This window comes from Chryseobacterium sp. MYb7 (genome assembly GCF_002979455.1).
Classification (GTDB): domain Bacteria; phylum Bacteroidota; class Bacteroidia; order Flavobacteriales; family Weeksellaceae; genus Chryseobacterium.
On record NZ_PCOU01000007.1, the window covers coordinates 57,672 to 173,014 of the forward strand.

The 115,343-nt window shown below is 35.7% G+C and carries 91 protein-coding genes; 24 read left to right on the forward strand and 67 right to left on the reverse strand.

Features of this window, described 5'->3' with window-relative positions; translation table 11 throughout:
• Positions 1 to 716 precede the first annotated feature (716 nt).
• From CQ046_RS07730 to CQ046_RS07750, 5 genes are all read right to left on the reverse strand, one after another.
• Positions 717 to 1,799, reverse strand: a complete 1,083-nt coding sequence (locus tag CQ046_RS07730) for an aldose epimerase family protein (protein ID WP_105701703.1) — start codon at positions 1,797 to 1,799, stop codon at positions 717 to 719.
• 4 nt (positions 1,800 to 1,803) lie between these two features.
• Complete coding sequence (locus tag CQ046_RS07735; protein ID WP_105701704.1) at positions 1,804 to 3,087, reverse strand: galactokinase; 1,284 nt, start codon at positions 3,085 to 3,087, stop codon at positions 1,804 to 1,806.
• Between the two features lie 50 nt (positions 3,088 to 3,137).
• Complete coding sequence (locus tag CQ046_RS07740; protein ID WP_105701705.1) at positions 3,138 to 4,187, reverse strand: UDP-glucose--hexose-1-phosphate uridylyltransferase; 1,050 nt, start codon at positions 4,185 to 4,187, stop codon at positions 3,138 to 3,140.
• A gap of 19 nt (positions 4,188 to 4,206) precedes the next feature.
• Positions 4,207 to 6,090: a beta-galactosidase gene (locus tag CQ046_RS07745; protein ID WP_105701706.1), complete on the reverse strand. Its 1,884-nt coding sequence runs from the start codon at positions 6,088 to 6,090 to the stop codon at positions 4,207 to 4,209.
• A 256-nt stretch (positions 6,091 to 6,346) separates the two neighbouring features.
• Positions 6,347 to 8,074: a sodium:solute symporter family transporter gene (locus CQ046_RS07750; RefSeq protein ID WP_105701707.1), complete on the reverse strand. Its 1,728-nt coding sequence runs from the start codon at positions 8,072 to 8,074 to the stop codon at positions 6,347 to 6,349.
• 246 nt (positions 8,075 to 8,320) lie between these two features.
• On the opposite strand from CQ046_RS07750, the gene CQ046_RS07755 reads away from it, so the two are divergent.
• Positions 8,321 to 9,319: a GntR family transcriptional regulator gene (locus CQ046_RS07755; protein WP_105701708.1), complete on the forward strand. Its 999-nt coding sequence runs from the start codon at positions 8,321 to 8,323 to the stop codon at positions 9,317 to 9,319.
• A gap of 189 nt (positions 9,320 to 9,508) precedes the next feature.
• On the opposite strand, the gene CQ046_RS07760 is transcribed toward CQ046_RS07755, so the two are convergent.
• From CQ046_RS07760 to CQ046_RS07780, 5 genes are all read right to left on the reverse strand, one after another.
• Entirely contained in the window at positions 9,509 to 13,321 is a 3,813-nt protein-coding gene (locus CQ046_RS07760) for a TIM-barrel domain-containing protein (protein WP_105701709.1), read from the reverse strand.
• 151 nt (positions 13,322 to 13,472) lie between these two features.
• Positions 13,473 to 15,125 (reverse strand): RagB/SusD family nutrient uptake outer membrane protein, encoded by a 1,653-nt coding sequence (locus CQ046_RS07765; protein ID WP_105701710.1) that lies wholly within the window; start codon positions 15,123 to 15,125, stop codon positions 13,473 to 13,475.
• 18 nt (positions 15,126 to 15,143) lie between these two features.
• Positions 15,144 to 18,038 carry a SusC/RagA family TonB-linked outer membrane protein gene (locus CQ046_RS07770; protein ID WP_105701711.1) on the reverse strand — a complete coding sequence of 965 codons (2,895 nt, stop codon included), beginning with the start codon at positions 18,036 to 18,038 and terminating at the stop codon, positions 15,144 to 15,146.
• A 1,211-nt stretch (positions 18,039 to 19,249) separates the two neighbouring features.
• Positions 19,250 to 21,184 carry a glucosamine-6-phosphate deaminase gene (gene nagB / locus CQ046_RS07775; RefSeq protein ID WP_262498047.1) on the reverse strand — a complete coding sequence of 645 codons (1,935 nt, stop codon included), beginning with the start codon at positions 21,182 to 21,184 and terminating at the stop codon, positions 19,250 to 19,252.
• 110 nt (positions 21,185 to 21,294) lie between these two features.
• The gene (locus CQ046_RS07780; RefSeq protein ID WP_105701713.1) at positions 21,295 to 22,206 is read right to left on the reverse strand and encodes an NDP-sugar synthase; all 912 of its coding nucleotides are present in this window, start codon (positions 22,204 to 22,206) and stop codon (positions 21,295 to 21,297) included.
• 1,174 nt (positions 22,207 to 23,380) lie between these two features.
• Between CQ046_RS07780 and CQ046_RS07790 the strand changes: the two genes are divergently transcribed.
• A complete protein-coding gene (locus CQ046_RS07790) occupies positions 23,381 to 26,500 on the forward strand; it encodes a M60 family metallopeptidase (protein ID WP_105701715.1) in 3,120 nt (1,039 codons plus the stop codon).
• 188 nt (positions 26,501 to 26,688) lie between these two features.
• On the opposite strand, the gene CQ046_RS07795 is transcribed toward CQ046_RS07790, so the two are convergent.
• From CQ046_RS07795 to CQ046_RS07815, 5 genes are all read right to left on the reverse strand, one after another.
• The gene (locus CQ046_RS07795) at positions 26,689 to 27,450 is read right to left on the reverse strand and encodes a LytR/AlgR family response regulator transcription factor (RefSeq protein WP_105701716.1); all 762 of its coding nucleotides are present in this window, start codon (positions 27,448 to 27,450) and stop codon (positions 26,689 to 26,691) included.
• 79 nt (positions 27,451 to 27,529) lie between these two features.
• Positions 27,530 to 28,849, reverse strand: a complete 1,320-nt coding sequence (locus tag CQ046_RS07800) for a RagB/SusD family nutrient uptake outer membrane protein (protein WP_105701717.1) — start codon at positions 28,847 to 28,849, stop codon at positions 27,530 to 27,532.
• 12 nt (positions 28,850 to 28,861) lie between these two features.
• Positions 28,862 to 32,194: a SusC/RagA family TonB-linked outer membrane protein gene (locus CQ046_RS07805; RefSeq protein ID WP_105701718.1), complete on the reverse strand. Its 3,333-nt coding sequence runs from the start codon at positions 32,192 to 32,194 to the stop codon at positions 28,862 to 28,864.
• Positions 32,195 to 32,200: 6 nt separating this feature from the next.
• Positions 32,201 to 34,774 (reverse strand): zinc-dependent metalloprotease, encoded by a 2,574-nt coding sequence (locus CQ046_RS07810; RefSeq protein ID WP_228406904.1) that lies wholly within the window; start codon positions 34,772 to 34,774, stop codon positions 32,201 to 32,203.
• 129 nt (positions 34,775 to 34,903) lie between these two features.
• A complete protein-coding gene (locus CQ046_RS07815) occupies positions 34,904 to 36,487 on the reverse strand; it encodes a histidine kinase (RefSeq protein WP_105701720.1) in 1,584 nt (527 codons plus the stop codon).
• A gap of 305 nt (positions 36,488 to 36,792) precedes the next feature.
• Between CQ046_RS07815 and CQ046_RS07820 the strand changes: the two genes are divergently transcribed.
• Genes CQ046_RS07820 through CQ046_RS07830 form a run of 3 tightly spaced genes read left to right on the forward strand, consistent with a single transcriptional unit; the run spans position 36,793 to position 38,829 of the window.
• Positions 36,793 to 37,968: a thioredoxin family protein gene (locus CQ046_RS07820; protein ID WP_105701721.1), complete on the forward strand. Its 1,176-nt coding sequence runs from the start codon at positions 36,793 to 36,795 to the stop codon at positions 37,966 to 37,968.
• Positions 37,969 to 37,982: 14 nt separating this feature from the next.
• Positions 37,983 to 38,618, forward strand: a complete 636-nt coding sequence (locus tag CQ046_RS07825; RefSeq protein WP_105701722.1) for a DUF3575 domain-containing protein — start codon at positions 37,983 to 37,985, stop codon at positions 38,616 to 38,618.
• Positions 38,619 to 38,622: 4 nt separating this feature from the next.
• Entirely contained in the window at positions 38,623 to 38,829 is a 207-nt protein-coding gene (locus CQ046_RS07830; RefSeq protein WP_105701723.1) for a hypothetical protein, read from the forward strand.
• Here CQ046_RS07830 and CQ046_RS07835 read toward each other — a convergent pair whose 3' ends face one another.
• Positions 38,830 to 40,026 (reverse strand): exo-beta-N-acetylmuramidase NamZ domain-containing protein, encoded by a 1,197-nt coding sequence (locus CQ046_RS07835; protein ID WP_105701804.1) that lies wholly within the window; start codon positions 40,024 to 40,026, stop codon positions 38,830 to 38,832.
• A 4-nt stretch (positions 40,027 to 40,030) separates the two neighbouring features.
• On the opposite strand from CQ046_RS07835, the gene CQ046_RS07840 reads away from it, so the two are divergent.
• Entirely contained in the window at positions 40,031 to 41,260 is a 1,230-nt protein-coding gene (locus CQ046_RS07840; protein WP_105701724.1) for an ABC transporter permease, read from the forward strand.
• 174 nt (positions 41,261 to 41,434) lie between these two features.
• Positions 41,435 to 42,427 (forward strand): PLP-dependent cysteine synthase family protein, encoded by a 993-nt coding sequence (locus CQ046_RS07845; RefSeq protein ID WP_105701725.1) that lies wholly within the window; start codon positions 41,435 to 41,437, stop codon positions 42,425 to 42,427.
• Positions 42,428 to 42,479: 52 nt separating this feature from the next.
• Here CQ046_RS07845 and CQ046_RS07850 read toward each other — a convergent pair whose 3' ends face one another.
• The 3 genes from CQ046_RS07850 to CQ046_RS07860 are packed head-to-tail and all read right to left on the reverse strand — an operon-like array spanning position 42,480 to position 44,271.
• Positions 42,480 to 43,013, reverse strand: a complete 534-nt coding sequence (locus CQ046_RS07850) for a hypothetical protein (RefSeq protein ID WP_105701726.1) — start codon at positions 43,011 to 43,013, stop codon at positions 42,480 to 42,482.
• A gap of 37 nt (positions 43,014 to 43,050) precedes the next feature.
• The gene (locus CQ046_RS07855) at positions 43,051 to 43,353 is read right to left on the reverse strand and encodes a chaperone modulator CbpM (protein ID WP_105701727.1); all 303 of its coding nucleotides are present in this window, start codon (positions 43,351 to 43,353) and stop codon (positions 43,051 to 43,053) included.
• A gap of 3 nt (positions 43,354 to 43,356) precedes the next feature.
• Positions 43,357 to 44,271: a DnaJ C-terminal domain-containing protein gene (locus tag CQ046_RS07860; protein WP_105701728.1), complete on the reverse strand. Its 915-nt coding sequence runs from the start codon at positions 44,269 to 44,271 to the stop codon at positions 43,357 to 43,359.
• A 93-nt stretch (positions 44,272 to 44,364) separates the two neighbouring features.
• Here CQ046_RS07860 and CQ046_RS07865 point away from each other — a divergent pair, with 93 nt between their 5' ends.
• Positions 44,365 to 45,564, forward strand: coding sequence for a dicarboxylate/amino acid:cation symporter (locus CQ046_RS07865; protein WP_105701729.1), 1,200 nt, complete (start codon positions 44,365 to 44,367; stop codon positions 45,562 to 45,564).
• 29 nt (positions 45,565 to 45,593) lie between these two features.
• A complete protein-coding gene (locus tag CQ046_RS07870; RefSeq protein WP_105701730.1) occupies positions 45,594 to 46,106 on the forward strand; it encodes a hypothetical protein in 513 nt (170 codons plus the stop codon).
• Between the two features lie 9 nt (positions 46,107 to 46,115).
• Here the strand turns inward: CQ046_RS07870 and CQ046_RS07875 are convergent, their stop codons facing one another.
• The 3 genes from CQ046_RS07875 to CQ046_RS07885 all read right to left on the reverse strand — a co-directional run bounded on the left by CQ046_RS07875 (position 46,116) and on the right by CQ046_RS07885 (position 49,361).
• Positions 46,116 to 46,499, reverse strand: a complete 384-nt coding sequence (locus CQ046_RS07875; RefSeq protein ID WP_105701731.1) for a DUF779 domain-containing protein — start codon at positions 46,497 to 46,499, stop codon at positions 46,116 to 46,118.
• A gap of 88 nt (positions 46,500 to 46,587) precedes the next feature.
• A complete protein-coding gene (adhP, locus tag CQ046_RS07880; RefSeq protein WP_047434164.1) occupies positions 46,588 to 47,622 on the reverse strand; it encodes an alcohol dehydrogenase AdhP in 1,035 nt (344 codons plus the stop codon).
• Between the two features lie 209 nt (positions 47,623 to 47,831).
• On the reverse strand, positions 47,832 to 49,361 hold the full coding sequence (locus tag CQ046_RS07885) for an aldehyde dehydrogenase family protein (protein ID WP_105701732.1): 1,530 nt from the start codon (positions 49,359 to 49,361) through the stop codon (positions 47,832 to 47,834).
• Between the two features lie 182 nt (positions 49,362 to 49,543).
• On the opposite strand from CQ046_RS07885, the gene CQ046_RS07890 reads away from it, so the two are divergent.
• The gene (locus CQ046_RS07890) at positions 49,544 to 50,467 is read left to right on the forward strand and encodes a helix-turn-helix domain-containing protein (protein WP_105701733.1); all 924 of its coding nucleotides are present in this window, start codon (positions 49,544 to 49,546) and stop codon (positions 50,465 to 50,467) included.
• Between the two features lie 61 nt (positions 50,468 to 50,528).
• Here the strand turns inward: CQ046_RS07890 and CQ046_RS07895 are convergent, their stop codons facing one another.
• From CQ046_RS07895 to CQ046_RS07955, 13 genes are all read right to left on the reverse strand, one after another.
• Entirely contained in the window at positions 50,529 to 52,208 is a 1,680-nt protein-coding gene (locus CQ046_RS07895) for a RagB/SusD family nutrient uptake outer membrane protein (protein ID WP_105701734.1), read from the reverse strand.
• Between the two features lie 12 nt (positions 52,209 to 52,220).
• On the reverse strand, positions 52,221 to 55,073 hold the full coding sequence (locus CQ046_RS07900; protein ID WP_105701735.1) for a SusC/RagA family TonB-linked outer membrane protein: 2,853 nt from the start codon (positions 55,071 to 55,073) through the stop codon (positions 52,221 to 52,223).
• 624 nt (positions 55,074 to 55,697) lie between these two features.
• Positions 55,698 to 57,023, reverse strand: coding sequence for a hydroxymethylglutaryl-CoA synthase family protein (locus CQ046_RS07905; RefSeq protein ID WP_105701736.1), 1,326 nt, complete (start codon positions 57,021 to 57,023; stop codon positions 55,698 to 55,700).
• A gap of 159 nt (positions 57,024 to 57,182) precedes the next feature.
• The gene (locus CQ046_RS07910; protein ID WP_105701737.1) at positions 57,183 to 59,693 is read right to left on the reverse strand and encodes a M1 family metallopeptidase; all 2,511 of its coding nucleotides are present in this window, start codon (positions 59,691 to 59,693) and stop codon (positions 57,183 to 57,185) included.
• A gap of 25 nt (positions 59,694 to 59,718) precedes the next feature.
• A complete protein-coding gene (locus CQ046_RS07915; protein WP_062674294.1) occupies positions 59,719 to 59,937 on the reverse strand; it encodes a hypothetical protein in 219 nt (72 codons plus the stop codon).
• A gap of 152 nt (positions 59,938 to 60,089) precedes the next feature.
• Entirely contained in the window at positions 60,090 to 61,529 is a 1,440-nt protein-coding gene (locus CQ046_RS07920) for a hypothetical protein (protein WP_105701738.1), read from the reverse strand.
• An 80-nt stretch (positions 61,530 to 61,609) separates the two neighbouring features.
• On the reverse strand, positions 61,610 to 62,404 hold the full coding sequence (locus CQ046_RS07925) for a thymidylate synthase (protein ID WP_105701739.1): 795 nt from the start codon (positions 62,402 to 62,404) through the stop codon (positions 61,610 to 61,612).
• Positions 62,405 to 62,548: 144 nt separating this feature from the next.
• Positions 62,549 to 65,323 carry a M4 family metallopeptidase gene (locus CQ046_RS07930; protein WP_105701740.1) on the reverse strand — a complete coding sequence of 925 codons (2,775 nt, stop codon included), beginning with the start codon at positions 65,321 to 65,323 and terminating at the stop codon, positions 62,549 to 62,551.
• A gap of 356 nt (positions 65,324 to 65,679) precedes the next feature.
• A complete protein-coding gene (locus CQ046_RS07935) occupies positions 65,680 to 66,120 on the reverse strand; it encodes a hypothetical protein (RefSeq protein ID WP_105701805.1) in 441 nt (146 codons plus the stop codon).
• A 150-nt stretch (positions 66,121 to 66,270) separates the two neighbouring features.
• A complete protein-coding gene (locus CQ046_RS07940; RefSeq protein ID WP_105701741.1) occupies positions 66,271 to 67,620 on the reverse strand; it encodes an alpha-amylase family glycosyl hydrolase in 1,350 nt (449 codons plus the stop codon).
• A gap of 149 nt (positions 67,621 to 67,769) precedes the next feature.
• Positions 67,770 to 68,369, reverse strand: a complete 600-nt coding sequence (locus CQ046_RS07945; protein ID WP_105701742.1) for an IS1096 element passenger TnpR family protein — start codon at positions 68,367 to 68,369, stop codon at positions 67,770 to 67,772.
• Positions 68,370 to 68,503: 134 nt separating this feature from the next.
• A complete protein-coding gene (locus tag CQ046_RS07950; protein ID WP_105701743.1) occupies positions 68,504 to 69,535 on the reverse strand; it encodes a sensor histidine kinase in 1,032 nt (343 codons plus the stop codon).
• Positions 69,536 to 69,583: 48 nt separating this feature from the next.
• Entirely contained in the window at positions 69,584 to 70,258 is a 675-nt protein-coding gene (locus tag CQ046_RS07955; protein ID WP_076596113.1) for a response regulator, read from the reverse strand.
• Between the two features lie 324 nt (positions 70,259 to 70,582).
• Here CQ046_RS07955 and CQ046_RS07960 point away from each other — a divergent pair, with 324 nt between their 5' ends.
• Both CQ046_RS07960 and CQ046_RS07965 read left to right on the forward strand, forming a co-directional pair.
• On the forward strand, positions 70,583 to 73,372 hold the full coding sequence (locus CQ046_RS07960; protein ID WP_105701744.1) for a TonB-dependent receptor domain-containing protein: 2,790 nt from the start codon (positions 70,583 to 70,585) through the stop codon (positions 73,370 to 73,372).
• A gap of 44 nt (positions 73,373 to 73,416) precedes the next feature.
• Positions 73,417 to 74,826, forward strand: a complete 1,410-nt coding sequence (locus tag CQ046_RS07965) for a hypothetical protein (protein WP_105701745.1) — start codon at positions 73,417 to 73,419, stop codon at positions 74,824 to 74,826.
• Between the two features lie 385 nt (positions 74,827 to 75,211).
• Here CQ046_RS07965 and CQ046_RS07970 read toward each other — a convergent pair whose 3' ends face one another.
• From CQ046_RS07970 to CQ046_RS07995, 6 genes are all read right to left on the reverse strand, one after another.
• The gene (locus CQ046_RS07970) at positions 75,212 to 76,450 is read right to left on the reverse strand and encodes an amidohydrolase (protein WP_105701746.1); all 1,239 of its coding nucleotides are present in this window, start codon (positions 76,448 to 76,450) and stop codon (positions 75,212 to 75,214) included.
• 79 nt (positions 76,451 to 76,529) lie between these two features.
• On the reverse strand, positions 76,530 to 77,375 hold the full coding sequence (locus tag CQ046_RS07975; protein ID WP_105701747.1) for a helix-turn-helix domain-containing protein: 846 nt from the start codon (positions 77,373 to 77,375) through the stop codon (positions 76,530 to 76,532).
• 237 nt (positions 77,376 to 77,612) lie between these two features.
• Positions 77,613 to 78,947, reverse strand: coding sequence for an amidohydrolase (locus CQ046_RS07980; RefSeq protein WP_105701748.1), 1,335 nt, complete (start codon positions 78,945 to 78,947; stop codon positions 77,613 to 77,615).
• Between the two features lie 309 nt (positions 78,948 to 79,256).
• A complete protein-coding gene (gene hemL / locus CQ046_RS07985; RefSeq protein WP_105701749.1) occupies positions 79,257 to 80,546 on the reverse strand; it encodes a glutamate-1-semialdehyde 2,1-aminomutase in 1,290 nt (429 codons plus the stop codon).
• Positions 80,547 to 80,618: 72 nt separating this feature from the next.
• Positions 80,619 to 81,677: a glucosaminidase domain-containing protein gene (locus CQ046_RS07990; RefSeq protein ID WP_105701750.1), complete on the reverse strand. Its 1,059-nt coding sequence runs from the start codon at positions 81,675 to 81,677 to the stop codon at positions 80,619 to 80,621.
• A gap of 66 nt (positions 81,678 to 81,743) precedes the next feature.
• On the reverse strand, positions 81,744 to 82,652 hold the full coding sequence (locus CQ046_RS07995; protein WP_105701751.1) for a 1-aminocyclopropane-1-carboxylate deaminase/D-cysteine desulfhydrase: 909 nt from the start codon (positions 82,650 to 82,652) through the stop codon (positions 81,744 to 81,746).
• A gap of 308 nt (positions 82,653 to 82,960) precedes the next feature.
• On the opposite strand from CQ046_RS07995, the gene CQ046_RS08000 reads away from it, so the two are divergent.
• Positions 82,961 to 83,770: a hypothetical protein gene (locus CQ046_RS08000; protein WP_105701752.1), complete on the forward strand. Its 810-nt coding sequence runs from the start codon at positions 82,961 to 82,963 to the stop codon at positions 83,768 to 83,770.
• A 51-nt stretch (positions 83,771 to 83,821) separates the two neighbouring features.
• Here CQ046_RS08000 and CQ046_RS08005 read toward each other — a convergent pair whose 3' ends face one another.
• Complete coding sequence (locus CQ046_RS08005; RefSeq protein ID WP_105701753.1) at positions 83,822 to 84,148, reverse strand: hypothetical protein; 327 nt, start codon at positions 84,146 to 84,148, stop codon at positions 83,822 to 83,824.
• A 40-nt stretch (positions 84,149 to 84,188) separates the two neighbouring features.
• Between CQ046_RS08005 and CQ046_RS08010 the strand changes: the two genes are divergently transcribed.
• From CQ046_RS08010 to CQ046_RS08020, 3 genes are all read left to right on the forward strand, one after another.
• Complete coding sequence (locus CQ046_RS08010; protein ID WP_047434227.1) at positions 84,189 to 84,371, forward strand: DUF5522 domain-containing protein; 183 nt, start codon at positions 84,189 to 84,191, stop codon at positions 84,369 to 84,371.
• A gap of 1 nt (position 84,372) precedes the next feature.
• Positions 84,373 to 84,900 (forward strand): DUF4136 domain-containing protein, encoded by a 528-nt coding sequence (locus CQ046_RS08015; RefSeq protein ID WP_105701754.1) that lies wholly within the window; start codon positions 84,373 to 84,375, stop codon positions 84,898 to 84,900.
• A 286-nt stretch (positions 84,901 to 85,186) separates the two neighbouring features.
• A complete protein-coding gene (locus CQ046_RS08020; protein ID WP_105701755.1) occupies positions 85,187 to 86,977 on the forward strand; it encodes an endonuclease in 1,791 nt (596 codons plus the stop codon).
• 167 nt (positions 86,978 to 87,144) lie between these two features.
• Here the strand turns inward: CQ046_RS08020 and CQ046_RS08025 are convergent, their stop codons facing one another.
• The 17 genes from CQ046_RS08025 to namA all read right to left on the reverse strand — a co-directional run bounded on the left by CQ046_RS08025 (position 87,145) and on the right by namA (position 102,932).
• On the reverse strand, positions 87,145 to 87,858 hold the full coding sequence (locus tag CQ046_RS08025) for a hypothetical protein (protein WP_105701756.1): 714 nt from the start codon (positions 87,856 to 87,858) through the stop codon (positions 87,145 to 87,147).
• 95 nt (positions 87,859 to 87,953) lie between these two features.
• Positions 87,954 to 88,607, reverse strand: a complete 654-nt coding sequence (locus tag CQ046_RS08030) for a hypothetical protein (protein WP_123906589.1) — start codon at positions 88,605 to 88,607, stop codon at positions 87,954 to 87,956.
• 20 nt (positions 88,608 to 88,627) lie between these two features.
• Complete coding sequence (locus tag CQ046_RS08035; protein ID WP_105701758.1) at positions 88,628 to 89,008, reverse strand: hypothetical protein; 381 nt, start codon at positions 89,006 to 89,008, stop codon at positions 88,628 to 88,630.
• A complete protein-coding gene (locus CQ046_RS08040) occupies positions 88,989 to 89,549 on the reverse strand; it encodes a LemA family protein (RefSeq protein ID WP_105701759.1) in 561 nt (186 codons plus the stop codon). Before CQ046_RS08040 ends, CQ046_RS08035 begins: the two co-directional genes overlap by 20 nt.
• Positions 89,549 to 90,331, reverse strand: a complete 783-nt coding sequence (locus CQ046_RS08045) for a hypothetical protein (RefSeq protein WP_105701760.1) — start codon at positions 90,329 to 90,331, stop codon at positions 89,549 to 89,551. The genes CQ046_RS08040 and CQ046_RS08045 overlap by 1 nt, the downstream gene beginning before the upstream one ends.
• A 69-nt stretch (positions 90,332 to 90,400) precedes the next feature.
• The gene (locus CQ046_RS08050; protein WP_105701761.1) at positions 90,401 to 91,171 is read right to left on the reverse strand and encodes a hypothetical protein; all 771 of its coding nucleotides are present in this window, start codon (positions 91,169 to 91,171) and stop codon (positions 90,401 to 90,403) included.
• Between the two features lie 3 nt (positions 91,172 to 91,174).
• Positions 91,175 to 91,762 (reverse strand): hypothetical protein, encoded by a 588-nt coding sequence (locus CQ046_RS08055; RefSeq protein ID WP_123906590.1) that lies wholly within the window; start codon positions 91,760 to 91,762, stop codon positions 91,175 to 91,177.
• Between the two features lie 10 nt (positions 91,763 to 91,772).
• Positions 91,773 to 94,565: an OmpA family protein gene (locus tag CQ046_RS08060; RefSeq protein WP_105701763.1), complete on the reverse strand. Its 2,793-nt coding sequence runs from the start codon at positions 94,563 to 94,565 to the stop codon at positions 91,773 to 91,775.
• Positions 94,566 to 94,576: 11 nt separating this feature from the next.
• Positions 94,577 to 95,065: a DUF4280 domain-containing protein gene (locus tag CQ046_RS08065; protein ID WP_105701764.1), complete on the reverse strand. Its 489-nt coding sequence runs from the start codon at positions 95,063 to 95,065 to the stop codon at positions 94,577 to 94,579.
• Positions 95,066 to 95,094: 29 nt separating this feature from the next.
• Positions 95,095 to 96,138 (reverse strand): hypothetical protein, encoded by a 1,044-nt coding sequence (locus CQ046_RS08070; RefSeq protein WP_105701765.1) that lies wholly within the window; start codon positions 96,136 to 96,138, stop codon positions 95,095 to 95,097.
• A 60-nt stretch (positions 96,139 to 96,198) separates the two neighbouring features.
• Entirely contained in the window at positions 96,199 to 97,566 is a 1,368-nt protein-coding gene (locus tag CQ046_RS08075; protein WP_105701766.1) for a T6SS phospholipase effector Tle1-like catalytic domain-containing protein, read from the reverse strand.
• A 3-nt stretch (positions 97,567 to 97,569) separates the two neighbouring features.
• Positions 97,570 to 98,571 (reverse strand): DUF2931 family protein, encoded by a 1,002-nt coding sequence (locus CQ046_RS08080; protein ID WP_262498046.1) that lies wholly within the window; start codon positions 98,569 to 98,571, stop codon positions 97,570 to 97,572.
• A gap of 64 nt (positions 98,572 to 98,635) precedes the next feature.
• Complete coding sequence (locus CQ046_RS23525) at positions 98,636 to 98,806, reverse strand: hypothetical protein (RefSeq protein WP_165790487.1); 171 nt, start codon at positions 98,804 to 98,806, stop codon at positions 98,636 to 98,638.
• Position 98,807: 1 nt separating this feature from the next.
• The gene (locus CQ046_RS08085; protein WP_105701768.1) at positions 98,808 to 100,739 is read right to left on the reverse strand and encodes a type VI secretion system Vgr family protein; all 1,932 of its coding nucleotides are present in this window, start codon (positions 100,737 to 100,739) and stop codon (positions 98,808 to 98,810) included.
• A 147-nt stretch (positions 100,740 to 100,886) separates the two neighbouring features.
• On the reverse strand, positions 100,887 to 101,291 hold the full coding sequence (tssD, locus tag CQ046_RS08090) for a type VI secretion system tube protein TssD (protein ID WP_105701769.1): 405 nt from the start codon (positions 101,289 to 101,291) through the stop codon (positions 100,887 to 100,889).
• Positions 101,292 to 101,579: 288 nt separating this feature from the next.
• Positions 101,580 to 101,858, reverse strand: a complete 279-nt coding sequence (locus CQ046_RS08095; RefSeq protein WP_105701770.1) for a DUF2752 domain-containing protein — start codon at positions 101,856 to 101,858, stop codon at positions 101,580 to 101,582.
• Between the two features lie 21 nt (positions 101,859 to 101,879).
• Positions 101,880 to 102,932 carry an NADPH dehydrogenase NamA gene (gene namA / locus CQ046_RS08100; protein ID WP_105701771.1) on the reverse strand — a complete coding sequence of 351 codons (1,053 nt, stop codon included), beginning with the start codon at positions 102,930 to 102,932 and terminating at the stop codon, positions 101,880 to 101,882.
• A gap of 99 nt (positions 102,933 to 103,031) precedes the next feature.
• On the opposite strand from namA, the gene CQ046_RS08105 reads away from it, so the two are divergent.
• Positions 103,032 to 103,514, forward strand: a complete 483-nt coding sequence (locus tag CQ046_RS08105) for a cytidine deaminase (protein WP_105701772.1) — start codon at positions 103,032 to 103,034, stop codon at positions 103,512 to 103,514.
• A gap of 114 nt (positions 103,515 to 103,628) precedes the next feature.
• Here CQ046_RS08105 and CQ046_RS08110 read toward each other — a convergent pair whose 3' ends face one another.
• The 8 genes from CQ046_RS08110 to CQ046_RS08145 all read right to left on the reverse strand — a co-directional run bounded on the left by CQ046_RS08110 (position 103,629) and on the right by CQ046_RS08145 (position 108,039).
• Positions 103,629 to 103,934, reverse strand: a complete 306-nt coding sequence (locus CQ046_RS08110) for a barstar family protein (RefSeq protein WP_105701773.1) — start codon at positions 103,932 to 103,934, stop codon at positions 103,629 to 103,631.
• Positions 103,931 to 104,554: a Zn-dependent protease gene (locus CQ046_RS08115; RefSeq protein ID WP_228406905.1), complete on the reverse strand. Its 624-nt coding sequence runs from the start codon at positions 104,552 to 104,554 to the stop codon at positions 103,931 to 103,933. The genes CQ046_RS08110 and CQ046_RS08115 overlap by 4 nt, the downstream gene beginning before the upstream one ends.
• A gap of 72 nt (positions 104,555 to 104,626) precedes the next feature.
• The gene (locus CQ046_RS08120; RefSeq protein ID WP_105701774.1) at positions 104,627 to 104,935 is read right to left on the reverse strand and encodes a GIY-YIG nuclease family protein; all 309 of its coding nucleotides are present in this window, start codon (positions 104,933 to 104,935) and stop codon (positions 104,627 to 104,629) included.
• Between the two features lie 58 nt (positions 104,936 to 104,993).
• On the reverse strand, positions 104,994 to 105,497 hold the full coding sequence (locus CQ046_RS08125; protein ID WP_105701775.1) for a ribonuclease domain-containing protein: 504 nt from the start codon (positions 105,495 to 105,497) through the stop codon (positions 104,994 to 104,996).
• A 26-nt stretch (positions 105,498 to 105,523) separates the two neighbouring features.
• Positions 105,524 to 106,315 (reverse strand): NAD(+) synthase, encoded by a 792-nt coding sequence (nadE, locus tag CQ046_RS08130; protein ID WP_105701776.1) that lies wholly within the window; start codon positions 106,313 to 106,315, stop codon positions 105,524 to 105,526.
• 12 nt (positions 106,316 to 106,327) lie between these two features.
• A complete protein-coding gene (locus CQ046_RS08135) occupies positions 106,328 to 106,861 on the reverse strand; it encodes a GNAT family N-acetyltransferase (RefSeq protein WP_185126163.1) in 534 nt (177 codons plus the stop codon).
• On the reverse strand, positions 106,858 to 107,388 hold the full coding sequence (locus tag CQ046_RS08140) for a GNAT family N-acetyltransferase (protein WP_228406906.1): 531 nt from the start codon (positions 107,386 to 107,388) through the stop codon (positions 106,858 to 106,860). The genes CQ046_RS08135 and CQ046_RS08140 overlap by 4 nt, the downstream gene beginning before the upstream one ends.
• Positions 107,389 to 107,400: 12 nt before the next feature.
• Positions 107,401 to 108,039 carry a hypothetical protein gene (locus CQ046_RS08145; RefSeq protein WP_105701778.1) on the reverse strand — a complete coding sequence of 213 codons (639 nt, stop codon included), beginning with the start codon at positions 108,037 to 108,039 and terminating at the stop codon, positions 107,401 to 107,403.
• A gap of 52 nt (positions 108,040 to 108,091) precedes the next feature.
• On the opposite strand from CQ046_RS08145, the gene CQ046_RS08150 reads away from it, so the two are divergent.
• The 7 genes from CQ046_RS08150 to CQ046_RS08180 all read left to right on the forward strand — a co-directional run bounded on the left by CQ046_RS08150 (position 108,092) and on the right by CQ046_RS08180 (position 115,075).
• Complete coding sequence (locus CQ046_RS08150) at positions 108,092 to 109,075, forward strand: gliding motility protein GldB (protein ID WP_185126165.1); 984 nt, start codon at positions 108,092 to 108,094, stop codon at positions 109,073 to 109,075.
• A gap of 134 nt (positions 109,076 to 109,209) precedes the next feature.
• The gene (locus CQ046_RS08155) at positions 109,210 to 110,112 is read left to right on the forward strand and encodes an ABC transporter ATP-binding protein (protein WP_105701780.1); all 903 of its coding nucleotides are present in this window, start codon (positions 109,210 to 109,212) and stop codon (positions 110,110 to 110,112) included.
• Positions 110,113 to 110,121: 9 nt separating this feature from the next.
• Complete coding sequence (locus CQ046_RS08160; RefSeq protein ID WP_105701781.1) at positions 110,122 to 112,323, forward strand: thioredoxin-like domain-containing protein; 2,202 nt, start codon at positions 110,122 to 110,124, stop codon at positions 112,321 to 112,323.
• Between the two features lie 31 nt (positions 112,324 to 112,354).
• The gene (gene gldC / locus CQ046_RS08165; RefSeq protein ID WP_105701782.1) at positions 112,355 to 112,678 is read left to right on the forward strand and encodes a gliding motility protein GldC; all 324 of its coding nucleotides are present in this window, start codon (positions 112,355 to 112,357) and stop codon (positions 112,676 to 112,678) included.
• Positions 112,679 to 112,812: 134 nt separating this feature from the next.
• Positions 112,813 to 113,952, forward strand: a complete 1,140-nt coding sequence (locus CQ046_RS08170) for a cystathionine gamma-synthase (protein ID WP_105701783.1) — start codon at positions 112,813 to 112,815, stop codon at positions 113,950 to 113,952.
• A 67-nt stretch (positions 113,953 to 114,019) separates the two neighbouring features.
• Positions 114,020 to 114,475, forward strand: a complete 456-nt coding sequence (locus tag CQ046_RS08175; RefSeq protein ID WP_105701784.1) for a GNAT family N-acetyltransferase — start codon at positions 114,020 to 114,022, stop codon at positions 114,473 to 114,475.
• An 87-nt stretch (positions 114,476 to 114,562) separates the two neighbouring features.
• Entirely contained in the window at positions 114,563 to 115,075 is a 513-nt protein-coding gene (locus tag CQ046_RS08180; protein WP_105701785.1) for a DinB family protein, read from the forward strand.
• Positions 115,076 to 115,343 lie beyond the last annotated feature (268 nt).

The window sequence follows — 115,343 nt, forward strand, 5'->3', positions numbered from 1 at the left end:
ATAATATTAATAGCAGGATTCTTGACCTCTATTTATGTAGGAATAAATATATCTACAAAAAACAATATTTTTTTTGTATGACTTTGTTATTAGTAAGCGTTTCTCTATTATTGATATAGCCATTGCTAGTTCGGAAGAAACCGTTTTCAAATCTCAGCTAATAAGCATATTGTTATATCTATTTTTTATCATTTTGTTCTTGAGGCAAGGAAACAAAAGCTTCATTGTATACATTTTTTTTAGCTTAATCCTTTTGGTTATCATTTTTGAAACTTATTGTATTTATTTAGTTTTGAATGATAAATATCTAGGACAACATCTCAGATTGAATATAATAATTTTTCTATTGGGTTTATCAGTATTGAAGAAGTTTAAATCTTCAAAAGCAGGTTATGAAAATACTCAATGAGTCATTATAGCACAATCAAAATTTGCTCACTATAAAGAAAATTTATATTTTTGTTTTGAAGCAATTTGAACAAATTTTGTCCTATTTCCCAAGGTGGAATAATCGGTTACCTAGTAAATTAAAAATCCTAAAATCCTTATTTATAAAAGGATAATAAAGAATAAAATATATTCCTGGAGAAACCACTAGAAATTTAACAATTTCTAACAAACCCTTCAAATTTCACAATTTGAAGGGTTATTTTTTGTCATATATCAATGGAAAGTGTTAGTATAAAGCTAATCCTCAAAAACTTTATTAACTATTTTTATTTTTGATTATCGAATCCAATTTTATTGTCAATAATTGAGAATTTGTAAATAGTTGAATGTTTATACCCATTTTTAGGAGTCAGGATTGGTGATGGAAAATGAGATTGGTTAATTGCATCGGGAAAATTTTGTGTTTCTAAGCAAAACGCCTCTCTTTCCTGGTATATGTGATCCTCTTTTCCTTTTTCATTTTGTATCCAATTGGCAGTATATAATTGCAAGCCCGGCATTGTGGTAAATACTTCCATTTTTCTACCGGATTGAGGCTCTATAACGATAGCTGCTAACTCTAAACTATGTATACGATGTTTTAAAACAAAATTATGATCATATCCGTTCCCAATAGCAAGCTGATCGTGATCAATATTAATTCTGTCTCCTATATATGTTAAAGAGGTAAAATCAAACGGGGTACTTTTTACTGTTAAAATCTCACCTGTAGGTTCATAGCTTTTTGTAAGAGGAGTATAAAAATCAGCCTCGATCTGCAATTGGTGGTTATTTATTGTTCCACTACCTTCTCCCGCCAAATTAAAATAAGAATGGTTCACCAGATTGAGTATGGTTTCCTGATCTGTTGTCCCTGAATAATCTAATCGTAATTCATTATTTTCACTAATAGAATAGGTTACTGTTACAGTTACTGTACCCGGATACCCCTCTTCCCCGTCAGGAGAAGTGTATTGAAAAGTCACTTTCGAAGCAGAAGACTCTTTAACATCCCATATTTTTTTGTCAAAACCAATCCAACCACCATGCAAATGATTACTTCCATCGTTCACTGCTAATGAGTATTCTTTTCTGTTTAATGTAAATTTTCCTTTTTTAATACGATTAGCATATCTACCACAAATAGCTCCTTGATAGAGTTTATTATTATCAATATATTCTTGTGCTGTATCATATCCCTGTACCACATCGTCCAATTTCCCCTCCTTATCTTTAACATTAATACTCACTATGATTGCACCATAATTAGTCATCTGCACAATCATCCCATTCTTATTTTTCAGCGTAAATAATTGTACTTTTTGATTGTTGTGAACTGTATTAAAAGCCACTTCATTGATGATACCCATTATTTTAAAAGTCTAATTTAACAGCTCCCTTTTGTCGGATAAATAAAGGATGACAAGAACCAGCACCAAATAAATGATTTAAAGTGGTAGTGTATCTTTCAAGCAAATCTTCAGGAACAAAGGCTTGTATTGTTCCAGCAAATCCTCCCCCATGCACACGCCAGGCTCCAGCTCCTTTTAATACGACTTCGCTATACGCCAATCCCAATGAAACGGCTTGTTCTTTTATATTACTTGATACATAAACATTTTGATTGTACATATACGAACTATGTCCTGAATCTATTACCAATTGTAAAAATTTTTTGAAATCATTCTTCTCTAATGCTGTTACTTCATCTACTACCCGGTCATTTTCGCATTCAAAATGAATGGCTCTTAAAATAGCCCGGTCTCCTACTTTCTGACGGATAGAAGGTGCAATATCCATTACCTTTTCCAGAGTAGTTTCTCTCAGCACACTACATCCTAAATGGGCTGCAACTTCTTTCATCTCTTTAGGTAAAACAGCATATTCATTATTCAGATTGGTATGATCCCCTCGGGTATCTGTAATGACTAAAGAAAAGCCTGTAGATTCAAAATCAAAATCTACTTTTTTAACAATAGGATTTTTTACATCAGCAAAATCAATGGTAACCAATCCTCCTACCGAACAAGCGACCTGATCCATTAATCCACAAGGTTTTCCAAAGAAAACATTTTCTGCATATTGTCCTATACGAGCATTTAATATAGGATCTAATTTGCCTTCATTAAATAAATGACTAACGATTACTCCAATTAATACCTCAAATGATGCTGACGAACTTAATCCGGAACCTTTAGGAACACATCCGTCAATTACGGCATCAAACCCTCCTATTTCATATCCCAATTCATTTAATCGGGCATTAATTCCCCGGATAAGAGCATTTGGAGTTGAAAATTCATTTTCGTTGGGAATAAGATGATTTAAATCGACTTCAAATGTTTGATAACCTGAAGATTCAATCCGAATTATATCTGAATTATTTTTTGCAGCAATGGCAATATTATCCAGATTTACTGCGCCCGCTAATACACGACCATGATTATGGTCTGTATGATTGCCTCCTATTTCGGTTCGTCCCGGCGAACTAAAAACAGAAACCTCTTTATCACCAAAAACTTCTTTGAAACGAGTTAATGTTTTGGTATATCGGATTGCCTGCTGGCGTAATAATTCTGAATTTCGCCCATATAATTCTCTAAAAAAAGGGACTTCACCGTCTTTAACTAAAGAATCAATATATTTAATATTTGACATTTATTTGTATCTAATTTATAAAACAGCCTATTTTTTTATGAAGAGCTATTTTATTTATTTTTATAATGAACTATTGAACTTTTTTTAAGAATTTCTGCGCTTTGTTCCGGAGTAATATCTCTTTGGGCTTCTGCTAACATTTCGTATCCCACCATAAATTTCTTAACACTCGCAGAGCGAAGCAAAGGAGGATAAAAATGCATATGAAAATGCCATTCTTCATGGGATTCTGAATCTGTAGGGGCCTGATGTATTCCAGCAGAATAAGGGAAAGAAACGGAGAAAATATTATCGTATTTCGTAGTTAAATCTTTCAATATTTGAGCCAATAAAGCTTGATCTTCCTGTGAAAAATCCAATAAGCTTTTAAAAGGCTTTTTACTGATAATTATTGTTTCAAATGGCCAGGTTGCCCAAAATGGAACCAAAGCCACAAAAGCTTTATTTTCCAGTATAATTCGCTCATTAATTTCTATTTCTCTTTGAAGATAATCAGACAGAAGGGTCGTTCCATGTTTACCATAATAGTCCTTCAAATTTTGCTGTGTTCTAGCCACCTGAGAAGGAATGGATGATTGTGCCCAAATCTGCCCGTGAGGATGGGGATTACTACACCCCATAACTGCCCCTTTATTTTCAAAAATCTGAACATGATTAATGTAATCCAGTTCTCCCAGATTCTGATATTCTTCTTTCCAAACAGACACCACCTTTGTAATGGCTTCTACAGACATTTCAGGAAGAGTCAATGAATGGTCGTGTGAAAAGCAAATTACCCGGTTAATTCCTCTTTCGGGTTCAATTTTAAATAATTCATCCTCGGTTTTATCGAAGGATACTCCTTCACTCAATAAAGCTCCAAAATCATTATCGAATACATATACACCTTCATACTGGGGGTTTTGGACTCCGTTAATTCTTGAGTTTCCCGAACATAAATAGCATTCGGGGTCATACTGATTTTGAACGCTTGTTAATGGTTCTTCCTGTTGTCCTTGCCATGGCCGTTTTGCTCTTTGTGGTGATACTAAAACCCATTCATCCAATAAAGGATTATATCTTCTATGTGGATGATTTTTACTGTTAAATGAATTACTCATATTGAGTTTATTATTTATATCAGTTTGACCCGTTTTCAGGGATTAACTTGTCCAAAATAGGTTCGGATAATGTGTTTAATTCTTTATTAATTTTATTATTTTTCTGTTCAATAATTATAATCTCATTATTATCCTTTTTTAAATAGCATCCTGGTAAATACAATGTCTGCTGTGGCCCTACTGACCAATATCTTCCTAAATTAATACCGTTAACAAATACAATTCCCTTCCCAAAAGGTCGCATATCTAAGAAAGTGTCTCCCACTTTGGATACATTAAAATTTCCTTTGTAGATGGTTGGTCTATTCTCTTTTAAATCAGATTTTTGTTTGGCATCAATTACCGGAGCCTTTTCAAAAGGAAGCCCGTACATTTCCCAATCTCCTGTTATTTTTCGGTCATTAATAAATACAGGAGAAATAATTCCTTTTGTGTTCTTATTAATAGCAGCTCCATAGTTAATTCTTCCCATGTTTTCTACCAGAATGTCTAGTTTTCCATTGAAGGGTATATTAACTTCACATTCATATTTTTTATAGTAACGATTAAGCTCTCCAACTTTTTCTCCATTCACATAAACAATTGCATAATCTCTTAATCCATCAAGTTTTAAAGTTCCTTTAATGGGCTGATTAAAATTTTTGCTGTACCAAACATAGCCATGCCCTTGATTTAATTGCTCAAAAGTTAAAGGATTGTCATTAATTACAGGTCTTACATTATTTTTTACATTTTCTAAATCAATTGCCTGAGACAATTTAATACCCTGAATCTGAATAACTGGAATTTTTGCAGGAATAGGGGGCGTAGAGGGAGTTTTTAACAATTCTCTTAATTTCAAATACTTTTCGGTTTCCCAGCCTGCTTCAGTAATGGGAGCATCATAATCATAACTGGTCATACTCGGCTGTATATCATGAGTTTTATCGTAATTAGCTCCAGAGCTAAACCCAAAGTTAGTTCCTCCATGTACCATGTAAATATTAAAAGAAATATCATTATTCATGAATTTTTCAATGTGGCTTTTTACTCTTTCCGCAGCTTTACGAGGGAAAGGTTCTGCCCAATGATCTAACCATCCGGGATAGTATTCTGCTACCATAAAAGGTCCTTCTCCATTATGAAATTTCTTGACTTCTTTTTTAATATTTTCTGGATCTTCGTCTCCATTTGCAGTTGGCAAAGCGCCAGGCAAAGCACCTCCTTCAAATAACCAGTCTCCATCTGAAGTAAAAAACTCCATTCCTTTGAAGCCAACTTCTTTTAATTGATCGAACACAGATGAACTGTATTTTTTATGATCTTCCAACTTAATATCTTCTCTTTGAGCAACAAAAGATCCAAATTCATTTTCTCCCTGCACCATAACAATAGGACCTCCGTTAACAATCAGATAAGGTTTTACCACCTTGTAAAGTTCTGTGAAATATGCTTTTGTTGAATTTAAAAAAGGAATATTGTATTCTCTGATTTTCATATCCTTGTCGTTTTGCAAAAACCAAGGATAACCACCGAATTCCCATTCTGCACATACATAAGGTCCCGGACGAAGAATGACCATTAAGCCTTCTTCTTTTGCTATTTTTAAAAATTCGGATAAGTTTCGATTCCCGGTTTGAAAATCCCATTTTCCGGGAGCTATTTCATGATAATTCCAAAATACATAAGTAGCTATTGTATTTAGCCCCATGGCTTTAACCATTTTTAAGCGATGTCTCCAATACTCATGAGGAATTCTAGCGTAATGAATCTCACCTGAATGCAATTTAACTGCCTGTCCGTTAAATTTAAATTCTCCATCTTCGATTTTGAAAGATTCATATTTAATAGGTTTCTGCTGTGCATTTATCGAATTTGCACCTACTAAGGACAGGGCTAAAATTATATTTTTAATAAGTTTCATAGTATGTATTATAGATCTAGTTTAGTTAGTAAAATAAATTTATAAAATTACCCAATACTATCACACTAGTTCCTACCGGTTTTTACAGATTTACCACCAGTTTAAAAATTTGGAAATATTTTAATAAGCTCTTACCCAACAACTGCTAAAAAAATAACAAACAAGCTTTCACAAATAATGGGTATATGGAATAATTTTTTTTCAAAAAATTACAATTTCTCATTTTTTTCAAATGCAAAACTCAAAATTATTTCTATTACCAAAAACGAACATAAATAGCAGCCAGAAGCAATAAAACAGTGACTATCAGGAATAATGTTCTATTGTCCACTTTGAACATATTTTTGTCTATGGCAAAAGCTTTTGGATTTACTTTGGGTCCAAAAATACTTAAGAGAACCATTACAGCTACAGTAATAAAAAATGACCAACCCATATTGATAAGGAAAGGAATTTCTGTAATGGTTTTCACTACCCCATTTTCCAATTTTTCATAGGTGAATGCTGTATAAATCCATGTTTCTTTTCCAAATAGTTCAACGGCAAAGCTGTTAAAGAATATAGATAATAAAAAACCAAGAATAACCCCAACTATAGCGGCAGTTCCGGTGGTTCTTTTCCAAAACATTCCTAAAATAAACATAGCAAATACACCGGGACTAATAAAACCCGTATATTTTTGTATAAATGTGAAACCGCCTTCTCCACCGATTCCCAAAATATCTGTCCATGTAAATACCAAAGCAATCAACATCGCCACTATAATTGCCCAACGTCCTGTTCTTACCATTTGTATTTCAGATGTGTTGGTTTTTAAATATTTTTTATAAATATCTAAAGTAAAAATTGTGGATATACTGTTTACTTTTCCGGCAAGTGATGCTACTATTGCGGCTGTTAAAGCAGCTACTGCAAGACCTTTAAGTCCAGATGGAAGCAATCCCAGCATTGCAGAATAAGCACTATCTTTTGCCCCATTAAAATTTGACAAATAACCTTTTGTATAAAGTACATAAGCAGCAATACCGGGAAGCACAACAATTACAGGCATAAAAAGTTTTAAAAATCCTGCAAATAGAATTCCCGTTCTTGCTGTTTTTAAATCTGCTCCTAATGCTCTTTGGGTAATGTATTGGTTACACCCCCAATAATTAAGCTGTACAATCCATTGTCCGGCAAAATACATTGCTAAACCTGGCAAAGCTATATATTTCTGTGCTGCTAAATTTTCTGGCATTGATAAAGTAGTTGTTGTAGTTTGTGGTTTATTCAGAATGAGTTTGAAATGTTCCGGAGCTTCTTTCAAAAGGGTATCTAAACCTGTTAGAGCATTTCCAATAGCAGCACCATTAATTCTTTGATCTACAACCTGTAATGCCATATAAACTGTAGCAAAACCACCAATAATAAGAACGGTTACCTGAATAACATCCGTGTAGCCAATGACTTTCATTCCACCCAATCCAATAAATAAAGCCATTAGTAAAAGTGCAACCATAATGATATGCAGATGGCCTCCACCCAGCAATGAATCGATAGCTACAGCTCCTAAATAAAGAATGGAAGTAAGATTAACAATTACATACAAAAACAGCCAAAAAACAGCCATAATAAGAGAAACAGATTTATTATATCGTGTTTCCAAAAACTGGGGCATCGTATAAATCTTATTTTTGAGATAAATAGGAATAAACCACACTGCAATAATTATAAGTGCAATGGCAGCCAGCCATTCGTACACGGCAACAGCTACTCCTATGAAGAAGCCTTCCCCACTCATTCCAATAAATTGCTCTGCCGAAATATTAGATGCAATCAAACTCGCTCCAATTGCCCACCATGTCAATGAGCCTTCTGCAAGAAAATAATCTTTACTTCCTGTAGTTTTTGATTTTTTTCGCTTGTATATCCATAAGCCATATCCTGTTACAACCAAAAAATAAATTAGAAATATAACCAAATCAAATGTCGATAGTTTTCCCACGCTTAAAAATTTTTATAGTAAATTTTTCATAAATTTTTATACTTTTCAGTAATTTTACATACTCTAAAGTATTCAACAGTTTAGCGCTCATAACAAATCATTGAGAATAAAATTGAATATTTTACACCATAATTATATAAAATAAGCCCTTATATTGTCAAATGTATAAATTTAAGGATCACTTCCATACTTGTTCCTACCAGTTTTTGTATATTTACTACTAGTTTAAAAAAAATTGGAAATATTATGAGGCTTATAAAAATAATTCCCGATTCTGTTGTGCCTAAATACCAGCAGATTATAAATTCCATTGAACAAGCTCTTGCTCAGCAACTGCTAAAAAAAAATGACAAACTACCTTCCATCAATAAGGTATGTATGGAGTTCGGTATTTCCAGAGACACTGTCCTATATGCTTACGAAACACTGAAAAAAAGAGGAATAGTAAATGCTATTTTGGGTAAAGGATATTATATAAAAAGTACCGATTGGGATTTTGAAGAGCGAATTTTTCTACTGTTTGATGAGCTTAATGCTTTCAAGGAGAATCTTTATAATTCATTTTTGGAAGAGCTGCAACAAAGATCTAATATCCATGTTTTTTTCCACTATTTCAATATAGATGTCTTCAAGAAGCTAATTGAAGAAAATAATGGAAACTACACAAAATACATCATTATGCCCGGCAATATGAATGATACAGCGTGCATTATTAAGATGCTTCCCAAGAAGGACGTTTATATATTAGATCAAACCAATTTACATTTAAGAGAATATTCATCGGTATATCAGAATTTCGCAAAAGACATGTATAACGGTCTGTCAAAAGCAAAAACTTTGCTTGAAGCCTACCAAAGACTGATTCTTATTTTCCCTGGAAAAAAAGAACCTATAGGCATGGTAGAAGGATTTACCAGCTTTTGTGAACAGTATAAAAAGAAACATATCATTATCAGTAATTTTACCGATGAGGAAATACAGAATGGAGATGTATTTATCATTCCTGATGATAAACACCTGGTAAATGTGATTAAGCAATCTAAAAAGCAGAAACTAAAGATTAAAAAGGATTTCGGCATTATCTCCTATAACGAAACACCTCTTAAAGGGATTGTAGAAAATGGCATTACTACGATTTCTACAGATTTTTGGCAGATGGGAAAGATCTTAGCAGAGATGATTCTTAATGCCAAACAACAAAGAATTGAAAATGCTTCGGATTTAATTATCAGGAATTCCCTGTAATTGATTTGAATTATTTTTTACCTGAAGTTGTTTCAAAGTTAAAAAATGTGGAATTATTCTCAAGCAACGTAAGCTTATTAAAAAAGGCTCAGATTATACAATCTAAGCCTTTGACTTTTTAACTTACTCACATCTGAGATTCGTGTCAAAAAATATAATTCTTTCTCTTGCTTTTAAACAGCTTCGTAATTAAAAGTTAATAGAGTTTAGTGTTTTATCAACCAGCAAACCGTTAGCTGCTTTTATATTAAATGATCCGTTTCGTTTTGCTTTAAATTTAATAATGAATAAATCCTTTGTGCCTTCTAAAGGAAGCTTTTGTCCTACATTAACCAGCGTAGGATATAATACCTTCTCTTTGTTGGTATGCAGTCTATCATAAGTCAGGTTTTCCATTTGTCCGATATTTAATGGCGTAATTCCTATATATTCCAATTCTTCTTGTTTATATGGAATAGCAAAACTCAATGCATTTACAGATTGCAGATTACTACCTTTTATTACAACTTCAATGATATCATTCTTAGCATATTGCTGTTTTGAAGCAGAGACTGTAATGCTGCCTTGCAATGGTTTCAATTCTTCATCGCTCACTCCTCCATCTATTTTTGTAGCAACGTTAGAAATATCATATGCATCAATGAAACCGTTCTTATTTATATCTCCATTGCTAATATATCCTTCAAAATCAGAATCTCCTTTTCTTAAACCTGTATAATTCATATAGGAAGTAAAGTCATTCCTATCAATTTTCTGATCATTATTGATATCACCAGGAAGTAAGCTTGAAGACCCGGGAACTTTGAATACATATAATTCGTTTCCACTCCCAAAGTTTTTGAAAGCATTGCTTACTTCAATTTTCATAAATCGTGTGGTAGGATGTGTGGCAAAATCTAAAGTTTTACTTTTGTTATTTCTATCCCACGTAAAAGAGCCAAGTTCTGTCCAATCTTTTTTATTATCACTATACGAAATTTTACCATTCATAAATATTCCGTTGTAGCCACTGTTTCTAGGAATATATTCCAATTTGCTTATGGTATTAATAGAGCCTAAATCTAAAATTATTTCAAAAGGGACTTTGCTTTTTTCATAATCTGAATGCCAGCCGGTGCTCACATCCTGATCAAAAAGATTTTCCAGACCTTCCCCTTCCTGACTTGGAATTGTGGCTGTTGCTTTTATGCCTTTAATGGCAAATTCGTAAGGGTTTTTATTGGTTTGGGATGAAAAAGGAACCCAATCAGAGGTATTGGCTTTATTTACGGCTCTTAATTTGAAATCATATTTCGTTTCAGGAGCTAATCCTTCAAACAAGAAAGAGGTATCTTTTATATTACTGTATACCATATTGTTATATAGTATTTCGTAATAGTCAGCATTAGGAATTGTATTCCACGATGGTACTATAGAATATGCAGTATTTGTATTTTCTGAAGTAATTGGTTTTAAAGCTTCTGCAAATGCTCCGGAATTATTTTTTAATTGATTGGAATTGATAAATTGGTAGTCTTTAATGACAAGCTCTACTTTGTTCTTGCTTACATCAGTAGTTTCTGATTTTACCCAAAGTTGTGGATTTCGAGAAATTGAAACCTTTGCAAATTCAGATCCTTTTGTAGAAAAATTATTGAATTCTGGTTTGCTGTTATAAAAATATACGTTTGTTGCATTATTGAATTCATCTAAAGTATTTACTGCATTCAGTTTTACATTTTTACCTCCAATAGAAAGTTTTACACCAGATGGCTTTTTAGTAACATTAATTCTAAATTCTGTTATTTTTTCTTTTTCAAAACCATTAAAGTTACCTTGAGTAGGAGAAATGCTTATTGTTGCTGTATTTTTCACAACATTACTTTCTATAAGCGTGTTTACAGATTCTTTTTTCCTGTAATTTTCGGTTACGCCATCGTCATCATATTCTGTAAAACTGGATTTGTCTGAAGGATACACTTCATAAATTCTTAATTTTTTATTGATTTGCTGAATGTTGTTATTGGCATTTACCATCGGAATAATAGCGCCTGGCTTCACAAATAGAGGGAGTTTCCAAACTGGGGCATCGAAATGATTTAAAACAATTCCTCCTTCATAAGTCTGTCCTGTGAAGTAATCAATCCAATTTCCTTTAGGAAGGTAAATATTATTTCTAATATCATTTCCTTCTTTATCCATTTTTGTAGCCTGATATACGGGAGCTACTAAGAAATAGGGTCCATACTGATACTGGTACTGGGTAGATTTTCCTAAGGTATATTCATTAGCTTCATCTAAAAACATTGCTCTGATCATTGGCAATCCTTCTACGGCTTCCTTCGCTATACTATAGGTATAAGGAAGCAGACTGGATTTCAATTTTAAATAATTTCTGTTAATAGAAGTAACTGATTCACCCAAAGCATGGGGATACTTTTCATTGGTTCCCCAGCCATCCATGTTGAGCTGCATAGGAGTAAAGGTCTTCCATTGGAAATCCCTTGTATTGATGATTGGGTTTTTCCCTCCAAAAATACCATCCATATCCGAGGTAATGTTAGGCTGGCCAGACAAACCAGAACCTATATAAGTAGGAATGTGGAATCTGATATATTCCCACTCTCCACCCGTTTGGTCTCCCGTCCAAATACCTGCATATCGTTGTGAACCAGCCCAGCCGTCTAACGAAATGATAAAAGGACGACTTCCGTTACCATAGCGTGGCATTATTTGAGCTACTTCTGAAATACCGTTCAGTCCGAATGAGTAGCCAGGACCTACCCAGGCAACATCCGTTTTTAATACTCTTACGCCTGCGTCACCCACTTCCTTTATGATATCTCTTTGCAAAAGGGCGTTTATCCCTTCTTTAGGATGCAAATCTGATTGCGTCCATAATCCTATTTCTACGCCGTTTTTTCTGGCATAATTTCCGAGAGATTTTAGGTTAGCTACATTGCCATCCAAAGTTTCTGTCTGTCCGTATCCTGCACTGTAGCCATCATTGGGTAATATCCATCCCAAAGGCATATCTGTATTTTTATAACGGTCTATCACAGCTCTGGCAGAAAACTGATAGTTATTTTTTTCTCCATTTAAAGATTCTTTAACTCCACCGTTATCTTTCTGGCTCTCTTTATATCTTTTTCCGTCTTCAAATAGAATTCCTTTATCATCTTCTTTCCAATAATCTCTATTGTAGGCATTAAGATGTCCTTCATAAAAACCAAATTTGGGTAAAAGTACAGGGTTCCCTGTGAGCTGGTAAAAATCGTTCAACAAAAATTCAGGATGATCATTTACCATAAAGAAAACATCAAGGTAATTAGTCTCATGAGCCAGTTTCACTTCATTTTTATTCTGTTTACCGAAATCATAATATCCTTTTTTGAAAGTATGCCACATAAAGCCATATCCCTTTGTAGACCAATAATAAGGATTTGGAGATGCTACACCACCATCAGTCCAGTTATTTTGATTCACAATGAAAATAGTATTTCCTTTATGAGAAAATCGACCGTTTTGTACACCGCCTCCATAGAAATATTCATCTTTTCCTTGAGATAAAGTGAGCACAGCTTCTTTAGAATTAAATTCAATAGGAGCTATAAAAGAAAATACCTCTTTATTAAGGTTCAAGTTGAATACTTTAAATAAAGAAGTTGTTTTTTCAACTTCTATTTTAATTTTACTGGTGGAGATAGAAACGGTCTGTGGTAAATTGTTGACAGTAATTTCTTTTACTTTTTTTCTAGGCTGATCTACCAAAATTTGAGCAGGAGGTATCGCTTCGGGATTTCTTACTTCTCCGCCTGTGGGATCTAAAAATAATCGAAAAATATTTTCTCCATAAAAATCTATTAGTATTTTTTTGTTGTCGGAAAGCAAAACTTCTACTGAAGTTTCTCCTTTCTTAGAAACATTTTCAATTTTTTGAGCCTGAATTTTTCCAATGAAGAAAAAAAGAAAAGAGCTCAGTAGTAAAATCTTTTGAATTTTTGAATTTAACACTGCATCCATTTACCTTGATTTTATTTATTAATTGACATTTTATACTACTCTATGAAAGTAATATCAACATTGAAGATAAAATTAACTATAACTTTTTGTGATATTAAGACTTTCAAAAATAGTTTTTTATCAAGTATTAACTATGGTCATTTATATAAAATTAATATCCCTTTGCTGCCTGGGCTTCTTTTAGGTTCGGATTTAAATCCACAGCTTTTTGAGGATAAGGAAATCTGTAAAATCTATTATCCCAAACTCTGGTTGCCACCTGTGTATTGGTTATATCATAAACGGTTGTCATTACATTTGGGGCAATTTTCCATCTTCTGATATCATAGAATCTGTGGCCTTCATTTGCCAATTCTATTCTTCTTTCATTTCTGATAATGTCTCTTAAGGTTTCTTTTGTTTGTGCGTTGCTAACTCCTACCATACCTGCTCTACTTCTAATTTGATTTAATGCATCATAAATAGTAGAATCCGGGCCAAAGAATTCATTTTTTGCTTCGGCATATATGAGTAATACTTCTGCATAACGGATAAGCATAAAATTGTTGCTCATATTTAAGTTCTCATCTAATGAGCCATAATCTGCCATTTTTTTATAATTATAGCCTATTTTAGACGTATTGTTTCCACCTTCACTCCATTTGAACAGTGTACTTGTTCCAAAACCTTTTAAGTAAGACCAAGGTCCATTTGGATGCATTATACTTGCATATAAACGAGTATCTCTGTTTTTAAATTCATCCAGATAAGCGTTATTTGGATTACCATGATTATAGTTTGAAGCTCTTGTAGCATTAGAAGGGGGTGAAAATACTGTTCCATCTTTATTCCAATAGGCATTTACCAAATCAATGGTTGGGGTTATAGAACTCCATCCACTCTCTTCATTTGGCAATAGGAAAAGAGCCATGCTATTACTAAATATTCCTTTAGAATCTGGTACAAATTGAGCTTCTAAAATTGATTCTTTGTTGCCATTATTTTTAGCCCAGAACAATGCTTGATAATTACTTAAGCCTTTATAAAAATTGTCTTTATCTGTGGCAGAAGTAAAGGTAACAAAACTGTCGTAATTTGTACTTGTGTCTACTAAAGTTGTACTAAAAAGATCATAAGTACCGGAATTCATTACTGATTGAGCAGCTTCATAAGCTTCTTTATATTTTCCTGTGTATAAATATACCCTTGCCTTAAACGCTGAGACAGCCCCTTTTGTTATTCTACCCTTATCCTGGCTAGAAGGGTAGACAGCTGGTAAATCATTTTCTATAGCATTTAATTCACTGGTTACAAAATCATCAATTTGAGTTTCAGAAATAGGTGTGAGGGTGGAGCCATCAAGTTCACCTGATTTTTGCACGAGTGGAAGAGCTCCAAAGCGTTGAGATAAATCAAAATAATTAAAAGCTCTTATAAATCTGGCTTCTGCTTTATATCTGCCAGCCAAATTTTTGTCCATGGGAATCTCATCAATTTTTTCTAAAAAAGTATTTGCTCTTCTAATTGTAGTAAAATCGTATCCGAAATCTATAGAAGGAAGTATATTTCCTGCCGAAGCATCTACTGCAGTTGTTTCCCAGGGATATTGAGCATATGAATTATCGGTATAACTATCGTTATACAAACTGCTATAAGCAGCGCTAGACATGTATGTATAAATACCATTTAATGCCAAGGTAGCGTCTTTTTCAGTTTTCCAGAATGTTTCTTCTGATACTTTGTCTTCGGGAAACCTATCTAAATTACAAGAACTAGTAACTATAGTCAGGGAAACTGATAGTAATATAATTTTTATTTTTTTCATTTTCAGATGTTTAATAGATTAAAAAGTTGCATTGATACCAAACGATATGGTTTTTAAGTAGGGATAGGTTGAACGGGCGCTAGCCATTTCAGGATCAAAATCTTTCATCCGTTTATCTCCTCTCAGTGTAAAGTAATTCTCTAAGTTTGCATATATCCTGAATTTTTTCAGTCCTATTCGGCTAATTGTTTCCTGAGGAATGGAATACCCTAAAGTAATAGACTTAATTCTAAAGTAACTTGCATCAAAAAGCCAAAAATCTGAAGTAACTCCTATATTTTGAGTTCCTCCCCCAGCCGGCAGAATCCTAGGATACAAGGCATTAGGATTGGGATTTTCCGGAGTCCATCTATTATCTGAAACATATTGTTTTGCACCGGCACCATTGAAGAATGCCTGAGAAGATTCTTTATCCAGATATACCTGAACATTAGCTACCCCTTGCCCTACTACGCTAAGATCAAAATTTTTATATCTGCCTCCTATACTTAGACCATAGGTAAAACTGGGAACATCATTTCCTATTACAGTTCTATCGTTTTCATCAACAACTCCATCACCATTAATATCTACATATTTTATATCGCCAGCTTGAGAGGTGCTGTATAATTTAGGATAATTATTGTTAATATCCTCTTGGGTTAGGAGACCAGCAGTTTTGTATCCGTAGAAATCACCAATGGAGCCTCCTACTTGTGTTATCCAGTTATTATCATATAAAGGTTTGTTATTTATAAGTGAACGAATATTATTTTTGTTTTTAGCAAAATTAGCATTGATATAAAAGTCTCCATTTTCAAAACTTTTATTATATCCCAAACTAATTTCTATCCCTTTATTTTCTACATCACCTGCATTAATTGGCGGTGTTTCGTTTTTGTCTGGATTACTGTCTATGAGTACACCTGTTTCATATGCTAATTGATTGTTCATTAACGCACCTTTTGTAAGACGGTTATATAAATCTACTGAGAAAGTGAAAGTATTATTGAATAAAGATCCGTCTAGCCCTATATTTTTGGTAACAATTGTTTCCCAACCTATACCCGAGAATCCAAGCTTACCCGGTACCATTGCCCCTACTATAACATTCCCCAGAACTGAAGAAGCATTATTCATATAGGTCTGATTGTCATAATAACCAATGGTATTGATAGATCCGGTGCTGCCATAAGAACCTCTTAATTTTAGAGTATTGATAAAACTCAGGTTTTTAATGAAATTCTCCTTATCTAACCTCCAGGAAGCCATAACTGCAGGAAAATATCCCCATCTGTTTTCTTTAGCAAAACGTGAAGATGCATCTGCCCTTATAATACCTTCTAAAAAATATTTTTCCTGATAATTATAATTAATACGAGCGAAAACAGACTGAAAAGCATATTGCTGAGTATTAGACTTTAATTCATCTAAGGTTCCATCAAGGGTAGAAAGAGCACTTAAAGAATGTAATCCATCCTTTGGTATATTAGATTTTTTACCAGATATAGATCTGGTTGTATAGTCTTCATAGGAAGTACCTCCCAATACTTTAAAATAATGTGATGATATCTTTTTTTCATAACTTATCAAAACCTGGGTATTAAGCCATTCATCAGACTTCCATTCTTCACTATAGTTATTAATCGCTCTCGCAGTTGAACCAATAGGAGCATTAGTTAAAAAATTATATACAGGATTTAATGTATTTACAAAAGTACCTTTACGATAGTTCCAGTTTGAATAGCTGATTTGAGCATCTATATTTAATCCTTTTACGGGAGTATAGTTTGCGGATAATGCCCCCATAAATTTTTGATCATTTAACTTGGAATCCCCTCCTTCTATGTTATTTCTTACAGGATTGGTATTCGCAAATGTGTTATCTACTTTACCGGCATTAACAGATCCCCACCATCCATTGGATTGTCTTACGGCCATAGTAGGAGTTATTCTCGCTAGTTCTACGGTATTAATACCACCTCCCTGATCATTGATCATTTGTTTGATAAACGATATATTAGAATTTACTGTAAGTTTATCACTCAATTTAGAGGATGTATTGGTCCTAAAAGAATATCTATCCATAGCTTTTGTAGGCGATAGAGACTCCTGCTTCAAATAGCCTAGACTTGCGAAGTAACGGGTTTTATCTCCACCTGATACATTAATCTCATTATTAAGTACATTTGCCATTTTTCTATAAGTTGCTTTATACCAGTCTGTGTTAGGGTATCTATCCGGGTCTGTACCTGCAGCTGTAAGATCTATTTGATCTTGCTTATATTGAGAAAAATGACCAACATTATTATTAGCGTTATAATATGCTTCATTTTTCAGTTTCATATAGTCAACAGCATCTACATACTTAGGCAAATAGGTGGGTGACTGATAGCCATTATACATATTATAACCTATAATCATCTTACCTCCACCACCTTTTTTGGTCTCGACAAGAACCACCCCATAACCAGCTCTTGCACCATAGATAGCTGCTGAAGCATCTTTTAGTATACTTATATTTTCAACATCAGCTGGGCTTAACCTGGAAAAATCTGCAGTACTAGAGGGAATACCATCTATAATATAGAGTGGTGAATTCCCCGCAACACTTCTTCCCCTTACATTTAAGGTAGGTACAGAACCTACATCTCCTAAAGAAGACTTAATGGTAACTCCTGGTAAAGCACCTTGTATACTCGCTGTTAAGCTTGTTGTTGGGCGATCCTGCAGTATCTTTTTATCAACAGAAGCTATAGATCCGGAAACGGTTCCTTTTTTCTGTTTTCCAAATCCTACTAAAACAATTTCTTCCACATCTTTTACTTTTTTAGTGATGGAGTCTGAAGGTTTGTTTTTAGTTTCCTGTGCATCCAATAATGTGATAGATGACATTAGAATGGCACTCAAAATACAAATTGTAGTTTTCTTCATATTTTATTGACTTTTATAACAATATTATTTTATCTAAGGGTAGTTCGCTTCTTACCAATCTTTCTTTATGAATAAGATCTAATAAGAAAAATCTAAAGGCCTTGTCTTATTCTTTTGCTCTTCAGATTCTGTAGAACTCAATGACTATTTCAGTATTATTTTCACTTTTAAATGCAATCGCTCTTATTTTTTTACCCCCTTCACTACCTAATATCCTTCATTCTATTGAGCAGTTTATTTTTTAATAATGTCCTTTTAGCCAAATCATTTTGTGAGAGATTTAGTTGTAGCTTTCCAGATGATGTAGAATTCTAAAACCATATCCATTTTCCATTTTTTCCAGGTAAGAACAAAAAAAATGATGATCTTCCCTATTTTATAATAATCTCTGTTCCGACACAATTAGAAAATAGTTAAATGAAACCTCCCAATTATGTCCAAATACACGATATACCCTCTTTTTATTTTCCTTTTCTGAGTGTGAACTCACTATTACTATAATATTAACCCTGTGTGACTCAAATGTATAGTTTTACATCATACCTCCATACTGGTAGCTACCAGTTTTTGTACCTTTACCACCAGTTTGAAAATTATTTGACCATGCTTTATCAGGAAGCTCCGAGAGATTGATTATAGTTGGCAGACCCGCCTCTTGCTTCTCTATTTTCCAAGAGAAAAAAAAACACTTAACCTATCACTATAAAAATGTTTTCATCTTCTTATTCATGGATGACCAATCAAATAGTAAGATGAGTTTTTAAAGGTTAAAATAATAATGGGCGGAGAAAATCCGCCCAAGACTACCATCAATACCGATTAAAGAGTTATATCAGTAAAGAAGTTAAATATGTATTGAATTTGATTTATAGATTTTGTATTTGTACTGCTGAAGAATTATTTTCTACCAAAGAATAGAACAAAATATAAAGAGTTTCTGGCACAACTACCCAAAACTTTGTCAGCAGCTTAAATATCCTCAATATCCTTGAAATACAGGCATAAAACCTATTTCACAAACCTTTAGGAAGTGAAATTTCTTCTATAGAATTTGCTGAATATACTATCAAAGGTATTCGTTTTGGTTTCAAATTTCCCCTAATTATCTACCTCAGCAAAGTTAAAATCTTATTTTTTGTATGATTTATAAAACATCAACGTTATTTTTTTATGACAAAATATCTTTTTTGATTAAGACATTATTCAACTTTTTAGAATTCCCACCTTACAAAAGCTTCCATAGCAGCATAAGTAGCAAGTCCCATTTTATGATAAGTTTCTGCTGTTTCTCTGTTTCTTTCTTCTGCTCTTTGCCAGAATTCTCTCATGTCTGTCCCTTGGAATACTACTCCATCTTTTTGAGATTGATGTTTGAAAATCCCATAGCGCTTCTCCAAAATTTGGTCCGGGCTTAGTGGAACTGCCATTTCTATTTCTTCTATAGACCACTCTTTCCATGCTCCTCTATATAGCCATAACCAACAATCCTTCATGTATTCCTTCGGTTTTAAATTTTTAACAGATTCAAAAATAGCATCCAAACACACTTTATGTGTTCCATGAGGATCTGCTAAATCACCAGCCGCAAATATTTGATGAGGTTTTACTTTGTCTATTATATCTGATACAATTTCTATGTCTTCTTTGCTCAGTGGTTTTTTTTCTATTCTGCCTGTTTCGTAGAAGGGCATTTCCAGAAAATGAATCTGGCTGTCTGGTATTCCCACGTAATAGCAAGTAGATCTTGCTTCTCCTTTTCTTATTAAACCCTTTATATGTCTTACTTCTGGAATGTCTATATCACTATTTTTTTTATTTTGTAAAAATTTGACTGCTTTATCAAAAATCTTTTTCGCCGGACCATTTTCTATGCCAAACATTTCGTTGTAATCACACACAAAATTGGCAAATCGCAATGCTTCAGAATCCGCTACTGCTATATTTCCAGAAGTTTGATAGGCTACATGAACTTCATGCCCCTGTTGATGTAGTCTTATGAAAGTTCCGCCCATACTAATAATATCATCATCCGGATGTGGACTGAATATAAGTACTCTTTTCTTAGCCGGGGTCTTTCTTTCTGGTCTATTAGTATCATCTGCTCCCGGCTTACCTCCTGGCCAGCCGGTTATGGTATGTTGTAATTTATTGAAAATTTGGATATTGATATCGTAAGCCGGTCCTTTGTCTGCCAGCAAATCGCTCATTCCGTTTTCTATATAATCAGAATCGGTAAGCTTTAATATAGGTTTTTCGATTTTTTGTGCTAATCCCAAAACTGCTTTTCGGATTAATACATCAGTCCATTCTATTTTTTCTACCAGCCATGGAGTATTAATTCGGGTAAGCTTATGAGCTGCTCCCTGATCCAATACAAAAGTAGCGTTTTTGTGTTCTTGCAAATAGGAAGCTGGCACCAGGTTGGTAACAGGACCTTCTACAGACTCTTTTATAATATTTGATTTAGATTCACCCCATGCTAATAGGATGACTCTTTTCGCTTCCATTATTTTCTTTACCCCCAATGTAATAGCTGTTCTGGGCGTATTTGACAATCCTAAGAACTCATTGCTTGCGGCTACTCTTGTGATATGATCTAATGCCACAAGACGGGTTTTGGAATTTTGTAAGGAGCCCGATTCATTAAACCCGATATGACCATTACCCCCAATACCTAGAACCTGTAGATCAATTCCGCCTAAGGCTTCTATTTTAAGTTCGTATTCAGTACAATAGTCTGCTATTTCTTCTTTAGATAATGTTCCGTCAGGAATGTGATAGTTTTCAGGAAGAATATCTACTTTATCAAACAATAATTCTTTCATAAAACGGACATAACTATGTATGGAATCGGGTTCCATAGGATAATATTCGTCAAGGTTGAAAGTGACTACATTTTTGAAACTCAAGCCTTCTTCTCTGTGCATACGTACCAATTCGGCGTATAAACTCTTGGGTGAAGAACCTGTTGCCAGTCCTAAAATACAAGGTTGTTTTTGAGACTGCTTTACACGTATAAGGTCTGAGATCTCTTTTGCCACGGATTTCGAAGCTGAAAGTGAATCCGTAAAAATAACTGTTTCTATTTTTTCAAATCTTTTTTCAAATCCTGTAGAGGAATCTATTGTGCTCTTTAACATATTAATTTGGTTTTGTGATGTGCTAAAATTAAATTTACATATAGAATTTGTATTTCTAAATTTTCAATGAATAATTTCCTATTCTTACACTTTAATTTATTCGTTATAAAGTTAGATTATTCCCATAAATTTTCTGGATAAAGTTTCTTCATTTTTAATTCTGAAATAGCTTTTTGCACCTTTCTTTTATCTTCAGGATAGGTAACTCCAAACCATTTATCGTTAGATTTCAGTAATTTTACGTTAGCTTTTCCGGATGCTATACTATCGGCAACCAAAGTTGGTAAATAGTATTCTGCTTTTAAACTTCCTTTATTATCTTCCAAAAATCTTGTAAAAGAATCATCAATAAGTTCAAAGCACTTTGGGGTGAATCCCCAAAAATTCATTGATACTGATGCATCACCTTCAATTGTTGTAAAGGTCTCTTCTTCTTTGTATCTTAATTCGTTCTTATTTTTCTCTATGTGGGTTCTTTCAGTAACGTTTAATAAGTTTCCATTACAATCTATATCACATACCCCTCGGGAAACATATCCATGGTCTGAAACCGTATTTTTCAATAAATACCCTATCATACTAAAATTATAAGAGTTGGGGTCTGTTTCTTTTAAAAAATCATACATTGCCATAAAGGCATCTCTCCCATAAAAATCATCAGCATTAATAATGGCAAAATTTTCGCGCATCACATCTTTAGTAAGTAATAATGCCTGACCGGTACCCCATGGTTTGGTACGCTCTGGATTAAGATATTTGGCCGGAACGGTATCTATTTCCTGAAATACATATTCTATTTCGGCTTTATTTTTTAGCTTTTGTTCAAAGATCTCTTTAAATTCTTTTTCAAAATTCTTACGAATGATGAAAACAATTTTTTTAAAACCTGCTTGCAATGCATCATATAAAGAAAAATCTATAATAGTATCTCCTTGTGGTGTAAATGTGTCTATCTGTTTAAGACTTCCGTATCTACTGCCCATTCCGGCGGCTAAAACAATTAGTGTAGGGGGGTAATTTGTGTTCATTTTTTTAATAATGTTATTTAAAATTTCTCGGTTTTATAAAATTTCTTCAAAGCTATTACCATAAAGGCTTCTACCTCGATACTGTTATGTTAAAACGATTGAGTAAAGAACGAAAGCTATCCAGCCATGCATTTTTTCTTTCTATAGCATACCTTTCCTTATATAAAATTTCATCAAAATAATAATCTTCGGTATCTGTTCATTACTTTTACTAAAAACAATATTAAGCATAATACACTTATTTTCAAAGTGTATTATAAATTTCCAGGAATCAAAACCAGCATCTTCGTTAACAAATAAACCTTCTACAGTAATATTTGCTTTTTCCAATGTTTGAGTTATTTGATCAAAATAAGATATTACAATCTCCAACAAAGGAACTCTTGATAAAAGTCCTCGTTTCGGAATTGAAAGATTGGGTACTATCTCATTTTCTATATCCTTAATCAAGTACTTGGATATCTATAACTAAAACCTTTATTCCAAAATTAACAATTAAAGTAATTATACAAACCAGTACCCACCTGTTTTTGAATATTCACCACCAGTTGACCTATTTTGCTTAGCTCCACTAGCGATGTGAGCAAAAGCATTGTGCAGGGAATTTCCTGTTACTTCTCAAAAAAAAGAGAATTCAAAGATCACACTTTTTACAGGCTCCAAATTTACTGATATACTCTTTGTCTATTTCTGTAACTTTCCCATTCTTCTTGCCTTTTATAAGACTACTTGCTTAAAATTATGATGTTTGTTTTGACATTTTTTTCATTTCTACTTGTTTAATAAAGCTATTTCAGAACATTACAAGTCAACTGGTAGTGAATATTCAAAAACAGGTAGGCATAAGTTTATCCAATTACTTTAATTATTAATTTTGAGAAAACTGTTTTTATGTATAAATATACAAGTACTTAAAACAGAAGTGCAATGAAAATAATGTTTACTTGTAATGTAAAAAGTCTTTTCAAGGATAAAGTTTTGAGCTATTAAAGTGTTTTTATCATTATTGTAAATAGTGCATAAGGAATTTTTGGGAAGGTCGCTGGATACAATTATTATCCAAAAACAAATCAAAGCTGGATTCATCTGGCGGTGATGTAGACAGTAGCCATAGCCCCTATAAGATATTAATACCTTCTTATTTTTTTATTTTTTAATCAAAAATCTAAACCAAATGAAAAACAATTATTTTATTCTTTTATTTCTTTTCTTTTTACAGACTGCTTTTGCGCAGCAGTATAAGATGCCTGTAGCGTATGTAAATTCTTTACAGCCTGCACAATCCGGACAGGAAGCCGGACAGAGTATTGATAATAATATGAATACTCTTTATCATTCTCAGTATAATTTGAGTACAGCACTTCCGGACCAGTTAAATTTCAAATTTTCCAATCGGGTAAAAAGTGTAAACAAGTTAGTATACAAGCCTAGGGCAACAGGTCCTAACGGAATCTGGACAAGTGTAAAGATTTCTTATTCTACGCAATCCGCTCCTACCGTTTTTACGACAGCAACCGGAGTTATTTCCTGGGCAGCGGATAATACGGCAAAAACAATAGATTTGCCAACAGCAATTGTTCATCCTGATGTGATTAGGATTGATGTTCTAAGTGCTCAAAATAATTTTTCAAGTTGTGCTGAGATGGAATTTTATTCTACAGAACAGATGGATCCTGTACAAACAGAATGTACACTGGCAACCAATGAGTTTTCTGCTTATGCAGATATATCTGTCCTGCCACAGGTAGCAGGGTCTTCGGCCTCAAGTTTCCAACCGGGAGAAAATATAGAAAATTCCTTTGATGGCGATGTAAGCACCCTTTATCATTGTGACTGGAATGCAACAGCAGCTACTTTTCCTATTTCTCTGATTTATAAGTTTGATGGGCAGACGGCTATGAATTATTTAAGGTACACACCAAGACAGGATGGCGGGCCAAACGGACTTTTTGGAAATGTAAAAATAAGCTATAATACAATTTCTAATCCTGCTTACGTTACTATTTCTACTCAGAATTTCGGACAGTCATCCGCCATAAAAACGGTAAACTTTCCTTCCGCAATTACTCCTTTAAATATAAAAATTGAAGTTCTTGATGGTAAAAATAATTTTGCAAGCTGTGCCGAAATGGAATTTTTTCAGACCAGCTCTAATAGTTTTAATCCTTCAGTGTACTCAACAATTTTTAATGATCCTATTTTCAGTACTTTAAAACCAACTGTAACCCAGCAGGATATTGATGCCATTTCCTCTCCTTTTATGAAAGGATTAGCTCAGTGTTTATTTAATAATACCTACAATAAAAAATACAGGGTACAGACTTTTACAGCATATAAAACAATTGAATCAATAAATGCCCAATATAAAATAGGGAATTATAATAGATATGAAAACCCAACAGGAATAGCTTTTCAGCCTAATACCACTGCTATTGTTTTTGCAAAAGATATTACGTCCGAAAACAAAGTTTACTTAAAAATAAGAGATTTTGCTACCGAAGGCGCGTCTCCTGAAAAAACATATGAACTAAAAAACGGAATAAATATCCTCGCTATTACTAATACAGGATTGGGATATATTTCATATTACACTGATGATGCAAACGCTGTCCCTGTAACTGTAAATATCACAGCAGGCATTGTAAATGGTATTTATAAAAAAGGTACAACGTCTGCAGAATGGGCAGAAATGCTGACTAATGATGTCTATCCAAAAATTGATATAGAAGGGTATTATACAAAACTGATTACCAATAAGTCTGCGGTAAGTAATTTCCATTTCACAACCGCTCAGCCTTTGATCGATAAGTACGATGCAATTGCCAAGTCTGAAAGAGAAATGATGGGCTTCTTTAAATTCAATAAAAACTTCAAAAACAGACAGCTTGTTTACATGGAATCTACAGGAGGATGGTTCGCAGGAGGTATGGGAGTTCATTTAGATCTTACTTGGGGATTGTCCAACTCAACCTCAGCACCGGGACTCGATATTTGGGGTGTGGCACATGAATTAGGTCATATCAATCAGGTAAGACCAGGATTAAATTGGGTTGGTACAACAGAAATCACTAACAATTTATACTCATCATGGGCCTATTATAATATGTACTCACCTACAGGCAGCAACAGGTTTACAAGACTGGAAGGTGAAGTTGCCGATAAAACAGCCTTTCCTCAAGTAGCAGGAAACAGATTTGGAGAAATTATTATTCAGACTCAAATTAACGGGAAGAGTATTATGGATCAGTTCAGAACTGATTATGTGAATCCTGCTGACGCGAATTTCAGAAGCCTTGTTCCGTTTTGGCAATTAGAATTGTATTATCAATTGGCAGGTGCTTCAAAAGGTGCTTCAACCCTTGCATTTGATTCAGATATGTCTGATGAAGATACCCCTACGGTTACTCCTACAGTTCCGGGAGTAGATTATGCACACTGGTTTGCTACAGTAGCTGAGAAAGTAAGAAATACAAACGAAACTCAGCTTACACAGGGACAATTGGTAATGAATTTTGTAAAAAATACCTGTGACGCTGTGCAGGAAGATCTTACAGATTTCTTCACAAGCACTGGTTTTTTAAAGCCAATCAATGGAACAATATCAGATTACACCAATGCTCAAATGACCATTACGCAAAGCATGATTGATGATGTGAAAAGCTATGTTCTGGCAAAAGGATATACTAAACCTATATCTCCGGTTATCAATTATATTTCAGCGAATAGTGTAAATGCATTCAAGAATATGCAGCCTGTTTCGGGGGTTACAGGTGTGGGTGCACAGATTACAACCAATGCACAAGGACAGTTTTTATTGATAGATAATTCTAAATGGAACAATGCTGTTGCTTTTGAAACCTATAATGCAAGTAACCAGCTCATCAGTGTTTCTATTGTAGGAACAGGAGATACTACATTGGCAAATACGTATGTAGATTATCCTGCCAATGCACTGAACGTGTATGCTGTAGGATACAATGGACAAAAAATACTGGTTTATCCAGCCTATACGTTAGCAGCTAAGGATATTAAAACAAATAATAATGAATTTAGTGTTTATCCGAATCCTTTAAAAAATGGCCAAAAATTAGTTATTGATAGTAAAAATTCAAGAGAAAATCTGAAAGCAGAATTATACGATATGGCAGGGAAGCTATTTATTTCAGCAAAAGGCTCTTTAAATGAGATCAATAAAGAAATTAATGATAAAATCCAAGGTTTGAAAACGGGAATCTATCTTATTTCAATACATGATGGAACCAATACCTATCAATCTAAGATTATTAAAGAATAATAGTTACATAAGTGTGACCAGTCCTGAAAAAGGCTGATTAATTCAATCATTCAAATATATTTTTAATCAGAATAGGAAAATTCCTATTCTGATTTTTTTGTTTATTCTAAGTTTCCCATTATTTTTCAATACAATCAGTAAATATAAACTTTGCGTTTATATAATGATATAGATTAAAATAAGTCTAATCACCTGTTCAGCCAGTTCAGGCATTCGGCAATCTGCATTTTACTGATAAAAACTTCGGCATTCACTTCCGGCTCCGGAGAAAGTCTTAGCTCTACTTTTTGACTGGAATGTTTGATTATCTCAGAAACAGCTTCTTTATTAATGATAAATTTACGGTTTATTCTAAAGAAAATCTCAGGATTCAGCTTCTGAATGATATCTTTAATGGTATCATCGTAAATATAGGTCTGATGATCTTTTGTAGTCAGGAAAAGGTATTTCCCTGAGGCAAAAAAATAAGCGGTATTATGCTCGTCTATTGATTTAAGCTTATTCCCTTCTCTTACCATAAAACGTTTCATCATCTCATCATCCGGCTGTCTTAATGAGGAAATGGATTTAAGAACCGGTTCAGGATCAAAATTATTTCTTATAGAAATAAATTTCTGTAAAGCTTTATGTAAATCCTGTTCTTCAAAAGGTTTCAGAAGATAATCAATCGTGAAATGCCTGAAAACTCTCATGGCATATTCGTCAAATGCAGTAATAAAAATGATTGGGGTAAAAAGTTCTACATGCTCAAAGATTTCAAGGCTCATTCCATCCCCAAGATGGATATCCATAAAAATAAGATCTGCAGAATCTTTTTCAAAAAAATCAATTGCCTGTTTTTTGGACCGAAGAATAACCGTCTCTGTAACAGGGACAATGCTCTGTATATCTAAAAGATTTTTCAGATAATTCACAGCCAGCAGCTCATCTTCTATAATGGCAATTTTCATAACGCTGCAAAAGTACAAAAAAACCGCTAAAACAATTAAGTTCAAGCGGTTTCCTCTGTATTGAATTTGATATGAAGTTTTATAAATTAAGGTTATTCTTCTTCGCACTCATTGGATATTCAATGGTATATCGCGGATCATTCTGCTGAAGAATATACTCTTTGCCACTGATTATATGGCTTATTTTTTTCTGATTTGCTCTTCTTAAGTCGAACCATCTTTGTCCTTCCAAAGCAAATTCTCTGAATCTTTCATCCAGAATAAAGTTCATAAATGCCGTAGAATCCATTGAAGACACGGCATTTTGTACTGAAGTATATCCGTCCGGAGTATATCTGTTTTTTAATACTTTCAGAAGTGTTTCTTTAGCTTCAGCCAGTTTATTCAACTTTAACAATGCTTCAGATTTTATAAAATACTGTTCTGCTGTTCTGAAAGACACTTTAAATTCTAAACTTCCTCCTTTGGTGACTTTATACTTACTACCATTTTTTCCAAAATACATGCCAAACCTTTTATCTGTAGTAGAATTATATGAAGAAATAAGTTCCGGAGATGCAAAACATAAGTTTTTTATAGAGTTATCCCATGTATTATCCAAGGCCATAATAGATTCCGGAGAAGCATAATGATTAGGTACTGTGTTTGCGGTATTCAAATTGCTCAAATCACTTTTCACTGCCAATACCTGATCTGCAAAGTTTAAAGCTTTGTTCCAGTCTCCTTCGTATAGAGCTGTTCTTGCTTCAAATGCCAACAATGCTGTTTTGGAGAATCTATAATTAACTCCCAATGCCTGTTTCTGCTCCACCATCAAGTCCTCTGCTTTTTTAAGATCTGAATGAACCTGATTGTATACTTCCTGCACTGATGATGGCTTCAATACCTCTTCAAGATCAATTTCCAGGTTGATGGGAACTCCTCTGTCTGTAGAAGCTGTAGCACTGTTGTATGGCTTTCCATATAAATTCACCAAATCAAAATACAGGTAAGCACGCAATGCATAAGCTTCTGCCAAAATCTGATTCTTCTCTTGAGAATCCTGCATGGTTTTACTTCCTTCATTGATGATCTGATTCAGATAGAAGTTTACGTTATAAAAGCTTAACCAAGGAAGCTCCACAGAGTTAGAGTCATAGTTCGAATCTTTCCACATTGCCATTTCACGATTAGAAATAAAATCTACTCCATTATCATCAATACTTGTCTCATCGGTACGAAGTGCTACCATAGATTTGTGAACCGGATATTTTGAATACGCTGATGTAAGTACTTTTCGGTAATCTTCAGCTGTAACAGGAATGATTTTTCCTTCAGGTTGAATATCTAAAAATCTGTCACATCCGATATTGATAAGACTGATTGCTGTAAGCGCTATGATTGTTGTAATTTTTCTCATTTTTCTCAAGTTTTAAAAAGAAACATTAAATCCTACAGTCACCGACTTGGTGATAGGCTGTGCATAAATATTACCATACGTTTCCGGATCGAAATATCCGTTATATCCGTTACTGAATACAAAAAGGTTACGTCCTTCAATACTCAGTCTCAAGCTGCTGATTCCCATAGGATTTGTAAATTCTTTAGGAAGTGTATAGCCTAAACGGATGCTGCTGATTCTGATATAGCTGATCTCTTTTGCCCATACATCAAGCAGATTGTACGCGCTTGAGCGATTGCTGGCAAACCATTTATTCGCCATCCATCCGTCCGGATTAGCATCCATTTCAGGACTTGTAATACCTGGAAGCGAACCTCCTGCTTCATAGATATCTCTTGTATAGTTTCTTCCTCTATCCAGATCCATACCTCGGTAAGAAGGTGTTCTCATTACCGTCTGCTTCAGATTGAATGTTGCAGAGATAGTAAGGTCAAAATCGCTTATCTTAAATGTGTTAATAATACCTCCTGTAAACTTCGGATCTCTATCTCCAACGTACGTAAATAGACTTCTCAGCTCAGCGTTTGAAAGTTTTGTATTCACAAGCTGTCCCGGAAGGAAATCTGCATACACATCATATAATTTAAAGAATTCTGCTGCAGAAATCTTTTGATCCCCTTTCCAGAACAATGGGTTTCCTTGTTCATCCATTCCTGCAGTTTTCAAAGCAAAAACTGCATTTACAGGCAGACCTTCTCTTGAAGGAAGGAAAGCATTGTCGCGGGGCTGCTCACTCAATACTCTACTCTTGTTGTGTGCAAAGTTGATCGTGGTAGTCCATTTGAAATTATCATGATTGATGTTTCTGGTAGATATTGCCAATTCAAAACCTTTATTGGTCAAACTTCCCCAGTTCATCATCGTGTATTCAAACCCTGTTTCAAGAGGAGTTTCTCTCATACTGATCATATCTGTTCCTTTTCTGCTGTACACATCAGCCATAAGACTCACACGATTATTGAACAAGCCTAAATCAAGTCCAACGTTGGTGTTGGTCGTTTTTTCCCATCTCAATTTATCGTTAGGAGGGCTGATAACATTGATGACTCCTTCTTTTACTCCCGGAAGAATAGTTGCATCATTGTATTCACCGATAAAGAATGGCGAAGTATTTCTGTCGATATTTCCCTGAAGACCGTAAGAAGCTCTTAGCCTAAGGTTAGATACTGCAGAAATATTTTTCATAAAGTCTTCCTTCGTCACCAGCCATGATCCTGAAACTGCCCATATTGGAAGGTATTTATATTTTTTATTCACCCCGAAAAGGTTGGTTCCATCATATCTTACACTTCCGAAGAAAGTATATTTCTGATCGTAGGTGTAAGACGCTGTCGCAAACATAGAAGCATAAGCATTTTCTATAGGAGCTGCTTCACGGTATGTTTCATATCTTTTATCAGCTGCAAAACCTGAATTCGGGAAAACAATGGCCGTAGCTCTTCTTGTTTTTGGATCATACCCAAAAGCTCTTGTAATGGTCGTATTATCTTCTGTTTTACGAATTTCCGTTCCTGCCATCAAATCAATTTCATGTTTTGAATTGATCTTCGTGCTGTACGCCGCCTGCAATTTCCAGTTGTACTGGAAGAAATCATTATCCCAGTTTTGTTTTACGGCACCAGCTGGTAGAAAGTAATTGTATTTTCCGTCTTTGTAATAACGGGTATTTTCTCTTATTTTTCTGGTGAAGTAGGTATTCTCTGCAGCAAATTTCTCTGTTTTATTTGTATCATACTGAATACCTAACTGAGAAGTAAATCTTAAACTTTTTGAAGCTTTATATTCTAAATCTAAAATCGCTTTCAAAGAGTTATTTTTCAGTGAATAGTTTGTATTTTCTCTTTCCTCAAGAAAATTGAAAGGAATATAACGATCCTCATAACCATCCATATCTTTATCATAGTTATAACTTCCGTCTGCATTGAAAGGTTTCAGATAAGGATTGGCGTTTCTTGAATAATTAACAGGGTTGATAGAAGCATCAGCATCCGTTACAAAAGATGTACGTTCACTTTGCGTTCCGAAAATAGAGATTCCTGCATTTAACTTATCGCTTAATTTATAATTGTTTTTTAAAGTCAGGTTATAACGTTTAAAACCTGTACCGACAGTTGTTCCTTCTTCATCATAGTATCCCAGGGAGAAATAATAATCTGCACGATCACTTCCTCCGGAAACACTTAACCCGTATTGTTTGTTGATGGCATTTCTGTACAAAAGTTTACCCCAGTCTGTATCGTTGTTTCTTAAACCGTTGATCTGCTGGCGAGTCAATGAATTCAATGCATCAAAACCTCCATTTCTGAAAGCATCAAGCTGGCTGTTCTGAGTCAGAATTCTCATCACTTCTCCTTTATCTGCGCGGTAAGTAAGATCTGCACGCTTTGCAAGCATCAGCTCCAGGTCTACTTTTTCAGAAGCATTTAAAAGGTTCAGTTTTCCAAAATCAGGACGTGATGTCACGAAAGTATCTGCTGAGAAGTTCAGTTTCAGACTTCCTTTCTTTCCTTTTTTTGTGGTAATGGAAATTACTCCGTTGGCTGCTCTTGCTCCATAAATAGCGGTTGCAGCTGCATCTTTAAGGATGGTGATATCTTCAATATCGTTAGGGTTCAATCCTGCAATAGAGAAGTTCTGAAGCTGGTCAATATTGTCTTTATCCGTAAAGTTCGGAACATCATTTCCTTCTAACGGAAGACCGTCAATTACCCATAGCGGATCCTGAGGACCGGAAAGAGAGGCTGTACCTCTGATTCTGATCTTCGCAGGACTACCAGGAGCACCGGTTTCGGGAGTTACTGCCACACCAGCAATCTGCCCTGCCAGCATTTGGTCTATACTGGCAACACCAGCCTGGCTGATGTTGTCCATTTTTACTGTAGAAACCGCTGAAGTCTGCTTACGCTTTTCAATTTTCTGGTAACCGGTGATGATTACTTCCTGGATTTTATTTTTATCTGTTACCTCCGAAGTCAGTCTGATAGTATAGTTGGTCTGTCCTTCATTAAGCTGAATCACTCTGGATTCATATCCTGGGTAACTTACCAATACCGTTTTTGTATCGGCAGGAATTTCTAGTATAAATTTTCCGTCCTTATCGGTAACTGTACCTACTGATACACTTTCGATAATTCCTTCTAATTCTGTTTTTGTAGAGACCGATTGTGTCTCAATTTTTATAGATGCACCGGTAATGATATGAGAAGTATTTCCATCTTCTATTTTCCCAGTGATGGTTTTCTTTTGCTGAGCCATTGCGATGTTAGCAGCTAAAAGAGGTAAAAGTATTAGAGTTTTTTTCATTGCCGTTTATTTGTTTAAAGCCTCTTGAATACGAATAATTAAATCTGTGTAGTGTGCTCTGGAAGCATCATCGCCTCTGTATCTTGTTCTGTTCAGTAAGTCCAGAACCTTCTGAAGTTCTGCCCTCTTGTAAGTAGTGACTTCTGATACTCTCTTCATGGATGAATAATTGATATTCCTCAACCCATAATCTTCTTCATGGAAATTACAGATGGTCGGGATATTCAGAGTATCATCTGTTTTCAATGCTTTCACTGCTGTTTTTTCAAATAATTTGTTTACCGAAACAATCAAAGCATCCACATAATTTTTCTGAGTCATTTTCTCAAGCATTGTAAGGCTTCCTTTTTTATTGAAAATAGCCTTTCTTACCTGATCAAATAAATTTTCAACGGTGTAGATCTCTTCTTTCGATCCTGAAACCTGATGTTTCATCTCGTTTTCAAGTAACCTCAACAGTCTGTCATCCATCAATAGGGAATAGATAGTCCCATACTGCATTCCTCTTGCCAGGGTATACGGCGTCTGCTCGTAGGGTCCCATTGGTGAGTCTTTAACAGGATATGTTTTTTCTGTAATCGGGTTAAAGAATAACCATTCCGGAAGATTGATGGCATTTTTCACAAGATAATCAACTGCTCTTCTCTGAATTTCCGCAGGAACGGCTTCGTAAGCCTTTTTCTTATTACCAAAAACAGTGTTGTTTAGGTAAATTCCTCCTACATTCGCCATTACATGACCTGTATACAGATCCCACTGCCCGATAACTCCCAGATACAGTTTTCCGGCATCGGTGTATTCTTTACCGTCTTCATACGTCCATTTCAAGAGATTATTGATCACAACTTTCAGGTTTTTCATTCCGTACTCGCTGGCTTTCATCGCATCATCACCTAAATCTTCAGACTGCGAACGCGGGTCAATGGTTTCCAGGTAGCTCTGCTGCTCACCGTAGAAATACATCGGGTCATCCTCATGTTTTTCAATCAGGTTTTTTAGCGCTTTTTTCTCCACGAATTCATCCGGATACCAACGGTAACCCCAGTCTATGGCATATTTATCATAAAGACCAATTTTCGGAGTGATTGCTGTAACGCCATCTTCCGGCTGAGCCACGTAATTGTAACGTGCATAATCCATAATGGAAGGGGCCGTACCACCCATTTTATCTGTAAATTCTTTGGAACGAAGCGACTCTACAGGAAATGCAAAGGAAGATCCCATATTGTGCTTCAGTCCGAAGGTGTGACCTACTTCATGAGATGAAACAAAACGAATGGCTTCACCCATATGTTCATCACTGAATTTATTTCCTCTTGCTTTCGGGTCGATAGGTCCTGTCTGAATTCTCATCCAGTCATGAAGAGAAGTCATTACATTATGCCACCAGATAATATCTGCTTCGATAATCTCACCACTTCTCGGATCTACCACAGAGGGTCCCATTGCATTTGACTTTGGCGACGCGGCGTAAGTAATTACAGAATATCTTACATCATCAATATCAAAATCTTCATCTTTTTCGTCCGGCATTTTCGCAATCACTGCATTTTTAAATCCTGCTTGCTCAAACGCCGCCTGCCAGTCATGTACTCCGGCAATGATTTTCTCACGCCATTGTTTTGGTGTTGCTGGATCGATATAATAAACAATCGGTTTCTTAGGCTCTACCAGCTCACCTCTTAAGTATTTTTCTTTGTCTTCATCTTTGGGTTCAAGATTCCATTTGGTAATGAAAAACTTTTCATCCATTTTCTGCTGATTGTCATTAAACGACCAGTGTTTTTCGGAGAAAAATCCTACTCTTGAATCGGCTACTCTTGGTTTCATCGGTATTTTAGAAAGCAGAACCAGATTGGTCGTAACTCCTAATGTTACCGGAAGATCTACTCCGCCTTCATTGACAGAAGTAGACAATTGAGACTTCACTACAAGATTTTTAGGAAATGTTTTCACTCCTTCTATATAAGAAAGGCTTGACTTCACAGATCCTCCTAATCCTACATTCGCCAAAACATCATTAAAGCTCTTTTGATTTCCATCAAAAACTTTATTCACTTTAATGGCCACCGCTGTAGAGTCACTGTTTTGTGCTTCAATATCAAAGACTTCAATTACAGATTCTGAAAAGTTGTCTTTCACAGATTTTGTAATAGCATCATTTTTTGGTGAAGACACTTTAGGAACCACCGTTTTTACCCATACCTTTTTAGCTACAGGATCACGGTGAAAGGAAATGACTTTATTTTCATAATTCATTCCTTTGTTCAAACCTGCCTCATTGACCTGCATGGGTACCTGAGACAGCTTGTTAACCACCAAAAACTGACGTCCCATCAAGCTGTCTGGAATTTCAAAATAAATATCCGTCTTTAACTGAATAGTATTAAAAAGTCCCTTTTTATAGATTCCTTTTTTGATCAGGTCTTCAATTTTTTTTGTTTTTTTCGACGAGGATGTCTCTGTCTTATCTGTTTTTTCTTTGTTGACCTTTACCGTATCTTTATCTTTTTTCTGTGCTACTGCCATTGGTGAAGCCATAGCAAGACCGAGATACAGAGCAAGTCTGTAATTCTTCATTAAAATAGTCCGATTCATTCCAAATAGTAAATATCTTAGTTTCAGTAAGCAAAGCTATAGGTATCGTGAATCATATATAAATATTAGGGAGTGAGTGGTGATATTTTGGGAGTGAATGGATTTTTATTTTCACTTCATTAATGGCAAAAAACATATGAAATATTCACCATCTACAGAAATATGAAGAAGATTATTCTTAAAATACTCATAAACCTGATTCAAATAATCAATTCCGAATTTTTCTCCCTGCACCGGTTCCGTTTTAGGCTGCCAGGTGTTCTTTACCGTGATCCCTTCTGCATCCACAATAATGATAATTTCCAGAGGTTGATCTATTGTGGCAATATTGTGTTTTACAGCATTCTCCGTGACAATCTGCAATGATAAATACGGAATTCTTTTTTCAAGACTATTGGGATCATTAATAATTATCTCAAACTTTATTTCTTCATCAAACCTGCTTTTCAGAAGTTCCATATAATGTTGTATAAACTTGATTTCCTGAGAAACCTGAACAATATTTTCTTTCGGAGGTACAATCAGATATCTGTAGATCTTGGAAAGATTCATGGTAAACTTCTGCGCGTTTTCTTTATTGATCCCGATCAGCATATAAAGGGAATTCAATGAATTGAAAAGGAAATGTGGATTGATATTATTTTTAAGCTGCTGAAGCTGATTGATCACTTCGGCTTTGTGCATCTTTTCGTTCTCTATCAGCAGTAAATTCTTCTCAGACTGTATTTTTTCTTTTTCCTGATATGCCAGATTGGTTGCCCTTTGGAACAATATAAAAACTGTTACAATAAGAAACAGGGCTGCCAGAAAAATATAAACAGTATAGGTTTTTATCTTGCTGATGTTTTCATCGATGATAAAATTCACATGATTCACTACAGTATATCCATCAAAATTGTCGGTCTTCAACGGTTTTATAAATCGGGTTACTTCTACTCCCAGATATTCTGAGACTGCTGTTCCTTTGGTATATCCCACTTCCGTTTTGCTGGTCAGGGTATCAGCAGGCTTAATATCCGTAAAATCAAAAATATTTTTCCCGATATACTTTTTCTCAGGATGGGTAATGCAGATTCCTTCTTTGGTAAAGACATAGGCGTAGGTATTGGAGCTTTTGTCAACATTAATAAAATATTGGTGCAGATCATCCAGACTCACTGTAGAACCATAATATAATTTGTTTTTATCAGGCAACACCAAAGAATCATAGCTTATCCAGTACATGCTATCCTTTTTGGTCATCAAAAGATCTTTGAAATGCCCCGGACCATTATTTTTTATAACAATGGATTTTTCTTTATAATCTGTATTCTTGAAAATATCAGACAAAGGGTTATTGCTCTCAGATTTTCCTGAACTCCTGTTTTCATAGTAATACCAGCTGTACGGGAGAAGATTTCTTTTTTTGTTCAGATCATTTAAAACTAAAGAATAATCCTTATAATTCTTCAATCCGTCTTTCTGAATGAGTGCACGAAGCAGATATTGATAATCTTCAATATTTCTGAATTCATGTTCTATAGATTCATATTTTCGGAAAAATGTTTTCTTTGCAAAATCATCGGTATTTTTTCGGCTGTCTTCTGTAATCAAAAGACTCAAAACGGCAAATGCTGCCACAGCAATCAGGCAGGCAGATAAGGCAGTTATATAAATGGACTTTTTGGATAAAGCGTGCTTAAAATTAATAATCAAATTCTCAAAATTGCGGGTTCCTCTACATATAAATTATTCGTTTGCAAAGATATAACAAAGATTCCAGGACCGTAAAGTGAATTATATTTAGATTTTATTTTTTAGAGAAAAGCACCAGACTACGCGCATTTATAAATTAAAAATAATAATTAAAACCTCATTAAACTTATCACTTTTTAGCAAAAAAATGAAAATTACAAAACCGAATTAAGTCTTAAAATTCGTTAATATCGTCATTCAGGCAACATATTCAGCACTCTATATTTTGAAAATTAATTATCTTCGCCTACAAATCTTATTTGAAAATGAAGAAGATCATCTCCGGGATATCTATTTTTTGTGCTATAGCTATTTCAGCTCAGGAAGCGATCCAATTTCAGGAACTGCCTTTCAAGGATATTATTGCAAAAGCCAAGAAGGAAAAGAAATTGGTTTTTATTGATGCTTATGCATCATGGTGCGGCCCATGCAAAATGATGGAGAAAAATGTTTTCACACAAAAATCTGTGAGTGATTATTATAATACCAACTTCATTAATGCAAGATTTGACATGGAAAAAGGAGAAGGTAGAGATATCGCTTCCAAATTTGGAGTACGTTCTTATCCTACTTATCTTTTCCTAAATGGTGAAGGTGAAATTGTTTCCAGAAATACAGGGTATATGGAAGAAAGTATGTTTGTAGCAATGGCTCAGGATATCAATTCACCCGGAAACAAAAAAGGGTCTTTTAAAGACCGCTTTGCCAATGGTGAAAAAGATCCGGAATTTCTGATCAACATTATGAAGCTGAATGCCAACACAGATTATGACTTCGCCAAAAAAGCTTCTGAAAGATATTTCCAAAATAAAAAGAAAACTGAAGAATTGACCAAAGACGAGATAGGATTCCTACTCTATTTTGTAAAGTCATCAGAAGATACCAATTATAATATCTTTGCATCCAGAAAAGCAGAGATCGTTAAATATCTTCCGGAAGAAACGTACAACGAATTTGATGCACAGTTGAAATTAGGTAAAATAGTAGAACAGTCTATTGATGATAAAAATAAAAAAATCAACGATGACTATTTTCTAAAAACAGCAGAACCTTTAGTAGGAAAAGAAGCCGCTCTTAAAAAATTGAATCAGACTAAACTGAGCTATTATGAGCAAAACAGCAATTTTCCAGAGTATGAAAAAGCAGCTTTAGATTATTATAAAAACGCTGATACATTTGATCCTAATGAACTTCTAAGGGCTGCGTGGGTATTTGCAGATCATGTAAAGGCACCAGCTTCCTTAAAGAAAGCTACAGAATGGGCAGAAAAGTCTGTCATGAGAAACGAAACTTCAGAAAACACTTATATTCTAGCTAAACTCTATCACCTTACGGGCAATAAAGAGATGGCAAAAAATTATGCTGAAATGTCCAAAAACATGGCAGTTCAAGGCAATAAGGATTCTCAACTAGCAGATGAATTATTAAAGCAAATAAAATAAACATTATATACCGGATGAAATATAAATTATTAGCAGCAGGCATTTTAGCTTTCCTGTCAGCAGGTACATTGAGTGCGCAGGAACAGGAACAAGGAGGACAGGATAAAAGTTTATACATTAAAGGAAATGCTTTATTTGCCCCAATAGGAATTTTAAACCTTGGAATAGAAAAACAGATTAGCCCAAAATATACCCTTCAGGGAGATGTTTTCATTTCGCCATGGAAGTCTTTTGCAGGACATGAATTACAGATTTACTCTATTTCTGCTGAAGGAAGATATTATTTTAAAGAAGCCTTTAAGAGTTGGTATGTAGGAGTCAATATTGGTGCATCAGCTTATAATCTTCAAAAATGGAATTATTGGAATGATCATACAACTGGTCCAAAAGATGATGGCGAGATCGTTATGACTTCGAATCTTTATCAAAAAGGATATTCTCTAACGCTGGGCGTTACTGCAGGATATCAGTTTCAATTGTCTGAACGATGGAATCTTGATCTTTATGCAACCGTTGGAACATCGCAAGGATTTTATAAAGGATACGACCGTACAACAGGAAGACGTTATGACTCTGCTGAGAAGTTTAACAAAAGCGGTGAGATCATTCCATACAGAGGAGGAGTAATGATTTCTTACAAATTAAAATAATACAATGAAGCCATTCGGAAGAAATCATATCATTATTTCAGTGATCACTTTTGTGATTCTTTTTTTAATGAATTATATCGGTAATGATTTGCCAGATAAATTACAAAGAGCTTTAATGACTGCTTTTGCAGGAGTTGTCGGGCTAACTGTCGGGCTCTTTATCTTAAATAAGGGCAAAAATGACAAAAATCCGCCCCAAAATTTTGATTAATTAATCTTCATATACCACATATCGGGTTCTGATTTTTTCGAAACTTTCCAGATCTTTTTTCCATGAAGCTTTAATTTCAGGAATTGATTTTCCATCAATGATCTGTTTTCTGAATTCATCAGTCCCGGATAAGGTATCGAACCAAAGGTTTTTCAGGAAGAAATCCTGCTGAGGGTTTTTGTAATTCTGATAGGCTTTAATGACCCATTCAAGATTCAATTCTCTTAAATCATTAGGATAACTGGAAAGGTTTTCACCATAGCATAATTTCCCGTTCAGAAATGGGTCTTTAGCACCATAACTTGGCTTAGGAGTAAACTGATAAGGAAGGTTTTCTGTCCATGGGGAACCATAAATCTGGAAAGGAAGATCTGTTCCTCTTCCTACGGAAACCTGAGTACCTTCAAAAAAGCACAGGCTTGGATATAAATTTATAGCTTTATCATTGGGTAAATTAGGAGAAGGTTTATCAAGTATCGGGTAACGTTGTTTTTTATGATAATTCTTCATCGGAATCAATGTGTATTTGGTCTGAACACCATTTTTCAGCCATTTCTCACCATTCACCATTTTTCCATACTCTCCTATCGTCAATCCATATACAACAGGAACTTCATGTAATCCTACAAAGCTGGTCCATTTTTTTTTCAAAACAGGTCCGTCTGTATATCCATCATGTGGATTAGGACGATCTAATACCATCACCTCAACATTATTTTCAGCACCCGCTTCCATCAGATAAGACAATGTAGAAATATAAGTATAGAACCTCACTCCCACATCCTGAATATCAAAAACGACAATATCAATTCCAGAAAGCTGTTCAGGCTTTGGTTTTTTATTATTGCCATACAGAGAAACAATGGGAATTCCAGTTTTTACATCTACCCCGTTTTTCACTTTTGCACCGGCATCAGCATCTCCTCTGAAACCATGTTCGGGAGCAAAAATCGACTTGATCTTAATTCCGTTTTTTACCAGAAAATCGACCAAATAAGTTTTGTCACTCATCAAACCTGTCTGATTGGTTACCACACCAATTGTTTTACCTTTTAACAGGGGTAAATAGATTTCAGGTTGGTCTGCGCCAGTTTTAAAATCCGATTGAACTTGAGTCTGAGAATAATATTGGTTGAATACTCCTAAAAAAATTAGGCAAATCAGAAGTAAATTTTTAATTTTGAAATCTAAATTCATAAGCTTGAAATTTCCTTTATATTTCTCTAGAAAAATAGCATTTTCCAAAGATAACAAAAATAACCTTTCAAGGGTTATCATCTTCATTGGCAGGCTTTCCGTAGCATTAGGAATTATTGTTTCCTTAATTACCGTAGCCACCGGTTTTGGTTCCAAAAAAGCTATCAAAGAGAGGCTGGCAGATTTTAGCGGACATATAACGGTAAGATCTACCCGATCAAATTCTTCATACAATACTTCCGTACTGGATAATCAGGGGTTGAATATTGCCAAAATAAAAGAACTTCCGGATGTAGAAAGCGTCCAAAAATATGTAACAGTTACCGGAATTATGCGTAATGAGCACAATTTCGCAGGAATTATATTTAAAGGTATTGGAAAAGATTTCGACAGTTTAAGATTCAAAAAGTTCCTTATTGAAGGAACTACCCCGAAAGTAACAGAAAAAGGCTTTAACAATGATGTTGCTATTTCACAAAAAGTAGCTAAAGATCTTCATCTTAAATTGAATGACAGCATTGTTACCGTATTTTTAAAAGCAGATCAAAAACCACTTTACCGTAAATTCAGAGTGATTGGTATTTACAGAACAGATATCAAACTGATTGATGAACAATTTGTTATTGGAGGAATCAATCATGCAAGAAAAATTCAGGATATGAAACCTGATGAAATTGGCGGTATTGATATCTTTCTGAAAAATGTAAATGACATCGACAAAGATTTTCCAGACATTGAAAAACTGATCGGTTATAAAAACTATGCTGAAAAAGCAACAGAAAAATTCCCTCAGATTACGGACTGGATCAGTATTTTTGATACCAATATTGCCCTGATCATCATCATCATGCTGATTGTTGTGGTAATTAATATTATCATGGTTCTTCTAATTCTTATTATTGAAAGAACCAATTCTATTGGTCTTCTAAAAACATTAGGAGCAAGCAATTCACAGATAAGAGCTACTTTCATCAATTATACCCTGATTATTATGATTCCGGGACTTTTGTATGGAAATGCTATCGGTTTAGGACTTATTTTGATCCAAAAATTCTTTGGAGTGATCAAACTTAATCCGGAAAACTATTATGTAAGTACGGTTCCAGTAGACCTTAATCCAATTGCGATTATCTCTATTTCTGTGGGAATCCTTATTATCTCAGGATTGGCTTTGATTATTCCGAGCTACCTGATCAGTAAGATTTCTCCGGTGAAAGCGATTAAGTACAACTAACAGGATAATTGATAATTGATAATTGATAATTGATAATTGATAATTGATAATTGATAATTGAAAGTTACAGCTTGTATTTGAGCTGATTTCACAGTTACCCACAACTTATCAACATGTTATCCACAGTGCAGATAATTTTAAAAGCCTTATCTTTGCGCCGCTTATAAAACATTTATGAAATACGCAAAAAATATCCTTGAAACTATAGGTAACACACCGCTGGTAAAACTTAACAAAGTATTAGGTGAAGATTTTCCGGCATTAGTATTAGCAAAAGTAGAGACCTTCAATCCTGGAAACTCAGTAAAGGACAGAATGGCTCTTAAAATGATAGAAGATGCCGAAAAAGACGGCAGATTAAAACCTGGAGGAACTATTATCGAAGGAACTTCTGGAAATACAGGAATGGGACTGGCATTGGCTGCGATCATCAAAGGGTACAAATGTATCTTTGTGACCAATTCAAAACAGTCAAAAGAAAAATGCGATATTCTTCGTGCGGTAGGAGCTGAAGTAATCGTTTGTCCTACTGATGTGAAACCTACCGATCCACGTTCTTATTATTCGGTTTCCAAAAGACTGGCAAAAGAAACGGAAAACGGATGGTATGTAAACCAATATGACAACTTATCCAACAGAGCGGCTCATTACGAATCTACCGCTCCGGAAATCTGGGAACAGACTGAGGGGAAACTAACTCACTTTGTGGTAGGAGCCGGAACAGGAGGTACGATCACAGGATGTGGAACATTCTTCAAAGAAAAAAATCAGGACATTAAAGTAATCGGAGTTGATACTTATGGTTCTATTCTGAAGGAATTCCACGAAACAGGTGAATTGCATTACGATCATGCTTACACTTATATTACAGAAGGAATCGGGGAAGATATTATTCCTGAAAACTATGATATGTCTGTAATTGACCACTTTGAAAAAGTAACGGATAAAGATGGTGCTATCTATGCAAGAAAACTGGCAAAAGAAGAAGGTATCTTCTGCGGATATTCTGCCGGAAGTGCTATTGCATCATTGATCCAAATGAAAGATCAGTTCACGAAAGATGATGTAATTGTTGTTTTACTTCATGACCACGGTTCAAGATATGTAGGAAAGATCTACAATGACGAGTGGATGAAGGAAATGGGATGGCTGGAAGAAAGCAAATAAGCTAGCTTATACATAAAAAAAAACGGAGCAAAATAATTTTGTTCCGTTTTTTTTATTGATCGATTTTCACTTTCTCTTTCAATGTATTCTTGAGAAAACTATATTCTTTCTCGCTCATTGATTTTCTGGGAAACATATAGTTGTATTTTCCTTCAAGAGAAATAAATTCATGAGTGCTATCGAAGTATTCAAAATCTTTCCATTCGCTGGTTTCTTTTTCACCATCAATATTCACTGTGAAAAAGTTATTATCAAATCTGATTTCGTATACTTTGCATTTTTCAAGTACATTTAGGTAATGATTCACCTGTTTTTTCCATCTTGATACTTTATTAACGCTGACGGATAAAAAAACGGCACAAAGCAAAAATATAAAACTCAGGAAGTATAAAATACCTGCATTTTCTTTACTCAAAAGATCTTTTAAAAGAAAAACAATGAAAACAATCACTGCTGCTGCAATAGTAACAATGGTTTTACTTTTCGTTGTAGGTGAAAAAAGCAGACTTCCCTGATTACCGCTAAAATAAATATCTTCAAAAATCTTTCTGTCTGGTTTTAGTGTAATCACCTTTTCTTCATTCATAATTATAGAGTTTGCTTTAAAAAGCTACAAAACTAAACTAAATATCTTCATATTGATCACTTATTGCAGAAAGTTTATTCATTAGTTCTCTGTTTCTGCGGTTCAGAGCATCCAGTTTTTTCAGCATATTATAAATCACTTCAAGACCCGGCAGATTAATTTCAAGATCATAATGCCAGTTGGCAAATTTTTCCAGATCAGGCAGATCTTCATACATCAGATAATGAATATTATTTTCGATATGGATATTCAATAGCCCATAGTCTACAAGTTCATCAAAAAAAGTGATTTCTATATTATAGATTTTTACGAGTTCTTCCCGTGATATTCTTTCACTCATAGCTTAGGAATTTTTTAATTGTTCAAAAAGTTCTTTCTGCTTTTCAGTAAGGTTGGTAGGCAGTTTCACTTCGTAGGTTACAAAAAGATCTCCGTGTTCTCCTTCTTTTTTATAGACAGGAAAACCTTTTCCTTTCAGTCTTACCGTCATTCCGGTTTGGGTTTCAGGTTTTACTTTAAGGTTTACACTTCCTTCCAGCGTGTTTACTTTCACTTCTCCTCCTAAAACGGCAGTGTACAGATCAACCACTACTTTGGTTTTCAGATCATCACCAATTCTCTCAAAATCCGGATCGGCCGGAATATTGAAGGTAATGTATAAATCTCCGCTCGGACCTCCGTTTGCTCCCGGATTTCCATGGCCTTTCAATTTGATCTGCTGTCCGTCATACACTCCGGCCGGAATGGTGATTCTTACTTTCTTGCCATTGATATCAAAAGTTTGCGGATGAGTTTTTGCAGCATCCCTTAAATTTAAAGTAAGTTCAGCCTTTATATCCTGACCTTTGAATTTACCGGAAGCTCTTCCTCTCGAACTTTTACCGAATCCGCCACCTTCTCCACCGAACATATTCTGGAAGAAATCTGAGAAATCTTCCCCTTCACCAAAGTCTGCACCAGAATAGCCTCTGTTGTAGCTTTGCTGCTGATACTGTCTTTGCTGTTGCTGTTGGGCTTTTTCGTATTCTTCGCCGTGCTTCCAGTTTTCTCCGTACTTGTCATATTTTGACCTGTTTTCCGGATTACTGAGCACTTCATTAGCTTCATTCAGTTCTTTGAATTTCTTTTCTGCTTCTTTGTCTCCGGGATTGAGATCGGGATGATGTTTTCTTGCCTGTTTTCGGTAAGCTTTTTTGATATCATCCTGTGTTGCGCTTTTATCTACGCCTAAAATTTTATAATAATCTATATAAGCCATAGAAATGAGGTTTACTCAAATTTATGAATTTTAGGTCTGAAAATTGCATAACAGAATGTTAAAAATAAACCTATCTTTGATAAAAAGCCCCACATGAAAGAGGTACTGAAAAACTACTCCGGAATCATATTTTTACTTTTGGGAATCACTATTGGAAGCATCATTGGAATTGTCGCCCCAGGAATTGTGGAATCCATTAAACCTTTGGGAGATATTTTTCTGAATCTTCTTTTCGTGAGTGTAGTTCCTTTGGTATTTTTTGCCGTATCCAATTCTATTGCTTCTCTGGAGCAGCAGTCAAAATTTGGTAAAATCATTCTTGTGATGGCACTTACCTTTTTATTCTTTATTCTCACGGCAGCAGTGTTTACGATCTGTGCAGTCTATCTTTTCCCGGTTTCAGGAGTTTCCGGAAGCTCTGAGATCATTTCCGAAGCAGCTAATGAAGACAGCTGGGGTAACAGAATTGTAAGCTTCTTTACTGTAGGAGAATTCACTGAGCTTTTCTCAAGAAGAAATATGTTGGCTCTTTTGGTATTTGCTTTTTTAACAGGATTTGCAGCCAGAAAAACGGGTGAGCAAGGACAGCCTTTCAGAGTTTTTATTGCTTCAGGATATGAAGTAATGAAAGAACTTCTTCTATTGGTGATGAAACTTGCACCCATTGGTTTAGGTGCCTATTTTGCTTATCAGGTGGCGACTTTGGGACCTCAGCTTTTCGGATTTTATGCAAAGCCTCTGGGACTTTATTATATTGCAGGAATTATTTATTTTCTTGTATTCTTTTCTATTTATGCGTTTATGGCCAATGGGCAGAAAGGAGTTAAAAGCTTCTGGACGAATGCGATCTACCCTACTTTAACTGCAATAAGTACCTGCAGCAGTTTTGCAACGATGCCGGCCAATTTACAGGCAGCTTCAAAAATCGGAATTCCGAATTCTATTGCCAATCTGGTCATTCCTATTGGAACCACGTTGCATAAGAATGGATCTTCCATGTCTTCTATTATTAAGATCTATGTAGCTTTTTTAATTATTGGAAGAGATTTTTTCGATCCTGCCAACCTGCTTCTAGCTTTGGGAATTACCGTTTTTGTGAGTATTGTAGCCGGTGGGATTCCTAATGGTGGATATATTGGTGAAATGCTGATGATTTCTGTGTATAAACTCCCTCAGGAAGCTATTCCTGCTGTGATGATCATCGGGACTTTGGTAGATCCTCTGGCAACCGTTCTAAATGCTGTAGGAGATATCGTCTCCGCCATGTTTGTCAACCGGTTTGTGAAGGTCTGACCATAGTTTAAACATTTTTCTTTTAACCCATGAACTCATTTTTCAAAAGCATTGGCTTATATAACAGTCTGAATGTTGATCTCGATATCAACAGCACTGAACTTACACAAAGATTGTGGAAAATAACCTACAAAACCAATAATACTTTCATATCCTGGGAAAAGGATTCTTCCATTCCTACACGGTTTGAATATCGTGGAATGATTGAATCAAACCATTTTAAGATACGAAGAAGAACAAGACTCTTTGACATGAATAAAAACAACCCCATATTTCAAGGAACTATTTCTGATAAAAATGGAAAATCATCCGTTGCTATAGAATTTTTTCCATCATGGCTTCAGATTCTGAATTGGTTTTTCATTCTGTGCTTTTGTTTAATTCTGATTTTTGTAAACACAAGAGGTGATCAAAAGGATTACATGTTTATAGTAATTGCTATAGCGATTACTGTGACTCAGTATTTCATTTTAAAAAGGGGAATTTCAAGAGGTAAATACGAATTTGAAAGAGAGCTTATTTATATCGCTCAAAAGCCTTAATATTAAATCCTACTCACTGCGTCTTACAGGTTCCAGATTTTCATATTCTTCGGAAGTGAAAAGTCTGTAGTGAACTTTAAAAGTTTTGCCTAAAGGAGTTTCCAGTGAAAAACCGCCGGGTCCGAAACCATCTGTAACATCCAATGTAAAGTGTGAATATTTCCAGTATTCGAAAAGATCGCGGTCTATCCAGAACTCATATCCGTTAATGGTACCAATCATAGCATCATTCATTCTGGGAAAGAATCCTCCTTTTTCAAAACATTGCGGCTGGGTTCCTTCACAACATCCACCTGCCTGATAAAACATCAAAGGGCCGTATTGGTCTTCCAGCTTGTGTATTACTTCAAGTGCCTGTTCCGTTGCGGAAAGTCTTGGTATTTTTGTTTCCATTGTTTTTATTTTAGTTTAATACAAACCTTATATTGATAAAAAATCCCGGTAAAATAAATCTAACCGGGATCCCACAACACATCATCAATTAATTTGAACCGGCAATATCTAAAACGATTCTGCCATCAATTTGACCTTTTTTCATTTTATCAAAAACATCATTGATATCTTCTAATTTTGCGGAAGTGACTGTAGCTTTCACCAATCCTTCATTGGCAAAGTCCAATGCTTCCTGCAAATCTTTTCTTGTTCCTACAATAGAACCTCTGACAGTAATTCTTTTCAGAACTGTTTCAAAAATGGGGAGTTCAAAAGATCCGGGAGGAAGGCCATTCAGAGCGATAGTTCCCTTTCTTCTTAACACATCTATTCCCTGTTTGAAAGCAATAGGTGAAACGGCAGTAATCAATGCGCCGTGCATTCCGCCAACTTCTTTATGTAAATATTCTCCAGGATCTGTGTTTTTTGCATTCACTACAAGGTCTGCTCCTAATTTTTTCGCCAGTTCAAGCTTATCATCTGCTACATCAATGGCCGCTACATGCATACCCATTGCTTTAGCATACTGAACGGCTACGTGTCCCAGCCCTCCGATTCCTGAGATGGCAACCCATTCTCCGGGTTTTGTTTCTGTTTCTTTCAATCCTTTGTAAACCGTTACTCCGGCACATAATATGGGGGCAATTTCAAGAAAATTAACATCAGATTTCAAATGTCCAACGTATCTTGAATCTGCAATGACATATTCTGCAAATCCTCCATCTACACTATACCCTCCATTTTTCTGTGCTTCACAAAGGGTTTCCCACCCTGTGATACAATAATCGCAGCATCCGCAAGCACTGTACAACCATGGAACTCCTACGGCGTCTCCTTCTTTTACGAAAGCTTCCGGTCCGCAAGCTACCACAATACCTACTCCTTCATGTCCGGGGATTAAAGGCATTTTGGGTTTTGCTGGCCAGTCGCCGTCTACCGCATGTAAGTCTGTATGGCAGACTCCACAGGCAATTACTTTGACAAGGACTTCATATCTTCCGGGTTCTCTTACAGGTACTTCTTCTATTTTCAGGGGTTGGCCATAGCCCTGAACTACTGCCGCTTTCATTGTTTTTGGAATCATATCTTATTTTTTGGATTGAGTTATTTGGGATTATTAGTTTTTATCTCCACTTTTAAACAGAGAATTTCTCTGCGTGAGGGATAGGAAGGGCGGCGAGGAACGAGCCGGTGCAGAATGCAATAGAGCACCGAAACGAAGTGCAGCCCTGGATAGCCCGACCGATTTGCCCTGGACAACGCCAAGGCAAGCGGACACGTTCTAAATAAATATTAAAAGAAACCTAACTTATTCTTGTTATAAGAAATCAGCATGTTTTTGGTTTGACGATAATGGTCGAGCATCATTTTATGGTTTTCTCTTCCGATTCCTGACTGCTTGTAACCTCCGAAAGGTGCTCCGGCCGGATAAGAGTGATATTGGTTTACCCATACTCTTCCTGCTTCAATCTGGCGTGGAATATTGTACAGCTGGTGAGCATCTCTTGTCCACACTCCTGCCCCAAGCCCGTAAATGGTATCATTGGCAATTTTGACAGCTTCTTCTTCATCTTTGAACGTGGTAAATGCCAGTACGGGACCGAAAATTTCTTCCTGGAAAATTCTCATTCTGTTGTTTCCTTTGAAGATCGTAGGTTGGATGTAGTATCCTTCTTCCAGGTCTTCTCCCAGATGGTTTACTTCTCCTCCAACAAGCACTTCTGCACCTTCTTCTTTCCCAAGCTGAATGTAAGAAAGGATTTTATCTTTCTGAATCTTTGAAGCCTGTGCTCCCATCATTACGGTTTTGTCCAGTGGATTTCCAACTTTGATAGCTTTTACTCTTTCAATAACTCTTTCGATGAAGGCATCTGCAATACCTTCCTGAACCAGTAATCTTGACGGGCATGTACAAATCTCTCCCTGATTAAGAGCAAAAAGCACCGCTCCTTCTATTGCTTTATCTAAAAATTCATCATCAGCATCCATTACAGAATTGAAGAAAACGTTTGGTGACTTCCCTCCCAATTCCAGCGTAACCGGAATGATATTTTCCGTAGCATACTGCATTACAAGACGTCCTGTAGCAGTAGACCCGGTAAATGCTGCTTTTGCCACTTTCGGATTGGTAACGAGGGCTCTTCCTAGTTCTGCTCCGAAACCGTTGACAATATTAATAACTCCTGCCGGTAAAAGGTCACCGATAAGCTCCATTAAAACCATAATGGAAACAGGAGTACTTTCTGCTGGTTTCAACACGACACAGTTTCCAGCTGCTAATGCCGGAGCCAGTTTCCAAACTGCCATTAATATTGGGAAGTTCCAAGGGATGATCTGTGCGATAACACCAAGAGGTTCATGAACAATCAGAGATACGGTATCTTTGTCCAGTTCGTTATGAGATCCTTCATCAGCACGAATTACGGAAGCAAAATATCTGAAGTGATCAATGGCTAAAGGTAAATCTGCTGCCAGCGTTTCTCTTACGGCCTTTCCGTTGTCTATTGTTTCTACGATGGCAAGATATTCTAAATTCTGTTCTATTCTGTCTGCAATTTTATTCAGAATGATGCTTCTTTCCGTAGAGGAAGTATTTTTCCATGTTTGAAAAGCTTTTTCAGCAGCATCTACAGCCAGTTCCAAATCTTCTTTGGAAGAATGTGCTACCTGGGTAAAGTTTTTTCCGTCCACCGGAGAAACTACATCAAAATATTGTCCTTTAACGGGTGGAGTGAATTTTCCGTCAATATAATTGTCATACCTGCTTTTAAACTCTGGACGCTGTAAAAGCGTTGTTGATCTTGGTTCTGTAATAGTGCTCATATTAGTATTGTTTTTATTTTTCGATATTGCCAAATTACACAGAGAAGCCAAAAAGAGTATAGCACAATCGTATAAAAAAAGTGTAAAATAGTGCAGAGGGTTCAATTTTAGTATTTTATTAACAGCAACGTACTCTCAAATTTTCTATATTTGAGTTACTTCCGATTCAAAAATTTTTAGAAATGAATAACAATAGTAAGATATTATTAAATACTCCTGAATTACGTAAGGAAAACCAACTATTGAGTCTTGTTGAAAACCAGACGAAATTCAATCTAAACAATTGTGAATTTAGTATTTATGAAACCCATAAGGCTGCTTTTGACGTAAAACTTCATTTTGAAAATATTGCGTTTACGGCCATGCTAAGAGGAAAGAAGCACATGAAACTGGATAAAAAGACTAATTACTTTGATTATTATCCGGGAGAAAGTATTCTCGTTGCTCCGGGAGAAACGATGGTGATTGATTTTCCTGAAGCGGATGAAACGCCTACACAATGTATTTCTTTAAGTCTTAATCCGGACTTTATTGAAGATTCTCTCAATTATCTCAACTATAATCTTCCTAAAGTGGATGAAACTTCACAATGGAATATTCAGCTGGATGAGTATTTCCTGTTTAACAATAAAGCTCTTGCTTCTGCGACCAACAATATCATGAGAATTGCTATGGATGATAATTCTCAAAAGGATATCATGGCAGATTTTGCATTGAAGGAGCTTCTGATCAGATTAATGCAGACCCAGGCCAGAAGTATGGTAGAAAAGAATATCGTTAAGAATAAATCGAGAATAGGCTTTGTAGTGGATTATATTAAAAGAAATCTGCATCAGAAATTATCTATTGACAGCATCGCCAAACTGGCTTATGTAAGTAAGTCGAATTTCTTTAAAATGTTCAAAGACGAACTGGGAACTTCCCCTAATGACTTTATTCTGCAGGAAAGAATCAATAGAGCAAAAGAATTACTTTCCAGCCAGATCAGCATCAAGGAAACAGCTTTTCAGACTGGGTTTTCAGATACGAATTATTTTTCAAGAGTATTTAAGCAGCTGGAAGGTGTAACTCCTAAAAATTATCAGGACAGAACATTCCTACGATAATTTCACAAAAAAAGAGCCCCGTTACCGGGACTCTTCTTAAAAAATATATTAAAATTAAATCTTAATATTTGTCATTCTGCTTAACGTTCGGGTTAGCAGAGATTTCTCTGATTGGAATAGGTAATGTATATCTGTAATCACCATTTGGAAGATTTTTCACATCGATAATATCATCCGTAGGGTTTCTGTCCATAGATACATTAGCTGCTACAGCAAGTCTCTTAAGGTCTATGAAACGGTGCCCTTCAAGTGCTAATTCCACTCTACGCTCCTTCAAGATATCTGCATAAGCTACTTGTGTGCTTGAATAAGTAGGTGTTGTAGCTGCTCCCTGGAAGTTTCTTGCTACTCTCACCTGCTGAATTCTATCGTGAGCTGCTGTAAGGTTTCCTGCCGCTACTTCAGCTTCTGCTATGATGAAGTACATTTCTGACAATCTGAAAACTTTTACGTCATTTCTTGTCGCTGTACTTGTTTTACCAGGATATTTGTCAATAACCAATCCGTCAGTTCTGGTATTTCCTCCTGTTGCAGCTGCATAATTTGGATTTGGTTTTGATGAAGGATCTACGTAAGCATATTTTCTAATATCTCCTGGAGTATTTTTAAATAGGTTATATAGGTTTCTTCCCCAGAACCACATTGGCGCCCCACTAAGGTTAGACTGGTTGGTATTCCATTTTCCTCCAATAGCAGCACCTGCTCCTAAAGGAAGTCTGTTTAGAGAGAAAATAGATTCTCCATTTTCAGTATCTGCCCACATTCTTCTGTATGGGTTGAAAGAACCTCCTGCAATACCATTTCCACTTTTCTCATCAATTCCTCCATAGAATGCAATATTCCACTTGTCGGTAGTAGGTTCACTAAAAGGTCCGGATTGGAAAACAGAACCATCAGCTTCAGTAACTGGTACTGCAGCATTGTTACCTGTGATTGGAGTAGCAATTGTAAGAGAAAGGCCAGATCCGTTGATTACTGATTCTGCATTTTGCTTAGCCAATGCCATTTCACCTCTGTAAAGGTTAAAACGAGCAGCTACAGCGTTTACAAAATTCTTATCTACCTTATATCTTCTTGGAGTTGTAGCGTTTTCTAAGATTCCTCTTGCATAGTCTAAATCAGCATTGATGAAATCATATACATCCTGATTTTTTGCTCTTGGCAATTGTGCTTCAGTAGAAGGAACATCTTTTAAAAGGATAACTCCTAAAGCATTAGGGTTTTTCATATCACTAGAGAAATAAGCCTCTAACTGTACATAACAATATGCTCTGATAGCTCTTGCCTGTGCAAGGATTGCATTGTATGTATTTTTCTCTTCTGCAGAAGCAGGGGTAATATTCTTCGCTCCTTCAAGAAGTCTGTTGACTCTGTTGATTACTCTATAGTTATTCAACCAGATTCCGTCACTCGCAACAGTGCCTACTGTTCCTCCTGTAATAACAGCACTGGATGGATCAAGGAAATGTCTGTGCAGCGTATATTCCTGTCCTCCACTACCAGATCCTGGTTTTACTTCGTCTGTAAAAACAGCGGTGAAATAGATCTCGTCAATTGGGTCTAACTGAGCGTATACAGATCCATTCAAAATATCATTAAGATTAGCTACACTTGTATACAGGTCCTGTCCTTCTAATTGTCCTGCCTGCTTTATATCTAGTGCATCCTGACAGCTGTTCAGCGTAAATGCTGCAGATGATAGGGTTGCTACAACTAATATTGTGTTTATAATTCTTTTCATAATTCTTCTCTATTAAAAATCAACATTTAAACCTACAGATACGGTTTTTGGGTTAGGGTAAACATTTAGTGAATACGAGGTAATCGGCTCCGGATCAAATCCTTTCCAATCTGTCCATGTATAAAGGTTTTCTGCCTGAACAAATACTTTGATTCCTTTTACCGGTAGTTTACCTAACTGGCTTTTGCTGAAGTTATATCCTATAGAGATATTCTTAAGTCTGATAAAATCTGATCTGTGTAAGAATCTGTCTGAAGAACCTAAGCTAAGGTTGCTCGCTTTTAATGCAGGTACATCAGTATCTCTGTTATCAGGAGTCCAAGCGTTTAATAAATCTGCTGAAAGGTTTCTTGTTCCAGCAGCACTTGGATCCATAATCCATGACTGTAAGTTATCATAGATCCATCCTCCTTGTTGGAAAGAGAATAACGTATCAAGGAACCAGCCTTTGTGTTGTAAGTTGAATCCGAAACCTCCTGTAAACTTAGCATATCTTGATTTTCCTGTCAATACTCTGTCTGCAGATGTCGGAGCCTCAGTGATGTTTCCGTTTTTATCTAAAAACTGTAAGTTTCCGTTATCACGGTTTACACCAACGTATGAATATAGCTGATACTGACCAGCAGGTCCTCCGATAGCATTTACAACATCTCCTGCAAGGTTTTCGCTGTTCATAGAAACAATCTTGTTAGAGTTGTATGCACCGTTAACGAAAACAGAGAATCTTGTATTTTCGTTTCTGATCACGTTATACTTGATCATCCCTTCAATACCTTTGTTATCAAGAACTCCATCATTACCTCTGATTGAGTAATACCCCGTAACTGATGATTTTTGAAGGTCATTGAACATTCTTGATGTTCTTTTCTGATAGTAATCAACGCTACCTTCAACCAATCCTTTATAGTTGAAATCCAATCCGATGTTGCTTTGTTTTACCTGCTCCCACTCTAAGTAAGGGTTTGATAAGTTAACAAAGTTATATCCTAATAAATTCTGGTATCCTGAGAAACCGTTATAAAGATCAAGGAAGTTGTTTGGAAGAAGCGCTAATGGGTTTTGGTTATCACTAGCAATTCCTAAGTTCTGGTTACCTGTAGTACCAATTGAAGCTCTCAACTTAAGTAATCTGAATCCGGAATTAGCCATGAATTCTTCTTTGTCAATATTCCATCTTGCTGCTACTGACCAGAAAGTCTCCCATCTGTTGGTAGGAAGGAAACGGTAAGAACCATCTCTTCTTACAACTCCACTTACTCCATATTTATCTTTGTAATCGTAGTCTGCTGTTGCAAAATAAGCTAATGTACCAGCAGTTACTTTTGTAGCACTGTTAGAAGGTCTATAGATGTTTGGTGTATCCGGGTTAAATGGAATATAACCAGTTCCTGCACCGAATTCCCATTGTAATGGGTTCAGACCATTTTGTCTTTGGCTTGTTGAGCTTACGTGCGCCTTGATATAATCCAAGTAAGCACCAGCACTAATTGTGTGATCTCCAAAAGATTTGTTGAATGAAATATTCGTAATACTGTTGAAAGTCAAATCTCTTGTTGTTGAGAAGTCTTCGAATCCTCCATATGTAGATCCATCTCCTTTAGCTACACTGATAGCAAGGTATCCTAGTGGTGATCTTGCGAAGTTTCTTTCGTATTGCTTATACTCAATACCTGTTCTGTTTCCAACGCTTAAATAATCTGTAATTTTATAGTTTACGTTCGCATTGGCAGAGATACTTAATTCTGTAAATCTGTTTCTGATTCCTCCATTAATGTTATCCTGAAGAATCCAGTGTCTGTTGTTAGTTGCATCTCCTTTAATAGCGTTATACAACTCTTGCCCATTTGCATATGGAGAAGGTGTTGCATATGGTAATGAAAGAACACCTCCGAATAAAGGATTCTGAAGCGTATTGTTGGAAATACCTGTGTTCGTTTCATCGTCCAGCTGGTTTCTTCTGGAATATCCTAACCCCATGATAGCCCCGAAAGTTAATTTTCCGTCTTTAGACTTACCATTAAGGTTATTTCTCATCGTAAATCTCTTGAAGTCTGTAGATCTTACAGTACCTTCACTATCAAGATATCCTAGAGATAAGAAGTTATTGATGTTTTCCCCACCACCTGTAATTGAAAGGTTGTGCTGCTGAGAAATACCGATACGGGTAAATTGTTTACTCCAGTCTGTATTAGTACCCCAGTTATTGATCTGATCCTGAGATAAAGTATTACCTTTACCCGTTCCTAAAGTCTTTTGAAGCTGTAAAAGCTGTCTACCATCTGACATGTTATAGTCAGAAGTTGGTAATTTACTGAACGAAGTTAATGCATCGTAAGATACCTTCAGTCCAGAGTTGAATTTTCCTCCTTTAGTCGTAATTACTACAACTCCGTTCGCAGCTCTGTTACCATAGATAGCAGTTGCCTGAGCATCTTTCAGGATACTGAACGTATCAATGTCATAAGAGTTCAGGTTTCTGAACTGAGAACCGGAAGTAATTACTCCATCCACAACATATAAAGGATCTGTAGAACCGTTAAGGGAACTCGCACCTCTGATCAAAATGTTGAATTTTCCAGAACCTGGAGATCCAGATGCTGAATTCACTACTATCCCGGGAGCAGTACCCTGAATCGAGTTCAGTACCGAGATATTAGGTCTGTTTTCTAAGGTTTCAGCACCAACAGTAACCGAAGATGTAGTGGTTTTCGCTTTAGTAGCAGTCTTGCTATAACCTAAAACCACAACTTCCTCCAGTTTTGTCTCCTTGTCCTTACTGTTCTTAGAGTCCTTTTCCTGAGCTAATACAGTCTGTCCTGTAAAAAACAGAACACCGACTGTCAAAACGCTTAATTTCACATTCATATTAACAGATTTTAATATATTCAAGGGACAAATATGTCGATAAATATCTATACCATCAATTCATTAAACGCTGAAAACAGGCTTACAGAAAGGAGAGATTCACATCCATACTTAAAAAATAATGTAGAATCATTTTAATTACATTTAAAAAATTAACGAAAAATAAGCCAAATTAAACATTAACGGAATTTTAATAAATTTTAAAATTAAAATCAATTTACATCAAATAGAAAAATTTAATTAAAAAAATTAACCATAAATAAATTTAATTAAGTAAAATTTACAGTAAAATATTTTAGAATTTTGATAAAAATGAAGAAAAAAATGATATATTTTCTTAAACTTTATATAAAAAAAGCACTTTAAAAGCCGGAAACCCCTTATTTTAAGATAGTCTGTTAAAATTAAAATTAAAAAACAGTTAATACACCATATCCATAATTAGATTAAAGCTAATAAATTCACCCATCCTATTCACTGTATTTTTTTAACCGTTTTGTCATTTAATTTAAAAATAATTCAACTGTAAAAACGATAGAATCTGATACCGTTTTTAACATCTGTAAAAAGGAAAGCACCCCACAAATATGGGATGCTTTATATTTTACATTCAAAATAGTTTTCCTATTGATAACTGTAATATCGGGCTCCAATCAAAACCGGATTTTCAGCTTCAATAGAAACAAGGCCAAAGCCTTTATATTGATTGTTCACAGATTCCTTCAGCTGTTTTCTGTGAAGTTTCTCATAGGTATTGAAGTCAACAGCAGTTCTTTGGTTTAAGTTTTCAAATAAATTCCATTTCTCCACTATTTTTTTCCAGTTTCCAGAAACTTTCCCAGCAAACACCTTTGATTTTGAACCGCTTCCATATCCTACAAATCCTATTTCTTCTCCTGAAAGTTCTTCATTTTCGTTAAAAGATGTTTGTAATGCAGAAAGAAATGCCATAAAAACAGAAGCTGTATACATATTCCCTATCTCAGAAGAAGCTCTCTGGGTCTTTTCTATCTTATCTTTGATTAATTTCAGATAGTTTTCAGATTTTGCAACCGCCTTCTGTTCATCTGCAGTTTCATAGGAAAGATTATTTTCAAGACTATAAATTTCCGTAAACACTCTTTTTCCATGGAAAGCATATGGAAGATGGAAAATAATATACTTCCAGTTTTCATAAGGTTTTTCCTGTCTGGTTATTTCTTTATAATGATAATAAGCTTCTTTTATTCTATCCTGATAACACTGGTTAGAATATTGTCCGTCAAAAACAGGTTCATCGGTAAAAATTTCAATTTTCTCAGGATAGTTTTCCGGAGCATCCTTCAGATCTTCTTTAAGATATGATCTTCTGGGTTTAAAAAAATCAAAAACACTTTCTGAAGCAACACCCCAGTTATTCTCGATTTCAAGAAGATCTGGTTTTGATGAAACCAAAAGAGATACAGCTCCTCCTCCCTGTGTATATTCTCCTGAAGAAGCTAATTCATATTTCGCATAGTCACTGGCAATCACTACTGCTTTTTTATCGGGATTCACTCTTACAAAATCCAAAGCGTTATGTAGCGCATCTACTGCTCCTACACAAGCAAAAGTCATATCAAGTACATCACAGTTTTTGAAGCATCTTGTTCCAAATTCATCTTCCAATACTTTTTCAACCATCTGTACAGCATAAGAAGCCGTAGGTTTTGCCGCATCTACAGCACTTTCTGTTCCCAGATATACTCTTGCTATTTCCTTTGGGTTGATATCATAATCTTTTATAAGCTTCAGTAATGCTTCTGCCGCAAAAGTGGCAGCGTCTTCGTGAACATCAGCAAGTCCCATTTTATGAAGACCTAAACCTTTTTCCAATTTTGCCGGTTCTATCCCTCTTTTTTCTGCTAAATCCTTAATCTCCAAATATAAACCAGGCACATAATAGCCCGCTGCTTCAATTCCAAAACTCATAATTGTCTAAATTTTAAACGAATTTATGAAAGATAATGCAAAAAACGATGGTTAAAAGTGCTGATTTTTACAGCATCATTAAAAATCAATATATGCTAAAATATAATCCTGCAATGTGGTGATAAAAAGAAAGCCGGCAAATTTGCCGGCTCTGTCTATTTATTTATAATTTTCAATTGCTTTATTGATAACATCAATCTGCTTGTTGATACTTGCAGCATTTTGTGGATTCTGTTTCAGCAGTTCCATTTTTTTGCTCAAGCCGTCTTTCAGTATCTGAACCATCATCATTTTAGCCTGTGGATTGTCACCCATCTGATTTTTGGCATACCCTGCTATTTTTGTGATGCTTTCTGTTGCTTTCAGGTTATCAGAAGTCATAATCCAGTTGAAACCATCTTCTGCTGCTTTTCCTAATTCCGGATTCTGGAATTTAATAAATGGATAAAAAGCGGCAAGAGGAGCAATGTTTTCTATCTGGGATGTGATCTTATTCTTTACAATAATCGGGAGTAGCTGTGCCTGCAGAGCATCTGAAGCTCCTTTCATGTCAATTTTATCTGCCAGGTTATTGGCTCTTGACGGATCAATGGAAAGAAGTGCACCCATTGAGCTCCCTCGCACTGCATTGGAAACAGCACTTACTCCTTTTTCAAATAATGGAAGGTATTTTTTATCTTTTGTCTTTCCTAAAGCGGCAATAGCAGCAGCCTGAGTTAATGTCTTAGGGTCATTGGATGCCAGTTTCTCAACTTCAGCGCCCAGAGTCTTCATTTGTTCAGGGTTGGTAAGATCTATTAAATCTAAAGCTTTTATTCTTACTCTGAAGAAAGGATCTTTTAATGCAGCAGCCAATAATTTTATTGCAGCAGGGCTTTTTCCTTCCTGTTCTTTGATTCCGCTTAAAGCCAGATATCTGCTTTTGAATTCCTTAGAATTGGTAAACTGCATCAGATTCTGTTCCGGGGTTTTGGTATCCGTGATCTCTGCCAATAAAACACCATCCGCATTGATATTGACCAGATCCGGTGCCTTAGAAACATCAAAACTGAAGATATTTTTTGCATTCGCATTTACCCAGACATTGTATCTTTTGGGTTTACCATTGTCATAGACATCTATAGCCAGAGGAAATTCAAATGGTTTTTCCTGAGTTTGATTAATGATTACTGTCACCTGTTTTTTCACAGGTTCAAATGTAAACGAGGAATTTACTTTCGGGGTTCCACTTCCGAAATACCATTGATTAAAGAACCAATTTAAGTCTTTACCGGATACTTTCTCAAAAGACAATCTTAGTTGGTGTGCTTCTGCATTCTGATATTCGTTGGTTTTCAGATAATCGTTCATTCCGGCAAAGAAAGCATCGTCTCCGAGGTAGTTTCTCAGCATATTTAAAATTCCGCCTCCTTTCTGATAGGTTACCAGGTCAAAAACATCTTCTCGGGATTCATAATTAAATCTCACCAGATTTTTATTAAAATCGGATGGATTGTGAATATACTGATTCACGTCTGTCATCAGATGGTAATCTGCCTGGTCTTTTCCATATTTATATTCATTCCAAAGGTATTCGGAATAGTTGGCAAAAGATTCGTTAACGGTAAGATTGCTCCAGCTTTCTGCTGTTACCAGATCTCCAAACCAATGATGAAACAATTCGTGAGCTATGGTATCTTCCCATGTATTTTCATCAATAAGCTGTCCTGGTTTCTGAAGGATATCACTTCCGTGAAGGGTTGCAGTGGTATTTTCCATTGCCCCACTTACATAATCTCTTCCTGAGATCTGAGCATATTTTGCCCATGGATAATCGTAGTTCAGTTTTTTGGAGAAAAAGTCAATCATTTCCGGAGTATTTCCGTAAATCTGCTTAGCATAAGGTTCATATTCTTTTTCAATATAATAGTCAACCGGAATATTTTTCCATTTGTCTTTCACAATGGCATATTCTCCCACGCCCATAAAGAAAAGATAAGTAGAGTGCCTCTTATCCATCACCCAATGATCGGTTCTAAGGCCATTGGATTCTTTTTGGGATTCTTTCAGAAGACCGTTGGAAAGAGTTACATATTTATCAGGAACCGTCATATAGATTTCCTGTGTTGTCTTTTGATTGGGTTTATCAATGGTAGGAAACCATGCAGAGGAAGATTCTGTTTCTCCCTGTGTCCAGATTTGTGTCGGCTTATCCGATTCTGTTCCCTGAGGGTTGATGAAATACAGTCCTTTCGCGTCATTGATTGCCATACTTCCCTGCTGCTTCACTTCGTTCGGGCGGGAGGTATATTTGATATACACTGTATAATCCTGATTTTTTTGGTATGTTTTATCCAGACTAATTTTCAGGATATCATTTTTGTAATCGTATTTTAAAGGCGTTTTTTTACCGTTATTATCAAGAGCCACTTCATGAATCAGCATTCCTTTTGCATCAAGTGTCAGTTCATTGGTAGCATAAAAATAAGGTGAGGCAGTAAGCCATTCTTCCCCATTCATCTGTTCTTTCTGATAATCGAAATTTACTTTCAGCTTTGTGTGTTTAAGTTCTGTTACTTTGGTTGGGGTAGCTCTGTATACTTTATCCCTTCCTGAAGTTTCAGTTTGTGCCGATACATTTGCGGAAAATAAAATCCCGAGTATAGCAATTGACAAAATGGCCTTTCTCATTGGTCTGCTTTATTATTTTTTAGAATTATTTCTTAATGATTATATCGAAAATATCATTGACTAAGGTTTCATAATCACCCGTTTTAAGCTGTTCTTTAGTTTTTGCAAAGGCTTTTTTAAGTTCGCTTTCAGGATTTTCGTCATCTACTATTTCTGCTGAAGCTACACCTTTTAACTGAAGTACTGCATTTTTCAGGGCTTCAATGTCTGCATTTTCTTCGATATTGATTTTTAAATACTTCATGATTTATTTTTAAGCGTTTGAAATTAGTCTACAATCATACCACCTATCTCCTTTCAAAGATTGAATAACAGAGTTGTTCTTTCAAATTTAAGAAACAATTATTAAAAGACAGCTTGATTAAGTTTTTATATCAGGATAATTTATGGTACTCATTATTTTGCAAGAACCATTTTTCCGTTTTTGTAAAGAAATGTTGCATTACACTCTTTTTTATCAATGATATTATCTACGTGAATTTTCAGAGGATCAATGCCATTCATTTTGCATAGCTGAGCACTTTCCCATCTTTTATAGAAAATAGGTTCTCTGAGTGTAAAATTCGGATTGGATTTAAGTTCATCAAAAACGCCATATTCCAGACAGATTTCTCCGCTTTCAATATTATTTTCTTTGAGTGCTGTTTTCAATTTGCTGAACAATGCATTATTAAACTTTGCCGCATAAATCCATGAATCTTTTACACTGATATTAGTAATCACAAGAAAAAAGGTGATCATTGACAGAAATATACTGATTGTTTTCTGTTTTAATTTTAGTTTTATTGAAAGCCAAATAACACCTGAAATAATAAAAAGGGTATAAAAAAGTCTTATCGCGCCCAGATTTCTGTTCTCAAACCCGAAAAGTGTAGGAACATAGGATGAGAAAAGGAAAATACTCAACCCCAACAGCATAGCAACTAAAGAAAGAATACTCAGTTTTTTGAAAGCTTCTGATTTACTTCTAAAATCATAATTATAGAATATTTTATAGACTGTAAGGGGAATAATGACCGACATGATTAACCCTAAAACATCCATTTTTCTTAAATGCAGCACTCCTTTATATATTGCAACGAAGAAATCATAAAAAAACATTTTAAAGGCAAGAACAATGACAAACAGTACTCTTTTAACCTCCAATACTTTGCTTACCTCATCTCTTTGATAGTAATGCACAAATATAGCAGGCTGAATTACCTTCCTGAAAAGAAAAACAGCTCCTAATGTAAGAATTGCAAAAAGCAGCCGCTTTTTATTTTCTTTAATAAGAAACAGGTTCAGAAGTACAAGAGGGAGAAAAATTTCGTAACTCAGTACGGAAGCTATAAAGCAAACAGAACTGAGAACAATATTTTTTCGGATATAAACAAAATAAATGCTCAATGCAAAGAAAATAGTGGCCAGATTTGAATTGAGCATCATTGTAGAAAATTGAATGCTCGTTCCTATCAAAGAAACAGAATACAGCAGAGTAATTAAACTGGCAAGTTCTTTTGAAAAGATCTTACGGGCAACCCAGTATATTACCATTAATGAGAGTGGAAAAAAAAGGAGTCCGAGAAAATAAACAGATTCATTATTCCTTGCTAAAAAACATACTGTTGCCGTTATAAATACTGATACCGGGCGGGCACCCATTGTTTGGGAATCCAGATAAGTATGTACAAAAGACAGATAGGACCCCGAAATGGTTTTTAACCCATAAGCGCTGGCTAAATCATCTGTCAATAGTGTTCTTTCTTTAAAAACAGACAGGACTATATAGAGAATATAAACAACAATCAGGAGATTCAATAATATCTGATAATTATTGCTGCTTTTTTCTTTCATAAGTGTTTCAGTTACTTTGGTTATTTAACTACGCCAAAAGTAATAGAAATATCAGAATAAAAAAAATATTAGAAAAAATACTAGATAGCTACAGGAGCTTTAATCCCTGGATGTGGATCGTAATTCTCTAATGTAAAATCCTCAAAATTAAATCCAAAGATATCTTTAACTTCGGGATTCAGCTTCATTGTAGGAAGTGATCTAGGTTCTCTCTCAAGCTGTCTGTTTACCTGTTCAAAATGATTATTGTAAATATGAACATCCCCAAAACTGTGAACATAATCTCCAACTTCCAGATCGCAAACCTGTGCCACCATCATCAATAGTAAAGCATAACTTGCAATGTTGAATGGCACTCCAAGGAAAACATCAGCACTTCTCTGATATAACTGTAAGGATAATTTACCATCTGCTACATAAAACTGAAATAAGGCATGGCAAGGAGCTAAAGCCATATTAGGAATTTCCGCAACATTCCATGCTGACACAATCAGTCTTCTGGAATCTGGGTTCTTCTTAATCTGATCAATTACTTCTGTAATCTGATCTACTACTTTTCCGTCTGCACCATTCCAACTTCTCCATTGTGCTCCGTAAACCGGTCCAAGATCTCCATTTTCATTCGCCCATTCATCCCAGATGCTTACTCCGTTATCTTTAAGGTATTTGATGTTGGTATCTCCTTTCAAAAACCAAAGCAACTCGTAAATAATAGATTTCAAATGCACTTTTTTTGTAGTTACCATAGGAAATCCTTTAGACAGGTCATACCTCAGCTGATATCCGAACACACTTCTTGTGCCAGTGCCTGTTCTATCGGTTTTATCAGTTCCGTTGTCTAAAATATGCTGTAAAAGGTCTAGGTAATTCTGCATTTCTGAAAATTTAATTAATATGCTATTTGATAAATTATAATAAGTGTCAAAGTTAATAAAAAAACAGCTGTGAAATTATTTCCACAACTGTTTAATATTATTTTTTCATCTGTTAATCCCAAAGGATCTGTTAAAAATCAATAATTAATTTTTAATAATCTTCTGGGTATTTTTCTCTTTACCATTATCCAATGACAAGATATATACTCCTTTAAGTAATGATTCTACATTAATGGTCTGAGATTTTGTCTCTCCCGAAAGCACCACTTTTCCAAGGGCGTCAGCAAGCTGGTACTTAAACTCTGAACGGGAAGAAGATTTGATCTTAATGATATCGTTTACCGGATTCGGATAAATACTGATCGCATTATTATCCCCTAAAGATTCACCAACCAATGAAGCAATAGAACCTGGGGCAGCAACTCTCAATGTATAATCTTCAACCTGCCCATAGCTAAACGTTTCGCATGGTGAAGTAGGTAACGAACTGTATTTCAACACAACTCTCATTCTTGTATTTCCTGTAACTGTTGTAGCAGGGATTGTTATATTCCCAGAAACAGGAGTGGTAGTATTTGCAGCTTTTGACCAAGCCAGTTCTCCAGCATCTGTAAAGTCTCCATCTCCATTAAAGTCAACATAAACAGCATATGCTTCACTATATTTTATTGATGACCAATATGGAGTTATTGCAATGGAATAAGTATTTCCTTTTACTACATCACCAATAACAGAAGTAAAGTTCTCATATCCGGCTGTACCTGTTGAAGTGTTATTGATATTTGCAAATGTCACATTGCTTATGCGTTCGTCTGCTGTGGAATTAGCTGAAGATGGGCAATAATTTGTTGTACTCCCGCCAGATTGAGTAGTCACATTCACTGCATTACTTGCCGGGGAAATATTTCCGGCAGCATCTTTTGCTTTTACTGTAAAATTATATGAAGTAGCTGGTGATAATCCTGTTACGGAATAAGTTGCAGCAGAAGTAGAACCTAAAAGGCTTAATCCTTGGTATACATCATATCCCGTTACTCCTACATTATCCGTGGCTCCACTCCATGATAATACCGTAGAGTTTTGGGTTGTAGAAGACGCTGCTAGCTGAGGCGCAGTAGGTGCCTGGGTGTCTGTACCTGTGCCCCCTCCGTTGTACGCCTGACCTAAACCTACAGCATAAAAAGCATTTTGCGTAGATATATGTTCTGGTGAGCCTGTACCATAAAGATCTATTGCCGACTGAATGCCATAAGTCATAGCATTATTATAAGTAGAATTAGCTGTAAGGTAAGAGGTTTCTAATCTATATACAATCTTGGCTGCTTTTTCAAATCCTATCCCGGTAACATTGAAACTATTTCCGATATCATTTGTTCCGGAACCTCCCATTACCAAACGATAAAACCAATGGTTCAGTACACCACTATTTGTATGAACACCACAAGCATCATTGTATCCAGGTAGATCAGAGTTTCCTTGAGGAGTACAAGTATTGCTTGCATCTTTCCAATAAGTCCCTTTATAAGTGTCTGGTTGTTTAGTCAATCCTGAATTTGGGTTGCTCATAGACCTTAAATAATAAGGTGAGACTTTGGTAATATCTTCTCCAATTAAAAAATTCTGTTTTTCTGGTGCGTAGGTATTTTCAACCACAGTCCCCCAAATATCGGATAGCCCCTCATTGATAGCTCCGGATTCTCTTTGGTACAACAACCCGGCTTCTGCCCCGCATACCGCATGTCCTAGTTCATGGGCAGTAACGTCAAATGCTGTTAACGGCTTAAAACGGGTTGCCCCATCACCATATATCATTTCACTTCCAGTCCAGCCTGCATTTTCATAGCCGGTACCTACATGTACATAACTATTAAGCACAGCACCCTGATCATCATAGCTATTTCTATTAAATGTACTTTTAAAATAGTCATATGTCTTTTCTACTCCCCAATGAGCATCCAATGCTGCGTCATTACTACCCGTGGAGTGTTCTGCAGTAGTCCAGTTATTATCAGCATCCGTAAAGTTTGTATTTACAAGAGAGTTTCCATTATTACCATTATTATATGTATTAATTCCCCCTCCTCTTGTATTATCTTTTAATACATACTTGCCATTCACAAGGGTAGTTTCAATAGATCTTGTACCACTGTATCTTGTCTGGGCATTTCCTGTAACAAGAAATGATGTGGAACTCTGTTGTGGGTTATTTTCTGGCCCGATAATAGCAAGGCTTTTTAATTCTTTTCCATGGGTATTCTCTCCCGCATGCTTCATAATAGGATCATTAAGCAATATGGCGCCTGATTTTGCATCTACATAAATATTAGACCTTAAGAAAGGTTCTGCAGAAAAAATATCAAACTTATATGATAATAAAAGCCTGTATTTACCATCGGAAGCTCTAACAGGAAGTAAAACAAGTTCACCTTTCGGCTGATAACCTATATCTTTCCCATGTTCAGTGGCAGACATTAAGACTTTTGCACCCATATATTTAATAGCGGTATTAAGTGCCGTGGATTCCGAAACATCTGCTTTTGTATTTACATCACTAGTATCATACATCTCGCCATTCATGCTTACCAGACTGCCTTTTATATAATGCAACATATAATTAGCAGATTCAACTTTAATCCCATTATGGTAAAGTTGGTATTTCTCATCAGAAAAATCACTGAACAATTTTGCGGATTTGATCTTGATCATCCTAGATCCAGCTGGAAGGTCTAAAATTTCTGAGAAAAACTTTTCACTGTCAGACAAAGCTAAATCTTTAGCAGCTGTTCCTGGGCTGAACACAATTAATGATGACCTGCCGTCATCACTATTAATTTTTCGCTCAACATATCTTTGAGCCTGTAAAGAAATACCACTTAGCAAAAGCGGAACAAAAATTGCAAAAATTAATTTGTTTTTCATAATAAATTATATTTAGGTGATTAACAATCCAAATATAACAAACAAACCAATCTAACAATCATAAATGATAAAATATCTTTGTCAAATAATCAATAAAACAACAAATAAACATACAAAAAATCAATCAAAACAATATTAAACAATAAAAAATATAATAAAATGCAATTAAAATAAAAGATACAATACAATAAAAAATGAAAATACGTTTATATTTTTTATTAAAAATTAAATATTAATCAATAAAAAAATTATCTAAACTTTCATTCTATTTACCTTTTTAATTGAATATATGATCATATTTTTAGAAAAAAAATAACAGAAAAAATATATTACATGACATTAATTATACCGTAATCTTACCAAATATATTTAATAACGTGATGAATATTATTAATTATAAACTTCTCTTCATTTTTTTTACCCAACATTTTTTTTACCAAAGGAGATTCTGCAGAAACAGTCATTATTTTCTGATTCTGAAAAGTAATTTCTCCCATGGAAACCGCAACATAAAACAATCCTTTATCAGTCTTTACCAACGCACCATTCTGAACTTTTTCTGCAGGCTCAGACGTTATTTTCTGCAAAACAGCCTGCTGATTCAATACTTCGTTCAACTGTCTCTGAAGATTATTGATTTCCTGCTGAAGCATTTCTCTTCCGGTTTCATACTTATCACCCATTGAGCTTTTCGTATCGTTATTGGAAGCTCTTGTTTCTGCGATAAGGTTTTCAAAATACTGGATTTTGTCGGCTGCTTTGTTTTTAATGATGTTGATTATCTCCTGTTTGTTCATTGCAATGGTCATTTTTTTATTTGGGGCAGATAAACCACCCCGTCAAAATCATAGATTTTGACACCCCTCCAACGGAGGGGAATTGAGTACCTTTAAAGACTAGTTATTAAGATTTTACAGTTTCGGCAAGAATTTCAAAGGCTTTACTGCTTATTTTTCAAATACGGCATAATCAGAAACCTTGAAACTGAAGTCTTTTCCATTACTGAAATCTCTTTTTGTTTTATCAAAAACATTTCTGAATGTTCCTGATACCTGTTCGTCTTCAATGGAAAAACTGACAGGTTCTTTTGACATATTCAGCACTACTAATACCTCGTTTTTTCCATTTTTCCTTACATAGGCCAGAATTTTGTCATTTGCTGTAGTATTCAGTAAATAAGTGGTTACATTAGAATCACCACCTCTTAAAGCAGGATTAAAAGCTTTTAAATCCAATAATGTTTTATAGAAATCGGCCAGCTGATAAGTATTAGTCCACTTGATGACATCTTTCTCGAAAAACTCCAGTCTTTTCATATTCGGAAGCTCCTGCCCTGAGTATAATAGCGGAACACCGTTCCATGTAGCAGAAAACACAGCCATAGGTTTTGTGATGACTCCGTATTTTTCATACTCGGTCCCATTCCAGGAATTTTCATCATGATTGGCTGTAAACCATGCTCTCATAGAAGTATCTCCGATATTGGAATACTGTCTCAGAAGATCTTTTAGTTCCTGAAGAGGTTCATTTTTTTTGTAATAGTCAGCAGTCTTATGCATCCATTTCCATGAATAGCTTGCATCAAAAACTTTTCCGTACTCCGGGCTTTCTAATTCATCGAATTCTCCCAGCCAGAAAAGAGGTTTCACTTTTTCTACTTCGGGACGTGCCTGCTGCCAGAAATCTACTTCTACCCACGAAGCAAGGTCACATCGGAAACCATCAATATTGGTTTCTTTCACCCAGAATTTCATAGCATCTATCATGGCCAGGCGCATTTCCTGGTTTTTATAATCCAACTCAATAATATCGTCCATTCCGGAAGCAATATGGAATTTACCATCGGGATCTTTTAGATAAAATTCGGGATGAGTTTTCGTCCATACATGATCCCATCCTGTATGGTTGGCCACCCAGTCTATGATTACTTTGAATCCTAATCTGTGTGCCTCATTCACCATATCTTTAAAATCCTGCAGCGTTCCGAATTCGGGGTTAATGGAAGTATAATCTGCTGCTGCATAAGGACTGCCCATGCTTCCTTTTTTATTCTGCTGGGCAATTGGAGTAATGGGCATAAACCAAAGTGTTTTTACTCCCATAGATTTCAGGCGGGGCATTTCTTTTGCAAATGCTTTGAAAGTTCCTTCCTGAGTATATTGTCTTATGTTTACTTCGTAGATATTCGTGTTATGTTTCCAATCTTTTGGCAGTTCTGTCATCTTTTGTGTATTTTTTCGGGTGGTACAGGAAACAATTCCCAGACCAATTACAGCTATTAAAATTAATTTTTTCATCAATCTATTTTTAGCAAAAGTAAGGAATGTTTTTTGGGTGGAAAGGAGAAATGGCAAAATCAGCTTATTTGTAAATTATCTTTTTTACTATTTTACTTTTTGCCATAAAAAAGCCCCGGATCAAAATCCAGGGCCATATATTGTGTTGACTATCTTTCGTCATCATTGTCATCTTCATCATCAAAGACATCGTCATTGTAGTCTTCTTCTTCCTCATCATCGAAGCTGTCATCATCTTCATCTGAGAAATTTCCTCCTGCTCCAAAATCGTCATCAAAACCAAACTCGTCATCGGCCAAAGGCATTGCTGATTTCTTTTTAGATCCTCCGGCACTTCCGTTTTTGCTAGGTGCTTTCAATGGAACGTTTCCAAATCTGTATACTGTGATAGGATAATTAACTCCTTTTGTCTCTTCAATTACTTCTACAAGCTCACAGAAGAATTCCCAAAGATCAAGAAGTCCGTACTGGAACTGTGCTTTGTCGCCTACATTTGCAAAAGCTTCATCAATGTAAACATCTGACATAATCTCACCATCACCATCATCACTCATATCTTCTAATGGGACACTTTTTACGATTGTTCCGTCATCTTCTAACAGATTAAAAGTAGAAAGCTCATCTCCCTGCAGACTGAATGCACTTTTAATTCCTAAATGTAAGTTCCATAACGTTTGTTTTCCCTTAACTTCGATATCTCGGAAAATATCCTCTTTCGCATCTAATATTACGCGGATTTTGTAAACCATATCAGTTTCTTAAATTACTTTTTTGCCTTTATAATTATGATAAATCTCTGTTGCAAATATATAATAAATGACATGTGACAAAAAAATATTTCAGGATTTTTTAAAATATTTTTTTTTCTTACATTTTGCAGGAATTATTTACTTTTTTCAAGCATAAAACTGAACTTTGTGCCTTCAAGGTAGACACTTTCTACGGTAATATTTTCGTTATGTGCTTCAAGGATGTGTTTTACGATCGCCAATCCAAGCCCGGAACCCCCTTCTCTTCGGCTTCTGCTGGTTTCTACACGATAAAATCTTTCGAAGATTCTTGGAAGAATTTCAGATTTGATTCCCATTCCGTTGTCTATAACTTCTATCAGCACCTTATTTTTCAGGACACTGGTTTTCACGATTACTTTTGCTTCCTGTCTGTTGGCATAATGAATCGCATTAGAAATAAGATTAATAAAAACCTGGGAAATCTTTTGTTTATCAGCCTCCACAAAGATTTGTGGATGAAGGGTCTGAATTTGTAATGTTGTATTTCTTTTTTCAGCTTCAAGATCAAGAAGATCAAAAATTTCCTTGATCAGAAGGTTGACATCAAATTTTGAAACGGTAAGATTAATTTCACCGGCTTCCAGCCTGTTGATCATATCCAGATCTTTCACGATAGCAATCAGTCTTTCTACTGATATGTCTATTCTTTCCAGATATTTATCTCTGATGGTGAGATTATCTACTCCACCGTCTCTTAAAGTTTCTACATATCCCTGGATAGAAAACAGAGGGGTTTTCAGCTCATGGGAAACATTTCCGATGTATTCTTTACGGTAGCTTTCCATCTCCTTCATCATATCAATTTCTGATACCTGCTGCTGATTGAGATCTGAAAATCTTTCTCCTAATTCTTTAATGGTGATATTTTCGTCATGATTCTGCACTATTTCCTGTGGAAGAAAGCCGGAAAGACCTTTTACCTGTTTTCTGCTGTAGTAATTGAAAAGGAGTTCCAATACCACACAGTTGATCATAAAGATCAGGACAATACAGATGAAAAGACCCGTTTTAAACAAAGGGGTCTCATAATAGATATCTTTCAGTGAATCGAATACGACTACTAAAAGGAACATTACCAGTGTCAGCAGACAGGAGGCAACGAGGGTAAGTCTGTAAAATTTCAATTTTACAACGTTTTAATGATTGAACGTAAAGTTAAGGTTTTTAGCGAATTAAACGATCAGTTTGTACCCAATCCCTTTTAATGTCTGAATCGTATTGATTCCTAATTTTTCTCTAAGCCTTCTAATGTGAACATCTATGGTTCTCTCCCCTACAATCACATCATTACCCCAAACTTTTTCCAGAATTTCTTCTCTCTTGAAAACCTTTTCAGTATTGGAAGCCAAAAGGTAAAGCAAATCAAATTCTTTTTTGGGAAGAAGAAATTGCTGTCCGCTTTTGGAAACTCTGAAATTATCTTTATCGATAACAAGGTCTCCGATTTCGATTAGTTTAGCATTGTCAGATACCTGAGAGGTAAGCTGTAATAATGCATTTACTTTAGAGATAAGGATTTTTGGTTTAATCAGTTTTACGACGTAATCATTGGCACCCGCCTGAAAACCGGCTAACTGAGAAAACTCTTCGCTTCTTGCAGAAAGGAACACAATAAGTGTTTTTTGAAGTTCTTTCACTTTACGAAGTTCCTGACAGGTTTCTATACCATCTTTCTCAGGCATCATGACATCTAATAAGATAAGATCCGGAACAATCTCCTTTGCTTTTTCTATACCTTCGTTACCATTGGTAGCTGTATAGATATCATACCCTTCCTTTTCCAAATTGTAAGACAGAATCTCTAAAATGTCCAGTTCATCGTCTATTAAAAGAATTTTTTTGCTCATCTTCTAGTTTAAGAATTCCCACAAAATTAATTATTTCAATTGATTTTATCTATCCGTCAAATGTTAACTAATTATTAAAAAACCATATTTTGACTTAAAATTACAAAATCAATAAAAAAACTAACAAATAAGTACACACAAACCAAATATAAGGAATAATATTTAAAATTAAAACAAAAATTACAATTATATAAATAAAACATCGATAACTATAAAATCTACCCATCCGTTAATACAAACTTCACAATTAATTAAGATTATCCTAAAGTTTTCCTAAAAACTTAGCCTTTATTTTGCCCTTGAAAAAGAAGTAAAAGAAGTAAAATGAAAAAACAACTCCACAAGAGCATTATGCTACTTGCCTTGTTTTCTGCTGGCTATGCTTTTGCACAAAGCCAAATTTTGGAAGGTAGGGTATTGGATGAGAAAGATAATACTCCTATAGAAGGAGTAAAAGTAAAAGTAAATGGACAGGAGGTAACTACTGACATTTCCGGATACTACTCTATCAACCTTTCCCCTGGTACCAATTACATTGTAACGGTAAGCTCCAATGGGTATAACAGAAAAGAGATCAGCGAGGTTATCATTAAAAATGAAGGTAATACTCATCTTGATATCGTTCTGGATAAGCCCTCTACTAAAGAAAAAGAAATTGAGGGAGTTGTCATAAAATCTAACGCAAGAAAAGAAACCATAGCCTCTACCATCGGTTTACAAAAGAACGCTGGTGTAGTTTCTCAGGTTATTGGTGTAGAAGCTATTAAAAGAAGTCCGGATAGAAACACGGGTGAAGTTCTGAAAAGAGTTTCCGGGGTGAGTTTATCTGAAGGAAAATATATCGTAGTAAGAGGTTTGTCAGACCGTTACAACCAGGCGATGTTAAATGGTATTCAATTATCCAGTACGGAACCAGACAGAAAGACTTTCTCTTTTGACCTTTTCCCCGCTAACGTTATCGAAACGCTTGTTATCAACAAAACCTTCATTCCTGAATATACCGGAGAATGGGGAGGAGCTTTGATTCAAGTAAATACTAAAGATATTCCTAATAAGAATTTCTTCAATGTACAAGTGGGTGTAGGAGGAAATACAGCTACTATGGGACAGGAATTCCATATGCAGAAAGGAGGAAAATGGGACTTTTTAGGAATTGATGACGGTTACAGAAAGCTTCCTACCAATATGCCTGCAAAAAATGCGTTCAGTATTTTGACTGAATCTCAGAAAACAGAGATTGGTAAGGGATATACAAAGAACCTTGGATACAACAGTATCGGCTATCCTGAAAATATCAGTTTACAGTTAGACGGAGGATTTAATACCAAAGTATTTGGAAAAGATTTAGGGGTAATTGCAGTTTTAAACTACAGTAACAACAAAAGAAGAACTGAGTCTACCAACCGTTTCTTTACCATTAACGACCAGCTTGCTGATACCAACTTCGATTATTTTACAGAAAAATACAGCAATGATATTATTTTAGGAGGAATGTTGAACTTAGCTTTAAAGCTGAACAGCAACAATAAAATTTCCCTAAAGAATATTATCACGAATAATACGGTGAACCACATGTCCTTCAGAACTGGTAAGGACTTTGAATTTGATCCGATCAACGGAACCAATATCATGGCAAGGGAAATAGGATTTAAAGAAACTACTTTCTATAACTCTACTCTTACTGGTAACCACAAAATTGATGTTCTTGGCGGACTTACCGTAAACTGGTACGGAAGTTTCGGGATCCTGGATCAGTATATCCCTTTGCTTCAGCGTTTGCAGTATAACCAATACACAAACATGACAGGAAGCCCTTATCTAGCATTGATTTCTAATGGTCTTTCTCAAAAATCAGGAAGTGTATTCTACTCTACTTTAAGTGATTATCTATATAATGCCGGAGGTGACGTATCCAAGACATTTACGATGTTTGGTCAAAAGCAAACCATCAAGGGAGGTTATTTATTCCAGGTAAAAGACAGAATATACAACTCAAGACCATTCTCTGTAAGACTTGAAAAATTCAATCAGGGATTACTTTCTCAACCTTTTGAAACTATTTTCAATCCTGAGAATTTCGGTGGTAATGGAGGATTTACATTTGATGAAATTGCAGGAAACCAGTACAGATATATTGCCAATACGATCCTTAACGCAGGATATTTACAGTTTGACAATAACTTTACACCATGGTTAAGAGCAGTTTGGGGATTAAGAGTTGAAAACTTTGACCAATTGGTAGGAAGCACAAAGAAAAGTGACGATCGTTTTGTGAATACGCGTGTTACAGACTTTTTACCAGCTGTTAACTTGACATTCAAGGTAAATCCTAAAATGAATATCCGTGTTGCAGGTTCACAAACCGTAGTAAGACCAGAATTTAGAGAGGTTTCTCCTTTAGCATATTATGATTTTGACCTTGGAGCTACGGTAATTGGTAATAAATCTATTGAAAGAACTAAAATCACGAGTGCTGACGTTCGTTGGGAATATTACCCAAGAAACGGAGAAATCATATCCGTAGCAGGTTTCTATAAAAACTTTAAAAAACCTATCGAATTATACTTCAACCAGTCTGGGGTAGGAACCAGTAATACCTTCAACTACCTTAACGTAGATAAAGCTGATGCTTACGGGGTAGAATTTGAAGTAAGAAAAAAACTGGATTTTGTAAGTGCTCTTAAAAACTTTACGCTGGGTGGAAACGTAGCTTTAATTAAAAACAAAGTAACAGACGAAGCTACTAAGATTGACAGACCAATGCAGGGACAATCTCCATACACGGTCAACGTAAGCCTTCAGTATGATACTGAAAAATCTGGATGGTCTTCTACCGTATTATTCAACATGATTGGAAGAAGAATCCTTTATGTAGGAAACGATCAGGTACCACCAATCTGGGAAGCACCAAGACCTCTTTTAGACTTCCAGGTTGCTAAAAAGATTTGGAGCAACAAAGGAGAGATCAAGCTGAATGTTTCAGATATCCTGAACCGTCGTGCTAAATTCTACCATGACCTGAACGACAACGGTAAGTATGACAGCAAAGATGCTCTTGCTATTGAAAGACTTTCAGGAACCAATATCAGTTTAACACTGGGATACAATTTTTAATTCACTCAACAAATAATCTAATAAATAATTTAATTCTTTATAACATGAAAAAGTTCGTTTTATATTCTTTAATGCTTGGCGCTCTAGTATCAACTACCGCATGTAGAAATATAGAAGAAGATGGACCTACCATTATTCAAAATGGAGGTAACGGAAACGGAGATACTGAAAACCTTATTCTTTCAGGAAAGATCACTTCCAGCCTTACGCTTAAAGCCAATAAAATCTATAAGCTAAGAGGACTAGTATATGTAACTAACGGAGCTACTTTAACTATCGAGCCAGGTACAAAGATTGTAGGTGAAGCTGATAAAAACGGAGCTTTGATCATTACAAAAGGAAGTAAAATCATGGCAGAAGGTACTGCTGCCAATCCTATTATCTTCACTTCTGAAAAACCAAGTCCTAAAAGAGGAGACTGGGCAGGTGTAGTAATCTTAGGAAATGCTCCTACTAACGCTTCTTTCGGTGGAGCAAACGGAGTTGGAGAGATTGAAGGAGGGATCAACAACTCTGAAAGTCTTGGACTTTACGGTGGAAACAATGCTGCTGACAACAGTGGTGTATTAAAATATGTAAGAATAGAATATGCCGGATATGCATTCTTACCAGATAAAGAGATTAACGGACTTACATTCGGTGGTGTAGGTAACGGAACTACAGTAGATTATGTAGAAGTTGCTTATGCTAATGATGACAGTTTTGAATGGTTCGGAGGAACGGTAAACTGTTCTCACCTTATTTCTTATAAAGGTCTTGATGACGATTTCGATACGGATAACGGTTTCTCAGGAAATGTACAGTTTGGTATTGCAGTAAGAGATTCTCAGGTAGCAGACGTTTCAGGTTCTAACGCTTTTGAATCTGATAATGATGCTAACGGTTCTACTTTAACGCCTCAGACTTCAGCTACATTCTCTAACATGACGATCATCGGGCCAATCAACTCTGCGGCTCCTGGATCTATCAACGCATTATTCCAGAATGCATTACAGATCAGAAGAAACTCTTCTATCTCTGTATTCAACTCTGTATTCACAGGATTCCCTGTAGGTTTATTCATTGATGCTACGAAAGGAGCTCCAACGGATAACAATATTGTAGGTAACAAGTTATTCTTTGAAAACAACGTTTTAGCAGGAAATACAACTCCTTTAAAATTCGGACCATCTACATCTACTCCGACAACGTATACATTAAACGACCTTACAACTTGGTTTAATGCTAAAGGAAATACAATCCTTGCTTCTACTGCCGATGTAAAACTTGCTGGTGCTTGGGCTCCTGCAGGAACTACACCAAACTTCACTCCTTCTGCAGGTTCTCCATTATTAACTGGAGGAGCATTTACTAATCCTAAATTAGCTACTTGGTTTACTCAGGTAACTTACAAAGGTGCTGTAAAGGATGCCAACGATACTTGGTATGCAGGATGGACCAACTTCAACTTATAATATAGTAATAGTACTTAGATTTAATTTCAAATAGAAGGCCTTCGGAAATATTTTCCGAGGGCTTTTTTATGGTTATGATCAATTATTAGGACTTTCCGCCGGAATCAATATTAAGAGGTGTTCATATTGTAAAACAGAAAAGGGGAATATGAACAGTAATTTTTTGGGTTGAACACTGATTGTTCTTTTATAAGTTTTGGCTAAAGCCGGACGAATGGTTCTTCTATTTAATAAATGGGCTAAAGAGCCCATTCCTATTGATAGAGAAAAGACCCGAAACTTCACCATTCATAATTTATAATTTATAATTCAAAAAAAATGCCACCAGAAAAGCTTCCGATGGCGATTACAAAAAACAAGTGTATAAAAAAATATATACTTCAAATTAATTTCTCCAAAATAAGTTCCCGTCATTCATCAGGGCTTTTATTTCAGACATTCTGGAAACGGCTTCTGCTGAACATGATGCGTCTGTAAGAACAATAGCAGCTTCATCTCCGGCTTTAGGCCATTGCTGCTTTCCTTTTTCATCCAGAGGAAGAATACTTTGAGTAGCAAACTGCAAAGCTCTTGAAAGCGCATATTCTGTAGCATAACCATACAGTTCTGCAATCAGATTAGCTTTCTGCAGCATGCTTCCGGATCCGAAAGTACTCCAGTAATCCTGCACATTATCATTTCCTATCAAAACATTCACTCCATATTCTTTCAGGGCTGGTATTGGCATCACCGTTCCTTTGAAAGGTACAGAAGAAGCGATTCCTACTTTTCCTGCAGCCAGCCTTTCTGCAATCTGTTCAGTTTCTTTGGGTGAAAGATGAGCTAAAGCAAATGCATGGCTTACAAATGTTTTTCCCTGAAGTTCAGGATTTTCGATTGCTTTGTCAATCAGATAATTGATGGTTTTCATTCCGGACTCTCCTACTTCATGCAGGTGGATATCAATCCCTTTATTGTGATCCAGAGCCAGTTGAACTGTAAAGTCCATTACTTTCTCAATGCTTCCATCAATACTCAATGGATCCAATCCACCGATGAAGCCAACACTTTTCATTTGAGCGGCTTCTTTCATCAGGGGAGCCGACTCCGTATAATAAACTCCATGCTGCGGAAAGGCCACCAGTTCGGCTTTAAAAGAATCTTTCTTATTTTCAAGAGCCTGTTCAAGATGCTCCAATGATTTTAATCCTGATGTAGGATCAATATTGAAATGGGTTCTCGCAAAATGAGTTCCGTAATGCTGCTGAAGGCTGATCAGCTGTTCAGCTCTGCTTACTGAAGTTTTCAATAATTCCGGGATGATTTCCTGTTCATAAGCAATCATATCTTTCACTGTTCTTCTTTTCGGAGAAAGTGCCTGCCATGGGAGACCATATAATGTTTTATCCAGATGGATGTGCATATCCCTGAAAGCCGGAAGCATCAGATATCCTTTAGCATCTATTGCTTTGGAAGCTGGATCATTTGCTTTGACTGTTTTTATTTTTCCGTCTTCAATTTCAATACTGAAAAGATCAGTTTTTGTTCCGATAACTTCTTCATTTTCATATTCAAAACCTGTTTCCAGGCGGACATTTTTAAGGGAATATGTTCCTTTTGCAGTTAATTGATAGGGAAATTGCATGTTTTAAAATTTAACAATACAAAATTAACCCCTGTTGAAGGGAAAACCGGTGTATCAATTATGTCTTGTTTTGTACAGATTATTCTTTGAACTGGGAAGGTGTCATTCCTGTCTGTGCTTTAAAGAATTTTGAAAAGCTGGCATGGTCATAGAAACCGAGATCATATACGATATCTTTCACAGACATTTCGGAAACTTTTAAAAGTCTTTTGGATTCCAGTAAAATACGATCCTGAATAAGGGATGAAGCCGAGGTATTGAGATTTTTTTTGCAGACAATATTCAGATAATTGGCAGAAATATTCAGTTTATCTGCATAAAAAGAAACGGATCTTTCTGTTTTAAAATGTTCGTCTATGAAATGCAGGAATTTCGAAATAATAGGATTCGAATTATAGACTTCAAAGTCTTTGAAAGCGCCTTCTACAGATTTACTCACCAACAAACCGATCAGTTCACTTCTTTTCTGAATCAGTTCCCAAAATACTTTTTCTCCACTCAGCTCTTTTCTGATTTCCTGAAATTCATGCCGAAAAGTTTCAAAAACTTCTTTGGAAAGATTGATCACCGGATGATTTTGGTAATATGATGCGGAAAATCTCAATGACGGCAGAAAACTTTCAAACCAATCTCTGCTGATCATCAACTGATAGCCGATGGTTTCTTTTTCAATCACCCATTGGTGCACCTGATCCGGAAAAACAAGGTGAATCTGATAGTCTGTTACCTGATATTCTGTAAAATCTATGGTATGTGAGCCAGTTCCCTGCTCAAAAAGATTGACGATAAAAAAATCATGCTTGTGGGGATCATCAATGGAGCGTGCTCCGGAAAGATCATTGAACAGCAGATTACAGCCTTTCAGCTGATTTTCACTAAATTCCTGAATTCCTAAAATGGGAAAATGATCTGTATGGTAAGCCACTCTGCCTGATTTTCTCCTAAAATTACTAAAATTTGTAAGAGAAAAACTAAAATAACCACAAAAGGAACAAAAGTTTTATCTCAACCACTCTATCTTCTGCTTCTATCTGCATTCTGTGGCTGTCTCCAAAAATCTTAATAAATTCTCAGGCTTTCCCCCGTAAAACTTTTACACCCTTTGCGGTTACAAAAAACACAACTAAAATATATAAATTTATTTATCGCTTTGTATGTTGGATTAAAAGACTATGTTTCCATCGTGTACCAATGATTCCACCTCTGAAATTCTTGACACCGCTTCTGCAGAGCAACTTGCGTTAATCAATACAAAATCTGCTTTATCTCCGGATTTTGGCCATTGCCGGATTCCTTTATCATCCAATGGCAACACATTTCCTGTTGCCAGTTTTAAACTTCTTGACAATAAAAACTCTGTGGAATATCCGTACAATTGAGCCATTAAATTGGCTTTCTGAAGTACACTTCCCGTTCCGAAAGTATTCCAGTGATCCACAATGCTGTCATTCCCGGTAAGAACAGTTACATTATGCTTGTAAAGCGTTGGTATAGGCATAATCAGTCTGCCGAAAGGGATTGTGGAGACAATTCCGATCTGTGCTTCACCCAATTTCTCAGCGATTTCTTCCTGTTTGGCGGCTTCTAATTTTCCAAGGACAAAACAGTGGCTTAGGTAAGTTTTTCCTTTAAGCGCAGTGTTTTCATTTACTTTTTTAATCAGATATTCAACCGTTTTCAATCCGGAATCTCCGGTTTCATGCAGGTGGATATCTATTCCTTTTTTATTATCCAAAGCAAGCTGAACAGTAAAATCTACCACTTTTTCAATATCTCCATCGATGTTGAATGGGTCTACTCCTCCGATAAAATCAATATCCATCTTTGCCGCTTCTTTCAGATAAGGCACAGAATCTGTATAAAACACTCCATGCTGTGGAAAGGCAACCAATTCCGCTCCAAAGCTTTTCTTTTTATTTTCTAAAGCTTTCTGCAGGTTTTTTAATGACTGAAGTTTTGAAGTGGGTTCAATATTCACGTGGCTTCTAGCATAAGAAGTTCCTTTCGATTGCAATAGCTCGATCAGCTTTTCTGCTTTAAAGGTTGAATTTTTCAGCATCTCAGGAAGCATTTTCTGCTCCAGTTCTATCATTCCTTTGATACCTCCGGTTCTTTTTCGGACAGCCTGCCACTGATCTCCATAAAAGGTTTTATCAAGGTGAATATGCATATCTTTAAATGCAGGAAGCATCAGCAGACCTTTTGCATCCACAGCTTTAGCATTGGGTTGATTAGGAGCAATCTTTGTAATTTTTCCGTTTTCAACTTCCACGTAAAACAGATCAGTTTTGGTGGAGACTACTTCCCCATCCTGGTATTCAAACCCTGTTTCAAGGCGAACATTTTTAAGGCTCATTTTTCCCTTTACTGAAGTACTATTTTCATCACAGAAAGGTGATGCATTCATCATATTAGGTATTAAAGTGAGTCCCGCTACAGCCAAAACTGAATGCCGGATAAAATCTTTGCGGGAGATACCATTGCCTGAGGTCTTCATTTCCAATCTATTTAATACAAAATTAAAAAGAAGTGCTCTGACCGAAGTGTATGGTTTATTACAAAATCTGTATGATTTATGCTTTGTATTGATTCCTTGCAAAAATACCCGGTTTATCTTTTTCATATTACAATAAAAAAGGTATTTACGGTAATTGTCATTCCGTAGGAATCCAGATTATGTTGTTTTAAGCTGGTGAGACTCCCGCGGAGTGACAGAGATTGTGTTGAATTTTTTTCAATTCAAACTCTTTAAATCAAATTTCTTTTGCATAAAAAAACCGGATCTCAAATCCGGTTTCATTTATTTCTATTTGTTTGAATATTCAAATTTTCTTACAGCTTCCAGTGTCCTGTCAATCTCTTTGTCTTTGATAGCATCACTGATGAAATACGTTTCATAGCCACTTGGCGGAAGATACACTCCATTCTGAAGCATCTGGTGGAAGAAATTATTAAACAAAGAATGATTTGCTTCCTGTGCTTCATCAAAGTTGGAAACGCTTTTAATATGGAAGAATACAGACATCATAGAACCTTTTCTGTTGATTCTGTGAGCAATTCCTTTTTCGTTCAGAATTTTTCCGATTTCAAAATCTAATGTTTCTGTTGTCTTCTCTAATCTGCTGAAAAATTCAGGATCATTTTTAATAAGCTGAAGTGTTTTTAATCCTGCTCTCATCGCTAAAGGATTTCCACTTAATGTTCCAGCCTGATATACTCCTCCTTTTGGTGCAAGGTGATCCATAATTTCATTTCTTCCTGCAAAAGCTCCTACCGGAAGACCTCCTCCGATTACTTTTCCGTAAGTCACTAAGTCTGCTTTTACATTGAAAAGCTCCTGAGCTCCTCCGAAAGCTAATCTGAAACCGGTCATCACCTCATCAAAAATTAATAAAGCTCCGTTTTCATTACAAATCTTTCTCAGCTTTTGTAAGAAATCATTTTCTGGCAGTACGCATCCCATATTTCCTGCAACCGGTTCTATAATTACTGCTGCAATTTCTCCCTGATTGTGACGGAATAAATCCTCAACCTGTTCAAAATCATTATAACGGGCTAGCAAAGTATCTTTTGCTGTTCCGGCAGTTACTCCCGGAGAATTTGGGTTTCCGAATGTAGCAGCACCACTTCCGGCTTTGATCAGAAATGAATCTGAATGTCCATGATAACAGCCTTCAAATTTTATAATTTTATCTCTTCCTGTGTATCCTCTTGCCAGTCTGATGGCACTCATACATGCTTCTGTTCCTGAAGAAACCATTCTGATCTGGTCAATATTCGGGACATTTTCAATAATGAATTTTGCAATTTCTGTTTCCAGTTCTGTAGGGGCACCGAAAGAGAATCCTTTCTCTGCCTGTATTTTCAGTTCTTCTAATACTTCAGGATGGGTATGTCCTAAAATGGCTGGCCCCCATGAGTTGATATAATCAATGTAAGTATTGTCATCTGCATCTGTAAGGTAGGCTCCTTTTGCCGATTTCATAAAAACAGGCACTCCTCCAACGGATTTGAATGCTCTTACCGGAGAGTTTACTCCTCCCGGAATGTATTTGTAGGCTTCATCAAATAAAGCCGAACTTCTTTGATACTTCATATATACTTAGTTGCTGTTGACAGCTGCGGTTGGCAATAAACTGTCAACGGTAAACTCTCAACAAAAAATTAATTAGTTTCGTGGTTTTTTGTCTATTAAATAAATAAGCTGTCCTGCAGATGGCTGCTGTCCTTCATCCATTCTGTTTTTAGCATATAATTTATTTAATTTGATTCCGAATTTCTGTGCAATATCATGCATATCTTCCCCGGATTCAGCTTTATAAGTCGCAGTATTTCCTGTTGAGTTTTTGGACTCAAGGAAAACGATATCATTTTTCTTTAAGGTTTCATTTTCCAGTTCATTCCATTTCATCAGTCTGCTTTCGCTTACTTTGAATTTATTGGCAATGAATTTCACATCCGTATCTTCAGGAATGACAATATATTTCAGCCCATCATTTGGGTGACTTTTGATAAGAATAGAATTAAGAATTTCAGCTTTTGTTTTGATTCTCTCTACTCTTTTTTGTTGTTGTGCGTAGGAAGTCTGCTTGTAAGGAACTTCTACGGTAACCGGTTCTTTGGTTTTTCTGGTTGCTTTTGAAGGGTCCAGCTGTGCCATGAAAGTTCTGTCGTCTTTCAGATCCGGGTACATTTTAAGAACAGCGTACAATACTTCATTGGAATTGGTATTGTCGTATTCATATAGCTTGTACTTTTCAATTTTGGTGATCAGAATGGAAGCATAGCGGGGGTTGGTAGCATAACCTGCTTTTTTTAACCCGTAAGCCCATGCTTTGTAATCTTTCATATCCAATTTGAAAAGATTCGTGTAATATTTTCTGGTGGCTAAAAATATGGAGTGGTCTTCGTAAGACTGTTTTGGATCTTCATACACACGGAAGCATTCATTAGGCGCATCATCGGTATGTTTCATCGTTTTACCGGTCCAGTCTTCTTTACATTTTATACCGAAGTGATTTTTACCTTCCTGTGCCAATCTGCTTTGCCCACCCCCGGTTTCCAATAATCCCTGGGCAAGGGTAATAGAAGCTGGAATTTTATATTTTTCCATTTCTTCTACAGCATATTTAGCAAACTTCTGAATATACTGATCTTCGGTTGCCCAAGCCTGGGCAGAAAATTTTGATAAAACTAAAAGGCTTATGGATAGGAAAAGTCTTTTCATCTTATAATTTTTATTGTTTTAAAATGAAAGATGGAACACTAAGTGTTTCATGTTTTTCAATTTTACTTATATAATTAAATTTCTATTCTGTTTTTCTAAAAGCAGATTAGCTCCCTCAATTCCCTGCAATCCGCCAGTGTGAAAGCACAAAATTCTGCTGTTCTCAGGAAAATAATCTTCATCTATCAGTTCAAAAACTTTCTCCATCATCTTTCCTGTATATATCGGTTCTAAAGGAATACCATATTTCTCTTTGAAATCATTAATAAAATGGATGTTTTCATCACTTATTTTACCATAACCTCCAAAACATGAATCTATTAGATTAAAATTCTGTCTCAAAGTTAATTCAAAAATTTTATTCTCCAGTGAAGCATCGTCAACGACTTTAAATCCTATAACTTTCTGATTGTCTTCACAAAATTTTGAAATTCCTGCAATGGTTCCTCCTGTTCCAACTGCGGTGCAAAGATAGTCAAAATCTTTTGTTTGTTCGTTGAGCATCATTTTCACCCCTTCTACAGCCTCTTCATTAGTACCTCCTTCAGGAACCACCAATGCCTCCGGAAACTCGTACTGAAGAAATTCTGTGAGTTTTTCTTTGTGACGGTATTCTTCACGGGTGACAAATTTCAGGTTCATTCCGTTTCTTTTAGCAAACAGTAAAGTAGGATTATCACGCCATTTGTGCTGCAGTTCTTCTCCTCTGATAATACCCAGTGTCGGAATACCTGCAAGATTTCCTAATGCCGATACAGCTGCTATATGATTGGAAAAAGCGCCTCCAAATGTAATAATGTAGGGATTATCCGGATTATTTTCCAGATAGTGATTGATATTATAAAACAGTTTCCAGTATTTGTTACCTGAAATCAGCGGATGAATCTGATCTTCCCTTTTAATGAATAGTTTTATGTTTTTATGAATGGGAATTTCCTGAATGGAAACAGGTTCTGTGGGAAGTTTTAATAGCATTTTACCAATTATTTAACAAAAATAATATTTTTAATTTGTCTGGAAGGAGTTTACCTCCAGAATACCTTTTCTTTAAAATCATTTGGAATCATTGTTAATTGAAATCCATAAAAAATCACAACATAATGAATAAACCATAAAAAATCCCAAATTAGATAAAAATCTACATAAAACACTCAATATATCAATTAAATTTGCAAATAAAAAATACGATAGTTTATAAATTTCATTTTATTTAATCACAATTTTATAATACTTGAAATTTATATTGATTGGAAAAATATATAAAAACACAAATTAAATAAATTATGAAAGCAAAATATTTCATTTCAGCTCTGATTTCCCTCTTTTTTTCTGTAACTGCTTTAGCGCAAATTGGTATTAATACCAGTAATCCTAATCCTACAGCCGCTCTGGATATCTCTTCTAATTCTAAGGGATTGTTAATTCCACGATTAACAACTGCTCAAAGGGATGCTATAACCACTCCTGCAGATGGATTGCAAATTTTTAATTCCACTATAGGATGTCTGCAGACCTATTCTACTTTAGCAAACTCCTGGGGTTCTCTGTGTGGAGGGTCATCAAGCGGAACCTTTATTTCCAGATTTTTAGCCTTTAAAACAGTGGATCAGTCAATGCCTGTCAATAATAAAAAATATGACATCACTTTTGATAATGTTGCATTCAATGATATGGCTAATTTTGGAGGATCTTACAACTCATCAACAGGAGGTTTTACTTTACCCGCCGGATTGTATGAAATAACCTATTCCCTAGTCATTTTTTTAAATAATACTAATTTCACCGATGCCCCTGCAACAGCTCCGATAACTATTAGTAGTTTTGAAAATATAGCTGGTGATGCTAATGGAACTATTATAAGTGGTGTTGATGTTCAAAATAACAAAGGAACAACAACTGCTGATACAAGAAATTCAACTGTTTTAAAAACATTTTATCTTAAAACTACAGCTACTGCAACATTCTACTTGAAAGAATTATCATATAATGGAACCGGAGCTACTTTATCTACAAGTAAATTTTTTAATGGCACAGGTAGTGGTTATAACCAATCACATCTAAGCAATTATATCTCTATAAAACAATTAAAATAATAAGAAAAAGAATGTTCACGAATCCTTCTACCATATAAAACTCATGAACATTTATAAATACTTCCGAAAGCTCCAGAATTTTCTTTTTTTGAGATAATTCAGGTTCTTTTCATTGGCATAGGCTTCTCTTTCAAATGAGATTCTTCTGTAGGCCAGATAACCGTCTTTGAGTTTGAAAAACCAGTAATAATATTCAATGACGTAGAAAATATAGAAGAAAATAATAAGCATTTCCAGCTGCTGACGCAAATGGATTTTTTCGTGATTGATCAATACATTATTTTCCTTATCTTCGGGTTTCCTAATGAAGATAAAGGGAAAAAGAGCAATGCCATTAATTTTTAATTTTTTTAAAGGCTTTTGGCACACAATTATCATAGTAACAAATATAAAAAGTTTTTTGACTAGCATTTAACTTATGGCCCATTATGACATCAAAGAAGGTGAGGACTTCTACTATAATGAACAGGGGTACAAGGTTTTTACAGAAAAATTTCATCTGAAAAGAGGATATTGCTGTAAAAGCGGTTGCAGACACTGTCCTTACGGGTACGATAAAAAGACTGATACATTCATTAAAAGCGATAAAAAAAATAAATAAAATGAAAAAATATATTTTTATCTTGTTGGCATCTGCTACATTAGGTCTAACTTCATGCAGCCCTTTTCAAGTACGTTCAGATTATGCTGAAACAGCCAACTTCAATTCTTTCAAAACTTATAAGATAAGAATTGATGATTTAAAATTGAATGATATTGACAAAGACAGAGTACTGAACGAACTGTCCAGACAACTTCAGAGCAAAGGTCTTCAGTCTGGAGAAAATCCTGATCTGATTATCAACGTAAAAGCAAATCATAAGAAGGTTACCGATATTAATTCAGCTTCACCTTACGGAATGTGGGGATGGGGTGGATCATTCGGATGGGGTGTTGGCATGAGCAGAACATGGACCACGAATTATAATGAAGGAGCTTTAATCGTAGACCTTATTGATGCTAAAACCAACAAATTGGTTTGGCAGGGTATCGGAAGCGGAATTTCTGTAGATTCACCAAAAGCAAAACAGAGACAGATTCCTGAAATCTTGGCTGAGATTATGAAAAATTATCCGCCACAAAGAAAATAAGATGTAAGTCATCCATTATATAAGCCGGTACGTTTTGTACTGGCTTTTTTTATTAGGTTTTAAATTTAGGCTAAAGCCATATGGATTCTGATTTATTTGATGAGTGGGCTAAAGCCCACTCCTATTGAATTGAATACAGATACAGATATTTGATCACAGCATAATTCATAATTCATAATTAATAATTCATCACTCATCACTTCTTACATGCAGTACATTTAAAATTAACGATTCCGTAATTTTTTATTCACAAAAATGTGGTATTCTTGTTGAAACTTGTATTGATATGAAAAAAATCATCTTATTTTCTGTATTTGCGGGACTTGCCCACGCTCAAGCTCCTGCAGGATACTACAATTCTGCCAACGGACTGAGCGGTGCGGCACTAAAAACTGCATTAAGCAGCATCATCTCCAGCGGACATCAGGATAAAGGCTACAACGGATTGTGGACAGCCTATAAAACTACTGATATTGATAAGGACTACGAAAATGACGGTTCTATCCTTGATATGTATTCTGAAAAGCCTAACGGTACTGATCCTTACAAATACACTCCTGGAACCAACCAATGTGGTACGTATTCCACGGAAGGAAACTGCTATAACAGAGAGCACGTTGTTCCTCAAAGTCTTTTTAGTGAGGCTTCTCCAATGGTTGCGGATATTCATTTTATCCGAGCTACGGACGGAAAGGTAAACGGAATGAGAAGTAATTATCCTTACGGAAAGGTTGGAAGTGCTTCTTTCACTTCAATGAACGGATCAAAGCTTGGAACATCGGCTTCTTCAGGATATTCGGGGACGGTTTTTGAGCCGATTGACGAGTTTAAAGGGGATGTTGCCCGTATGATTTTCTATTTTGTAACGCGCTATCAAAGCAAACTTTCTTCTTTTTCATCAGGAAACATGCTGGGAAGTTCTACTTTCCCTGGATTGCAGACATGGGAACTGAATGTTCTTCTTGCCTGGCACAATCAGGATCCGGTTTCTCAGGCTGAGATTAAGAGAAATAATGCGTCTTATACTTATCAGGGTAACAGAAATCCGTTTATTGACAATCCTAGTTATGTAAATCAAATCTGGGGTTCTCAACAGCCAACAAATGATACTCAGGCACCTACTACAGCAACGGGTCTGAATATTTCAGGAAAAACTTCCAGCAGCATTTCTCTTGCCTGGACAGCTTCTACTGATAATGTAGGGGTTACTGCGTATAACGTTTATATGAATGGGAGCCTGAAAACTACCGTAAGCTCAACTTCAGCAACCATTTCAGGTCTTACTCCTTCTACTACTTACAGCTTTTATGTTGTTGCGAAGGATGCAGCTGGAAATTCTTCATCAAATAGTTCTACTGTTTCCGGAACAACCAATGCAGGAACAACTACTCCGTCTACTAACTGTGTAAATGAAAGTTTTGAAACTATTCCGGCAGCCAGCGCTTCTTATGCAAGCAGAACGTGGAGCAATAGCGGTATTTCATGGACGGCAACAGATGCAAGAACTGATCAGACTCTTAATAATAAAGCGATTACGGTACGAAACGGCTCATTAACTTCAAGCAGCTCTGCCAATGGTATCGGAACTTTGACGGTAACTACACAGCTTAAATTTACAGGTTCTAATGATACTTTTGATGTAAAGGTAAATGGAACAACTGTGGGAACGATTCCTTATAGTGCTTCAACAGCAACTACAACCATCAATAATATCAATATTTCCGGAAATGTAGTGGTAAGTCTTGTGAATAATTCAACCAGCAACAGAGTGGCTATTGATGATCTTTCATGGACCTGCTATTCCGGTTCTTCAGCTAGAATGGCTCAAAGTACAGCCGCAGAAACAACGTCTAGCAGTTTTAAAATTTCTCCCAATCCGATTACCAATCAGGAAATTTTTGTAAAAGGAGATCTTCAGAAGGTAAAAAGAGCTGAGATTTATAATCTTCAGGGGAAAACTCTTCAGACGATAGATCAGCCTTTCCGAAATGGAAATTCTATTAAAACAAGAAATCTGGGTCAGGGAGTGTATATTTTGAAACTGGATCAGGTGACGATGCAGTTTATAGTGAAATAGTTTGAACAATAATTTGATATAAAAAATGCCGGTCTTTTTAGACTGGCATTTTTGTTTTTTACTGAGCTATTATTTTTTAACGCAAAGGTTTTATTTTTCTACGTGTTATTTTAGGGAGCAAAGAGGAATCAGCAAGCTGATTAGATTAAGCAAATGTTTTAATTTATTCAATGAATTTTATCCAGATCGGGATATCCTGATCCTTTCAGGAGGTCTTTCCATTCTTTATTTCTGAACACAAAGAGATTACAGCGGTATTCGTCTGGTTTGTTATCTATTTTGGTTTCGCAGTAGTAATAGAGCATATCTTTATTTCTCCAAATCGCTACTTCCTGTCTGAGTTTGTTATGCGTCTGGATGATTTCATTATCTTTCACTTCTGATTCAAATCCTTCACGGATGGTATCAAAGCTAGGTTTCTGAAGTGTTTTATTCAGATTATCCAGGAGTGCGGTTTTTTCTTCCTCTGTATAAATATCAATCTGATACATTCCCAATTGGTCTTCTTTTTCATTGGCGAGAGGACCTATTTCCTCGTCTACTTTTCCGAAGTGTAGAATTACTTTATTGGTATTTTTATCATTTTTCCCTTCCAGATCTATTCCGTTGAAGTGTAATAATTCTTTGGATGAAAAAGCCAGTTTTTCATTTCCAATCAAGGTAACGTCATTGGTACGTACCGCTTCTTTTGCTGTGGCTCCAGCAGATTTTAAAATTTCATTGATATTTTCTCCTACCGTAATTTTAGCAAGATTAAAGGGTTCTGTCTGTGTACTCCCTTTTGTTTCAAACACCAATTCAGTATCTTTATTTTTCTGATGGCCGCATGAAGCAAGTCCCAAACAGATCATTGGTATTATAATATTTTTTAATCTTTTCATAATGTTAGTATTAGTATCAGGTTATCAATAATAGAACAGAAAAACATGGATTCAAGTATCTGGAAATACTTCTTTTTATTTTGATTGCCTGTTTTTTAATTCATATACTTATGCCATGGAGAGGCAGGAGGTGTGGGATATTTCAATCCAAAAACGGCATTATTACGATAGGCATCTTTGGTTACAGAAATATACTTATTTCTTATTTTTCCATCCTCTTCAATGGAGATACTTACTATGGAATAGTTTTTTCCATCATCCCAAAAGAAAGAAGTAGGATATGTAAAGGAATTTTTCTCATTTTGATTCCATGAAACTTTTTCCGGAGAAAGTTTTTTAAGCTTTTCAAAAATCGGTTTTACCAGTTGGGCATCTACAGTTGCTTTGTCTGTAATAGAAGCGGTAGGATTCCCATGCTTTTTTACTATTTTTTCCACAAAATCCAGAGAATATTTTTCTGCAGCGTTGGTATCAATAGCTCCTACTTTTCCTTTGTATACTGTAATCCTTGTACCCATCGTATTATCTAATGGTATATTTCCATAGGTTACACCTCTATTTTCATCGGCATAATATTGAATGATCTCTGGTTTTGCTGTGTCCTTCAGAAATAAGTCTTTGTTTTCAAAATCATACTTCTTTGCATCATCGCCCAAGGAAACTGATGACAGGTCAAATGATTTATTTCCACAACAGATATTGATCAATACTACAAAAATCAATATCAGCACTCTTAATTCTTTCATCATGTTCAATGTTTTTTCCAAAATTACTGATTTCCTTTTTCTTTAATTATTTTAGACCAGTCGGTAAACATTTTGGTAATGGTATTGGCATTGATCAGGCTGAAAAAAAACATTCCTGTGAGTACCGTAAGCCAGCAATAGGCTAATTTCACTCCATTTTTATCGGTAATAAAGAAAAGTATAAATATCGTAATCGTTCCTATTATAAATGTAAAAAGCAAAGTATACATCAATACATGAATAATATACATGTTGAATTTCAACTTTCTGAAAATCCATCCTATTACAGCAATCGGCAGAAACAACAAAAGCGGCAGAAACATCGCTCCGAAAATGGTTACTTCCGGGTAATTGGCTATTTGACTTTCCAATCCAAAGAAAGTATTAAAACTGAACCCCGTCATACTGTTTTTCTTCGTTGGTAATTTCCAGTAATGTTTTGTCTTTATAGCCTAACATTTTTGCCAATATCACATTGGGAAATTCATGAATTCCGATGTTATACAGATTAACGCTGTCATTAAAAAATTCTCTTCTGTCTGCTATTTTGTTTTCCAGATCGGAAATTCTTTTCTGCAGTTCAAGGAAATTATTATTAGACTTGAGTTCGGGATAGTTTTCTGAAACGGCAAAGAATGAAGAAAGTGCTTTTGAGGTTTCATTGGCAATCTCGGTTCTTTTATCGGCATCAGTACTGTTATTATAAAAAGTTCTGAGCTCTGTAAGGCGGGAAAGAAGCTTTTCTTCGTAGTTCATAAAGTGTTTGGCAACGGTGACAAGATTCGGTATCTCATCCGCACGCTGTTTCAGCACTACATCAATATTTCCGTAGGCTTTATCAACATTAAATTTAAGCATGACCAACTTGTTATAAAGATTGATCAAAAAGCTGATGATAACTACTCCCAGTAAAATAAGTAATATGATTGCGACCGTCTGATTCATTATTGTGTAAGTATATAAATAATTATTAAAAAGATGATGAAACAGGTAAACATAAATGACCTCAGCAATGGCTGGTATTTGTTCCAAACCGTGATCCCTGATGAGGAAGTAATCCCGAGGACTTTATAATGTTCATCTTTTCTGATGAAAGGGGTTCCGTTTTTGGAATCGGCATAGCCTACCAACAGCATTTTCTGACCCTCTTTTAAAAGAGTTTCTTTGTACCTTTTACCGCTGTGACTTCTTATATTGGTTTCTTCTAATAAAACCAGCTCTATTCCTTCCGGTTCTACTTCTATGGTTCCTGTATCATCTTTAATCTGGAAAATACTGCATCGGGTTTCTTTGTGAATGGTGCGGTACGTTTCTTTACCATCCGAATCTCTGTCTATATTTTCTATAGTATAATAATATCCTATGCAGGTTTCATTATTTACGGGTGAGAATAAAGGATTCATCATCACTAATGTTCCTTCAATTTCTGCGATCCCTTTTGCTACAGAATGGATCTTCGAGGTGGGAAGTGATGACTGCAGCCGTAAAAAACGTTTGGCAGCATTTGGCTTCATTAATATGATAAAGATAAAGACAAAAAAAAGTAATGGAAAAAAAATGATCGCTTTCTCTGCATAACTGTCATAGTTATTGGAAATTTCAGAAGCATATTCATACAGCGGCATTTTATCTTTAAAAATAATCCAAAGAATAAAATAAATAAAGCCTGCCGCTATTATTCCTAAAATACTATATACGATGTATGGTTTTTCCTTTTTAACTCCCATCTATTCTGTTATAAAAACTGGTGGAAATCCCTAAATATTATTTCCATTGTTTCTTTCTTTTAAAGATTGCTATATAATCTCAAACTCATCCTTCCCTTCTGGGATATAAAATGTTATAGGCAGAACTAATTCCTCCTCACTTTCCGGATTTTCCAGACGTAATGCAGACATCATATCTGTACATTTTAATGCGGCCAGCTTTCCATATGCTGAATATTCTACCAGAATATCATCCGGAAGGCTCTGTGCTTTGTACCCATTCTGCATATCCGAAATAATACCCTGTATCCTACCTTCTGCCTGGCTTTTGCTAAGATACATGGCTAAAGCATTATTATTTTCTCTTTTTTGGTATTGTGCTATGAACGAACTGTAGTTGCCACCATTAATCAACTTTATAATTTCGTTATACTTTTTGATTAGTTTTTCTTTAACGTCGAACTTAACGTCTTTAAGATTCATTCCGTTTTGCCATGCTTCCAATTTATAGGGTACATCTGCTTCAAATGTACTTGCGTGTCCTATAAGAGGTATGTTTTTATCAGGTTTGTTGGTAAAATATTCATCAAACTGTTTTACAAAAGCGTATTCTCCTGAGGCCATATCATAGAGATTCACCCTGTATCTGATGTAAGAATCTTCATGTAAATCCTGATGCCCATCCATGGGCAGTCCTTTCACTTCAATTGTTTGTTTACCTCCTTCCAGAATAAGATGATTGATGGGAAAATCTGATCTCGTCTGTCCCTCGATACTCAATGAAATTAATTCCACATCATTAATTTTGATCTGAAAAGAACACATTACCGCACTAAAATCTATTTCGTAATAGGGTTTCATCTTTTATTTTTTAGGATAAGCAAGGGTAAAACTGTCTAAGATGGAGAAAGTGCCTGCATCTGAAGAATTCTCCACTCTGGTTCCTTTCTTTACGACAATCAGTTTGGTATTGGTATATTTTGTATTGCTTTGGGTCAATTCCTGTGTTTGGGTTAAAAACAGCCATTTATTTTTAGCTGAAGCATCCCAGAAGTAAGCAACTCCGGTCTTATCCGTAGATCTTTTTTCCGGGTTACCGTATGTTTTAGTCAGATAATCGATCAGCTTTTTTCCTTCGTCTTCTTTAGCGAGGTTCAATACAAATCCCAGATATTGATTGTTCTGATAAGAGTTTACGAATAACGCCAGATTATTGTTGGAATACTCATACCCTTTAGGCACTGCATATTCGGAAAATGTGGCTGTTCCCAGCTTATAATTGTTAATATTGGCCTGTTTATAAGATAATAATCCGTAATTGGCTTCTGTATCCTTCTCTCCTTTCAAACTGTTATCCGGCAGTTTTTCATCAAATTTAAAGGATTCCAGGTCGGTCTGTCCGTTGCAGGACACGATAGCCAAAAAGCTAAATAATAAGATAAGATTTTTCATTGTATGAATATTAATCATTTTTAATCAACGGAATATTTGCGCTTATTCCAAAATAAGATTCTAATTCTTTGATGACATCAAAAGGAGGAATGACATTTTTAAAGTCTCCTTTGGCAATTTCATATTTTCCATTTCTGCTTTCCTGCACTTTATGTTTATTCTTTGCAATTTTAATAGCAAGACCAACACTTATTGTGACTACATATTGGGCATCAAGACCGTCAAATCCGAGAACAGGACGGTAATATAATCCTTTTTCATCGTAATTGATTCCCTGTCCAAATGTGATGGAAGCACTTCCGGAAGCTGAAGCCTCAAAGTAAGCCTCTGCTTTGATAACAGCCAGTGAAACTTCTCCCTGAATTTTCACTCCTACTTTTAATTCCAGTTTAAGTTTACTCTTACTTGAGACTTTAAAGTCGGAATCTTTGAGTTTTCCAGCGGTATTAAATTTAAATTCAGATTCCACTTCTATTGTACTGGAAATAATAAGATCCATAAAGATATCTACGGATGCCTTAAAGCCAACATTATCATTTCCTACATCTATTCCGGATTTCAATTTTCCTTGAATTTCCTGATACAATCTTGTGACTCCCGGTGCGGCTGTTCCTCCACTTACGGCTCCTGAAATCCCGAATACCAAAGCTCCCAGAAGGTCAACTGTCATTTCCAGGCCAATCAGCGGACTTGCTTTTAAGCCTATCGTTACATCTGTCCCGATAATGGCATTATTATCTTTGGGATGTTTTAAAAGCCAGTTACCGGACAACTCCATATTCGGAGGTTTCACGGCAAAGCTTACCGGAATTCCTTTAGGAGAAATGGAACGTACTTTTCCTTTTGCCTGATTGAGAACTCCGTCTGACATTGCTCCTATAGAAGCAAATGTATCATATATTTTTTTAAACTTGGTTTCGTATTCGTATTTTAACTCTTTTTCCTGCTGATCATTGTTCCATTTTGCTTTTAAGCTGAAGGCTAATGAGGCATCTTTTTGTTTCCATCTTTTTTCGGCTCCCATTTTACCTGCTCTTTTCTGCAGTTCTTTATGTTCATGGGGATCCATATTCATCCATTTTACGCTGAGATCATTGGTGAGATTCAAAGTAAAGCTCAATGTCCAGTTGATATCCGGATAAGCTTTGATCAATACTGTCGTTCTTTTCTCATTGCTATAATATCTGCAGGTATGAACATGTAAATGAAACTGGTTTGGATTGGTTCCTGCCGGCCAGATATATTGTATAGGATAGGCAGTTAATTGAGATAAATCTGAATACACTCCATAAGTAAATGAGGGAGTTGTAAATGTTTTTACGGTATCTCCTTTATCTATTGCCTGCCCTACGTCTACCATCTGAATCTGCTTTTTATGCTTTCCTTTGCTGTCTCTGAAGCATTCATTGGTTTGAAAGCCTGTGACATCAATGATCAGGACTTTCTTGGTGGATACGCTTGGTGCTGTTACTTCATAGTGGATCGTCTGGGCATCATGAGCATTGAATACGAATGAGATGTCTACTCTACGGTTGTTTCCGTAGTCTTTCTCGTTTTTATATTTGATATTATCTCTTCCCATTTTATCATCAGTAGGGTCTACTTCTCCTTTTCCTACTGAGATTATTCTTCTGGGATCCAGTCCGCCATCTGCAAAGAATTTTTTGACTACATCTGCTCTTCTTTGGGAAAGTCCTTTGTTATAATTTTCTTTTCCTATCACACAGGCATAGCCACTGAGATTCATGGTTGCATCTTTATGCTCCAGAAGGAATTTGAGTACGTTATTCAGAATAGCAACTCCGTCTTTATCAATGACTGTAGAATCGAATTTATAAAAAATTGTTCTCTGAATGTGCTCCTGTAAAGCGGCAGACTTTATCAGTTTGACACCGTTTCCATTGTCAAAGACTTTGACTGTTGTATTGTTCGCTTTTCCATCCTTTGTTTCATTTTCAGTGATCTTGATCACTTCAAATTTACAGGGTTCCAGCCTGACGGAGTTTACATCCGGTTTATATACTTTGGTAGGAGTCTGGTTTTGGGCTCCGTTGGTATTAGTTGTAACAACTTTATTTTTTACATTAAGATAGATGGCGTGAAGATCATCACCTAATTTATCTTTAATATATTGTTTGGAGGCGGTATCTTTTACTTTAACATAGAATTCTTCTACATTCTGGATATTGTCTACATAGGCCATCCAGGTAAAGGTATTTTCTATTTTCAGATTGACTTCTCCGTCTATTACCTGTACATTGTTGTAGGTATGCACCAGTTTATCTGCTTTTGCTGTCTGCTGATTCCAAAGCTCAATACTGACTGTATTTCCGTTCAGACCTTCTGTCATCAGGTTAAGATGTACAATGTGTCCGTAGGAAATGTATTCGATTTTTTTATTGTTTTTTATGCTTTTGCTGTTTTTTTGTGTGGACCACTTGCTGCTTACAATTTTGGGCTCACACCAGCCTTTTACAAATATTCCTGTATCACTTTTAGTATCTCTAACTCCGGAAAGACTGGCTTCAATATAAAACTGATAGCTTCCACAATATTGTTTATCTATTAAAAATTTATATCCTCCTGCAGAAGTCATCTGGTTGATAATAATTTTTCGGCTGCTGTTCTGCCTCATCCAGGTAAGAGGTTTCTTTTTGTCTGCATCTGTAGTGCCCGGCAGCCATTCGTCAATACCAAACTGCACCCACTGGTCAGGTTTTATGGTAATCCTCTGTCCTAATACAGACATTTTGGGATAGTACAATCCGCTTACAACTTTTATTTTCTTTACGCCTTTTGCCATTTTCTTGTCATTTAGATTGTACCATCCTGCCCTCCTCCTGAAGGCTGTTCGTTATACATTTCTTCGGACTCCACCAACGGGTTGATCTGCTGCTGAACATCTTTATCTGCATTTTTAAAATTCTGCTGGCTGGCTTCTGCTCTCTGCCCATGGTCTATAATTTCAATACATGGAGTTCCTGCAACCGCACATACTGCTTTGCTGTCTTCTACAATAATGTATCCACCATTGCTGAGCTGCACTTTATCATAAAACTTCTGCCATTCTGTAACCATAATTTTGCAGGGTGGCGGTGGCCCTCCCATTTTGGTACAATTTCCGAATGTATTTTTTTCAAAGGTGGCTCCTCCTATTTCTTTCGTTGTGACGATGAGTTTTTTGGAACCGCTTTTATCATTGGCATATTCTTTTTGGTGTGTAAGTACTTTGAGCTTGTCCGGAGCCTGTCCGAACTGGCATTTGCACATAGCGCCCTGTACTACAATATGTTTTTCTGCCATATTAATTTTATCTTTAGTGAAATGGTTTTTTATTTTTCATCAATTCCTGATACTGATACTGCAATCTTTTTCTCTTCCTGCAGCATGATACTGCATTCGAGGTAAAGAGATTCCGGAAGTGAAGTTTCTCTTTTCAGATAGCTTATGATTCTAAAATTTCCTTCTTCATTCATCACAGGGTTATCTTCTATAATCAATGAAAAAGGTGATTTTCTTATAAAATCATCAATATCTCTTTCTTCATATAATGTTCCTGATCCTTCTATGGTAATTAAACCTGTTTCTTCTTTCAGCGGATCAGTTTCCAGTGTTAATTTATATCTGGGTTCAATGGCATTGTCCACTACGGGAAAATTTGCCGTTATCTCTGTTTTATATTCTTTTCCGAAGCTTTGGTATACCCCAAAGAACAAAGCACGGATGAAGTAATCATTTTTGATATAAAGGTTGATGGCTTCAGGTTCGCTGATTACTTTTTCAATCTTTTCGCAGTATTCGTCTACGGTTTCACCTTCAAATTCTTTATATAGTTCTTCTTTTATGGCCGTCCATCTTTTTGGAAAAACCTCAGCATTTTCTACGGTTTCAAATTTCCCATGTTCATCTGTACTGATCTGTAAGGGAAATAAAACCGCGGATGTTCTGTAGGCCAGCAGATCTGCAATTTCATTGACTTCTTCTTCGTTGAGATAAAGATTGGATGTTCTGTCTATCTCAAAAAACTGATGTCCTTTCTCTGTTTTCAGCCAGCGAACTGATGTTTCATATTTTAATTCGTTTTTGGATTCTCCTTTTTCAATGGTAATGACTACACTGTATTTTCGTAGTGCATTTTCCGGCTGAAGACTAAGGCTGTTTCCTTTTCCGAATTTTACTAAACTATTTTTATCTGCAACAGCTGTTCTGGGAACAAAAAGCTCTTTCTGCCCGTTAAGATTGATCAGGATCATATCCTTAACAGCACAGTGGTTATTATGAAAGTGTTTTAATACATCTTTATCCAATCCGTACAGTGTGGCTATACTTTTTAAGGTTTCATCTTTCTGAACGGTATGTATGTTATATTTCTGCATAAAAATGTTCCTGCTTCAATGTCTTTCTTAGTATGATATCCTTATTATTGAATATTCATTCTAATGTACTACTCTTACTCTATCTTCTCTTGGATCCATCCCTACCCAATCATAGTCTGCAGACCAGTGCAGGTATTTGTTTCTCAATTCTCTCAGATCACTCTGCTCTCTCAATTCCTTCTGATAATCAGCATATTTCTGTTCGGGAACTTTTGCTCCCTTATATTGGTCATGAATACTTTGAATCCATCGGAATGCATAGGGTTTTCCATTCCCCATCACATATGGGTTTAGTCTGCTTTTCACTCTTACCAGAAGCGGATCATCAGAAATTTTATATTTAGTATTGATTTGTACGGCATCAATTTTTAATCCTTCATTTTTTCCATACTCTCCCATAAATTGTAAAGGGATAAAACTGTATGTTTTTTTAACCAGCTTTCTGTCACTAGAAAGCTTACGCGAATATTCATGAATGATTAATTCCGGATCCCGAAACCAGCCTTCTGCAATCAGTTGTTCTTTTCTTTTTTTCTGAACGCTTGTGCTGCCGTTGATGATTTCGTCTTTTGCTTCGGGGCCTGTTTCGTACCCTCCTCCAATATCGCTGTGTACTCCCGGGAATGATTTTTCAATGCCGAGATAGACGTCTTTTTGTTTTACTTTAACTTTTATGTCTGTTAAATCAAAATTGATCCTATGTTCATTTTCTGCGGTAAAATGTACTATTTTTCGGGCCTTGGCAATATCATCCAGCTGAAGTTCTTCAATATCATTACTGAAATCGGGAGAAGTTGTCCAGGTATTTTCAGAATAAGAAGAAACGGTGTCAAAAATACCGAGAAAGCGTATATTCACATTTATTTCGTCAAGGTTGACACCTACTTTTTTCAGTTCCGTTCCCAGATTACCGAACATTATACTTTTCGGATCTATATTCACTTTCTTTTTGGATACCTGATGTACAAAATACCGCGCAGCGGCAGCTCCTCTGCTGAATCCAAAGACATCCAGAGTGATTGTTCCCAATTTTGCTGTAGAATTAGCCTTTTTAAGCAGACTTATCTTTTCTGCAATTTTTTCGCATCCTATCTGTACTTTTGCTTTAATCCCTGTTTTTTCCGAACCATAGGCATAGCCGTCCATTTCATCTCCCTTATTATCCTGGGTACCGATACCTTCTATATAGATTGCATTTCTTTTATCATAATTTTCCCAAAGGCGTGCGACATTACTCCAGTCGTTATTATAACTGTTATTGTCTGATGGATCTTCTCCATGGTCGTCATAAGCCTTGGTTTTGTTTTTCCTTGCATCAGAATTGGTTTTATTATTCAAGGTTCCGTCAAAGAATATTCCCAGTGAAACACTGATTATATTTTCCGGAGCTGATGATGGTGAATAGTTTCCAAATACTACGTTAGACATAATCTAATAAATTTTACTGATGAAATCCTTTAGTTCATATGTTTTTTCGCCCTGTTTTATACTTACAATCATTTTTTTGCTTTCAGGAACAACTTTAATGATAAAGTCCGCTTCTTTCTTCTGATCAATTCCACCAAATACTTGATTAATATCATTCAGATCAAAATCTACCGGAAGAACGTTATTTCCTTTTAAAACATTTTCTGTATAGTAACTCTCATTCTTCGTAAAGAAAATATTGGCTCCCCATTCTTTATGATCCGGCCCAATGATGCTAATGGATAAATAATAAGGTATTGCTCTTTCTTTTGTACTTCCGTCATAAGTATCATACTCTCCGTTAGCTGCCATAAAGAATATTTTTTTTACCTGATAGCCCTGTGGAAGTTCTATAACAGGCTTCCAGAGGTATTTTTTCCTGTACATTTCATATACGGAAGGATCAGGGTAGCCAGACTCGGTAATCCTGTTTTTAATCTCCGGCGTTATCAGAAAATCACTTTTCAGACGATCATCTGCATAGCCATCCTCAAGCATATATTGAGCATTTTCATAGGCTTTTTCTTTTGTGATAATGGTATCATGTGCCTGGAAATTGCCGATTTCTTTTTGAACACCTGGCGCATTAATCCATAATACGATTTTTCCTTTCGGTGCTAATCCCACTTTAAAAGTGGTATAGGTTTCTTTTTTCCCGGTATCTTTATCTGTGAAGCCTTCTTTGAACAATTTTTCAATTTTGGTTTTATCTAAAGGCCATTTTCCGGTATAGAATTTTTTTTCCACCAAAGAATACCATGTAAATTCTAATGTATTAGGAATATCCATTTTTTGGGTAGAAACATTCATTGTAGCCCCGGTATTTCCCCATCCTGTATTCTGGGTTCCCCATATAGCATCAAAGCTGTAAGTAAAATCATCAGCAATGATACTTCCCTGATAAACTTCCATGGGATATTCCTGCGGTGCGCTCACTGTTCCAAGCCAGCTGTATTTTTCTTCCATTTTTTTATTTTGACAACTTACTAATGAGAAACTTCCTATGATGAAAAAAATCAGGATCTTTAATTTATTTATTCCCATGAGACATTATTTTCTTATTACTGGCTAACATCAAATTGTCTTTTTGTGCTTCCACATTGATTTTCTTTGCTATTTTTTCCACCTTTTTTCCTACGCTCAGATGGTAAGAATCTTTGACTGTGATACGCAGATTGGTTGCTGTTTTGATGATTGCCATACTAGAAAAGTTTTGATTTTTCAGCACTGTTGAATTCTACGATCTTTCCGCTCTGCATGGTCATATTTTCCAGTTCGCTGAACATGGAGATTTCCCCTGCTATTTCGTTGGATGTTTCAGATTGTCTTTTGAATTCTTTTTCAATCATTTCAGTTCGGGTATCAGAGGTTTCCGTAATATCTCCCGAAGCTGTAAGTTTCATATCTTTTCCTGCTATGGAAACTATATTATCGTTGGCGGTACTGGTGATACTTGCGCCTGCTCCTATCGAAATTTCTTTTCCTGCGGTGATATTGATATTATCCCCTGCATTTAAAGTAAAGTTTTTTGGAGCTTTCATGCTGATATTCCCCTGCCCGTCCATGAAATAAGTATTTCCACTTGGATCAAGAATGGTTACACTTCCTTCTTCGTCATTCATTAAAATTCGGATTCCGCTTCTTGTTTGGATAGATTTCAGATGATTGTTAACACCGCCGCCTAAAGCAATTCCTCCATGAAACATTCCTCCCATTACGAAAGGCCTGTCCGGATGGCTGTGTACAAAATTCACCATCACCTGATCTCCCACTTCCGGAATGGCAACGTAGCCACGATTTTGGGTAATCTGATCTGTTCCTCCCGCGTCAGGGCTCATCATACGGATAAAATGAGTGGTATCATTCGTCTGCCAATCGAATCTCACCTGTATTCTTCCCTGTCCTTCAGGATCTGTGTTGGAAATTACGGTAGCAGTTTGTGGTTCAGCCTTTGGAACAGTGTACTCCGGTTTTGGAAGAAATCCTGTGTCTGCGGCTATCCCTACAAAGTTTCCGGAATAGTGACCTATGGTGTCAAATTCATGTTCTGCTTCCGTAATCATGATTCTGGTGAAGTAAGAGGTTTCATTAGAATCCTGTTTACGCATCTGCACATCTGCAACGCAACCCGGATGCAGAAAAGGAACGGTTGTATTCCCTGAAATGGAAAAAACATTCACCGCTTCACTTCCGGAAGCACTTTTCTGAGAGTACTCTACGTCAAGATGGGTCGTAGCTTTGATGGGTGCCATCTTTAAAGCCGGTGTTTTATAAATAGTTTCGTTATGATTGTAAGCTGTTTTTGCCAGGTCACCCACATGTTTGATGGGTGTGGAACCAGAAGTCAGCCTTTCATTTTTATTGCTGTTATATCCGTAGAATTGAGGCTTTGTATGGACCGCTTTCAATTCAACTTTTATATCATTGGCGCTGCTTCCGTAGGTAAGAATAATAGGTTTGTTCTGAGCGGGAAGCTTTCCAAAGTGTAAGACTTCACCATCATAGAAAAACTGTTCACCATAAGCTTCTGCCATTCTCGCCAGATAATTATAATGGGTTTCATCGTACTGGCTGCTATAGATAATCTGAGAGAAGTTATTAGCATCTACTCTGACATCAAATCGGCTTTTATCAATTCCCTGTTTAATCACTTCTTCGGCAATAATGCCAACATTAACAGATTGAGCACCTCCAAAACTCTGAATATGCGGCGCTCCGTCAAGAAGAATGGTCGGACTGTATCCGGTAAGCACAATATTTCCTAAACTCATGTGCTCCTGACTGAATCCTACTCCGGTAATTACTCCTACGAAGGTTCTCTCCGGGCTGTTGTCTATATCTTTATAAGAAATAATGGCTGTAAGTCTTTTTCCAAGAAATTTATTGGCTTCTTCCAAGGAATGGGTTTGTCTGCCTCCCAGAGTATCGTGTGCCAGCGTTAATGTAAATTCATGATGTCGTCTGGTACTTTGTTTAAGCTTGAAATGCTTATAGAACTTGATAATTTTCCCTTCTATCACGAGAGAAAGTTTTACCAGACGGTTGATACCTGTATGATGACTTGCTGAAATACCATCTGCATTCTGCGTCGGACGAAAAGACGTCGATTGTGAGTTTCCAGGTGTATTTGACATATTTTTAGTGATTTGATTAGTTTTTTAAACGATTATTCAACAGTCCGGGAGTTTAAAAATAAACACAAAAGATCCTGCGGAATATAGTTTTAGGTAAAAAAGACCGTCTTATGAGGGACAGTCTTTTATTTTTTATTGATGAAAGACCTAGCTCATTGGCCAAAGTCCGTCATAGAATGAATTTCCATATGTAATGCTTTCAGCACTTACTACGAAACTGATCAGCATGTTATTACTATTTATGGCATCAAAGTCTACTTCATGCTGAATAACATATCCATTTTCCCACTTTAAAGAGATTAGTGTTCCTTCTTCGTGAGATTTATTAAACTGGATTTCTCCGTTTGTAGGTTTATATTTGCTGTTTAACAAGCTTTCTAAAACATCAGATTTTTCTGTTGCTTCTATTGTTACTTTAATCAATGCGTTAGACGGATCAGATGCTACACGTCCTGATACATCTGTAGATCTTGATACGCTATAGTTAAGCTTTAATAACTTCTGACCTTCACCTCCATTAAATTTTAAGATTCCTCTTGAATTTCCTGCCATATTCTTATATTTTAATTATTTACTAGTGTTCCCTAAAATAGGATTTATATAACAAAGATAGACTTCATGTTCTAATGTAAAAAGTTTTTAGCCCACTCTTTCTGAAATTGTAGTAGTTCTACGACATTTTATAAATTCAGGATTAAAAATCAATTATAGAATTTTAAACTAATTTATTTTATTTTTTATTGAAAATTTTCAGTAAAAATTCACTTAAATGGGATAACAAAGAAAACAACATTCAATTATTTAATTAAAAATCAAACACTTATTTCACACTTCCCTAAATCAATGATGTTTATACATGTACCCAATTACCATAATAATGAGGTTAACGATGATCATAATCATTAAAATATTGCCGTATTTTCTTTTTTTATCGATAAAACTAAGACCAAGAGTAAAAAAGAATAACAATAAAGTATACACAGCAGGATACATTTGAAAAGCTTCTCCAAACTTTCCTTCAAACACCAATACAATGGCCCGCTGAGCACCGCACCCAAGGCATTCTACTCCCAGGAATTTCTTACTGGGACAGGTAAACATAAAATCATTGATATCCATTTCTGAGTTTTATGAAGGTGTTTAAGAAGAAATTTTGGCTCTGGTATACTGATGCGGGAAAAAGCAGTCTTCATTCATTTCAAAAGATCCCTGAACAGCAATATAGGGGTTTCTCAGAATCTCTCTTGCTACAAAAATAAGGTCTGCATCGCCTTTCTGAAGAATTTCTTCTGCCTGCTCAATTTTGGTAATTAAACCTACCGCTCCGGTTTTCACTCCAGCCCCGTTTCTCACCTGTGATGAAAAAGGAACCTGATAACCGTCAAAAACTGATATTTTTGCACCATGAATATTTCCTCCGCTAGACACATCTACGAGGTCTACAGCGTGTTGTTTTAAAACTTTTGCTAATTCGACACTGCTCTGGATATCCCAGCCATTCTCTGCATATTCTGTTCCTGAAATTCGTACAAAAAGGGCTGTATTTTCATCCAGTTCTTCGCTTACAGCATCTACAATTTCGATCAGAAACCTGATTCTGTTTTCAAAACTTCCGCCATATTCATCTGTTCTGATATTGGATAACGGTGACAAAAACTGGTGGATCAGATATCCGTGCGCTCCATGAATTTCGATAACATCAAAACCGGCAGCTACTGCTCTTCTGGCTGCGTTTTTAAAATTCTGCACCTGTTCTTTTACCTCATCCGTGGTTAGCACATGTGGAATTCTTTCTGTTGGATGGTAAGGAATAGGACTTGGGGCAACGGTTTCCCAGCCTTCCTCCAGAGAAATCTGCAGGTTATTCCATGTAGAGCCTTTTCTTCCGGCATGAGCCAGCTGGATTCCTATTTTGCTTTCTGAATTTTTATGGACAAAATCTACAATTTTCTGCAGTTTCTCTGCCTGTTCATCATTCCAGATCCCCATACAATGATTGGTAATTCTTCCTTTGGGTTCCACTCCGGTAGCTTCTACGATCAATAGCCCTGTACCTCCTTGTGATCTACTTCCGTAGTGCACAAAATGGAAGTCGTTAGCTTCTCCGTTTTCAGATGAATACATACACATGGGAGACATTACCCATCTGTTTTTTAGCTCTACATTTCTGAATTTTGTTGGTGTATATAACATTTTATTTTTTTAAAATTGAACTTCTGTACCGGAGGAATAAAATATTGCTTACCTCATTAAAAAGAACTAATTTTACGCCCCTTTTTTAGTTGACAATATATGAAAAAAGACATACAGATCAGTTACGAATATTTTAAAAATAGCAGTGAACTGAGTGATATAGAAAATACATTATTTGAAAGAGCCAAAGAGGCTCGTGAGAATGCTTATGCGCCTTATTCTCAATTTTTGGTAGGATGTTCCGTATTATTGGAAAACGGAGAAATCTACTCTGGGAACAACCAGGAAAATGCAGCCTATCCATCCGGACTCTGTGCAGAAAGAACGACTGTTTTTTGGGTAGCCGCCAATTTTCCGGATATGAAAATAAAAAAGATCTTTGTTGTGGGAGGTCCTAAAGAATTCCATGAGAAAAACCCTCCGATTCCTCCTTGTGGAGCATGCCGCCAAAGTCTGATTGAATATGAAACCAAGCAAAACGAAAACATCGACCTTTATTTTTCAAGCATGAATGAGGAGGTTGTAAAGGTACGTGCAGTGAAAGATCTGCTTCCTTTTTACTTTGATTCAACGTTTTTGTAACTAAAGCGAAAAGCAAATTGACCAAAAGGTAAAAAATTAAGGAAGCTGATAACAAGCTTCACATTTCAGCATAAAAAAAGCTATTTCAACATATGAAACAGCTTTTTTTTATTATTATTCAGATTCTAGATCATCATCTTCGTCTTCGTATTGCTCCAGATAGTAGCTGAAACTAAATTCTTCCACTTCTTCTTCGGCATCTTCCAGCGTCGTCAGAAGGTCTTCAAAAATCTCTAGCTGATCTACAGTCATGTTGACGAATTCTAAATGGAGTGGCATTTCCAATTCTCCGGTGATGGTATCAAAAAGGGCATCAAGATTATCACCGAAATGCTCAGGAAGCTGAACTTTTTCTTTTAGCTGGGTGTAAAAATCTTCATAGTCACCTATCTCTGTAAAATCTATATATATTGTCTTCATATTGAACTAAATTTCCAATTTTTATTGATTAAAAAAGTTTTGCATTTTTTGCAGAAATCTGTTTCTTCATTGGTAGGATTCTTGCCTTCTGCATCTCTCATAAAACACATTTTTTCAGGGCAGTGTGGCAGCCCTTGCGTATGTCCCAACTCATGAATGGCTATCTTGAAAAATTGCTCATCCTTATTTTCTTTGCTTAGTCTGAAATTTGAAGCCACACAAGCTTTCCCGGGTGTATATCCCAATCCCATAATTCCAAAATCTTTGATCTTTCCCCGGGTAGCACTGATATCTTTTGTGGTAAGACCAATTGTAACAAAGCCTTCTTTTGTTTCTTTATTTAAGAACTTAATGATGGAATCTGCTCTATACCGGTTTCTCTCTTTATAATACGTATTTTCCGGAAAGTCTATGGCATCCAGAACTTTTACGTTCGGATATACATTTTTTATTCCTCCCGCTACTTTTGCTACTGTTTCAGATTTAATATCTTTAAATGGCTGTATAAGTATTGTTACGGCTGGCTTTTCTTTCTTTTCCTTGACCACATCTTTCTTTTCCGAGCATGAGTATGTCAGAAGTAAAATAATTAAAAGGTAAAGAAATCTAATATTTTTCAAAATTAATATTTATAATAATTACAATGCAAATTATACATTAGTCATTGCGAGGAGCTCTGCGACGAAGCAATCTCAGAAAATATCCATAATATTCTCAATGTCATCTGCAAGATCTTTCCAATCAGGATTTATATTATTGATTAAATCCAGTTTCTTTTGTCTGGAGCCTGCTTTTATTTGTTTTTCTCTAAATATAGCATCTCCTATTTCCTGAAAGGATTCCCAATACACAAGTAAATACAAATTATATCTTGAAGTAAAACTTTGAGAATAATATGATTCTTTATGCTGTTGAACACGTTTAGGCAGATTTGAAGTAACTCCTGTATAAAGAGTTGTGTGATTTTTATTTGTCATGATATAGACAAAACCTGGTTTCACCTGTAATTATTTTTTTAGAGATTGCTTCGTCGCTTTCGCTCCTCGCAATGACTAGATGTTACTGTTTTTCAAAACTTTTATAATGATTTTTGGTAAGGTATACATCACCATCTTGAGTGTAGATGATACGATCAGCATTTCTTCCGCCACAATGATAGTTTACATCTGCTTCAAAGTATTTTTCTCCATCCGGCAAACGTCCTTCTCTGTTTCCGAACTTATCTCCGCCAATAGCTTTTCCGGGAAGTACATCGCATAGATTTCCTTTAGAAGGATTCCAGCCCTGTTTTCTTGCTTCATTTTTTGTGATATAATAATCCGGAAGCTTATGATTTTGCTTCACATAGCTGATTACCGTTTTTTCTTCTGTAAGCTGATCTATAGAAACCTGAGCAGATGAATTTCCATCTGAAGAGGTACTGCCATAGCTCACTGTTTCAGTCTTTACAGAATCCGCATGATCTTTCTTATCCTCAATAAAGTTTCTGTAGACATACATTATTGACATTCCGAAAAGAAGTCCCAGACATATAAAAAATACCGATCTTATTTTACCGTTCATAGCTTGTATTTTATGGAATAATATTTTTAAGCTCTCCACTCTTCAGGAATATCACAAACCGGAATTGGATCCATTTTATGTTTTGCTGCTTTATGCATTCTGTCAAAGATCAGAAACACTTCTTTATCTCTTCCTTCATAATCTTCGGCAGTTTTCGTCCCATATTCTTTCTGAATTTCTTCCAGTTCAGGATAAGTAGCACCAATCTGCTGCTCATCTGTTCTGTCTACATCCCAAAGTCCATCCGTAGGAATTGCTTCCTGAATGCTTTTAATTAAATTAAGCCCTTTGGCAAGTTGATACACTTCAGTTTTATAAAGGTCTGCAATAGGAGAAACATCTACACCGCCATCCCCGTATTTTGTATAGAAACCAATCCCGAAATCTTCCACTTTATTTCCTGTTCCACAAACCAAAAGTCCGTTCAGCTGTCCGTAATAATATAGCGTAAGCATTCTCAAACGGGATCTTGTATTGGCAAAAGCTAGTTTTTCGTTAGGGTACAGATCATCTTTTACATCAAAAGTTTTATACAATTCCTCAAAAGCGGGTGTCAAATCTACCGACATGGTTTCTACGTTAGGGAATCTTGATTTAAGGTCGTTCATATGATCCTGTGCACGGTCTACCTGATCTGCTTTCTGGCGGATTGGCATTTCGATCAACAATGTTTTCAGCCCGGTCATTGCAGCCAGTGTAGAAACTACTCCGGAATCTACTCCTCCGGAAACCCCTATTACATAACCATTTACTCTTGCTTTTGTTGCATAATCTTTTAACCAGCTTACAATATGATCTATCACTTTTTGTGTCTGCATCGTTTATATTTTTTAGTCTATTCCAAATTCCTGAGGGTATTTCACTACTCCTTTTTTATCTTTTAATCCGTCTTTTACCAATTCTATTGCCATTCCGTTTTCTTCCGGAATATCAAATGGAAAAGAAATCCCAAAATTACTTGTTTTTTTGTAACCAAAGTGCGGATAATATTTTTCGTGCCCAATTAATATCACTGATTGATATCCCAGTCCTTTCGCGATGTGATGTCCCTGAAGAATCAATTTTGCTCCAATCCCCTGATTCTGAAATTCAGGTTTTACCGAAACAGGTGCTAATGCAAGAGAATCAAATGATTCATTGTTATTGATGATTTTAATTTTTGTGAACAGAATATGCCCGGCAATTGTACCATTTTCATCTTCTGCTACTAATGATAATTCCGGGATGATGGCATTAGATTTTCTCAATTTTTCTACCAGAAACTGTTCCTGATGATCACTGTGTTCCATTTCTCTGAACGCCTCTTGCGTAAGCTGAAAGACTTGTTGATAGTCTTTGCTCTCTTCCTGTCGTATTGTTATCATTTTTTATTATATTTTTCACGCTTCAGTTCGTACCAGAAGCAAATTCCGTCCGGTTCTTCAAATTCGCTTGTTTTTTCAAATCCTAATTTCCTTAAAATATGGTTGGAAGCATCGTGTTCAGAATGAGCATAGGCATAAATAACTTCTGCATTCAGGTAATTAAAACCATAATCCAGAGAGGCTATTCCAGATTCCACGGCATATCCTTTACCCCATGATTCCGGTAGAAAGCGATATCCCAGTTCCAATACATTTTTATAGCCATTCGTTTCATGGGTCAATAATTTTAAACCGCTCCATCCTATCAGAAGTCCGCTTTCTTTTTCCACAACCCCTAGTCTTCCCACTCCATTTTCTTCATATTGCTTCTGAATCATGCTGATGACTTTTTTTGACTCATTGATATCCGTCAAAACCGGTACACCAATATATTTCATGACTTCAGGATCGGAATCCAAAAGAAATATGCGTTCAAAATCTTTATCTTCGAGTTTTCTTAAAATCAGTCGTTCTGTTTCTATTTTCATAATCATTAGTTTTTATTCTCCAACTCCAAAAATGGTTACCTCCGTGTTGGTTCCTTTCTTAATATCCGTTTCTTTTATTATATTTCCACTGATGTTAAGAGTTTGTAAGACAGGATTACCGGAAATATCAATTTTTTGAAGTTTATTATGTTCTAAGTTCAGTTTTCTTAATCTTTTAAACTGAGTCAGGTTTATTGTTTTTAATTGATTTAAAGATAATGTTAATTGATCAATTTTTGGAATTCCTGCCAGCGAAATACTTTCCAACAAATTATTATCTAGATATAAAGAAGTCAGATTTTTAAGATTTTCTGCTTTGAATGAAGATATTTTACATCCTGTACACGAAAACAATTCAAGCTGATCCAGACTGCTTATTATCATATTTGGAATCACATTATCATCAAGAACAATCATTTTTACATTTTTGAAAAGGCGGAGATCTTCTGTAGAAGTAATTCCCTTCTGAACAAGGAACAGATTGGTAACCATTTCGGCTTCCTGAGATTCAAGGGTTCCATTTTTATTCAGATCAAAATTTTCCAGTATTGCTTTTTCAAAGTTTTTATCTTTAAACTCAAGCTTTTGTCCAAAGAAAAGAGAAAGTCCTGAAATAATAAAGATAACTGTAAATATTTTAATTTTCATCATGAATTGTGCATTTAATCCTTATTTTTGTCAACTTAAATTCCATGTAAAAATAATGAAGATTTTTAGATATATAGCGCTTTCTTCTGTTTTAGCTGCCGGACTTATTTCCTGCAAAAAAGAACCTGAAAATCAATGGAAGGTAGAAGTAAAACAAACTGCCGAAAAAATTGATGTCACAGATATTTCCAAAGAATTTTACAATCCGAATATTCCTTTGGATCAGTTTAAAGCTAAATTCCCATGGTTTCAGGGAAGTGTTTCTGATGCTGACTTCGGAAAAAGAAGAGCTGATGCTGAAGAGATCAAAATCTACAAGGAAGCTATTGGAAAAATAGATGAGGCAAAACTGCAAACGGAGCTTCAAAGTTTATTTTCACATATTAAATATTACTTTCCACAGTTTAAAAGTCCAAAAGTATATTTGTTCTCATCTGCCCTGCAAATGGTTCAGGATCCTATATTTTATGACGAAAAAGGTAATCTTTTATTTATAGACATCACCGGTTTCATGGGAGACGGAAATGCCAATTATAAAGGATTGGAACTGTATTTCCAGAAGTCGATGAACCCCCAGAATATTGTTCCGAAAGTATCCCAGCTTTTTGCTGAAAACATTGTAACAGAATCTCCTGATCACCAGAAATTCATTGATCAGATTATTCTGAACGGAAAGGTTATGATTCTTCAGGATGCTTTTCTTCCTGATACTCCTGATTATTTGAAAATGAATTATACTCAGAAGCAATATGACTGGGCAACGGGCAATGAAGCCAATATCTGGAATTATTTTGTAGAAAGCAATCTGATCTTCGGGGATGACCCAAGATTGGGAGAACGTTTTATTTCGCCGGGACCATTTTCGAAATTTTATACTGAGATTGACAATGAATCTTCGCCACGAATCGGAATTTTTACAGGATGGCAGATTTGTAAGGCATATCTTAAAGAAAAGCCTGAAACAAAATTAACTGCATTCTTAAAAATGGATGCTACCACAATTTTTAACCAATCGGGTTATAAACCAAAGTTAAAATAATTCTATCAAATTGAATATTTAAATCCTTTAGTATAAGCTAAAGGATTTTTTTTAAGCATTATTTAAACAAACATACTACTTTGTATTGCATACTACCTTTTTATTACATAGATTTGCATTAAACAAATCACACAATGAAAAACATTATTGAAATTCGAAACTTAAATTATGGATTTTCACAGAAGAAGAAAATTCTAAAAAATCTCAGTATTTCGATACCGAAAGGCAGTATTTTTGGTTTTCTGGGAGCCAATGGAGCAGGAAAATCTACAACAATGAAGATGCTTATAGGAAGTATTCCGGACGAAAAGAAAAACATACAAATTTTCGGAGAAAATCTTTCAGTACTTTATCCGGAGGGTTTTAACAGAATCGGAAGCCTTATCGACACTGCTACGTTTTATGATCATTTATCCGGCTGGGATAATCTGATGATCATCTCTCAATTAAGAAGTCTTCCAAAATCAGAATGTGAAAGAGTATTGCATCTTGTAGACCTGTGGGAAAGCAGAAATCTGAAAATGAAGAAATATTCCTTAGGAATGAAACAAAGACTTTCCATTGCGATGACTCTTTTGGGGAAACCTGAACTGTTGATTCTGGATGAACCCGTCAATGGTTTGGATCCTAATGGAATGATGGAAATCCGTGAATTATTGATAAAACTTAATCGAGAAGAAGGAGTAACAATATTTATCTCAAGCCATTTGCTGCAGGAAATTGAAAAAATGATTACTCATCTTGCCATTATTTCGCATGGAGAAATAAAATTTACTGGAAGTATAAAAGAATTGAATGAACTGTACCGATACAGCCATATCAAAATTGGATTGAATGATGCCCAAAAGCATATAAGTGAAATCCCGGAGAATTATTCTCCGAAATTAATTGATGAGAATACAATAGAAGTTACTTCCAGATCAAAGGAGGATATTATTGACCTTGTGAGAAAGCTGGTTTTAAACCATGCTGAGATTTTTGAAATCAAAAGCAGTGCAGGTTTAGAAGAATGGTTTATGGAAATTACAAAAAATTAAATTACACACATGAAAAAATTAATCACTGCCATCAATATAGAATGGCTCAAAATAAAAGGTTTAGGACTCATTTACACGGCAATTATCTTAGGAGCTTTAATACCACTCATCAATTTTATTCCGTCTTTTTTCAAACCGGATCCAATTACTAAAGACACCCTTCAATATTCCATTTTTGAAGATGTGATTGGGGGAAGCCCTTTGAAATATTTTACATTTTTCATTTTGCTTCTATTCCTGATCATTGCAGCAAACAGAATTGCACAAACTGATCATAAAAATAACGGATGGCAACTGATGGAAACACAGCCTGTCAATAAATTTCAGCTTTATTTTTCGAAATATATTATTTTACTATCTCTTAGTCTTATTTGTATTTTCTCCTATTTTATTTTTAATATAATTTTATCGCTAACAGAGTATTATATGTATCCAAATCCTGCAAAGCTACTGACCTTTGACATATTATGGATGCTCAAAACCTTTACAAGAATTGTCGCTGCTACTCTAGGAATTGCTGCATTACAGCTTTGTTTTTCTGTAGTTTTCCAGGGATTTATCTGGTCGTTTCTTATTGGTGCATTAGGATTGGGATCCAATATTTATTCAATAGTCGAAAAAAACAGTTTCTTCTTTAATCCGTACAGTTCATTATATACATTCTGGAATGCTCCGGAAATAAGGGATCTGAATCATTTTATTTCTCACTCAGAGTATATGAGTTTTTTCTGGATGGTTGTCTTCCTGGCTATTGGATACTTCTGGTATAGTAAAAAAGGGTTTAAAAATGCTTTCCTTAACAATAAAAAACAAATTGGTATTTCAACGGTTCTATTAATTGCAGGAACAGGTCTACTCTATTGTATACAAAAACCAAAACCTTATGTAAGCGGTGGGTCAGAAACTTCAATCACAGGAACATTAGAAACAGATCTTAAAATTGATTCTGTGAAAATTGTTTCAAAGGAATTTCATAAAAAAATCGGATCTGCTGCAGTTAAAAACAATTCTTTCAGCTGGTCTACCACCCAAAACCTTCCTTTAGATGAATATATTCTTGAAATCGGCAATAAAAAAATTGAGGTTGTCATGGGCAATGGTGATTGGTTTGATTTTGATATTAAGTTAAATAGCACCAACATAGCATTTAATTTAAAGTCAAACAGAAAATCCGATCAGGTTTATAATAAGACTGAGAGTTCTTTCGGAATGGAATTTTGGTTTGCCCTGAAGAACCAGAATTTAAATAATAATCCGGAAAAATTTTATGAATTAGCTATGTCTGACTGGGAAGACAATAAAAGAATTTTAGATGACTATGCAGATGCCGAGAATAACGCACTTTCAGAAGATTATAAGGCATATAGAAAACAGCTAATGGCGGTTCAGTACCTGAATGAAATAAATAACTACAGAAAAATGACTTCGTGGTCTGATCCTAAATTTGCTGCCCCAAAAATATTTCTGAATGAACTAAATGAAAATATTTTGAAACCCACTCCGCTTTTGAGTAAAAATGATGATTATCTCCAATTCAAATTGGATCAGATGCTTACAGATGATGATCAGCGTTCTAATCCGGATAGTATTTTATTTGCTAAAATCAATTTGCTTCCCCAAGGAAAAACGAAAGATCAGTTATTATCAAAACATCTATCAAAAAGCATTGAAATACAATCAGACAGTGCAGTCAGAAGCAAGCTTTTTGCAGCTGAGATTAGCAAGATAAACGGTACTGATTATAAACAAAAGCTTTATTCAAAGCTTGAAGAGATCAATATTTCACAAAAAGGGGCACCGTTCCCAGATCTGAAACTTCTGCAGGATAATGGAAGTTTTCAAAATCTTTCAAGATATAAAGGAAAATATATTGTAGTAGATTTCTGGGCAAGTTGGTGTGGTCCTTGTAAAAAAATTCGTCCTGTATTTGAAACAAGGAGTTATCAATATAGAAATTATAAAAATATCCAGTTTATTTCAATCAGTTTGGATCAGGAAAAATCTAAATGGTTGAATTATCTTAAAACAAAACCTTCAAATGTTCCACAATACTGGCTTGAAAATGCTGAACAATTCATGAATAAATACAAAATACAATATATTCCGAGATTTATCATTATTGATCCTGAAGGTAAAATATTTAACTTTAATAGCCCATTTCCTGATGAAGATAATTTTGTAGAAGCTTTGGATAAGCTGAAGAAGTATTAACTTTGCACAAAATTAGAAACAAAAGAAAGTTATGAGAAAGACTCAGATAACAATAGATGTTGAGTTAGATGAAAATCACGTACCGGAAAATATTATATGGAACGCTCAGGATGGAGGTATTGAAAAACAGGAGACTAAAGCAACAATGATTTCTGTTTGGGATGAAAAAGCAATGGAGGCACTAAGAATAGATCTTTGGACGAAAGAAATGCCTGTAGACCAGATGAAGATGTTTATCCACCAGATTTTAATATCTTTAGGAAACACCTATCAGAGAGCAACGGGTGAAGAAGATGTAGCGCAGTGGATGGAAGAAATTGCTGAAGAGTTCGCTGTGAAATCTGCTATTAAGTAAAAAAATACAATTGCGATACGCTGCGGGCACAGTAAGCGGTAAGCTTTTTGTACTCAGCTAGAGCAAATTTTAATAAAACAAAGGGCTTAAGCAGTATATCTATTGTTTAATGCCCAAGCCTAAAGCAAAAAATTATGAATTTTAATACAAAAGTAATTCACGGAGGGCAGCACCATGAGTCTGCAACAGGTTCTGTAAATGTACCTGTATTTCTGACCTCTACATTTGCACAGAAGAGCCCGGGAGTACATTCCGGATATGAATATTCAAGAGCTGCCAACCCTACAAGACAGGCTTTGGAAGACTCTTTGGCAAGTATTGAAAATGGAGCGAGAGGTTTAGCTTTCGGTTCTGGTCTAGCAGCTATCGACTGTGTTTTGAAATTATTGAACCCAGGTGATGAAGTGATTGCTGTAGATGATCTTTATGGTGGTACTTACAGAATGTTCACGAGGCTTTTCGAAAAATATCAGCTGAAGTTTACGTTCGTGAATTTTGATGATGTTTCTAAAATTGCTGATGTAATTACTGATAAAACAAAACTGATCTGGGTAGAAACTCCTACTAACCCATTGATGAAATTGGTAGACATTAAAGCAGTAGTAGATATAGCGAAAGGAAAAGATATTTTAGTGGCAGTAGATAATACTTTTGCTACTCCTTATATTCAGAGACCTATTGATTTAGGTGCTGACATTGTGATGCACTCTGCAACCAAATATTTAGGAGGGCACTCTGATGTGATTGCAGGAGCGCTTATCGCTAAAGATGCTGAGCTGGGAGAAAAACTTCACTTCATTCAGTTTGCGAGTGGTGGTATTTTAGGACCTCACGACTCTTACCTTGTATTGAGAGGAATCAAAACATTAGCGTTAAGAATGCAGAGACACTCTGACAACGGTCTTGCAGTAGCAAAATATCTGGAAACTCACCCTGCTGTAGATAAAGTAATTTATCCTGGATTGGAATCTCATCCTCAGTATGAACTGGCAAAATCTCAGATGAAGGAATCCGGAGGAATGGTTTCATTCACTTTTAAATCAGGAAAGAAAGAAGATGCTGTCAAATTCTTAGAAAAAGTAAGAGTATTCACCCTTGCAGAATCTTTAGGAGGAGTAGAATCTCTGGCTAATCACCCTGCTCTGATGACACACGCTTCAATTCCGGCAGAAAAACGTGCTGAATTGGGAATCACTGATGACCTTGTTCGTTTAAGCGTAGGTATTGAGGATGCTGAAGATCTGATTGCAGATCTTGAGAAAGCTTTTTCTTAATAAACCATATAAAAAATGAGAAGGATTGTCTAATCTTTCTCATTTTTTTATAACCTTGAAATTATCTATGAAAAATACAAGAAAAGCAGTTATTTCCGACCTGCCACAACTCGCAGAATTATTTGATCAGTACAGGATATTTTATCATAAAACACCGGATGTTCCTGCAGCAGCTAATTTTCTTCAGGAAAGACTGGAAAACAAAGACTCGGAAATTTTTGTTTCAGAAGAAAATGGAACATTAATAGGTTTCGTACAATTATACCCCATATTTTCGTCTACAAGAATGCAGCGTTACTGGCTGCTGAACGATCTTTACGTGAATGAAAATCATAGAGGAAAAGGGTATTCTAAAGAACTGATTGAAAAATCCAAAGAACTGTGCCGTTCATCAAAAGCATGCGGTATTCTTTTAGAAACAGGAAAAAGCAATGACATCGGAAATCAGCTTTATCCATCATGCGGCTTTGAGCTTTATGACTCTGTCAATTTCTACGAGTGGACTAATCATGATAATGAGTAATTTATACATAACACTCACTAACCCAAATCTCGAATCCCGAAACTTGAAAAACCACATCCCAAAACCACCACTAAAACAAAAAATGATATGACCGATTTTCAAAAATACATCCAAAGATATTTAGATCAGATTCCATCAGGAAGCTGGATCAACGAGTTGCAGATATCAGCAGACAAAACCATCGGAATTTACTCCAATCTTACCGAAGAACAATCTAATTTTGCCTATGCAGAAGGAAAATGGACTTTGAAAGGACTGCTACTCCACTTATCTGATACGGAAAGAGTTTTCCAATACAGAATACTAGCTTTCGCGAGAGGAGAGAAAAACAATCTTCCGGGATTTGATGAAAATCAATATGCTGATCAATCATTTGCAGACGAAAGAAGCCTGGAATCTCTTTTAGATGAATACAAACTGGTAAGAAAATCTTCTCAGATTCTATTAGAAACACTTCATCCTTCCGCTTTACAAAATACAGGTACGGCTAATGGTCATGAAATTACGGTAGAAACCATTGGAAAGCTGATTGTAGGACATAATTATCACCACCTGAATATTATTGAGGAAAGGTATTTATCGAAATTGGGATGGATGTAAGGAAACGAATTCCCCTTTTCAGCCTGCTAATTTTCATAGTCTCTCTTTGTTTTACAGCTTTTAAAGTTGAAGATATGGGAGAGATTAAAGATTATAAATCATTTGAAGCATTGCTTATAGGCCCGATTAGTTTTTTAGGCGGGGGTTTATTTGAATTTCTGGTATGAACTGCTAATATCTGGTTCTTTATTTCAGTCATATTCTGCTATAAAAAAAAATTCTCAACCTCTTTGATATTGGCTACAATCGCTTTTTTAATTGCAGGAAC

What these genes read in the sequence shown, in the direction of transcription:
- CQ046_RS07990 (WP_105701750.1), bottom strand. Translation starts at nt 81,677, where the DNA reads ATGAAAAGACTTTTCCTATCCATAAGCCTTTTAGTTTTATCAAAATTT.
- CQ046_RS07830 (WP_105701723.1), top strand. Translation starts at nt 38,623, where the DNA reads ATGAAGCCATTCGGAAGAAATCATATCATTATTTCAGTGATCACTTTT.
- CQ046_RS08160 (WP_105701781.1), top strand. Translation starts at nt 110,122, where the DNA reads ATGAAAAAATTAATCACTGCCATCAATATAGAATGGCTCAAAATAAAA.
- CQ046_RS07820 (WP_105701721.1), top strand. Translation starts at nt 36,793, where the DNA reads ATGAAGAAGATCATCTCCGGGATATCTATTTTTTGTGCTATAGCTATT.
- CQ046_RS07765 (WP_105701710.1), bottom strand. Translation starts at nt 15,125, where the DNA reads ATGAAAAAAATAAAAATTATATTACTATCAGTTTCCCTGACTATAGTT.
- hemL (WP_105701749.1), bottom strand. Translation starts at nt 80,546, where the DNA reads ATGAAGTATCAAAGAAGTTCGGCTTTATTTGATGAAGCCTACAAATAC.
- CQ046_RS07995 (WP_105701751.1), bottom strand. Translation starts at nt 82,652, where the DNA reads ATGCTATTAAAACTTCCCACAGAACCTGTTTCCATTCAGGAAATTCCC.
- CQ046_RS08070 (WP_105701765.1), bottom strand. Translation starts at nt 96,138, where the DNA reads ATGCAGAAATATAACATACATACCGTTCAGAAAGATGAAACCTTAAAA.
- CQ046_RS07735 (WP_105701704.1), bottom strand. Translation starts at nt 3,087, where the DNA reads ATGTCAAATATTAAATATATTGATTCTTTAGTTAAAGACGGTGAAGTC.
- CQ046_RS08125 (WP_105701775.1), bottom strand. Translation starts at nt 105,497, where the DNA reads ATGAACGGTAAAATAAGATCGGTATTTTTTATATGTCTGGGACTTCTT.
- CQ046_RS07935 (WP_105701805.1), bottom strand. Translation starts at nt 66,120, where the DNA reads ATGAACAAACAGGAGATAATCAACATCATTAAAAACAAAGCAGCCGAC.
- CQ046_RS23525 (WP_165790487.1), bottom strand. Translation starts at nt 98,806, where the DNA reads ATGGCAATCATCAAAACAGCAACCAATCTGCGTATCACAGTCAAAGAT.
- CQ046_RS08025 (WP_105701756.1), bottom strand. Translation starts at nt 87,858, where the DNA reads ATGAAAAGATTAAAAAATATTATAATACCAATGATCTGTTTGGGACTT.
- CQ046_RS07870 (WP_105701730.1), top strand. Translation starts at nt 45,594, where the DNA reads ATGAACTCATTTTTCAAAAGCATTGGCTTATATAACAGTCTGAATGTT.
- CQ046_RS08150 (WP_185126165.1), top strand. Translation starts at nt 108,092, where the DNA reads ATGAAGATTTTTAGATATATAGCGCTTTCTTCTGTTTTAGCTGCCGGA.
- CQ046_RS07895 (WP_105701734.1), bottom strand. Translation starts at nt 52,208, where the DNA reads ATGAAAAGAATTATAAACACAATATTAGTTGTAGCAACCCTATCATCT.
- CQ046_RS08040 (WP_105701759.1), bottom strand. Translation starts at nt 89,549, where the DNA reads ATGAATCAGACGGTCGCAATCATATTACTTATTTTACTGGGAGTAGTT.
- CQ046_RS07855 (WP_105701727.1), bottom strand. Translation starts at nt 43,353, where the DNA reads ATGAGTGAAAGAATATCACGGGAAGAACTCGTAAAAATCTATAATATA.
- CQ046_RS08035 (WP_105701758.1), bottom strand. Translation starts at nt 89,008, where the DNA reads ATGACGGGGTTCAGTTTTAATACTTTCTTTGGATTGGAAAGTCAAATA.
- CQ046_RS08080 (WP_262498046.1), bottom strand. Translation starts at nt 98,571, where the DNA reads ATGGAAGAAAAATACAGCTGGCTTGGAACAGTGAGCGCACCGCAGGAA.
- CQ046_RS08175 (WP_105701784.1), top strand. Translation starts at nt 114,020, where the DNA reads ATGAAAAATACAAGAAAAGCAGTTATTTCCGACCTGCCACAACTCGCA.
- CQ046_RS08060 (WP_105701763.1), bottom strand. Translation starts at nt 94,565, where the DNA reads ATGGCAAAAGGCGTAAAGAAAATAAAAGTTGTAAGCGGATTGTACTAT.
- adhP (WP_047434164.1), bottom strand. Translation starts at nt 47,622, where the DNA reads ATGATTCCAAAAACAATGAAAGCGGCAGTAGTTCAGGGCTATGGCCAA.
- CQ046_RS07915 (WP_062674294.1), bottom strand. Translation starts at nt 59,937, where the DNA reads ATGAAGTATTTAAAAATCAATATCGAAGAAAATGCAGACATTGAAGCC.
- tssD (WP_105701769.1), bottom strand. Translation starts at nt 101,291, where the DNA reads ATGGCAGGAAATTCAAGAGGAATCTTAAAATTTAATGGAGGTGAAGGT.
- CQ046_RS07755 (WP_105701708.1), top strand. Translation starts at nt 8,321, where the DNA reads ATGAGGCTTATAAAAATAATTCCCGATTCTGTTGTGCCTAAATACCAG.
- CQ046_RS07885 (WP_105701732.1), bottom strand. Translation starts at nt 49,361, where the DNA reads ATGAGCACTATTACAGAACCAAGATCAACAACGCTTTTACAGCGTCCA.
- CQ046_RS07780 (WP_105701713.1), bottom strand. Translation starts at nt 22,206, where the DNA reads ATGAACACAAATTACCCCCCTACACTAATTGTTTTAGCCGCCGGAATG.
- CQ046_RS07875 (WP_105701731.1), bottom strand. Translation starts at nt 46,499, where the DNA reads ATGGAAACAAAAATACCAAGACTTTCCGCAACGGAACAGGCACTTGAA.
- CQ046_RS07925 (WP_105701739.1), bottom strand. Translation starts at nt 62,404, where the DNA reads ATGCAGAATTACCTAGACCTTTTACAGCATATTTTAGACAACGGAACT.
- CQ046_RS07790 (WP_105701715.1), top strand. Translation starts at nt 23,381, where the DNA reads ATGAAAAACAATTATTTTATTCTTTTATTTCTTTTCTTTTTACAGACT.
- CQ046_RS07770 (WP_105701711.1), bottom strand. Translation starts at nt 18,038, where the DNA reads ATGAAGAAAACTACAATTTGTATTTTGAGTGCCATTCTAATGTCATCT.
- CQ046_RS08045 (WP_105701760.1), bottom strand. Translation starts at nt 90,331, where the DNA reads ATGGGAGTTAAAAAGGAAAAACCATACATCGTATATAGTATTTTAGGA.
- CQ046_RS07850 (WP_105701726.1), bottom strand. Translation starts at nt 43,013, where the DNA reads ATGAATGAAGAAAAGGTGATTACACTAAAACCAGACAGAAAGATTTTT.
- CQ046_RS08030 (WP_123906589.1), bottom strand. Translation starts at nt 88,607, where the DNA reads ATGATGAAAGAATTAAGAGTGCTGATATTGATTTTTGTAGTATTGATC.
- CQ046_RS07980 (WP_105701748.1), bottom strand. Translation starts at nt 78,947, where the DNA reads ATGAAGACCTCAGGCAATGGTATCTCCCGCAAAGATTTTATCCGGCAT.
- CQ046_RS07930 (WP_105701740.1), bottom strand. Translation starts at nt 65,323, where the DNA reads ATGAAAAACAAATTAATTTTTGCAATTTTTGTTCCGCTTTTGCTAAGT.
- CQ046_RS07960 (WP_105701744.1), top strand. Translation starts at nt 70,583, where the DNA reads ATGAAAAAACAACTCCACAAGAGCATTATGCTACTTGCCTTGTTTTCT.
- CQ046_RS07860 (WP_105701728.1), bottom strand. Translation starts at nt 44,271, where the DNA reads ATGGCTTATATAGATTATTATAAAATTTTAGGCGTAGATAAAAGCGCA.
- CQ046_RS08075 (WP_105701766.1), bottom strand. Translation starts at nt 97,566, where the DNA reads ATGTCTAACGTAGTATTTGGAAACTATTCACCATCATCAGCTCCGGAA.
- CQ046_RS08135 (WP_185126163.1), bottom strand. Translation starts at nt 106,861, where the DNA reads ATGATAACAATACGACAGGAAGAGAGCAAAGACTATCAACAAGTCTTT.
- CQ046_RS07760 (WP_105701709.1), bottom strand. Translation starts at nt 13,321, where the DNA reads ATGGATGCAGTGTTAAATTCAAAAATTCAAAAGATTTTACTACTGAGC.
- CQ046_RS08000 (WP_105701752.1), top strand. Translation starts at nt 82,961, where the DNA reads ATGAAAGCAAAATATTTCATTTCAGCTCTGATTTCCCTCTTTTTTTCT.
- CQ046_RS08015 (WP_105701754.1), top strand. Translation starts at nt 84,373, where the DNA reads ATGAAAAAATATATTTTTATCTTGTTGGCATCTGCTACATTAGGTCTA.
- CQ046_RS07920 (WP_105701738.1), bottom strand. Translation starts at nt 61,529, where the DNA reads ATGAAAGAAAAAAGCAGCAATAATTATCAGATATTATTGAATCTCCTG.
- CQ046_RS08085 (WP_105701768.1), bottom strand. Translation starts at nt 100,739, where the DNA reads ATGTCAAATACACCTGGAAACTCACAATCGACGTCTTTTCGTCCGACG.
- CQ046_RS07740 (WP_105701705.1), bottom strand. Translation starts at nt 4,187, where the DNA reads ATGAGTAATTCATTTAACAGTAAAAATCATCCACATAGAAGATATAAT.
- CQ046_RS08095 (WP_105701770.1), bottom strand. Translation starts at nt 101,858, where the DNA reads ATGGATATCAATGATTTTATGTTTACCTGTCCCAGTAAGAAATTCCTG.
- CQ046_RS08055 (WP_123906590.1), bottom strand. Translation starts at nt 91,762, where the DNA reads ATGAAAAATCTTATCTTATTATTTAGCTTTTTGGCTATCGTGTCCTGC.
- CQ046_RS07730 (WP_105701703.1), bottom strand. Translation starts at nt 1,799, where the DNA reads ATGGGTATCATCAATGAAGTGGCTTTTAATACAGTTCACAACAATCAA.
- CQ046_RS07835 (WP_105701804.1), bottom strand. Translation starts at nt 40,026, where the DNA reads ATGAATTTAGATTTCAAAATTAAAAATTTACTTCTGATTTGCCTAATT.
- CQ046_RS08020 (WP_105701755.1), top strand. Translation starts at nt 85,187, where the DNA reads ATGAAAAAAATCATCTTATTTTCTGTATTTGCGGGACTTGCCCACGCT.
- CQ046_RS07805 (WP_105701718.1), bottom strand. Translation starts at nt 32,194, where the DNA reads ATGAAAAAAACTCTAATACTTTTACCTCTTTTAGCTGCTAACATCGCA.
- CQ046_RS07795 (WP_105701716.1), bottom strand. Translation starts at nt 27,450, where the DNA reads ATGAAAATTGCCATTATAGAAGATGAGCTGCTGGCTGTGAATTATCTG.
- CQ046_RS08005 (WP_105701753.1), bottom strand. Translation starts at nt 84,148, where the DNA reads ATGATAATTGTGTGCCAAAAGCCTTTAAAAAAATTAAAAATTAATGGC.
- CQ046_RS07940 (WP_105701741.1), bottom strand. Translation starts at nt 67,620, where the DNA reads ATGAAAAAATTAATTTTAATAGCTGTAATTGGTCTGGGAATTGTTTCC.
- namA (WP_105701771.1), bottom strand. Translation starts at nt 102,932, where the DNA reads ATGTTATATACACCAACAAAATTCAGAAATGTAGAGCTAAAAAACAGA.
- CQ046_RS08170 (WP_105701783.1), top strand. Translation starts at nt 112,813, where the DNA reads ATGAATTTTAATACAAAAGTAATTCACGGAGGGCAGCACCATGAGTCT.
- CQ046_RS08065 (WP_105701764.1), bottom strand. Translation starts at nt 95,065, where the DNA reads ATGGCAGAAAAACATATTGTAGTACAGGGCGCTATGTGCAAATGCCAG.
- CQ046_RS07955 (WP_076596113.1), bottom strand. Translation starts at nt 70,258, where the DNA reads ATGAGCAAAAAAATTCTTTTAATAGACGATGAACTGGACATTTTAGAG.
- CQ046_RS08050 (WP_105701761.1), bottom strand. Translation starts at nt 91,171, where the DNA reads ATGAAACCCTATTACGAAATAGATTTTAGTGCGGTAATGTGTTCTTTT.
- nadE (WP_105701776.1), bottom strand. Translation starts at nt 106,315, where the DNA reads ATGCAGACACAAAAAGTGATAGATCATATTGTAAGCTGGTTAAAAGAT.
- CQ046_RS07965 (WP_105701745.1), top strand. Translation starts at nt 73,417, where the DNA reads ATGAAAAAGTTCGTTTTATATTCTTTAATGCTTGGCGCTCTAGTATCA.
- CQ046_RS08105 (WP_105701772.1), top strand. Translation starts at nt 103,032, where the DNA reads ATGAAAAAAGACATACAGATCAGTTACGAATATTTTAAAAATAGCAGT.
- CQ046_RS07825 (WP_105701722.1), top strand. Translation starts at nt 37,983, where the DNA reads ATGAAATATAAATTATTAGCAGCAGGCATTTTAGCTTTCCTGTCAGCA.
- CQ046_RS08145 (WP_105701778.1), bottom strand. Translation starts at nt 108,039, where the DNA reads ATGATGAAAATTAAAATATTTACAGTTATCTTTATTATTTCAGGACTT.
- CQ046_RS07810 (WP_228406904.1), bottom strand. Translation starts at nt 34,774, where the DNA reads ATGAAGAATTACAGACTTGCTCTGTATCTCGGTCTTGCTATGGCTTCA.
- CQ046_RS07910 (WP_105701737.1), bottom strand. Translation starts at nt 59,693, where the DNA reads ATGAGAAAGGCCATTTTGTCAATTGCTATACTCGGGATTTTATTTTCC.
- CQ046_RS08110 (WP_105701773.1), bottom strand. Translation starts at nt 103,934, where the DNA reads ATGAAGACAATATATATAGATTTTACAGAGATAGGTGACTATGAAGAT.
- CQ046_RS07890 (WP_105701733.1), top strand. Translation starts at nt 49,544, where the DNA reads ATGAATAACAATAGTAAGATATTATTAAATACTCCTGAATTACGTAAG.
- CQ046_RS08155 (WP_105701780.1), top strand. Translation starts at nt 109,210, where the DNA reads ATGAAAAACATTATTGAAATTCGAAACTTAAATTATGGATTTTCACAG.
- CQ046_RS07900 (WP_105701735.1), bottom strand. Translation starts at nt 55,073, where the DNA reads ATGAATGTGAAATTAAGCGTTTTGACAGTCGGTGTTCTGTTTTTTACA.
- CQ046_RS07865 (WP_105701729.1), top strand. Translation starts at nt 44,365, where the DNA reads ATGAAAGAGGTACTGAAAAACTACTCCGGAATCATATTTTTACTTTTG.
- CQ046_RS07945 (WP_105701742.1), bottom strand. Translation starts at nt 68,369, where the DNA reads ATGGTTTACAAAATCCGCGTAATATTAGATGCGAAAGAGGATATTTTC.
- CQ046_RS08140 (WP_228406906.1), bottom strand. Translation starts at nt 107,388, where the DNA reads ATGAAAATAGAAACAGAACGACTGATTTTAAGAAAACTCGAAGATAAA.
- CQ046_RS07905 (WP_105701736.1), bottom strand. Translation starts at nt 57,023, where the DNA reads ATGAGTTTTGGAATTGAAGCAGCGGGCTATTATGTGCCTGGTTTATAT.
- CQ046_RS08010 (WP_047434227.1), top strand. Translation starts at nt 84,189, where the DNA reads ATGGCCCATTATGACATCAAAGAAGGTGAGGACTTCTACTATAATGAA.
- CQ046_RS07845 (WP_105701725.1), top strand. Translation starts at nt 41,435, where the DNA reads ATGAAATACGCAAAAAATATCCTTGAAACTATAGGTAACACACCGCTG.
- CQ046_RS08180 (WP_105701785.1), top strand. Translation starts at nt 114,563, where the DNA reads ATGACCGATTTTCAAAAATACATCCAAAGATATTTAGATCAGATTCCA.
- CQ046_RS07800 (WP_105701717.1), bottom strand. Translation starts at nt 28,849, where the DNA reads ATGAGAAAAATTACAACAATCATAGCGCTTACAGCAATCAGTCTTATC.
- gldC (WP_105701782.1), top strand. Translation starts at nt 112,355, where the DNA reads ATGAGAAAGACTCAGATAACAATAGATGTTGAGTTAGATGAAAATCAC.
- CQ046_RS07745 (WP_105701706.1), bottom strand. Translation starts at nt 6,090, where the DNA reads ATGAAACTTATTAAAAATATAATTTTAGCCCTGTCCTTAGTAGGTGCA.
- CQ046_RS07970 (WP_105701746.1), bottom strand. Translation starts at nt 76,450, where the DNA reads ATGCAATTTCCCTATCAATTAACTGCAAAAGGAACATATTCCCTTAAA.